The organism is Xanthomonas sp. LMC-A-07, assembly GCF_030208825.1.
GTDB lineage: Bacteria > Pseudomonadota > Gammaproteobacteria > Xanthomonadales > Xanthomonadaceae > Xanthomonas > Xanthomonas campestris.
In genome coordinates this window covers 1-115,343 of the sequence record NZ_JARVTF010000008.1, presented here as the reverse complement: position 1 = coordinate 115,343, position 115,343 = coordinate 1, and the positions used below count along the sequence as shown (strand labels likewise).

At 65.8% G+C, this 115,343-nt stretch carries 95 protein-coding genes, 4 other RNA genes and 2 pseudogenes (1 of these 101 running past the window's edge); 55 read left to right on the top strand and 46 right to left on the bottom strand.

Annotation, left to right across the window (positions count from 1 at the left end; translation table 11 throughout):
- On the bottom strand, positions 1-404 hold the 5' portion of the coding sequence (ppa, locus tag QRM89_RS08015; RefSeq protein ID WP_002804918.1) for an inorganic diphosphatase. 133 nt of this gene lie to the left of the window's left edge; 404 of the gene's 537 nt are visible here — the first part of the coding sequence; it begins with the start codon at positions 402-404; its stop codon lies off the left edge, out of view.
- Between the two features lie 199 nt (positions 405-603).
- Between ppa and QRM89_RS08010 the strand changes: the two genes are divergently transcribed.
- On the top strand, positions 604-1,086 hold the full coding sequence (locus QRM89_RS08010) for a hypothetical protein (RefSeq protein WP_103700333.1): 483 nt from the start codon (positions 604-606) through the stop codon (positions 1,084-1,086).
- Between the two features lie 414 nt (positions 1,087-1,500).
- Here the strand turns inward: QRM89_RS08010 and QRM89_RS08005 are convergent, their stop codons facing one another.
- Complete coding sequence (locus tag QRM89_RS08005) at positions 1,501-3,528, bottom strand: sodium-translocating pyrophosphatase (protein WP_285447734.1); 2,028 nt, start codon at positions 3,526-3,528, stop codon at positions 1,501-1,503.
- Positions 3,529-3,795: 267 nt separating this feature from the next.
- Here QRM89_RS08005 and QRM89_RS08000 point away from each other — a divergent pair, with 267 nt between their 5' ends.
- Together QRM89_RS08000 and QRM89_RS07995 are read left to right on the top strand one after the other, a co-directional pair.
- Positions 3,796-4,284: a hypothetical protein gene (locus tag QRM89_RS08000; RefSeq protein ID WP_070694290.1), complete on the top strand. Its 489-nt coding sequence runs from the start codon at positions 3,796-3,798 to the stop codon at positions 4,282-4,284.
- A gap of 414 nt (positions 4,285-4,698) precedes the next feature.
- Entirely contained in the window at positions 4,699-5,370 is a 672-nt protein-coding gene (locus tag QRM89_RS07995; protein ID WP_285447733.1) for a hypothetical protein, read from the top strand.
- A gap of 562 nt (positions 5,371-5,932) precedes the next feature.
- Here QRM89_RS07995 and QRM89_RS07990 read toward each other — a convergent pair.
- On the bottom strand, positions 5,933-7,189 hold the full coding sequence (locus QRM89_RS07990; RefSeq protein WP_285447732.1) for a 6-phosphofructokinase: 1,257 nt from the start codon (positions 7,187-7,189) through the stop codon (positions 5,933-5,935).
- A gap of 159 nt (positions 7,190-7,348) precedes the next feature.
- On the opposite strand from QRM89_RS07990, the gene QRM89_RS07985 reads away from it, so the two are divergent.
- The 4 genes from QRM89_RS07985 to QRM89_RS07970 all read left to right on the top strand — a co-directional run bounded on the left by QRM89_RS07985 (position 7,349) and on the right by QRM89_RS07970 (position 11,247).
- On the top strand, positions 7,349-7,912 hold the full coding sequence (locus tag QRM89_RS07985) for an adenylate kinase (RefSeq protein WP_103700336.1): 564 nt from the start codon (positions 7,349-7,351) through the stop codon (positions 7,910-7,912).
- A 354-nt stretch (positions 7,913-8,266) separates the two neighbouring features.
- Positions 8,267-9,625, top strand: coding sequence for a UDP-N-acetylmuramate:L-alanyl-gamma-D-glutamyl-meso-diaminopimelate ligase (mpl, locus tag QRM89_RS07980; RefSeq protein ID WP_103700381.1), 1,359 nt, complete (start codon positions 8,267-8,269; stop codon positions 9,623-9,625).
- A gap of 14 nt (positions 9,626-9,639) precedes the next feature.
- Entirely contained in the window at positions 9,640-10,221 is a 582-nt protein-coding gene (locus tag QRM89_RS07975; protein ID WP_070694292.1) for an LON peptidase substrate-binding domain-containing protein, read from the top strand.
- 141 nt (positions 10,222-10,362) lie between these two features.
- Positions 10,363-11,247 (top strand): bestrophin family ion channel, encoded by an 885-nt coding sequence (locus tag QRM89_RS07970; protein WP_103700337.1) that lies wholly within the window; start codon positions 10,363-10,365, stop codon positions 11,245-11,247.
- Between the two features lie 482 nt (positions 11,248-11,729).
- On the opposite strand, the pseudogene QRM89_RS07965 reads toward QRM89_RS07970, so the two are convergent.
- Positions 11,730-13,712: pseudogene (locus tag QRM89_RS07965) on the bottom strand (VTT domain-containing protein); the annotation flags it as partial.
- Positions 13,713-13,872: 160 nt separating this feature from the next.
- On the opposite strand from QRM89_RS07965, the gene QRM89_RS07960 reads away from it, so the two are divergent.
- The 3 genes from QRM89_RS07960 to QRM89_RS07950 all read left to right on the top strand — a co-directional run bounded on the left by QRM89_RS07960 (position 13,873) and on the right by QRM89_RS07950 (position 17,026).
- Positions 13,873-14,532: a serine/threonine-protein kinase gene (locus tag QRM89_RS07960; protein WP_285447731.1), complete on the top strand. Its 660-nt coding sequence runs from the start codon at positions 13,873-13,875 to the stop codon at positions 14,530-14,532.
- A 97-nt stretch (positions 14,533-14,629) separates the two neighbouring features.
- Positions 14,630-15,445, top strand: a complete 816-nt coding sequence (locus QRM89_RS07955; protein ID WP_285447730.1) for an NAD(P)-dependent oxidoreductase — start codon at positions 14,630-14,632, stop codon at positions 15,443-15,445.
- 633 nt (positions 15,446-16,078) lie between these two features.
- Positions 16,079-17,026: a YiiG family protein gene (locus tag QRM89_RS07950; protein WP_285447729.1), complete on the top strand. Its 948-nt coding sequence runs from the start codon at positions 16,079-16,081 to the stop codon at positions 17,024-17,026.
- A gap of 224 nt (positions 17,027-17,250) precedes the next feature.
- On the opposite strand, the gene QRM89_RS07945 is transcribed toward QRM89_RS07950, so the two are convergent.
- On the bottom strand, positions 17,251-18,123 hold the full coding sequence (locus QRM89_RS07945) for an ion transporter (protein WP_012437465.1): 873 nt from the start codon (positions 18,121-18,123) through the stop codon (positions 17,251-17,253).
- A 72-nt stretch (positions 18,124-18,195) separates the two neighbouring features.
- On the opposite strand from QRM89_RS07945, the gene QRM89_RS07940 reads away from it, so the two are divergent.
- A complete protein-coding gene (locus QRM89_RS07940; RefSeq protein WP_285447958.1) occupies positions 18,196-19,422 on the top strand; it encodes an acetylornithine transaminase in 1,227 nt (408 codons plus the stop codon).
- 366 nt (positions 19,423-19,788) lie between these two features.
- Here QRM89_RS07940 and QRM89_RS07935 read toward each other — a convergent pair whose 3' ends face one another.
- The gene (locus QRM89_RS07935) at positions 19,789-20,406 is read right to left on the bottom strand and encodes an HAD-IA family hydrolase (RefSeq protein WP_087941971.1); all 618 of its coding nucleotides are present in this window, start codon (positions 20,404-20,406) and stop codon (positions 19,789-19,791) included.
- A 293-nt stretch (positions 20,407-20,699) separates the two neighbouring features.
- Between QRM89_RS07935 and QRM89_RS07930 the strand changes: the two genes are divergently transcribed.
- From QRM89_RS07930 to azu, 6 genes are all read left to right on the top strand, one after another.
- Positions 20,700-22,979 (top strand): TonB-dependent receptor, encoded by a 2,280-nt coding sequence (locus QRM89_RS07930; protein WP_285447957.1) that lies wholly within the window; start codon positions 20,700-20,702, stop codon positions 22,977-22,979.
- A 132-nt stretch (positions 22,980-23,111) separates the two neighbouring features.
- A complete protein-coding gene (locus tag QRM89_RS07925; protein ID WP_285447728.1) occupies positions 23,112-24,719 on the top strand; it encodes an NAD(P)/FAD-dependent oxidoreductase in 1,608 nt (535 codons plus the stop codon).
- Positions 24,716-25,141 (top strand): cytochrome c, encoded by a 426-nt coding sequence (locus QRM89_RS07920; RefSeq protein WP_076038404.1) that lies wholly within the window; start codon positions 24,716-24,718, stop codon positions 25,139-25,141. The genes QRM89_RS07925 and QRM89_RS07920 overlap by 4 nt, the downstream gene beginning before the upstream one ends.
- Positions 25,142-25,166: 25 nt before the next feature.
- Entirely contained in the window at positions 25,167-25,682 is a 516-nt protein-coding gene (locus QRM89_RS07915) for a RidA family protein (RefSeq protein ID WP_274390813.1), read from the top strand.
- A 32-nt stretch (positions 25,683-25,714) separates the two neighbouring features.
- Positions 25,715-26,914 (top strand): pyridoxal phosphate-dependent aminotransferase, encoded by a 1,200-nt coding sequence (locus QRM89_RS07910; protein ID WP_285447727.1) that lies wholly within the window; start codon positions 25,715-25,717, stop codon positions 26,912-26,914.
- Between the two features lie 161 nt (positions 26,915-27,075).
- Positions 27,076-27,525 carry an azurin gene (gene azu / locus QRM89_RS07905; protein ID WP_011038376.1) on the top strand — a complete coding sequence of 150 codons (450 nt, stop codon included), beginning with the start codon at positions 27,076-27,078 and terminating at the stop codon, positions 27,523-27,525.
- A gap of 69 nt (positions 27,526-27,594) precedes the next feature.
- On the opposite strand, the gene QRM89_RS07900 is transcribed toward azu, so the two are convergent.
- Positions 27,595-30,360 carry a LuxR C-terminal-related transcriptional regulator gene (locus QRM89_RS07900; protein WP_285447726.1) on the bottom strand — a complete coding sequence of 922 codons (2,766 nt, stop codon included), beginning with the start codon at positions 30,358-30,360 and terminating at the stop codon, positions 27,595-27,597.
- A gap of 228 nt (positions 30,361-30,588) precedes the next feature.
- A complete protein-coding gene (gene hemL / locus QRM89_RS07895; protein WP_014508850.1) occupies positions 30,589-31,878 on the bottom strand; it encodes a glutamate-1-semialdehyde 2,1-aminomutase in 1,290 nt (429 codons plus the stop codon).
- A gap of 309 nt (positions 31,879-32,187) precedes the next feature.
- Between hemL and QRM89_RS07890 the strand changes: the two genes are divergently transcribed.
- Positions 32,188-35,364 (top strand): TonB-dependent receptor, encoded by a 3,177-nt coding sequence (locus QRM89_RS07890; RefSeq protein WP_285447725.1) that lies wholly within the window; start codon positions 32,188-32,190, stop codon positions 35,362-35,364.
- A gap of 756 nt (positions 35,365-36,120) precedes the next feature.
- Here the strand turns inward: QRM89_RS07890 and thiE are convergent.
- On the bottom strand, positions 36,121-36,744 hold the full coding sequence (gene thiE, locus QRM89_RS07885; protein WP_115001790.1) for a thiamine phosphate synthase: 624 nt from the start codon (positions 36,742-36,744) through the stop codon (positions 36,121-36,123).
- 23 nt (positions 36,745-36,767) lie between these two features.
- Here thiE and QRM89_RS07880 point away from each other — a divergent pair, with 23 nt between their 5' ends.
- Positions 36,768-37,007, top strand: coding sequence for a rubredoxin (locus QRM89_RS07880; protein ID WP_029216955.1), 240 nt, complete (start codon positions 36,768-36,770; stop codon positions 37,005-37,007).
- A 97-nt stretch (positions 37,008-37,104) separates the two neighbouring features.
- Here QRM89_RS07880 and QRM89_RS07875 read toward each other — a convergent pair whose 3' ends face one another.
- The 8 genes from QRM89_RS07875 to QRM89_RS07840 form a co-directional block, all read right to left on the bottom strand.
- Positions 37,105-37,986 (bottom strand): SirB1 family protein, encoded by an 882-nt coding sequence (locus tag QRM89_RS07875; RefSeq protein WP_103700383.1) that lies wholly within the window; start codon positions 37,984-37,986, stop codon positions 37,105-37,107.
- A gap of 40 nt (positions 37,987-38,026) precedes the next feature.
- Positions 38,027-38,476, bottom strand: coding sequence for a DUF192 domain-containing protein (locus tag QRM89_RS07870; RefSeq protein WP_011038368.1), 450 nt, complete (start codon positions 38,474-38,476; stop codon positions 38,027-38,029).
- A 130-nt stretch (positions 38,477-38,606) separates the two neighbouring features.
- Complete coding sequence (gene rpiA, locus QRM89_RS07865; protein WP_014508842.1) at positions 38,607-39,254, bottom strand: ribose-5-phosphate isomerase RpiA; 648 nt, start codon at positions 39,252-39,254, stop codon at positions 38,607-38,609.
- A gap of 96 nt (positions 39,255-39,350) precedes the next feature.
- The gene (locus tag QRM89_RS07860) at positions 39,351-39,827 is read right to left on the bottom strand and encodes an EVE domain-containing protein (RefSeq protein ID WP_285447724.1); all 477 of its coding nucleotides are present in this window, start codon (positions 39,825-39,827) and stop codon (positions 39,351-39,353) included.
- Positions 39,824-40,414: a 5-formyltetrahydrofolate cyclo-ligase gene (locus QRM89_RS07855; RefSeq protein WP_043921936.1), complete on the bottom strand. Its 591-nt coding sequence runs from the start codon at positions 40,412-40,414 to the stop codon at positions 39,824-39,826. Before QRM89_RS07855 ends, QRM89_RS07860 begins: the two co-directional genes overlap by 4 nt.
- A gap of 282 nt (positions 40,415-40,696) precedes the next feature.
- Positions 40,697-40,880: non-coding RNA, 6S RNA (gene ssrS / locus QRM89_RS07850), on the bottom strand.
- Positions 40,881-40,977: 97 nt separating this feature from the next.
- Entirely contained in the window at positions 40,978-41,274 is a 297-nt protein-coding gene (locus QRM89_RS07845) for a cell division protein ZapA (protein WP_014508839.1), read from the bottom strand.
- Positions 41,271-41,492 carry a TIGR02449 family protein gene (locus QRM89_RS07840; protein WP_011038363.1) on the bottom strand — a complete coding sequence of 74 codons (222 nt, stop codon included), beginning with the start codon at positions 41,490-41,492 and terminating at the stop codon, positions 41,271-41,273. Before QRM89_RS07840 ends, QRM89_RS07845 begins: the two co-directional genes overlap by 4 nt.
- Before the next feature lie 231 nt (positions 41,493-41,723).
- On the opposite strand from QRM89_RS07840, the gene QRM89_RS07835 reads away from it, so the two are divergent.
- Positions 41,724-42,266 (top strand): YecA family protein, encoded by a 543-nt coding sequence (locus QRM89_RS07835; protein ID WP_011038362.1) that lies wholly within the window; start codon positions 41,724-41,726, stop codon positions 42,264-42,266.
- Positions 42,267-42,278: 12 nt separating this feature from the next.
- Positions 42,279-43,610 (top strand): aminopeptidase P N-terminal domain-containing protein, encoded by a 1,332-nt coding sequence (locus QRM89_RS07830; protein ID WP_285447723.1) that lies wholly within the window; start codon positions 42,279-42,281, stop codon positions 43,608-43,610.
- A 245-nt stretch (positions 43,611-43,855) separates the two neighbouring features.
- Here the strand turns inward: QRM89_RS07830 and QRM89_RS07825 are convergent, their stop codons facing one another.
- The 8 genes from QRM89_RS07825 to rph all read right to left on the bottom strand — a co-directional run bounded on the left by QRM89_RS07825 (position 43,856) and on the right by rph (position 51,548).
- Complete coding sequence (locus tag QRM89_RS07825) at positions 43,856-44,254, bottom strand: XVIPCD domain-containing protein (protein ID WP_285447722.1); 399 nt, start codon at positions 44,252-44,254, stop codon at positions 43,856-43,858.
- A gap of 28 nt (positions 44,255-44,282) precedes the next feature.
- On the bottom strand, positions 44,283-45,608 hold the full coding sequence (gene pepQ, locus QRM89_RS07820; protein WP_285447721.1) for a Xaa-Pro dipeptidase: 1,326 nt from the start codon (positions 45,606-45,608) through the stop codon (positions 44,283-44,285).
- 208 nt (positions 45,609-45,816) lie between these two features.
- Positions 45,817-46,161 carry a PilZ domain-containing protein gene (locus tag QRM89_RS07815; protein WP_042597600.1) on the bottom strand — a complete coding sequence of 115 codons (345 nt, stop codon included), beginning with the start codon at positions 46,159-46,161 and terminating at the stop codon, positions 45,817-45,819.
- Complete coding sequence (locus QRM89_RS07810) at positions 46,158-48,596, bottom strand: DUF1631 domain-containing protein (RefSeq protein WP_285447720.1); 2,439 nt, start codon at positions 48,594-48,596, stop codon at positions 46,158-46,160. The genes QRM89_RS07815 and QRM89_RS07810 overlap by 4 nt, the downstream gene beginning before the upstream one ends.
- A gap of 67 nt (positions 48,597-48,663) precedes the next feature.
- Complete coding sequence (gene hemW, locus QRM89_RS07805) at positions 48,664-49,821, bottom strand: radical SAM family heme chaperone HemW (RefSeq protein WP_285447719.1); 1,158 nt, start codon at positions 49,819-49,821, stop codon at positions 48,664-48,666.
- Between the two features lie 16 nt (positions 49,822-49,837).
- Entirely contained in the window at positions 49,838-50,437 is a 600-nt protein-coding gene (rdgB, locus tag QRM89_RS07800; protein WP_040940726.1) for an RdgB/HAM1 family non-canonical purine NTP pyrophosphatase, read from the bottom strand.
- Positions 50,434-50,826, bottom strand: coding sequence for a VOC family protein (locus QRM89_RS07795; RefSeq protein WP_011038354.1), 393 nt, complete (start codon positions 50,824-50,826; stop codon positions 50,434-50,436). The genes rdgB and QRM89_RS07795 overlap by 4 nt, the downstream gene beginning before the upstream one ends.
- Positions 50,823-51,548 (bottom strand): ribonuclease PH, encoded by a 726-nt coding sequence (gene rph, locus QRM89_RS07790; protein WP_011038353.1) that lies wholly within the window; start codon positions 51,546-51,548, stop codon positions 50,823-50,825. Before rph ends, QRM89_RS07795 begins: the two co-directional genes overlap by 4 nt.
- Before the next feature lie 112 nt (positions 51,549-51,660).
- Here rph and QRM89_RS07785 point away from each other — a divergent pair, with 112 nt between their 5' ends.
- From QRM89_RS07785 to QRM89_RS07770, 4 genes are all read left to right on the top strand, one after another.
- The gene (locus QRM89_RS07785; RefSeq protein ID WP_042597606.1) at positions 51,661-52,521 is read left to right on the top strand and encodes a YicC/YloC family endoribonuclease; all 861 of its coding nucleotides are present in this window, start codon (positions 51,661-51,663) and stop codon (positions 52,519-52,521) included.
- A gap of 152 nt (positions 52,522-52,673) precedes the next feature.
- Positions 52,674-53,285 (top strand): guanylate kinase, encoded by a 612-nt coding sequence (gene gmk, locus QRM89_RS07780; protein ID WP_011038351.1) that lies wholly within the window; start codon positions 52,674-52,676, stop codon positions 53,283-53,285.
- Positions 53,286-53,539: 254 nt separating this feature from the next.
- Positions 53,540-53,839 (top strand): DNA-directed RNA polymerase subunit omega, encoded by a 300-nt coding sequence (gene rpoZ, locus QRM89_RS07775; protein WP_002812428.1) that lies wholly within the window; start codon positions 53,540-53,542, stop codon positions 53,837-53,839.
- A 143-nt stretch (positions 53,840-53,982) separates the two neighbouring features.
- On the top strand, positions 53,983-56,154 hold the full coding sequence (locus QRM89_RS07770) for a bifunctional (p)ppGpp synthetase/guanosine-3',5'-bis(diphosphate) 3'-pyrophosphohydrolase (protein WP_050911301.1): 2,172 nt from the start codon (positions 53,983-53,985) through the stop codon (positions 56,152-56,154).
- Positions 56,155-56,209: 55 nt separating this feature from the next.
- Here the strand turns inward: QRM89_RS07770 and QRM89_RS07765 are convergent.
- Both QRM89_RS07765 and QRM89_RS07760 read right to left on the bottom strand, forming a co-directional pair.
- Positions 56,210-56,284, bottom strand: a non-coding RNA gene (locus tag QRM89_RS07765) — sX9 sRNA.
- Between the two features lie 61 nt (positions 56,285-56,345).
- The gene (locus tag QRM89_RS07760; protein WP_019237299.1) at positions 56,346-57,215 is read right to left on the bottom strand and encodes a LysR family transcriptional regulator; all 870 of its coding nucleotides are present in this window, start codon (positions 57,213-57,215) and stop codon (positions 56,346-56,348) included.
- A 297-nt stretch (positions 57,216-57,512) separates the two neighbouring features.
- On the opposite strand from QRM89_RS07760, the gene kdgD reads away from it, so the two are divergent.
- The 11 genes from kdgD (at position 57,513) to QRM89_RS07705 (ending at position 71,389) form a co-directional block, all read left to right on the top strand.
- Positions 57,513-58,430, top strand: a complete 918-nt coding sequence (kdgD, locus tag QRM89_RS07755) for a 5-dehydro-4-deoxyglucarate dehydratase (RefSeq protein ID WP_103700358.1) — start codon at positions 57,513-57,515, stop codon at positions 58,428-58,430.
- A complete protein-coding gene (locus tag QRM89_RS07750) occupies positions 58,430-60,010 on the top strand; it encodes an aldehyde dehydrogenase (NADP(+)) (protein ID WP_285447718.1) in 1,581 nt (526 codons plus the stop codon). Before kdgD ends, QRM89_RS07750 begins: the two co-directional genes overlap by 1 nt.
- Positions 60,011-60,130: 120 nt before the next feature.
- Entirely contained in the window at positions 60,131-61,495 is a 1,365-nt protein-coding gene (locus QRM89_RS07745; RefSeq protein WP_343237674.1) for an MFS transporter, read from the top strand.
- A 19-nt stretch (positions 61,496-61,514) separates the two neighbouring features.
- On the top strand, positions 61,515-62,870 hold the full coding sequence (gene gudD, locus QRM89_RS07740) for a glucarate dehydratase (RefSeq protein ID WP_285447716.1): 1,356 nt from the start codon (positions 61,515-61,517) through the stop codon (positions 62,868-62,870).
- Between the two features lie 77 nt (positions 62,871-62,947).
- Entirely contained in the window at positions 62,948-64,219 is a 1,272-nt protein-coding gene (locus QRM89_RS07735; RefSeq protein WP_285447715.1) for an OprD family porin, read from the top strand.
- Positions 64,220-64,251: 32 nt separating this feature from the next.
- On the top strand, positions 64,252-65,793 hold the full coding sequence (gene garD / locus QRM89_RS07730) for a galactarate dehydratase (protein ID WP_285447714.1): 1,542 nt from the start codon (positions 64,252-64,254) through the stop codon (positions 65,791-65,793).
- Between the two features lie 156 nt (positions 65,794-65,949).
- Positions 65,950-66,330 carry a RidA family protein gene (locus tag QRM89_RS07725; protein ID WP_011038342.1) on the top strand — a complete coding sequence of 127 codons (381 nt, stop codon included), beginning with the start codon at positions 65,950-65,952 and terminating at the stop codon, positions 66,328-66,330.
- Between the two features lie 18 nt (positions 66,331-66,348).
- The gene (gene recG, locus QRM89_RS07720; RefSeq protein ID WP_285447713.1) at positions 66,349-68,490 is read left to right on the top strand and encodes an ATP-dependent DNA helicase RecG; all 2,142 of its coding nucleotides are present in this window, start codon (positions 66,349-66,351) and stop codon (positions 68,488-68,490) included.
- A gap of 127 nt (positions 68,491-68,617) precedes the next feature.
- The gene (locus tag QRM89_RS07715) at positions 68,618-69,556 is read left to right on the top strand and encodes a nucleoside hydrolase (RefSeq protein ID WP_042597623.1); all 939 of its coding nucleotides are present in this window, start codon (positions 68,618-68,620) and stop codon (positions 69,554-69,556) included.
- Positions 69,557-69,627: 71 nt separating this feature from the next.
- A complete protein-coding gene (locus QRM89_RS07710; RefSeq protein WP_011038339.1) occupies positions 69,628-69,870 on the top strand; it encodes a type B 50S ribosomal protein L31 in 243 nt (80 codons plus the stop codon).
- Between the two features lie 229 nt (positions 69,871-70,099).
- Positions 70,100-71,389, top strand: a complete 1,290-nt coding sequence (locus tag QRM89_RS07705) for a citrate synthase (RefSeq protein ID WP_016944651.1) — start codon at positions 70,100-70,102, stop codon at positions 71,387-71,389.
- Positions 71,390-71,511: 122 nt separating this feature from the next.
- Here the strand turns inward: QRM89_RS07705 and QRM89_RS07700 are convergent, their stop codons facing one another.
- The gene (locus QRM89_RS07700) at positions 71,512-72,162 is read right to left on the bottom strand and encodes a hypothetical protein (RefSeq protein ID WP_076038420.1); all 651 of its coding nucleotides are present in this window, start codon (positions 72,160-72,162) and stop codon (positions 71,512-71,514) included.
- A 447-nt stretch (positions 72,163-72,609) separates the two neighbouring features.
- On the bottom strand, positions 72,610-75,036 hold the full coding sequence (locus QRM89_RS07695) for a penicillin-binding protein 1A (protein ID WP_019237291.1): 2,427 nt from the start codon (positions 75,034-75,036) through the stop codon (positions 72,610-72,612).
- A 215-nt stretch (positions 75,037-75,251) separates the two neighbouring features.
- Between QRM89_RS07695 and QRM89_RS07690 the strand changes: the two genes are divergently transcribed.
- The 13 genes from QRM89_RS07690 to tkt all read left to right on the top strand — a co-directional run bounded on the left by QRM89_RS07690 (position 75,252) and on the right by tkt (position 91,849).
- A complete protein-coding gene (locus tag QRM89_RS07690) occupies positions 75,252-76,310 on the top strand; it encodes a pilus assembly protein PilM (protein WP_016944654.1) in 1,059 nt (352 codons plus the stop codon).
- Complete coding sequence (locus QRM89_RS07685) at positions 76,310-77,089, top strand: PilN domain-containing protein (RefSeq protein WP_285447712.1); 780 nt, start codon at positions 76,310-76,312, stop codon at positions 77,087-77,089. The genes QRM89_RS07690 and QRM89_RS07685 overlap by 1 nt, the downstream gene beginning before the upstream one ends.
- Positions 77,086-77,751: a type 4a pilus biogenesis protein PilO gene (locus QRM89_RS07680; protein WP_011038333.1), complete on the top strand. Its 666-nt coding sequence runs from the start codon at positions 77,086-77,088 to the stop codon at positions 77,749-77,751. Before QRM89_RS07685 ends, QRM89_RS07680 begins: the two co-directional genes overlap by 4 nt.
- Entirely contained in the window at positions 77,748-78,281 is a 534-nt protein-coding gene (locus tag QRM89_RS07675) for a pilus assembly protein PilP (RefSeq protein WP_011038332.1), read from the top strand. Before QRM89_RS07680 ends, QRM89_RS07675 begins: the two co-directional genes overlap by 4 nt.
- Before the next feature lie 19 nt (positions 78,282-78,300).
- Positions 78,301-80,253 (top strand): type IV pilus secretin PilQ family protein, encoded by a 1,953-nt coding sequence (locus QRM89_RS07670; protein ID WP_285447711.1) that lies wholly within the window; start codon positions 78,301-78,303, stop codon positions 80,251-80,253.
- A 276-nt stretch (positions 80,254-80,529) separates the two neighbouring features.
- Positions 80,530-81,549: a MoxR family ATPase gene (locus tag QRM89_RS07665; RefSeq protein WP_011038330.1), complete on the top strand. Its 1,020-nt coding sequence runs from the start codon at positions 80,530-80,532 to the stop codon at positions 81,547-81,549.
- Positions 81,550-81,569: 20 nt separating this feature from the next.
- Complete coding sequence (locus QRM89_RS07660) at positions 81,570-82,541, top strand: DUF58 domain-containing protein (protein ID WP_274390800.1); 972 nt, start codon at positions 81,570-81,572, stop codon at positions 82,539-82,541.
- Positions 82,538-82,993: a DUF4381 domain-containing protein gene (locus tag QRM89_RS07655; RefSeq protein WP_115571806.1), complete on the top strand. Its 456-nt coding sequence runs from the start codon at positions 82,538-82,540 to the stop codon at positions 82,991-82,993. Before QRM89_RS07660 ends, QRM89_RS07655 begins: the two co-directional genes overlap by 4 nt.
- The gene (locus QRM89_RS07650) at positions 82,990-83,997 is read left to right on the top strand and encodes a VWA domain-containing protein (RefSeq protein ID WP_285447710.1); all 1,008 of its coding nucleotides are present in this window, start codon (positions 82,990-82,992) and stop codon (positions 83,995-83,997) included. Before QRM89_RS07655 ends, QRM89_RS07650 begins: the two co-directional genes overlap by 4 nt.
- Positions 83,988-85,802, top strand: coding sequence for a VWA domain-containing protein (locus QRM89_RS07645; RefSeq protein ID WP_285447709.1), 1,815 nt, complete (start codon positions 83,988-83,990; stop codon positions 85,800-85,802). Before QRM89_RS07650 ends, QRM89_RS07645 begins: the two co-directional genes overlap by 10 nt.
- Positions 85,799-87,538 carry a BatD family protein gene (locus QRM89_RS07640; RefSeq protein WP_285447708.1) on the top strand — a complete coding sequence of 580 codons (1,740 nt, stop codon included), beginning with the start codon at positions 85,799-85,801 and terminating at the stop codon, positions 87,536-87,538. Before QRM89_RS07645 ends, QRM89_RS07640 begins: the two co-directional genes overlap by 4 nt.
- Before the next feature lie 774 nt (positions 87,539-88,312).
- The gene (locus QRM89_RS07635; protein WP_192883978.1) at positions 88,313-89,593 is read left to right on the top strand and encodes a dicarboxylate/amino acid:cation symporter; all 1,281 of its coding nucleotides are present in this window, start codon (positions 88,313-88,315) and stop codon (positions 89,591-89,593) included.
- Between the two features lie 255 nt (positions 89,594-89,848).
- Positions 89,849-91,849, top strand: a complete 2,001-nt coding sequence (gene tkt, locus QRM89_RS07630; protein WP_042594981.1) for a transketolase — start codon at positions 89,849-89,851, stop codon at positions 91,847-91,849.
- Between the two features lie 311 nt (positions 91,850-92,160).
- Here the strand turns inward: tkt and QRM89_RS07625 are convergent, their stop codons facing one another.
- Positions 92,161-93,156 carry an alpha/beta hydrolase gene (locus QRM89_RS07625; RefSeq protein WP_285447956.1) on the bottom strand — a complete coding sequence of 332 codons (996 nt, stop codon included), beginning with the start codon at positions 93,154-93,156 and terminating at the stop codon, positions 92,161-92,163.
- A gap of 593 nt (positions 93,157-93,749) precedes the next feature.
- Here QRM89_RS07625 and fhuE point away from each other — a divergent pair.
- Complete coding sequence (gene fhuE, locus QRM89_RS07620; RefSeq protein ID WP_285447707.1) at positions 93,750-95,948, top strand: ferric-rhodotorulic acid/ferric-coprogen receptor FhuE; 2,199 nt, start codon at positions 93,750-93,752, stop codon at positions 95,946-95,948.
- 294 nt (positions 95,949-96,242) lie between these two features.
- On the opposite strand, the gene QRM89_RS07615 is transcribed toward fhuE, so the two are convergent.
- The gene (locus QRM89_RS07615; RefSeq protein ID WP_115006788.1) at positions 96,243-97,154 is read right to left on the bottom strand and encodes a LysR family transcriptional regulator; all 912 of its coding nucleotides are present in this window, start codon (positions 97,152-97,154) and stop codon (positions 96,243-96,245) included.
- Between the two features lie 103 nt (positions 97,155-97,257).
- Here QRM89_RS07615 and QRM89_RS07610 point away from each other — a divergent pair, with 103 nt between their 5' ends.
- Positions 97,258-98,019: an SDR family oxidoreductase gene (locus QRM89_RS07610; protein ID WP_161963474.1), complete on the top strand. Its 762-nt coding sequence runs from the start codon at positions 97,258-97,260 to the stop codon at positions 98,017-98,019.
- A 318-nt stretch (positions 98,020-98,337) separates the two neighbouring features.
- Here QRM89_RS07610 and QRM89_RS07605 read toward each other — a convergent pair whose 3' ends face one another.
- From QRM89_RS07605 to QRM89_RS07585, 5 genes are all read right to left on the bottom strand, one after another.
- Positions 98,338-99,072 (bottom strand): M23 family metallopeptidase, encoded by a 735-nt coding sequence (locus tag QRM89_RS07605; RefSeq protein WP_285447706.1) that lies wholly within the window; start codon positions 99,070-99,072, stop codon positions 98,338-98,340.
- A 3-nt stretch (positions 99,073-99,075) separates the two neighbouring features.
- Positions 99,076-100,050 (bottom strand): L,D-transpeptidase, encoded by a 975-nt coding sequence (locus tag QRM89_RS07600; RefSeq protein WP_228424090.1) that lies wholly within the window; start codon positions 100,048-100,050, stop codon positions 99,076-99,078.
- Positions 100,051-100,348: 298 nt separating this feature from the next.
- Positions 100,349-103,063, bottom strand: coding sequence for a TonB-dependent receptor (locus QRM89_RS07595; protein ID WP_285447705.1), 2,715 nt, complete (start codon positions 103,061-103,063; stop codon positions 100,349-100,351).
- Positions 103,064-103,196: 133 nt separating this feature from the next.
- Positions 103,197-104,375: a phosphatidylinositol-specific phospholipase C1-like protein gene (locus QRM89_RS07590; RefSeq protein ID WP_285447704.1), complete on the bottom strand. Its 1,179-nt coding sequence runs from the start codon at positions 104,373-104,375 to the stop codon at positions 103,197-103,199.
- A gap of 133 nt (positions 104,376-104,508) precedes the next feature.
- Positions 104,509-106,458, bottom strand: coding sequence for an acetyl-CoA hydrolase/transferase C-terminal domain-containing protein (locus QRM89_RS07585; protein ID WP_285447703.1), 1,950 nt, complete (start codon positions 106,456-106,458; stop codon positions 104,509-104,511).
- A gap of 130 nt (positions 106,459-106,588) precedes the next feature.
- Between QRM89_RS07585 and QRM89_RS07580 the strand changes: the two genes are divergently transcribed.
- From QRM89_RS07580 to QRM89_RS07570, 3 genes are read left to right on the top strand one after another with little or no spacing between them, the layout of a single operon-like run.
- Positions 106,589-106,954 carry a BlaI/MecI/CopY family transcriptional regulator gene (locus QRM89_RS07580; protein WP_014508794.1) on the top strand — a complete coding sequence of 122 codons (366 nt, stop codon included), beginning with the start codon at positions 106,589-106,591 and terminating at the stop codon, positions 106,952-106,954.
- Complete coding sequence (locus QRM89_RS07575) at positions 106,944-108,245, top strand: TonB family protein (RefSeq protein WP_285447702.1); 1,302 nt, start codon at positions 106,944-106,946, stop codon at positions 108,243-108,245. The genes QRM89_RS07580 and QRM89_RS07575 overlap by 11 nt, the downstream gene beginning before the upstream one ends.
- 3 nt (positions 108,246-108,248) lie before the next feature.
- Positions 108,249-108,833: a hypothetical protein gene (locus tag QRM89_RS07570; RefSeq protein WP_228431112.1), complete on the top strand. Its 585-nt coding sequence runs from the start codon at positions 108,249-108,251 to the stop codon at positions 108,831-108,833.
- Between the two features lie 21 nt (positions 108,834-108,854).
- Here the strand turns inward: QRM89_RS07570 and QRM89_RS07565 are convergent, their stop codons facing one another.
- The 4 genes from QRM89_RS07565 to modA are packed head-to-tail and all read right to left on the bottom strand — an operon-like array spanning position 108,855 to position 111,554.
- Positions 108,855-109,412, bottom strand: coding sequence for a flavin reductase family protein (locus QRM89_RS07565; RefSeq protein WP_228439251.1), 558 nt, complete (start codon positions 109,410-109,412; stop codon positions 108,855-108,857).
- A gap of 48 nt (positions 109,413-109,460) precedes the next feature.
- A complete protein-coding gene (locus tag QRM89_RS07560) occupies positions 109,461-110,075 on the bottom strand; it encodes an ATP-binding cassette domain-containing protein (protein WP_285447701.1) in 615 nt (204 codons plus the stop codon).
- Complete coding sequence (gene modB, locus QRM89_RS07555; RefSeq protein WP_181921912.1) at positions 110,075-110,761, bottom strand: molybdate ABC transporter permease subunit; 687 nt, start codon at positions 110,759-110,761, stop codon at positions 110,075-110,077. Before modB ends, QRM89_RS07560 begins: the two co-directional genes overlap by 1 nt.
- Positions 110,762-110,777: 16 nt before the next feature.
- Positions 110,778-111,554, bottom strand: a complete 777-nt coding sequence (gene modA, locus QRM89_RS07550; protein ID WP_285447700.1) for a molybdate ABC transporter substrate-binding protein — start codon at positions 111,552-111,554, stop codon at positions 110,778-110,780.
- A gap of 123 nt (positions 111,555-111,677) precedes the next feature.
- Here modA and QRM89_RS07545 point away from each other — a divergent pair.
- Positions 111,678-111,757: non-coding RNA, sX9 sRNA (locus QRM89_RS07545), on the top strand.
- 67 nt (positions 111,758-111,824) lie between these two features.
- Here the strand turns inward: QRM89_RS07545 and QRM89_RS07540 are convergent.
- The 6 genes and pseudogenes from QRM89_RS07540 to QRM89_RS21355 all read right to left on the bottom strand — a co-directional run.
- Entirely contained in the window at positions 111,825-112,637 is an 813-nt protein-coding gene (locus QRM89_RS07540; RefSeq protein WP_285447699.1) for an MBL fold metallo-hydrolase, read from the bottom strand.
- 13 nt (positions 112,638-112,650) lie between these two features.
- Positions 112,651-113,463, bottom strand: coding sequence for a S1/P1 nuclease (locus QRM89_RS07535; RefSeq protein ID WP_285447698.1), 813 nt, complete (start codon positions 113,461-113,463; stop codon positions 112,651-112,653).
- Positions 113,464-113,555: 92 nt separating this feature from the next.
- A non-coding RNA gene (locus tag QRM89_RS07530) (sX9 sRNA) lies at positions 113,556-113,629 on the bottom strand.
- A gap of 61 nt (positions 113,630-113,690) precedes the next feature.
- Positions 113,691-114,305, bottom strand: a complete 615-nt coding sequence (locus QRM89_RS07525) for an OmpW family outer membrane protein (RefSeq protein WP_285447697.1) — start codon at positions 114,303-114,305, stop codon at positions 113,691-113,693.
- 119 nt (positions 114,306-114,424) lie between these two features.
- Positions 114,425-115,048, bottom strand: a complete 624-nt coding sequence (locus QRM89_RS07520) for an OmpW family outer membrane protein (RefSeq protein WP_285447696.1) — start codon at positions 115,046-115,048, stop codon at positions 114,425-114,427.
- Between the two features lie 218 nt (positions 115,049-115,266).
- A pseudogene (locus QRM89_RS21355) lies at positions 115,267-115,343 on the bottom strand (DUF4440 domain-containing protein); the annotation flags it as partial.

The following is a 115,343-nucleotide window of genomic DNA, read 5'->3' as shown; positions in this document are numbered from 1 at the left end:
ATGCGCTCCATCCAGTGGCTGGAGACCTGATCGATATCTTCGATATGGGCGTAGCCGGAGAAGATCTTCTCGATCGGCACTGCCAGGATCTTCTCGTCGCTGCCGGCCTCATCGCTCATGCGCAGCACGCCGACCGGGCGGCAACGCACCACCGAACCGGGCACCAGCGGCAGCGGCAGCACCACCAGCACGTCGGCCGGGTCGCCGTCGCCGCACAGAGTGTTGGGCACGTAGCCGTAGTTGCAGGGGTAGCGCATCGGGGTCGACAGGATGCGGTCGACGAAGATCGCGCCGCTGGCCTTGTCCACTTCGTACTTGACCGGCTCCGAGTCCTTGGGGATCTCGATGACGACGTTGATTTCTTCCGGCAGGTTCTTGCCGGAGGTGACCAGTTCCAGGCCCATGCGCGTAGCTCCGAGGCTTCAGCTGTGTGTGGAGGCCGATTCTACGCGTTCGGCTGTTGCGGTGCAGCGACACTGAATAGGCATCCGTCTGACAGCGGCGCGCGGCATAGTCCGCGTTCATCACGGGCCGCTTCCCGATGCTGCTGAGCGTGCCCGGGCGTCACGCTGCAGGCTCATCCACAGCCACGGAGTTGGCCCCATGTCCAGGTACCTGCGCGTCATCGTTCTTTTGATGTCATCCATCCTCGCCCCGGCGGCGCTGGCTGCGGATCCGCCGCCGGCGTTCGTGGATGCGGTGGACTGGCCGGCCAACGGCGAAGGTTGGGAGCCTTTTGTCGATCTGGAGCAACGGCTGGACCGTGATTTCGACAATATTTGTGGCGATACGTTCTGTGGCGGCGAGTTCAGCGATTACCAGCCGCTGCGCTTCCGCTGCTCGGTCAATCGGGTGAGCGGGGTGGTGCGCAGCTGCATCTGGACCTTTGGCGCGAGCGAGGTGAGCGTGGATCCGCGCAGCGGTCATTTGCGCTCGGACAGCCGGGTCTGGCGCTGCACCGCGCCTCTGCAGGCCGGAACACGCCTGGACGAGATGTATCGCGTACTTGCAGTCACCAATCCGCTGTTCGAGCCGCTGCCCGGTGGTGCGCCGCCGATCTATGACGGGTTGATCGGCTGTTTGTGAGGCGCTGACGGCGTCTTGCTCATGCTGTTGGTCGAGCGATCATCTATGACGACCTAGCAGATTCTGGTGCAGCGCCTTCGGAGCTGGCGCGGCTTGCCTCCGATATGCGTTTTTATGCATCAAGTAACGAGCACCCTGCGCAGCATGATGGCTTGTGGCGTGATCCTTGCTGACTTGCTGACTTGCTGACTTGCTGAATGCGGAGATGCGCTGCGCCACTGGCCCGTAGTGATCAAACGGGCCAGTGGCGTCTTTCAGGCCTCCGCAGTCGTCTTTGTAGCAGCACGCATTGCCATGCTTGCAGCCTCATGAGCCTCAGAGGCTAGGTGCCGTCACCCGCCGACAAAGGCCCGGGCCTGGAGCCACGCATCGCTCCGGGCCCACGAAGTCCGCAGATCGCCTCAAGCACAGCGCTTAAAGCAGCGGCACCAACAGCAACGCGACGATATTGATGATCTTGATCAGCGGGTTGATGGCAGGCCCTGCGGTGTCCTTGTAGGGGTCGCCCACGGTGTCGCCGGTGATCGCGGCCTTATGTGCTTCGCTGCCCTTGCCGCCGAAATGACCATCTTCGATGTACTTCTTGGCGTTGTCCCAGGCACCTCCCCCGGTCGTCATCGAAATCGCAACGAAGAGCCCGGTCACGATGGTGCCGATCAACAATCCGCCCAGCGCACGCGGCCCAAGCAGTAGCCCGACGATGACCGGGACCACCACCGGCAACAACGAGGGCACGATCATTTCGCGGATTGCCGAGCGCGTGAGCATGTCCACCGCGCGGTCGTATTGCGGCTTGCCGGTACCAGCCATGATGCCGGGGATTTCGCGGAACTGGCGGCGTACTTCTTCGACCACCGCACCCGCGGCGCGCCCCACGGCTTCCATCGCCATTGCGCCGAACAGGTAGGGAATCAGTCCGCCAATCAGCAAGCCAATGATCACCGTGTGGTCAGACAGATCGAACGCGAATACCTCGTTCGGATTGGCAGCCTGCAGGTTGTGGGTGTAGTCGGCAAACAGCACCAGCGCGGCCAGTGCCGCCGAGCCGATCGCATAGCCCTTGGTCACCGCCTTGGTGGTGTTGCCGACTGCATCCAGCGGGTCGGTGACATTGCGTACTTCTGGCGGTAATCCGGCCATTTCGGCAATGCCGCCGGCGTTGTCGGTGATGGGGCCATAGGCGTCCAGTGCCACAATCATGCCGGCCATCGACAGCATCGCCGTGGCCGCGATCGCAATCCCGTACAGGCCGCCAAAATGGAACGCGCCCCAGATTGCCGCGCACACGGCAATGACCGGCAGCGCGGTGGATTTCATCGAGATCCCCAGGCCGGCAATGATGTTGGTGCCATGACCGGTCGTGCTTGCGGCGGCCACGTGCTGCACCGGCCCATATTGCGTGCCGGTGTAGTACTCGGTGATCCACACGATCAGCCCGGTCAGGACCAGGCCGATCAATGCGCAGGCATACAACGACATCGCGCCGTGCGCGTTGTCGCGCATCAATGCCTGCGTGATCGGCCAGTACGCAATCGCCGCCAACACACCGGACACGATCACGCCTTTATAGAGCGCGCCCATGATCGAGCCGCCCGGCTTCACCTTCACGAATGCTGCGCCAATGATCGAAGCGACAATGGACACGCCGCCCAGCACCAGTGGATACAACACCGCATGCGGTCCGGTTTCGGCCAGGGTCAGGCTGCCGAGCAGCATCGTGGCAATGACGGTGACCGCATAGGTTTCGAACAGGTCCGCCGCCATGCCTGCGCAGTCGCCGACGTTGTCACCGACGTTGTCTGCAATCACGGCCGGATTGCGCGGGTCGTCTTCGGGGATGCCGGCCTCGACCTTGCCCACCAGGTCGGCGCCCACATCCGCGCCTTTGGTGAAAATGCCGCCACCCAGGCGCGCAAAGATCGAAATCAGCGATGAACCGAACGCCAGGCCGACCAAGGCATGCAGGTTCTGCTCAAGCGGCAGGCCGATGGCTTGCAGGACGGCGTAGTAGCCGGCAACACCCAGCAAGCCCAGGCCGACCACCAGCATGCCGGTGATGGCGCCGCCGCGGAAGGCAACGTCCATGGCCTTGCTGATCCCGTGCCGTGCGGCTTCTGCGGTGCGCACGTTGGCGCGTACCGACACGTTCATGCCGATGTAGCCGGCCAACCCCGACAGCACCGCACCGATCGCAAAGCCGATCGCGGTGTACCAACTCAGAAACAGCCCCACCAGCACGAACAACACCACGCCCGCGATGGAAATGGTCAGGTATTGCCGGTTGAGGTAGGCGCGTGCGCCCTCCTGGATGGCAGCGGCGATTTCCTGCATGCGTGCATTGCCGCTCGGCTGCGCGACCACCCAGCGCGCCGACAACACGCCATAGACAATGGCCAGGACTGCACAACCCAGCGCGAGCATCAATCCGTAGTGTTCCAGCATGACCCCTCCCAAAAGAATGGATGTCGTCCGGTCGGGACGAACGAAGGGCGGTGCGCGACGAGTGGAACGGCGAAGACGGACTCGACGGCCTGACTAGGCCTGCTGCGCGTCGCGATGTTCATGTGGCCGGATTGCGGCCGAGTATGCGCCGCGTACTGCATGCCTGCCAGCACCACGCTTTGGCGCCGCGTTCAGTGATGGCATGACAGCCTGCCGCCACCGTGATCGACCCGATCCAGGAGCCTATGTATGTTGAAATCCGCCTTGATGATGACCGGCCTGCTGCTGAGCGCTCCTGTGTTTGCCGCCGAGCCCGCACCGGAAATGCAGCGTGCGCCTGGCACGGCGCAGGCGATTGGTGCAGCGCACACCTTGCGCCAGATTCCCGAAGCCTGTGCCCGTCTGGAAGGCGTTTTCACCGGTAATGCGGCGCAGCCGTACACATTTTCGGTGACGCGCAGCAGTCCTACCTGTCAGCCGCGCGCTCGCTTCGTCGACTACGCCAAAGCTGCACCCAGCGTGGCCTCCGGTTGGATCTTTAATGATGTGATCCGCGTACCGAGCGCGGCCTGCCCGTCACAGCAGGCGGTCGTGCGCGTATGGCGCAAGCCGGTTGCGGCCAAGCCGCAGCTGGATGGACAAGGGCAGTCGCGTATCTATCTGGAGGAGGCCAAGCAGCAGGCCGCTGCCGGCAAAATCCCGCAGGTCCCCATGTTTACCGCGCAGCAGACGATGGAAGGCAAGGCCTGCCAGTAAGAGCGGCTAATGCGGCCGCGCGTGCCTAGGGCGTCAGTTCGGTCTGCGTGCCTAACTTTGTGGCGCTACATGCATGCATGTAACGCGCGCGGCGCCGGTGGTGCAGTGGGTCAATCATCAATGCCTGCTTCCGTGTTGCGTAGCATGCCAGGAGCGACAGGTCATGTAGTGGCGCGTCGTTCACCAGTGCGCCGCCGTTCAAAGGCCGATTGGGCTTGATACCGACGCTTTGCTGAGAACAAGTCGTGCCAACGAAGTCGCGTCAGCCACATCAATCGCATCGGAGCATGCGCTGCATCTTCGACGCACGGCGCTAACGCGGCGCAGCGTGGTTTGCCGCCTGCTTGCCATGCAGCGTTCTCCGTCCTAGTGGTGTTCAACGCCAACGGCGCTGGAGTTTTTCTTGAGAAGCCTATGAAGGTATTGCGTCACTCCCCGGGACTGCTGGCCGTGTTCGCGTTATGGCACCCGGTGCCCGCACGTGCAGCAGCCAGCATGGTGGTCGACGATGCCGGCGTGACGCCACGCGGCCAGTGCCAGCTCGAAGCGTGGTGGCGTGCGACGCCCGGCGGTGCATCGGCCACGGCAGTGCCTGCTTGCAACCTCTGGGGCACCGAATTCGCGTTGGGAATGACCGACGTCCGGCACGGATCGGCTGCGCTCGACATCGGCGCAAAACGCATGCTGCGCGATCCGGAGCAACACGCATGGGGGCTGGCGGTGTCAGTGGGCCTGCAACGCGCCTGGCAGGAGCCTCAGCAACGCGCCAGTTACATCACCGTGCCGCTGACGTGGTCGCTGGGAACGGAAGCGAACACGCTGATTCACGTCAATTTCGGCGCGCTCGTCACGCACGCTGGCCCGGACACCACGACTGCAGGTGTCGGCCTGGAGCACGTGCTCACCCCCGCCTGGACGGTCCTGGCCGAAGCATCGGGAGATGATCGCGACGGTCATGGTGCGCAACTCGGACTGCGCAGACTGGTGGGCAAGGCCTCCAGCATCGATCTCCTAGTTGGATGTGATCACGCGACCGCACCGCGTGGGTGGATCACGGTCGGGATCAACCTTGCAATGTTGCCGTGATGCCAGTAACTGCTAGGGCAGTCATCAGGGGATGCTGGAAGCGTCCAACTGTGACACCGGTGCTCAGCAAGCGCCGATTCGCTCGAATTTTCGGTAAGCGGTTACATCCAAGGAGCGCGCACTGCAGTCGCTATTCACGGGTTTACCACAGCCTTAATGCGCTCCGCGATAACAGAAGCTGCCCGAACGCCCGCGTGTTTCGAGCATCGAACAGGCATTAAGACAACCGTGCTGAGCACACGGAAATCCTTCGGCCAGTATGTGACAGCCTTGGACAAAGAACGCGTAAAGGGCGATGTGCTTGGCAATGCCAAACGGCCATTAGTAGTTGCCGCTCAGGCATTAATACTCACGACTGCAACCTGGACATGTGGCGAGAATCGTTAGCTGTCGGCCGGTTGCGCTTGTAATTCGCGTTCGCCGCAACTGTGCGCTGCAACGGACGGCGTCGATAAGCTCAGGTCTGAAAAGTGCAGCACCCCCGCTAAGAGGGTGCAAAATGGATTTCGTAGATCTGCGTGGGTGGAGGGCCACCTGTCAGTGAGAGCGCGGCAGCTCTAACTCACCCTTCCCAGGCCGGCAACTTCTTGGCCACGGCAACGTTCTTCAGGCTCACGTACTTGGGAAGTCCATCGCTGCCGTAGGCCAGCGGGGCTTCGCCCTTGATCAGTGGGGCGAAGTAGCGGCGGGCGCGTTCGGTGATGCCGAAGCCGTCCTTGCGCAGGAAGCTGGGCGGCATCTTCTTTTCGTGGTTGGCCACCTTGTGCAGCGGGGCGGGCACGATCTTCCAGCGATAGGGGGCGTCGCTGACCCGCTCGATCACCGGGATCACCGCGTTCATGCCCTTGAGTGCGTACTGCACCGCGGCCTTGCCCACGGCCTGGGCCTGTTCCCAGTCAGTCTTGGAGGCGAGGTGGCGTGCGGAACGCTGCAGGTAATCGGGTAGCGTCCAGTGCACCTTGTAGCCGAGTTCCTGTTTGACCTGCGCCGCGAGGAAGGCGGCCACGCCGCCGAGTTGCGCGTGGCCGAACGAATCGGCCGCGCCGCCGGCATCGGCGACGAATTTGCCCTGTGCGTCCTGGATGCCCTCGCTGGCCACGACCACGCACCAGCCGACCCGTTCCACCACCTGGCGCACCTTGGCCAGAAACGCGGCCTGATCAAAGGCGCGCTCGGGCAGCAGGATGATCTGCGGCGCGTCGTCCGGGCCTTGGCCGGCCAGGCCTGCGGCGGCGGCCAGCCAGCCGGCGTGGCGGCCCATCGCTTCGTAGATGAAGACCTTGGTGGAGGTGTCGGCCATGGCGGCCACGTCCAGCGCCGCTTCGCGCACCGAGACCGCGGTGTACTTGGCGGCCGAGCCGAAGCCGGGGCAGGTGTCGGTCACCGCTAGGTCGTTGTCGATGGTCTTGGGCACGCCGATGCAGTGCAGCGGGTAGCCGAACGCCTTGGCCAGCTGCGAGACCTTCAGTGCGGTATCGGCCGAGTCGTTGCCGCCGTTGTAGAGGAACCAGCGCACGTCGTGCGCGCGCAGCACCTCCAGCAGGCGCTCGTACTTGGCGTGGTCCTGCTCCAGCGATTTGAGCTTGTAGCGGCAGGACCCGAACGCGCCGCCGGGGGTCTGCGCCAGCGCGGCGATTGCCGCGGCAGATTCTTTGGAGGTGTCGATCAATTCCTCGCGCAGTGCGCCCAGGATGCCGTTGCGTGCAGCCAGCACCTTGATCTTGCGTGCGCGCGCTTCGCCGATCACCCCGGCAGCGGTGGCGTTGATGACGGCAGTGACACCGCCGGACTGGGCATACAACAGGTTGCCGTTGGTCATAGGGGGACACACTCCTCAGATGGCGACATGGCGCGGGGGACATTGCGGGGACATTCCCCGGATGCGGTAAGCTGCACGACCATACGGTCAGCGCTGGCGAAGGCTTGAGTCTAACGCCGCCCACCGCAACGCGTTTTTATTCGAAAGTGGAGTCCACTGATGCGATTGGTTCTGTTGGGACCGCCCGGTTCGGGCAAGGGCACCCAGGCGGCACGGCTCAAAGACACGTTTCAGATCCCGCACATTTCCACCGGCGACCTGCTGCGTGCCGAAGTGGCCGCCGGTTCACCGCTTGGCCTGAAGGCCAAGGAAGTGATGGCGCGTGGCGATCTGGTGTCCGACGAGATCCTGCTCGGCATGCTGGAAGCGCGGTTGGGCCAGGCCGATGTGGCCAAGGGCTTCATCCTGGATGGTTACCCGCGCAACGTGGCCCAAGCCAATGCACTGGACAGCTTGCTCAGCAAGATCGGCCAGCCGCTGGATGCGGTGGTGCAGCTGGATGTGGCCAGCGAATTGCTGGTAGAGCGGATCGCCGGCCGTGCCAAGGCCGAGGGCCGCGAAGACGACAATCCGGAATCGGTGCGCAAGCGTCTGCAGGTCTATACCGATTCCACCGCACCGGTGATCGGTTTCTACGAGCAGCGTGGCAAGTTGGCGCGCGTGGATGGCGTCGGTTCGCTGGACGAAGTGCTCGAGCGTATCGGCCAGGCCCTGGGCCGCTGAGCCGTCGGGCCGGGCGGCAGCGCCCGGTCCTTCCTGCCAGTGGAACAGTCGCTGGCGGGGCACGTGATCGGTACCAAACCGTGCAAAAGAAAAACCCCGGTCGTACATGACGACCGGGGCGGTAATGGCGCCAGTAATGAGCTTGCTCAAAGCCCCACAGCATGAGCTCCCTGGGGATTTGGCCTCTTGGGGAGTAGGACCAAAGGGGTGCTGCGACTGGCGTTCAGCATAGTGACGGATGCAGCTACCCGCGTGTATCGGGAAGTTCCCGACAGCCCGGTAGGGGTTTCCTGACGTTGGATGCGGTGCGGATTCGAATATCCCGCAACTCCGGCGATCGGCGACAATGAGGCCATGAGCAAACTCCACATCCTCGGCATCGCCGGGACCTTCATGGGCGGCGTTGCCGCGCTGGCACGCGAACTGGGTTGGCAGGTGGAAGGCAGCGACCAGGCCATTTACCCGCCGATGTCCACGCAGCTGGAAACCCTGGGCATTCGGCTGGCACAGGGCTATCTGCCCGCCAACATCTCCGCCGATGCGCAGGACGTGGTCATTGGCAATACGCTTTCGCGCGGCAATGCGGCGGTGGAAGCGGTGCTCGATGCAGGCCGCCGCTACAGTTCGGGCGCGCAATGGCTGGCCGAGCAGGTGCTGCCCGGGCGCGACACCCTGGCCGTGGCGGGTACGCACGGCAAGACCACCACCACCACTATTCTCAGTTATCTGCTGGAGGCCGCCGGGCGCGCGCCGGGCTTTCTGATTGGTGGCGTGGCCGAGGACTTTGGCGTCTCGGCGCGGCTCGGGCAGGGCCGGGAATTTGTGGTGGAAGCGGACGAGTACGACACCGCGTTCTTCGACAAGCGCAGCAAGTTCGTGCACTACCGCCCGTTGGTGGCGATCCTCAACAATCTTGAGTACGACCACGCCGACATCTTTCCGGACGTAGCCGCGATCCAGCGCCAATTCCATCACCTGGTGCGGACGGTGCCGGCGCGCGGGCGGCTGATCGTCAACGGCGAGGATGCGCGGCTGGCCGAGGTGTTGGCGATGGGCTGCTGGACGCCGGTGGAGCGCTTTGGATTCGATCCGGCGCTGGACTGGAGTGCGCGGCTGTTGGCCGACGATGGCAGCCGCTTCGCCGTGCTGCATCGGGGTGTGGAGATCGGCCAGGTGCAGTGGCCATTGCTGGGGCGCCACAACGTGCTCAACGGGTTGGCGGCGCTGGCCGCGGTGCAGGCGGTGGGCGTGGACCCGGCAACGGTGATGCCTGCGCTGGCGCGCTTTCAGAGTGTGAAGCGGCGGCTGGAAGTTCTGGGGCAGGCGCAGGGCATCACCGTCTATGACGATTTCGCCCATCACCCCACCGCGATCGCCACCACGCTGCAGGGGCTGCGCGCGAAGGTCGGCACTGCGCGCGTGCTGGTGGCGATGGAGCCGCGCAGCAATTCGATGCGCCTGGGTGCGCATGCGCAGGCACTGGCGCCGTCGTTGCACGATGCCGATGCGGTGGTGTTCCTGCATCGGCCGGAACTGGCCTGGGACGCGACGCCGATCATTGCGCAGGTGCGTGGTCAGGCGCATGTCGCGCAGGATGTGGACACGTTGTTGCGCATGCTGGGTGAGATCGCGCAGCCGGGTGACCATGTGGTGTTCATGTCCAATGGCGGCTTCGATGGTGCGCCGCGCCGCTTCCTGGCAGGCCTGGCATGACCGTGCAGCCCACGATGCCGGCCGAGATCACCTCGTTGCCGCTGTTCCCGCTGCACAGCGTGCTGCTGCCCGGTGCGACGATCGGCTTGCGCGTGTTCGAGCGCCGCTATCTGGATCTGGTGCGCGATTGCGGGCGGACCGGCAGCAGTTTCGGCGTGTGCCTGATCCTGGATGGCAGCGATGTGGGGGCGCCGGCGGTTCCTGCGGCGTACGGCACCGAGGTGCGCATCGAGGATTTCGATGTGGGCGCCGATGGCGTGCTGGTCTTGCGCCTGCGTGGTACCCGGCGCTTTCGCGTGCAGCGCTCGCGCGTGCGAGACAACGGCCTGGTGGTGGGTGAGGTGAGCTGGTGTGAGCCGGATAGCGACGACGAGCTGCGCCCCGAGCACGGCCTGCTCGCCACCGTGCTCGAACGCATGCTGGAGCAGGTGGGTGGCGAATTTGCATCCGCTGGCCCCGGCCTGCTCGATCAGGCTGCCTGGGTGGGCTGGCGCCTGGCCGAGCTGCTGCCGTTGAGCGAAGGCCAGCGGCTGTCGTTGTTGCAGGAGGACGACCCGCATCGCCGCCTGGAGCAACTGCTGGCCTGGATGCCATAACCGCTGCGGAGTGTGATGTGCGCGCGTGATTCCTCACCGCACTTGCACCGCTGCGACGGCAGACTCCGCACGCTTGAGTGCGCCAGTGTGCATCCCGCAGGGAATGCGCTTGGCGCGGTTGATTAACGACCGGGGTGTGCCGTGATCATCGATGTAAAACCGCGTGTGACCGATGTCTTCCTGCAGGTGTGGCGAACGCTGGCGGTGCTGTTTGTGTGGGACGTGCTGGTCACCATCATTTATTACGTGCTGCCGTTCCGCGCACCGGCGCTGCCGCTGACGATCTTCGGTTCGGCGTTGGCGTTATTCCTGGGGTTTCGCGCCAATTCCACCTATCAACGCTGGTGGGAAGGCCGCGTGCTGTGGGGGCAGATGATCAATGCTTCGCGCAATCTGGTGCGCCTGTGTGTGAGCGTGCTATCCGCGCCAGAAGCCGCAGCGGTGGGGCGCAGCATCGCGCTGCGTCAAGTGGCCTATGTGCACGCGTTGCGCTGTCAGTTGCGGCGGCTGCCGGTGGGCGTGGAGCTGGAGCCACGCCTGGGTGCGGACGAAGTGGCTGCCGTGGTGACGCGCACCAATGTGGCCAACGGATTGCTCGACACCACCGGGCGCGCGGTGGAACAGGCGCGGCGTGATGGCTGGATCGACAGCATCCAGCAGGCCAGTGTGGAACGCATCCTGGTGGACATTGCCAATGCGCAGGGCGGAATGGAACGCTTGAAGAACACGCCGCTGCCGTATCAATACCGGTTCTACCCGAACCTGTTCACACGCGTGTTCTGCATCCTGTTGCCGATCGGGCTGGTGGAAACCCTGCAGTACGCCACACCGGTGGGCTCCACCGTGGCCGGGCTGATGTTCCTGGCGGTGCTGAAGATCGGCGACGAGCTAGTCGACCCATTCGCCAACACCATCCACGACCTACCATTGGACAGCATGTGCCGCACGGTGGAAATCGATGCGTTGCAAGCCATCGGTGAGCGTGCGCCGGAGCCGCTGCAGCCGGTGGATGGGGTGTTGTGGTGAAGGAATAAGGCGCCGAGCACGTGGCTGCGTGCTGTGATGCGTTGTCTTTGGCGGTGCGGATCGCTGAGCGATTGTGTGATGGCTGCATGCCGAGCGTGCCGCACGCGTGCGGATGCCAACTACACGCGCACTGCCAAAGGGCTTCGCGGAGATAGACGTGATCGCTCGGCAGCAAACATTGGGTGTCACCGAGAGCGCGACGCGGATGCTTTAGCCCGGCGCTACTTTCGCTCCGTCGCCGCGCTCAACCTGCGCAGTGCAATGCGCACCTCTTACCAACGTGGTGTGCGAGAAAAATCCACACACAGTGGCTCTACGGTGCAGCCATCAACGTGGCGCGGCTGCTCACCGCCTCCGCCTGCTGCCGACGCATCCGCCATGCATCAGCGCGGTGATCCATCGCGCTGTGCAGCAGTCTGTTCGGACTGAGTGGCGGTGGCGGGGTGCGCTGCAGAGGGCTCACGCCGGGGGCCGCCGTGCGGTGTTGCGTCGATCAGCATCACCGGCACCTGCGAGCGCCGACGTTGTTCCACCCGATACGGCAGCGGCCCCAGTGCATCGCGCAGTGCGCTCAGTGCCGGGTCCACACCGCGCAGCGGGTACCACAGCCCGACCAGGCTGAAATGCCGGCTGTAACGCAGCGTCTGGGTGCTGCCGACCCACAGCGGTTGCGCGTCTGGCAGCAGTCGCGCGGTGGCCGGCCAGAGCCGCAACACATGCACATGGCCGGGTGCGGCCGGGCGCACCATCAGCAGGGCTTCGACCTGTGTATCTAGCGTGGCCGGCAGGATCGGCACTTCATCCGGGCGCCCGCTCACATCCAGCAGATGCAGCGCCTGCTCCCAGCCGGCTTGCGGTTGCGCCCGCCAGCCGCGTGCTTCGAGCTGACGCTGCAGCGGTGCCAGCGGGCCGGCGAGTTGCACATCCAGCGGCCAGCGCTGGTCGTCGTCGAACTCATTGCGGCGGGCCGGCAGCAGACGCCACTGCCCGCTCCACCAATCGCTGGCCTGCAATTCCATCAACAGCGGCGGAGGCGGTTCGAACTTGGCGAGTTTGGCCACCAGATTGCGCGGCGCGAACGCGATCGCACAGGCCAGGAACACGCCGTAGAACAGCCACGACACCGGCTTGACCCAGAACGCGCGGGTGGCACGGCGGCGATAGGCGATGCCCAGCACCAGCAGCCAGAAAATGCCGAACAACATGCCGCCGACCACGTCACTGAGCCAGTGCGCGCCCAGGTACAACCGCGCGAACCCGATCAGCGAGACGATTGCGCCGCTGACCAGGTACGGCCACACGCGCCGCCGCCCGGGCAGCTCACGCGCGATCAGCAGCGCGAAGAAGCCGAACCCGATCGTGGCCATGGTGACGGCCACCGACGGGAAGCCGAAGCCGCTGCTTGCTGCCGGTGGGCGCACCACCTGCACGGTGGCGCCCAGCAGCTGGGTCAAGGCGAGCCCGAACGCCAGCGCGATCACCCAGTGGGTCACGGCCATCCAGCGCCCACGCCAGGCCAGGTAGCCCATCGCCGCGGCGATCGCCGGCAGCAGCACCTGCCAATCGCCCAGCGAGGCCAGCGCCACCATCGGGTAGTCGGCCAGCGGGTTGCGCAGGGCCAGCATCAGATCGTGCACGGCCAGGTCCACGCGCAGCGGCTCGCCGTGTGCCAGCACCACCATCAACAGTACGAACCAGCCCCAGCCCAGCAACAGCAGCATCAGCGCCATCATCGCCAGCGGCACCGACTCGCGGCGGCGCGGGTCGAACACGCTCACTGACCAGTTGCCCAGCACCGGGTGACGGTGCGACCACTCCAGCAGCCGTGCCAGCAGCGCGTCGAGATGGCCGGCCGACCAGCGGTATGAATACAGCACCACCGCCCAGGCCAGGCCGATCACGGCTGCCAGCAACGCCACCACCACAAACAACCGTCCGGCCACTGCGGCCACCGCGTCATACGCAGTGCCCAACACCCAGCCGGGCACCAGGAACAGCAACGCCCACGAGATGCAGGCCAGCCCGCTGGCGATCAGATAGCGTTTGAACGGCATGTGCGACATGCCGGCGATGGCCGGCACGAACGGCCGCACCGCCCCCACGTAGCGCGCGATTACGATGCTCTTGAACGCGTTGCGCCGGAACAACAATTCGCCGCGCTCCAGCAATTGCGGGTAGCGGCGGAACGGCCAATAGGTATGCAGTTGGTGGCCCCAGCGATGGCCCACCCAGAAGCTCAGCGCGTCACCGATGAAGGCGCCCAACGTGGCGCAGATCACCGCATAGGGCCCGTTGATCTGGCCAAGCCCGATCAACACGCCAATGGCGAACAACAGCGGCAACGCGGGCACGATGGCGCCCAGCACGATGACCGCATCGCAGAAGGCAATCGCAAAGATCACCACGCCAGCCAAGGTGGGGTGGTGTCCGATCCACTCCAGCGTGGCGTCGATCCATGAGTTCATCCCCGAATTATAGGTGGGCCTGGCGGCGGCTGACTTGCGTGGCCCTCACATCGGCCGGCGCGCTTCACCTGCGGTTGCGACGCTGCGCGTGAAGGCGCGCGTGCTGCGCGCAGGTGCGAGGGCGTCGCTGTGATGGTGCGAGCGCCGCCTACAATGGGGGATGTATCCAGATCCTTCCGGCGAGCTGCCACTCAAGTCCGACACCTTCGGCCGCATCCTGCTGGTGCGCGAGGGCGAGCGCATGTTCGTACGTCGCGATCTGAGCGCTGCGCCCTGGCTGCTGCGCGGCGTGGCCTGGTGGCTGGCGCGGCGCGAAGCGCTGGCCTTGCGGCAACTGGACGGAATGGCGCGCACGCCACGGCTGCTGGGCTGGAACGGCCGCCAGCTGGATCGCAGCTATCTGGCCGGCGATGCGATGTACCAGCGTCCGCCGCGTGGCGACCTGGCGTATTTCCGCGCCGCCCGCCGCCTGTTACAGCAACTGCATCGGCGCGGGGTAGCCCACAATGATCTGGCCAAGGAAGCCAACTGGCTGGTGCAGGACGATGGCAGCCCGGCGGTGATCGATTTTCAGCTGGCGGTGCGTGGCCCGCCGCGCGCGCGCTGGATGCGTCTGCTTGCACGCGAGGACCTGCGCCACCTGCTCAAGCACAAGCGCATGTATTGCCCGGCGGCCATCACCCCGGTGGAGCGCCGCGTGCTCAAGCGCCGCTCCTGGATCCGCGAGCTATGGTTCGCCACCGGCAAGCCGGTCTATCGCTTCGTAACCCGCCGCGTGCTGCACTGGGAAGACAACGAAGGGCAGGGGCCCAAGCCCTGAGGGGCAGCGATTAGGCATTCGGGATTGGGGATTCGTCAGGGCGTAGTGCCGTGCGCTGTAAGCTTTTACCAATCCCCAATCTCGACTCCCTAATCCCATGACGTTATCCGGCAAAACCCTGTTCATCACCGGTGCTTCGCGCGGGATTGGCCTGGCGATTGCGTTGCGTGCGGCGCGCGATGGCGCGAACGTGGCCATTGCGGCCAAGTCGGCGGTGGCCAATCCCAAGTTGCCGGGCACCATCCACAGCGCGGCGGCGGCGGTCAACGCGGCGGGTGGGCAAGGGCTGGCGCTCAAGTGCGACATCCGCGAAGAAGACCAGGTGCGCGCGGCGGTGGCCGCAACCGTGGACACCTTTGGCGGCATCGACATCCTGGTCAATAACGCCAGCGCGATCTGGTTGCGTGGGACCCTGGACACGCCGATGAAGCGCTTCGACCTGATGCAACAGGTGAACGCGCGCGGCAGCTTTGTCTGCGCGCAGGCGTGTCTGCCACATCTGTTGCAGGCACCCAACCCGCACATCCTCACGCTGGCGCCGCCGCCGTCGTTGAATCCGGCATGGTGGGGCGCGCATACCGGCTACACGCTGGCCAAGATGGGGATGAGCCTGGTCACCCTGGGGCTGGCGGCCGAGTTCGGGCCGCAGGGCGTGGCCATCAACGCGCTATGGCCGCGCACGGTGATTGCCACCGATGCAATCAACGTGCTCCCGGGCGTGGACGCGGCCGCCTGCCGCCGGCCCGAGATCATGGCCGATGCCGCGCATGCGGTGCTGACGCGCGAGGCGGCCGGGTTTCATGGTCAGTTCCTGATCGATGACGAAGTGCTGGCACAGGCCGGCATTACCGATCTGTCCGGCTACGCCGTGGACCCGCAGCGTGCGCTGCTACCGGATCTGTTTCTGGAGTGACCACGGCGGGTTCACGGCCGCGTTTGCTATCGTGCGCGGCTGAAAGCGTTTTCAACAAGGATGTGTGCCGGTGTGCGTGCGTGGGAAAGAAGCTGTCGTTGAGGTGTCCGCGGGCGTCATGGCTGCGGCGCAAACAGGGCAGCGGCATGTCGGCCCGATGGTCTCTCCGTTCGGCAGCGCAGCGCGGCACCGTTGCGCTTGCGAGCGCACGGCTGTAGCGGACGCAGCCGGTACATTCTTCGGTAAGGCTGCGGCGCGCCGAGCTGCTGCGCGAGACGTGCGCGCGGACTGGATGCCTCAGTTGACTGCAGACATTCACGGCAGATCTCGGCGGTCGGCCCATCAAGGGCGCTGGCGTTTACCTTGTGGCCGCGTCGGCCCTGACGACCTCGTGGACCGGCATGCGCTCGGCAGCCTGGGCCTGCAGCGAATCTTCAGCGCTCCCCTTTCGGCAACCCACCGGTCGGGCGTGCATGGCACTGCCGCACCGGCAATCTACATGCCTGCATCTACACGCGTGCATGCCGTGAAGCATGCACCGCCATCCAATCACGGCCTCATCGGTGGGGACGCTACGTCCGCCCACTGTGGCCGTCGCATCGCGCATTCCTACACCAACCTCATGGAGCCCTTATGACCCAGCATTCCCGCCTTGCGCCACTCGCCACGGCAATTGCATTTGCCGCACTGCTCGCCGGTTGCCAGAAGGGCGACCCGGCCGCCGCTGCCGTGGAAGGCGCCGACAAGATCAATGCCTACATCGCGTGTTTCAACGCGGTGGAGCAGCCATTGCACGAGAGCTACCAGCAATACATCGGCTGGATGAAAGACCCGGAGGCGGGCCCGACCGGCAAGGAATCGCAGATCCGCGGCCCGGGCACGGTGTTGTCGCATCGGGTCGAAGCCTGCGGCGCGCCAATGACTGCCGCGCTGGCGCAGCAACCGGCTAATGCGCAGCTGGATCCGGCGGCCAAGGCCTACCAGCAGCGCTTCACCGCGCTCAACGAGCGCATCGAAGAGGCCGCGCGTTATTACGACCGCGAGGACTATCGGCGTGATGACGCCAAGGGCATGCAGGCGCTGCACGCACCGCTGATGCAGGCCTACAGCGCGTTCTTCGAGGCTGGCGAGGCCATGGACGCAGCGCTGGAGCGCAACGAAGACCAGCGCCGCAAGCAGCAGCTCGATGCAATTGAAAAGGACGAAGGCCGCAGCGCCGCCTGGTACCACCTGAAGATCATCGGCGAAGGCAAGCAGCTGGTGACCACGCTCAATAGCGACACGCCGGACCTGGCCGCCGCGCAAACGCAGCTGACCCGTTACCAGGGCATCCTGGAAGAGGCGCAGAAGGCGAAGATTGGTGATGGCGACCCGATGTGGGGCCATATGGAACGCTCCGCCGACAAGCTGGTCAGCGTGGCGGCGCGCCGCATCGAACGCGTGCGCAACAACGAGCCGTTGAGCCGCAGCGACCAGATGTTGCTGGAGAGCAACAGCTCGCTGCCGCCGGCTGGCACGCGGCAGGCGCTGCTGGCGAGTTACAACGACCTGATCGACATGAGCAACCGCATGACGCGCTGAGTTGGGTGAGGACGCGCCTAGTGAAATGGGCGCGTTCTTTTTGTTGCAGGCATGTCCACTTTGTCTGACGGAGACCGTCATGACGACGGCATAGCTGCGCGCCTCCTCGCGGGGCAGTAGCGCAGCGAGTACGCCGAAGAAACAGCACACGCTGCCGCAGTACCGGCGCGCACACGCAGATGTCGTCGCTTGCGACGGCACACCTCACCGCGTGCGCGTTTGCCTCAGTGAGTGAACGCAGCAGGGAGTGGCCCGGCACATTGCCGGCAGAACCGTGCGTCGGGCTCGTGACCTTCCAGCCCGCAGGCCGGGCAGCCGCGCGCGTCGTGGTGCTGGGCGTCGTCCTTGCGCCGCAGATTGCTGGCCAGTTCGGCGGTGTAGATGCCGGTCGGCACGGCGATGATGCTGTAGCCGATCAGGATCAGCGCCGAGGTTACGAAGCGGCCGAGCGTGGTCTGCGGAACGAGGTCGCCAAAGCCCACCGTGGCCATGGTGACGATGGCCCAGTACATGCTGGTCGGGATGCTGGTGAAGCCGTGCTGCGGCCCTTCGATCACATACATCGTGGCGCCGGCGATCACGGTGATGGTGAGCACGGTGAACAGGAACACCAGCACCTTGCGCCGGCTGCGCCACAGCGCATCGAGCAACTGGCCGCTTTCTTCAACGTAGCGGGTGAGCTTGAGGATGCGGAACAGCCGCAGGATGCGCAGCACGCGTACCACCAGCAGCGTCTGCGCGCCGGGCACGAAGAACGACAGGTAGCTGGGCAGGATCGAGAGCAGGTCGATCACGCCCCAGATGCTCAGCGCATAGCGCAGCGGGCGCCGCACTACCGCCAGGCGCAGCGCGTATTCGATGGTGAACACCACGGTAAACGCCCATTCCAGCGGCACCAACCAGTGCGCGGACTGCGCGTGAATGCGCGGCACGCTGTCGATCATGATCACCACCACGCTGGTGAGGATGGTGACCACCAGCAGCAGGTCGAAATTGCGCGACGGGCGGGTGTCGTGGCGGTAGATGATGTCGAACCACTGGCGACGCCAACCGTCGGTGGTGGCGGGATTGAGCTGGGGATCGGAAAGCGGTCGCATGCGTGCATTGTGCCGCAGGCCGGCGAATGCGCGAGAATGCCGGTCTCCCTCCGCTTCCGCGACCCCGCCATCATGAGCACCGCTGCCGATTCGCCCCTGTCCCTCGCGCATTACTACCTGCCGGTGTACCGCCCGCGCCAGGTGGTGCTGGAGCGTGGCCAGGGCAGTCGCGTGTGGGACGACCAGGGCCGCGAATATCTGGATCTGTCCTCCGGCATCGCGGTCAGCGGGCTGGGGCACAACGATCCAGACTTGATGGCCGCGCTCACCGAGCAGGCCGGCAAGCTGTGGCACACCAGCAACGTGTTCTTCAGCGCGCCGCCGCTGAAGCTGGCCGAAGAGCTGGTCACTGCCTCGCGCTTTGCGCAGAAGGTGTTCCTGTGCAACTCCGGCACCGAGGCCAACGAGGCGGCGATCAAGCTGGTGCGCAAGTGGGCCAGCAGCCACGGCCGGCCGGCCGACAAGCGCGTGATCGTCACCTTCCGCGGCAGTTTTCACGGCCGCACGCTGGCCTCGGTCACCGCCACCGCGCAGCCCAAATACCAGGAAGGCTACGAGCCGTTGCCGGGCGGATTCCGCTACGTGGATTTCAACGATGTGCCGGCGCTGGAAAGCGCAATGGCCGGCGGCGATGTGGCGGCGGTGATGCTGGAGCCGATCCAGGGCGAGGGCGGGGTGATGCCGGCCGCACCGGGCTTTCTGGCGCGCGTGCGCGCGCTGTGCGACCAGCACGACGCACTGCTGGTGCTGGACGAGATCCAGTGCGGCATGGGCCGCACCGGCAGCCTGTTCGCGCATTGGCAGGAGCAGGTCACCCCGGACATCGTCACCCTGGCCAAGGCGCTGGGTGGCGGCTTCCCGATCGGCGCGATGCTGGCCGGGCCGAAAGTGGCCGAGACCATGCAGTTCGGCGCGCACGGCACCACCTTCGGCGGCAATCCGCTGGCGGCGGCGGTGGCGCGGGTCGCGTTGCGCAAGCTGGCCTCGCCGCAGATTGCCGAGAACGTGGAGCGTCAGTCGGCCGCCTTGCGCGCCGGCCTGGAAGCGCTGAATGCCGAGTTTGGCGTGTTCGCGCAGATCCGTGGACGTGGCCTGATGCTGGGCGCGGTGCTGGCACCGGCGCATGCCGGCCAAGCGGGCGCGATCCTGGATCTGGCGGCCGCGCACGGCCTGCTATTGCTGCAGGCCGGCCCGGACGTGCTGCGCTTTGTGCCGGCGTTGAATCTCACCGATGCCGAGCTGGCCGACGGTTTGGCACGCCTGCGCCTGGCGATCGCCGCGTACGTTGCGCAGCACTGACAGCAGCGACTGCGCGTTCTGCACCATCGTGGCCGGCACCGCGCCGGCCAGCGTGGGGCACTGGCTCGCGTTCTATCGCGGCACGAGAGATTACTTAGATGCGAGCCTCAGCAGCAGCTGGGGCAGTGCCTGTTGATTGCATCGCGTCGTGCGTGCAGTCCGTCATGCCTCTGGTCTCTGGCAACTGATGTCAAAACCGATGCGGGGCAATGACTGGCCGCTGCCGCTGCGATCGGTTTGCGGCGATCAGCTCGAGTTGCAGTGAGTGGGAAAGCTGCAGCGTGTCTGGGCAAGTTGCGACGCGGCCTAGCAGACACATTCAGAAGCGCTAGGTAGCACGATGACGCAGAGACACCCCAACCGCGCCTACGCCAGCCCATACCGCTTCAACACCCGGCGCAGTCCGCGTGCATCGCGCACGGTGTCCGCTTCCAGGCCGGCCGCGCGCGCGCCGCGCACGTTGACGAACAAATCATCCACAAACAGCGTGTGTGCAGCGCGTGCGCCCAGCTGCGCGAGTGCGCGTGCATAGACGCGTGCATCGGGCTTGCGGCCGCCCAGGGCACCGCTGCACAGCACCCGGCCGCGCAGCAGCGGGAACAGCGCCGGCACGATCTGCTCGATCGCCTCGACCATCAGTGGGCCGTTGTTGGTGAGCACGGCGACCGGGGTGTGTGCAGACACGGCAAGCACCTGCGCCACCACCGATGCATCGGCGCGGCAGGCGGCCACACGTGCCGCCACCCAGGCCGCAGGATCGATGCGCTGGCCCACTGCATCGCTCAAACGGGCCAAGTACGTGGGCGTATCGATGTCGCCGCTGTCGTAGCTGCGCTCCAGCCCCTGCGCGAACAACACGGCGTGCATCTGCGCCGGTGTGCAGTTGGCCATCGCAGCCAGCGCCGCCATGCGTTTGGGCCGCGCATAGCTGGCCAGCACGCCATCGAAATCGAGCAATAACAGGGAGGGACGCGGGGCGGGCATGGCCGTGTTCGATGTGCAACGCGGCAGCGTCGTCGATCCGCGCATGCGCTGGCAAGTCATCACCACCGCAGCGCACCTCCCCGCATACGGGTAGGGACATTCCAGCTTCATCTAGTTGAATTCGATAGCAGCCTACCCACTCGCGCCGCCCCTACCCTCCGCGCGCGGCATGCGCTGCGGTGGTGCTGGGTATGGTCGAGCTGTACCGCACAGCGCGGTGTCAACCGGGTTGGGGAGCTCCCGGTCATCCAGCACGTCACACGACTCCAGGGGTGGATTGCATGCGCAAGCGCTTGAAGACCGACTATCTGGCGACCTCGGTCGCCGCCGCTCTCACCACGCTCACCCGCCGCCCTGCCGCGGCCTCCATGGCACTGTTACTGGGTGCTTCCAGCCTGCCAGCCATTGCACAGGAAGCACGCACGCTCGATGCCGTCAGTGTGGTGGGTACCGGCTCCACCCGCACCACCGCCTCCATCTCGGTGGCGGAAATCCAGGCGCAGGTGCCCGGTGTCGCCCCGCAGCAATTGCTGGCCAGCCTGCCGGGTGTGAATGTGCAGACCACCGACCCGTTCGGCCTGTACGAGTTCGGTGATTCGATGACCATCCGCGGGTTTTCTGCCAATCAAATTGGCGTGACCCTGGATGGCATTCCGATCGAAACCTTCGACACCCGCGAAGGCGGGCCGATCACGCGTTACGTGTCCAGCGAAAACCTGCTGGATGTCACCGTGTCTGCCGGCTCGGGCGATGTCACCCAGCCCTCTTACCACGCGCTCGGCGGCGCGATCCGCTACACCAGCCTGCCACCGAAAGGCGGTGATACCTGGAGTGGCAACCTCACCCAGACCATCGGCTCGGACGATCTGGTGCGCAGCTTCGTGCGGCTGGATACGCCGCAGTGGTGGGACGGTGGCCCGAGTGCCTACGTCTCGGCCTCGCGCACACAGGGTGGGGTGTGGGACATGGAGCCGGCCACGCAAAAGAGCGATCACTTCGAAGCCAAGATCCGCCAGGCCTGGGACGCGGGCAGCCTGACGCTGGGCTGGATCTACAACAACCGCAAGGACTACGACGTGCAGTCGTACAACTCCGATGGCTCGGTGTCGTGGGACCTGCACGAACGCATCACCGGCAACCCCGAGGTGGACGCCGAGCACTACAGCGAGTGGCAGAACGGCCGCCGCGATTCATTGCTCAGCCTGCATGGCGATTTCCTGTTCAACGATGCGATCGGCTTCACCTTCACCGGCTACTACGAGAACAAGCACGGCTATGGCGTTGGCGGAACTCCGCCGAGCACGGCGACGGGTCTGTACAACGACGCCATCGCCGGCACGCCAGGGCGCACCGATATCGCCATCAACGATCCACAGATTGTGGATGCCGCTGGCAACGTGACCAGCATCGGTGCGATGACACGGCGCGAGGAAATCATGGGCGGCGACCGCTATGGCGCGACCACAGCGGTGTCGTGGGAAACCGAGCACAACAAGCTCGAAGTCGGTGCCTGGTACGAGAACTACGATTTCGATCAGGTGCGCCCGTTGTACAACCTGGACCCGGCCACCGGTGCGTTGCTGAAAAGCGCCTTGCCGATCGTCATCTACTACGACAACCACTTCTCCACCGAAGTGAAGCAGCTCTACATCAAGGACACACTGCGCCTGCTCGATGACCGGCTCACGCTGGAACTCGGCGCCAAGGGGCTGGATGTCAAACGCGACTACAACGGCATCGCCAATCTCGACGATTTCAATGTCGGCGTGCGTCGCGATGTCACCATCAAGAACAGCGACTGGTTCCAGCCGCAGGTGGGTGCCAGTTTCCAGCTGGCCGATGGCGTGCAGGTGTTCGCCAACTATGCGGAGAACTTCAGCTCCGCACCGCGGCTGGCACTGACCTCGGGCGCGTTCAATCCGGATATCGCGCCGGAAGAATCCACCAACATCGACATCGGCATTCGCGCCGAATCCAGCCAGTGGAGCGGTTACATCGCCGCCTACAAGATCGATTACGAAAACCGCATCATCGCGTTGACCGACCCGGACCCGTTGGTGGTGGCGCCCACGGTGTACGCCAACGTCGGCGACGTGCAGACCTATGGCGCAGAAGTCTCGGGCATGTGGAAGCCGGCGCCGGGCTGGCGGCTGGGCGCCTCGCTGACTTGGAACAAATCCGAATTCCAGGACAACTATTTCGGCCCGGTCAGCGGCAGCCTGGTGCAGGTGGAAGGCAATGAAGTGCCGGATTCGCCGAAGGTGATGTTCAGCGTCAACGGCGGCTGGGAGGGCGAGGATTTCTTCGCCAACCTGGATACCAAATACACCGGCAAGCGCTACGGCGACACGCTCAATACCGATCAGGTGGATGCCACCTTCATCGTCAATGGCAGTGTCGGCTATCAGGGCGGCAGTGACGGGTTTCTGGCCGGCGGCCGGCTGCAACTGTCGGTTTACAACCTGTTCGACAAGGACGACGCGATCGGTGCGGTGTTCCCGAATGAAAGTTCCGGCTCGTATCAGCTGATTGCACCACGGCAGGTGTTTGCGAGTCTTTCGTACAAATTTTGACGGCGCCAACGCGGCCGGCCGTGTTGCCGGCCGCGTGTGTGAGCGGTGCTGCAGGGTGCGCGCGGTTGCCGCAGGCACAGCGCACGGTAGTTGGTCGCGTCCGGTCCATGACATGCAGGGGAACACGCGTTGATGCAAGGCAAACACACTGGGGCAATGACACGCCGGCAGCTGCTGGCACGGATCGGCATGACCGCGGGCGGCGCGATGATGTACCAGGCGATGAGCAGCCTGGGCATGGCGGCCGAATCCACCTTTACCGGGCCGCTGCAGCTCGATGGCGACGCCAAGGGGGCATCGGTGCTGATTCTCGGTGCCGGCCTGGCCGGCATGACGGCGGCGTTCGAATTGCGCAAGGCCGGGTACCGCGTACAGGTGCTGGAATACAACGACCGCCCGGGCGGCCGGAACTGGACATTGCGCGGCGGCGACCGTTACACCGAACTCGGTGGCGCGGCGCAGCACTGCCAGTTCGATGAGGGCCATTACCTCAATCCCGGGCCCTGGCGGATCCCGCATCACCACCGCGCGGTGCTGAGTTACTGCAAGCAGTTCGGCGTGGCGCTGGAGGCGTTCAATCAGGTCAACTACAACGCCTTGCTGCACAGCCAGCACGGCTTCGATGGCAAGCCGCAGCGCTTCCGCGCCATCGATGCGGACTACAAGGGCCATGTCTCCGAACTGCTGGCCAAGTGCACCCAGCAACACGCACTGGACAGCCTGGTGAGCACCGAGGATCAGCAGATCCTGCTCGAATCGCTGCGCACCTGGGGCGCGCTCGACAAACGCTTTGGCTACGTCAAGGGCAAGGACAGCAGCGAGCGCCGCGGCTTTGCGCGCTACCCGGGTGGCGGTTTGTCCGGCAAGCCGGAGTTTTCCGATCCCTTCAGCGTGCAGGACGTGCTGCGGTCACGGCTGTGGACCACGCTGGCGGCCGGGAATAACTACGAAATGCAGACCACCATGTTTCAGCCGGTGGGCGGCATGGACCAGATCGGCAAGGCGTTTGCCCGCCAGCTCGGCAATGCCATCACCTATAACGCCAAGGTCACCAAGATTGATCAGGACGGCAGCGGCGTGCGCGTGTCCTGGCAGGATGCCGCGCGCGGTGGCGCCGAACAGGTGGCCAGTGCCGACTGGTGCATCTGCACGATTCCCCTCTCGGTCTTGAGCCGCATCCCGGTCACCGCCAGCGATGCGATGACCACGGCGATCGGCAAGGTGCCGTATGCGGCGTCTGTGAAGGTGGGGCTGCAGTTCAAGCGCCGCTTCTGGGAAGAGGACGAGGCGATCTACGGCGGCATCAGCTACACCGATCTGCCGATCACGCTGATCAGCTATCCCAGTACCGGCTATCACAGCCCCGGCAAGGGTGTGTTGCTGGGCGCCTACGTCTGGGGTCTGGACGCCTACCAGTTCACCTCGATGTCCCCGGAGCAGCGTGTGCGCAAGGCGGTCGAATACGGCACGCAATTGCATCCGCAATATCCACGCGAATTCGAAACCGGCATTGCAGTGGGCTGGCATCGTGTGCCGTTCACGCATGGGTGCTTTGGCATGTGGAGCGAGGCCGCACGCGCCGAGCACTACGCGCCGCTGTGCCAGATCGATGGCCGCCTGGCGCTGGCCGGCGAGCACGTGTCTTACATCCCGGCCTGGCAGGAGGGCGCGATCTTGTCCGCGCACGACGTGGTCGGCCGCCTGCATCGCAATGTGCTTGCCCAAGGAGCTCGCGCATGACGCTGTTCCCCCGTGTGTTCGCTGCGGCAGCGGTGCTGTGCATCGGTGCATTGCTGCTGCCGCCTGGCCTGCACGATGCACGCGCGCAGAGTTCCGATGCCACCGCGTTGTATCCGCAGAAAGGCTTTGCCACCGCCTCCGGCCAGCATGTCTACCAGGCCGTGTGCCAGGGCTGTCACATGCCCAGCGGCACTGGGGCGCAGGGGGCGGGCGAATATCCGGCGCTGGCCGGCAACCCCAAACTCGCCGCCGCGCCGTACGTCACCATGATGGTGCTCGACGGCCACGCCGGCATGCCGGGTTTCGGTGACATGCTCACCGACCGCCAGGTGGCCGAAGTGGTGAGCTATGTGCGCACTCATTTCGGTAATGACCACGCCGAAGTGGTTACTGTCGACGACGTCAAACTGCTGCGCCACTGACCGTTTCCTCATGCAAGGAGTTGCCATGTTCCGTCCCGCCATTATTGCCGCCACTGCCGCCGTGCTGTTGTGTGGAAGTGTTGCCGCCGCACAGGCCGCCGCACAGGCCGCCGAGGTGATCCGCCACAAGATTCCCAATAGCGATTTCCCGATTGCCGCGGCCGTGGAGGTACCGGCCGGCAAGGCCACCGTGTATGTCAGCGGCAAGGTGCCGGCGGTGGTGGATACCACAGCGCCGAAGGGCTCGGCCGCCGCCTACGGCGATACCAAGGCGCAGACCATCAGCGTGCTTGCGCAGATCAAGCAGCAGCTGGAATCGCTGGGCCTGGGGATGGGCGATGTGGTGAAGATGCAGGTGTTTCTGGTCGGCGATCCGGCCATGGACGGCAAGATGGATTTCAACGGATTCATGGAGGGCTACCGGCAGTATTTCGGCACCAAGGAACAGCCCAATCTGCCGGCGCGCTCGGCGTTTCAGATCGCCGCACTGGGCAACCCGTTGTACCGGGTAGAGATCGAAGTGGTTGCCGTGCGTCCTTGAGTTCGTCTTCGTCGCCTTGCTGGAGGTTCACCATGCATACCGCCCTGTCGCGCCGCAGGTTTCTGCGTGATTCCGCCCTGTTTGCCGGTGCCGCCGGGAGCGCCCTGCCGCTGCTGGCCAGCGCCGCCGAACGCTCGGCCGCCATCGTGCCTGCCACAGCGGGCGCAATGGCGCCGGTGATGATCGGCTCCAACGAGTTTCCCGATGGCCCGTGTGCCGCGGCGATCAAGGCAATCACCCAGATTGCGCCGCAGGGTGGGCGGTATCTGCGTGAGCTGCAGATGGAGCTGATGACCACCCTGGCCGCTGAGCTCAAGCTGCCGGTGAACCACCTGATGGCCTATGCCGGTTCCACCGAGCCGCTGGACTACACGATGCTGGCCTTCACCTCGCCCAGTGCCGCGCTGGTCACCGCCGATCCCACCTACGAATCCGGCTGGCGCGCTGCGTCCCGCAACGGCGCCAAGCTGGTCAAGGTGCCGTTGCGCAAGGACTTCTCGCACGACGTGCAGGCGATGTGCGCAGCCGACGCCAATGCCGGTGTCATCTACATCTGCAATCCCAATAATCCCACCGGCTCGGTGACTGCGCGCAAGGATCTGGACTACGCGCTGGCGCACAAGCCCAAGGGCAGCATTTTGGTGGTGGACGAGGCCTACATCCATTTCGCGCAGAGCACCCGCAGCGTGGTGGACATGGTGGCCGCGGGAGAAGACGTGGTGGTACTGCGCACCTTCTCCAAGCTCTACGGCATGGCCGGCATCCGCCTGGGCTATGCGGCAGCACGCCCGGACCTGCTGGCCAAGCTGATGTTCTACAGCGTCAACAGCCTGCCGGTGACCGCGGCCGCAGCGGGCCTGGCCAGCCTGCGCGATGCCACGCTGGTGCCGCAACGGCGCGCACGCACTGCGGCCACCCGCACCGATGTCATCGACTTCCTCACCAAACAGGGCTATGCCTGCACCGCCTCGGAAAGCAACTGCTTCATGGTCGATGTAAAACAGCCTGCGGCCGGCTTCAAGGACGCAATGGCCACCTTCGGTGTATTTATCGGCCGCAGCTGGCCCGTGTGGCCCACCTGGTCGCGGATCACGGTGGGCACGCCCGAGGAGATGGCGCGCTTCAAGCAGGCCTTCGTGCAGGTCATGGCCGGAAAACGTGGCCCATTGCCGCTGCCCGACGCCACCGCAAGCGCGCAGGCGCCGATGGATGCCTTCTTCCGCTACGCCTAGCGCAGGGCGCCGCGTGCGACAAAAACATCGGGCAGGGGTTGTCTGCCGCCTGCCTGCTCGCGGTACTCTGACGGCGCCGACGCATGCGCGCCGCGTCAGGCATCCGGCACCGGCATCTACGTGGCCGGGCAGCGCGCAACCCTTTTCGCAGGAGTGTGTCCTTGAAGCTGCTTTCGACCATTGCCGTGCTTGCGCTGGTGTCATTGGCACCATCAGCGTGGGCGAAGACCTGTGCGGTGACCATCACCGGTACCGACCAGATGAAATTCGACCAGAGCGCGATCACGATCGCTCCCGATTGCACCGAAGTCGCCGTGACGCTCAAGCACTCCGGAAAACTTGCCGCCACGGTGATGGGGCACAACTGGGTGCTGACCAAGAGCGATGACTTCCAGGCCGTGGCCAACGCCGGCGTGCGCTCCACCATCGCCGACAGCTACCTGCCCAAGGCCGACCCGCGCGTGATCGCGCACACCAAGGTGATCGGCGCTGGCGAAACCGCCACGGTGACCTTCCCGACCAGCAAGTTGAGCAAGGGCGGCGCGTATACGTTTTTCTGCTCGTTCCCCGGCCACTGGGCCATGATGAAGGGCACGCTGCGCTTCGGGTGATGCAGCGCACGCGCTGCATCGCTCTACGCCTATCGCGCATCCAGCCACGGCTGTGGTGCGTGGCTGAAGTCAGGGCGTGTTTGGCCCTGCCGGTGGGTCCATCTCGCGCAACAGGCCGCGCTGCAGGGCCTGCGCCAGTGCACCTTCGCGGCTGCGTGCATCGAGCTTGCGGTACACGTTCTTCAAGTGAAATTTGACGGTGTTTTCCGACAGATGCAGGCAGCGTGCGATCTGCTTGTTGGAATAGCCGCGCGCCAGTTGCGCAAGCACTTCCAGTTCGCGTTCGCTAAACAGATCGTTGGCCGGGTCGTCGTCGCCACTGAGCCTGTCCAGCAAGGCCTGGATGGTGAGCGCGCGGGTGGTGCCGCCCACGGTCTGCGGGTCGTGCTGGCGTAGCGAGCGCAGCATCGCTTTTGCCGGCAGCCCCAGTTCTGCAATGGCTTGCCAGCTGCGGGTCAGCGCAACGTGATCCAGCGCGCTGTACAGATACGGCAATGCCGCAGCCAGTTCGCCGCGCTGTTGCAGCACCAGGGCGATGCGTGCGCGCGTGCGTGCCAGGTGGCAGAGGTTGTCGCTGGCAAGGCAGGCCTGTTCGATCTGGCCCAGGATGGTCAGCGCCGCGCTGCTGCGGCCGGCCAAACGATGCCAGCGCGCGAGCGCGAATCCCATCGCTGCACGGTCGCGCCAGCGGTGCGGCGAGCGCAGGGTATGCGCCAGCCCGGATTCGCCGCCGGTGCGTGCAATCAGCACATCGATGGCCGCGTTGCCCGGGTGCTCCAGCATCACCATCAAGCGCCAGGCGGCGGCCAGTTCGGACAGGCGCGCGAGCTTGCGCCCGTGGGCGATCTGCTCCACGTGTTCCAGCAAAGCGGCCGCGCTGCGGCCACTGTGATCGCGCAGGCGCTCCAGCCCCAGCGCGGTGTCGTAGCCGGCGGCCAGCACGTCGGTGCTGCCGTCGTGCTGCTCCAGGATGTCCAGCGCCGGATGCAGCAGATCGGCGGCATCGTCGTGGTGCCCGCGTTCGTAATGCAGTTGCGCCAGCAGGCAGTGCGCGGTGGCCTGCAGGACGCGGTCTGGCTGCGGCGCACGCAGGCAGCCGTTCAGTGCCTGCTGATAGCACGCCTCGGCATCGCCCAGCCGGGCGCGATAGAAAAAACTCTGCCCCAGCACCAGCAGCGCATGGCCGGTGCCAAGCTCGCTGCCGCCGCGTCCCATGGCCTCGCGCGCGCCATGCGCATAGCGCTCGGCCAGCGCGAAGCCACCTTGCGCGAGTGCGGTGGTGGCGCAGATGCACAGCAGCATGCCGCGGCCAAGATGGTCGTCTTCGTCCAGCGCGGCCGCCTGGCCCGCGATCTGGGTCAGGCCATGCGGGTTGCCGCAGATTTCATCCAGCCGCTCGCGCAGTGCTGCCACCACCACGGTGTAGTCGCGTTGCAACGGCTCGCGCAGCGCGGCGGGAAAATCGCGGAAGCGCTCCAGCAGCAGCCGGGCATGACTGAACTCGCCCAGTTTCATGTGCAGATGCGCCTGGGTGAGATTCAACGCAGGCGTGTCGCGAATGGTGCGGTGGTCGAAGTGGCGCAGCAGCGCACGCACCTGATGGGTGCCATGGGTGAGCAGCAACTGCCAGGTGCCGGCGCGTGCCACGTAGCTGGCGGCCAGGTCGCCGCATTCGCCGCGCGAGGCGTGGCGGACCGCGTCGGAGAGGTACTGATGTTCGCCAAACCAGCGCGCCGCACGTTGGTGAATCTGCAGCGCGCCGGCGGGATGCTCGCGATCGAGCAACTGCTGCAGGAAATCCGCGAACAACGGGTGGTAACGGAACCATTCGCGCTCGCCATCCAGCGGGATCAGCAAGCCATGGAAATGTTCCAGCCCGGCCAGCAGCCGGCCACTGTCGTCGCGCTGGCGCACCGCATCGGCCAGTGCTGCGTTGACGCGCTCCAGTGGGCTGGTGCGCAGCAGCAGGTCGCGCGTGTCCGCATCCAGGTCGTTGACCACCTGTTCGGCCAGATACGCCGCAATCTGCGCGTTGCGCCCGGAAAACCGCGTGGCCACTTCTTGCTGACGTTGTGCGCCGCCTTCCAGCCACAGCCGGGCCAGATGCAGGGCGACCGGCCAGCCTTCGGTATAGCGGCGTAGTTCGTCCACCACCGGGGCCGCTACCTGCGCGCCCAGCAGCGCCTGTGCTTCGTCCTCGTCCAGCGCCAGTTGGGTACTGCCGACGCGCGTGAGCTGGGCCTGCAATTCCAGCCGCGCCAGTGGCAGGCCGGGAACGCGGCGGGTGGACAACAGCAGGTGCAGGCGGCCACCGGCGTGTTCGATCAGCCGCAACACCAGCTCGTCGATCGCGCTGCCGCCGGGGCGGTCGTAGTCGTCCAGGATCACGCTGATGCGGCGCGGTGCCGCGCGCAGCGCGCGGATCAGCGCATTGAGTGCGTCGCGCGGATCGTGGTCGCGGCCGTGCAGGGCTGGCGCGCACAGGGCAGGGTCCGCACCGGCCCCTTGCAGGGCAAGCGCGAGATGGCCGAGAAAGCGCGCGGGCTCGGCGTCTTCTTCATCCAGCGACAGCCATGCCACGGCGGCCGGCTCGCGCGCCAGCAGCTGCGCGTGCCACTGCGTCAGCAGCGTGCTCTTGCCGAAGCCGGGCGGTGCCAGCAGCAGGGTCAGCGGCCGTGCCTGCGCCTGATCCAGCACGGCCAGCAGGCCGCCACGCACAACCGCGCCGGCACGCGGCAACGGCGGCTCCAGCTTGCTGGCGAGCAGCCAATCGGGAAGGGTGAGGTCGCGCAACGGTGACGGGCGCGGGGTGAGCAACGCAACAGGCTTGAGCATGAGGCGAGGGCGGCCGTGGCAAAGCGTTGGCCGCGTGCCAACCGACACGCCGCGCAACACGATGAAGCAGCGGCGCCGGCGCCGGGATCACCGCGAACGGTGAGATCGGCTGCACTGCGCTGCTTCGTGGGTCCCCACCCATGCCCATCCCTTGGCACCTGTCAGCAAGGTATGACAGCCACAAGACAAAAGCAAAGGTGGGACCAGGTCACAGCCGCGCGCCCGGGCTCAGCGCATGACGTCGGCAAAGGCCTCGCGTGCGGCGGCCAGGGTCGCCTCGATGACGGCCTCGTCGTGGGCGCTGGACACGAAGCCCGCCTCGTAGGCCGACGGCGCCAGATACACGCCCTGCTGCAGCATCGCGTGGAAGAAGCGGTTGAAGGTGGTTACGTCGCAGGCGGTGGCCTGGGCGTAGTTCTCCACGATCTGGTCGGTGAAGAACAGCCCGAACATGCCGCCCACCTGGTTGGTGGTCACCGCCACCCCGGCGGCGCGGGCGGCGTCTTCCAGGCCTTCGCACAACAGGCTGGTGGTCTCGCTGAGGCGGGCGTGGAAGCCGGGTTCCTGCACCAGTTGCAGCATCGCCAGGCCCGCGGCCATTGCCACCGGGTTGCCCGACAAGGTGCCGGCCTGGTAGATCGGGCCGGCCGGGGAGATCTGTTCCATCAGGTCGCGGCGGCCGCCGTAGGCGCCCACCGGCATGCCGCCGCCGATGATCTTGCCGAAGGTGGTCAGGTCCGGGGTCACGCCGTAGTGCGCCTGTGCGCCGCCCAGCGCCACACGGAAGCCGGTCATCACTTCGTCGAAGATCAGCAACGCGCCGTGGCGGGTGCACAGCGTGCGCAGGTGCTGCAGGTAGCCGGCCTGCGGCGGAATGCAGTTGGCATTGCCGACCACCGGCTCGATGATCACCGCCGCCACTTCGGCGCCGATCTCGTCGAACAACGCGGTGGCGCCTTCGAAATCGTTGAAGCTGAGCGTGGCGGTGAGCTCGCTCAGGCCTGCCGGCACGCCTGGCGAGGTGGGCACACCCAGGGTCAGCATGCCGCTGCCGGCCTTGACCAGGAACGAGTCGCCGTGGCCGTGGTAGCAGCCCTCGAACTTGACGATGCGGTTGCGCCCGGTGGCGCCGCGCGCCAGGCGGATCGCCGACAGCGTGGCTTCGGTGCCGGAATTGACCATCCGCACCATTTCGCAGGACGGCACCAGCCGGGTGATGGTTTCGGCCATGGTCACCTCGGCCTCGCAGGGGGCGCCGAAGGACAGGCCATCGCGGATGGCGCGTTCCACCGCTTCGCGCACGGCCGGGTGGTTGTGGCCGGCAATCATCGGCCCCCACGAACCCACGTAGTCGATATAGCGGTTGCCATCCACGTCGAACAGGTACGCACCGTCGGCACGCGCGACGAAGAACGGCTCGCCGCCCACCGACTTGAACGCACGCACCGGCGAGTTGACGCCGCCGGGCATCAGGTTCTGCGCCTGGGAAAACAGGGCGTGGGAGCGGGAGTGGTTCATGAGCGCAGATCCTTGAGTGGTGCCGGTGGGGGCGTCGGCACCCGGAGCGGGGCGACGCGCCGGCCATTGTCAGGCTTCGGCCGCCCGCCGCCTACCCACCAAGGCCATCCCTACCCGTTGCGGCCAAATTTCCGGGCAGGTGCGCTGCCTATTATCGAATGCGACAGCGGCCGCGACGTTTGGGCATGAGCTGATGGCGGCAGGTCATTGGCGAGCGGTCCACGTCTTCACACAGTGTTTCTGGCAACGCCGCGTCCGGCGTTGTCACGTTGGTCGCCTTGCGACCGTTTCAGACCCCGGGGAGAGAGCATGAACCGTAGTATCCAGAGACGTGCCTTGGCAGTGGCACTGCTCGTTGCACTCGGCGCCGCGCAAGCGCAGTCCACCACCGGTAGCATCGTCGGCAGTGTCGGCGAAGGTGTCGGCACCACCGTACTGGTCGAAAACAACAGCGGCTTCAGCCGCGAAGTGCCGGTAGACGCGCGCGGCCGCTACGCCGCCGGCAATCTGCCGCTGGGTACCTACAAGGTCACCGTCAAGCGCGATGGCGCGGTGGTGGAAACGCGCGAGAACGTGGGCATCACTGTGGGCGCCAATACCGATGTGTCGTTTGCTGCCGCGGGGAGCGGCGTGCAGACGCTGGATAGCGTCACCGTCAACGCCGCCAGCCTGGCCACCATCGATGTCAGCAGCGTGGACACCCGCACCGTGGTCACCTCCGAACAGCTGGCGCAGCTGCCGCTGGGGCGCACCGCCGAAGCCATCGCGCTGCTGGCGCCGGGTGTGGTGGTCAACAGCGGCGGCTTCGACAACGGCCCGCTCGGCGGCTTGCTGCCCAGCTTCGGTGGCTCGGCCGCCAGCGAGAACGCCTATTACCTCAACGGCTTCAACACCACCGCCATCAGCAACAACCTGGGCGGCCTGACCCTGCCTTACGGCGCCATCGACCAGCAGGAAATCTTCACCGGCGGCTACGGCGCGCAGTTCGGCCGCTCCAACGGCGGCGTGATCAACCAGATCGGCAAACGCGGCACCAACGAGTGGAAGTTTGGCGCCGCGGTGATCTGGGAACCCAACGGCCTGCGCACCAACCAGCGCGACATCTATTGGCGCCCGGATGCACAGGCCAGCACCGTCAACAATGCCGCATACCGCTATGCGCGCGCGGCCAACGGCCTGTACCAGCCCTCCAGCGAAGCCGAAGCCAACCAGACCACCTACAGCGCCTATGTCGGTGGCCCGATCATCCAGGACAAGCTGTTCTTCTTCCTGGCCGCCGAGCAGGTGGATTCCGACGGCACCCGCACCGCGACCAACCGCGACTCGGACAACGGCCGCACCGGCGGCCTGACCGACTACGACTACAAGCAGAAGCGCTGGTACGCCAAGGTGGACTGGAACATCACCGACAACCACCTGATCGAGGTGACCGGTGCCAGCGATGAAGCCGAAACCAACGGCGCCATCTACCGCTACGACTATCTGGCGCGCGAACGCGGCAGCTATATCACCGACGACGCCACCTGGAAAACCGGCCCGACGCTGTTCACCGGCAAGTACACCGGCTACATCGGCGACAACCTCACCGTGACTGCGCTGTACGGCAAGATGAAAACGCCTGATGAGCTGACTCAATACAACTATAACGCTGCGGATGGCCCGTTCATCGATAGCACCGCGTTGCAAAATCCTGCCTATACGGGCGGTACGCCCATAGAAGGACGTCAGCCGGTAAATACCGCTATCACTTCGCCTGACCGTGCCTACAAGAAGGACAATCAGCGTCTGAACCTTGAGTGGCGCATCGGCCATCACACGCTCAACTTCGGTATCGACAACCAGAAATCCGAAGGCATCGACGTTGGCTCGCAATTACGTGGTCCCGGGTATTCGTGGACATATGGTCAGACGAACGATCCCTATGGCCTACAGAATGGTGGATTGATTAGCCAATCGGCCAACGAAGCCGGCGGCATCGGCGCGCCGAGCCCGGGCCTGGTCGATCCGGTCAATGGGGCCAGCGGCTACTACGTGGTACGCAACATCAACACCAGCCTGTATTCGTATGAGGCCAAGCAGCGCGCCTACTACATCGAAGACAAGTGGCAGGTTACCGACAACCTGCTGCTGAGCCTGGGCCTGCGCAAGGACGAGTTCACCAACTACACCCCGTTCGGCGACCCCTATATCGAAGTCGACAACGCCTGGGCGCCGCGGCTGGGTTTCAGCTGGGACGTCAACGGCGATTCCAGCCTGAAGGTGTTCGGCAACATCGGCCGTTACTACCTGGGTCTGCCGTTGTCGGCGGTGAGCCTGTTCACGCCGGCCACCACCACCGACACCTACTACACCTACAGCGGCATCAACGCCGATGGCACGCCGGTGCTGGCGCAGCAGCTGGGGTCGGCGGTCTCGGCCAATTCGCGTTTCGGCCGCATCGCCGATGTGCGTACCGCGGTGGTCAAGGACATCGAGGGCGAAAACCAGGACGAAATCATCCTGGGCCTGACCAAACAGCTGGACAGTGGTTGGGTGTTCGGCGTGCGCGGCACGCACCGCCGCCTCAATGCCGGCATCGACGACCAGAACTACGACGTCTCCAACACCGCGCTGATCGATGCCGCCGCCGCACAGGGCGTGACCATCGACTTCTCGCAGGTGGCTGGCGCCTCGCTGATCAACCCGGGCCAGACCAACAAGTGGGGCGTGATCGGCACCGATGGCCAGTTCCATGAAATCTCGGTCAGCCGCGAAGCAGCCGGGTTCCCGAAGTTCAAGCGCAACTATTCGGCAGTGGAGTTCAACCTGGAGCGCCCGTTCGACGGCAAGTGGTACGCCAAGGTCAACTACGTGTGGTCGCATAGCTATGGCACCACCGAAGGCCAGGTGCGTTCGGACCTGTGGCGCACCGGCGGCGCGTTGGGCAGCTACCAGGGCCAGGCCTCGGTCTCGACCACGCAGAGCTGGGACCACGCGGCGTTGATGGAGCACTTCAATGGCGATCAGTCCAACGATCACCGCCACCAGTTGAAGCTGTTCGGCTTCTATCAGTTCACTCCGCAATGGGGCGCGTCGGCCAACTTCAGCCTGATCTCGGGCGCACCGCACAACTGCCTGGGTAATTACTACGGCACCGAGTACAGCGGTCGCGATCCGGCCGGTTACGGCGGCAGCGCGATCACCGGTGGGCCGTATCACTACTGCTACAACCCGGAAACAGGCACCGGCAGTGCATCGCCGCCGGGCTCGCAGGGCCGCCTGGGCTGGATCGCCCAGCTCGACATGGGCGTGACCTACAAGCCGGCCTTCGCCGACGGCAAGCTGGCGCTGCGCTTCGATGTGTTCAACATCACCAACGAGCAGACCGCGACCAACATCTACCCGTTCTCGCAGTTGCCCGACAACACCACCAATCCCCTGTGGGACCAGGTAGTGGCCTACCAGGCGCCGCGCTCGGGCCGGGTGACGCTGAGCTACGACTTCTAATTGCGTTAGGCGACGGAGGCAAAACCGGCAGCGACGGGTGATGGCACGCGTCGCTGTTTTTTTTCGGGTTATGGGGCTCTGACCAGCTTCAATCGTCTGAATAAGACACGCGACGCGCGTGAATTTTTTTACCGGGTCACGAACGTTCTGGGTCGGCGAGGGCAGCGCGTCCTCGGCCCACTGCGCTGTTGCCTGCATCTATTTGACGCGACGACTCGATCATTCGCTTGTGTCGAGTGGGGTGGATGATGCGGATAGATCACTTGCAGAGCGGTTGATCTGCGGTTTGGCTGCAGGGCCCTTGCCCGCCTACCATCGCGGGACACGGCGCAAGTACGTCCATGTAGCCTCTTACGCGGCATCCATGCCGCGTAAGGTCCCGCGACGGTAGGCGGGCAAGGACCAGTCGAGATGGTCGGTATGCATGGTTGCAAGCAGGACATGACGCGCTTTAGTTCGTCAGCTAGCGTGTTCTGCGAACCATGCCAGCAAGCCTACGCAACTTACGCAACTTGCGAGGCAGCCAGCTTTTGATCCGGCTACCGACCAACGTCCTGGTGCGGTGTCCTCGCCGATTGCGGGACCCTTTGCCGGCATGGATGCCGCGGATTCACGGCGTGTCCCGCGAGCGGCGAGGGCACCGCGCACGCGACGCATCTAGCGTTTCAAGCCAAGCACTGCGGCGAAAGAGATCTTGCTGTCTTGAAACAGATGACACCGCTGAGATAAAAATCTCAGCGCTTCACACTCGTCGCGCTACTGCGCAAACCCTGCGCGATACGCCTGCACTGCGGCGACCGGGTCCGCCGCCGCATACACGCCGCTGACCACCGCAATCAAGTCGGCGCCCGCGGTCACCAGCTCGGGCACATGCGACGGCGTGATGCCGCCGATCGCCACACGTGGCAGTCCCAACGCAGCGGCCTCGTGCAGCAACGCAGGCGTGGCACGGCGCGTGGTCACCTTGGTGGTGGTGGGGAAGAACGCCCCAAACGCCACATAATTCGCACCCGCCGCCGCCGCTGCGCGCGCGCGTTCGATCTCGTCGTAGCACGACACCCCGATGATGGCCGAGGCACCCAGCAACGCGCGCGCTGCCGCCACCTCGCCATCGTCTTCACCCAGGTGCACACCGTCCGCACCCACCTGCTGCGCAAGCGCCGCGTCGTCGTTGATGATCAATGGCACGCCCTGCGCGGTGCATGCCGCGCGCAGGGCGGTGGCCTGGGCCAGGCGCAGTGCTGCATCGGCCTGCTTGTTGCGGTATTGCAACCAGGTGATGTGTGGCAGCAGCGGCAACGTGCGCGCAAGCAACTGCGCGGTGTCGCGGGTGTCGGGGGTGATCAGGTAGACGCCGCGGGCGTTTTGAAGGGTCGGCATGGCAGCGCTTCCGAAAGCGGTGGGTGGGATGGGACAATGCAGCCCCACCGTTGCGTGACCGCGATTATCCGATGAGCGAGACATCCACGACCACCTACCGCACCTGGATGTGCGTCGTCTGCGGGTTTCTCTACCACGAGGCCGACGGCATTCCCGAAGAAGGCATCGCACCGGGCACCCGCTGGGAAGACGTGCCCGACAGCTGGACCTGCCCGGACTGCGGCGTCACCAAGGACGATTTCGAGATGGTGGAGATCGACTGAGCCTGCGCGCGCAGCGCCGCAACGCGTCTGCGCAACCGGCCTGATGCTGCCTGCGGTGCCCTGCAGCGCTGAGCAGCGCGTAGTGCGCAGTGCGTACCTAGTGCGCGCGTGAGCGCTGGCTGTTCAATTCAACCAGGTGCTCATGCAGGCTTGCGGCGTCCTGCGCACTGGGGTGCAGCTGCAGGTAACGCGCCAGGTCGTGGCGGGCGCCGCTGCGGTGCCCGAGGTGCAGATACGCCATGCCGCGATCGCGCAGCGCTTCGGGCTGGTCCGGCACCAGCTTGAGAATGCGGTCGGCGCTGCGGGCGGCGCGGTCCCAATGCTCGGCATCGGCGTAGACGCCATGCAGGTTGCGCAGGATGCGAATCAGGATCGCCCGGTGCGGCGCCGGGTCCAGGATTTGCGCCAGTGCGCGGTCGTCGGGGATTTCCCCGCCCAGATGCGGGCGCGCGCGTTCGCGCAGCTCGTCCACGCCCAGCGGGCGGCCGCCGTTGAACGGGTCCATCACCAGCACCCCGTCGTCTACCGGCAGGCGCACCAGGAAGTGCCCTGGGAACGACACCCCGGCCAACGGAATGCCCAGCCGGCGCGCGACTTCGATCTGCACCATCGCCAGCGAAATCGGGTTGCCCAGCCGGCGCTCGAACACTTCGTTGAGGTAGCTGTTGCGCGGGTCGTAGTACTCGTCGTGGTTACCCGAGTAGCCCAGCTCGTCGAACAGATAGCGGTTCACCGCGGCCATCTTCAGCGGCCACAGATCGATTGCGTCGACCTCGCGCCGCAAGTGCTCCACATGGCTTTGCACGAGCGTGTCATACAGCTCGGCGTCGAGCTGCGGATACTCGTCGCGCGCGATCAGCAGCGCGGTGGACATCAGCGGCACCGCGTCGTCGTCCAGGCTGGCGAGCGCGGTCCAATGGGGAAGTGGGAGCATGTCGACCATGGCGACAAGAGTGTCGGCAAGCGGCGCGGGGTTCAAGTCCGGCACTTCCTGACAGGAGACACCACATCGCTGTGAATCACTTCAGCTTGGGAATATCCGGGCTGAAAGTAAGCTCGGCCCCGTCACGCAGGTCGAGCTTGGCGGCCTGGCCGGCGTTGAGCTCGAGCACGTAGCGCGCCGGTTGCTTGCTGGGGTAGGGCGGGCAGGCATCGCCGGCCGAGCACGGCGGCACGTCGCGCTGTTGCGACACCAGCCGGCGCTGGTTGTCGAAATACAGGATGTCCAGCGCGATCTTGGTGTTCTTCATCCAGTACGCCTGCGGCGTCTGGCTGTCGTGGATGAACAGCATGCCGTGGTCTTCCGGCATGGCATCGCGGAACATCAGCCCTTGCGCACGGTCGGCATCGTTTTGCGCCAGTTCCACGCTGTAGCGGGTGCCGGCCAGCTCCACCCAGGAACTGCCGGCACTGGCGCAACCGCTGAGCGCCAACAACAGGGCCAGGCCAAACAGATGGAAAACACGCATGGGCGATGCACCGCTGGAGGGGAGGGCGCACCTTCTGCCAAGCGCCAGCGTGCGTCAAGCCGGTTCGGCCATCGCACGGCTGTGGCCGCAGCCTGTGGTGTGCCCAGGCTGCGGCCGCATGCGGGCGTGCTTACAGCACGCGCGGTGGCTCGCCGCCGACGATCACCACGTCGGCCGGGCGGCGCGCGAACAGACCCACGCAGACCACGCCGGGAATCTGATTCAAGTTCCGCTCCAGCGCCACCGGGTCGGTGATGTGCAGGTTGTGCACATCCAGCACCACGTTGCCGTTGTCGGTGACCACGCCGTCACGCCAGACCGGCTGCCCGCCAGTGAGCGCCAGGATCTGCCGGGCCACCAGGCTGCGCGCCATGGGGATCACCTCCACCGGCAGCGGGAAGTTGCCCAACACCGGCACCTGCTTGCTCGGGTCGACGATGCAGATGAAGCGCTCGCTCGCCTCGGCGATGATCTTCTCGCGCGTGAGCGCCGCGCCGCCGCCCTTGATCAGGCAGCGGTTCGGGTCGCACTCGTCGGCGCCATCCACATACAGCGACAGCGTGCCGGTGTGGTTGAGGTCCAGCACCTCGATGCCGTGCTGGCGCAGCCGCGCGGTGCTCTGTTCCGAGCTGGACACCGCACCCTTGATGCGATGGCCGATGCGGCCGAGTGCGTCGATGAAATACGCCACCGTCGAGCCGGTGCCGACCCCGACGATCATGCCGTCTTCCACGTAATCGATCGCCTTCTCGGCGGCCAGGCGTTTTGCTTCGGACATGGGTAAGAGCTCGGGATTAGGGAGTGGGGATTTGGGATTCGTCAGAGCGGGTCATACGGGGCGGTGATGGGCCAATCCCCACTGCCCACTCCCGAATCACGGCGATTCCATCGCCAGCAGCAACTTCCACTGCGCTGCGGTCACCGGCAGGATGGAGAGGCGGTTGCCGCGTGCGATCAGCGGGAAGCCGTCGCCCAGGGCATCGGCGTGCTGCTTGATCTCGTCCAGCGCGATGGTGCGTTTGAGTTTGCGCTCGAACGCCACGTCCACCAGCGTCCAGCGCGGGTCTTCGCGCTTGGCTTTGGGGTCGTGATAGTCGGATGTCGGATCGAACTGGGTCTCGTCCGGGTAGGCGGTGCTGGCCACCTTGGCGATGCCGACAATGCCAGGCACCTTGCAATTGGAGTGGTAGAAGAACACCCCATCGCCCACCTGCATGCCATCGCGCATGAAGTTGCGCGCCTGGTAGTTACGCACGCCGTTCCACGGTTCGGTGCCAACGCGTTCCAGGTCATCGATGGAAAACGTGTCCGGCTCGGACTTCATCAGCCAATAGCGCTTGCGGGCAGTCATGCGGGAACGGTGTCGTCTTTCAGGAAGGTGGCGTGTTCGGTGCAGATGGCATCCACCGGCACGTCCCAGGCGGCGACGGGCAAGGCGGGAACCTGCTGCGCGGCAAAGCCCACGCCGACCAGCCAGGGCGGCGGCGCCTGGCGATGCCGGAACGCGAAGCTGCGATCATACCAGCCGCCTCCCATGCCCAAGCGCCCGCAGGCGGCGTCGAAGCCAGTCAACGGCGTCACCACCAGGTCCATGTCTTCCGGGCCCAGCGTGTCGGCACGGTCCACGTCTGGCTCGGGGATGCCATAGCGGTTGCTGACCAGGCCCTGGCCCGGCTTCCACGGTGCAAAGCGCAGCACGCGCCCGTCCAGCACCGGCAGGCAATAGCGCACACCTGGTGGCAGGCTCAGTTGCCAGCGGTGCAGCGCGATCTCGCCATCCATCGCCCAGTAGCCGGCCACCGCGCCCTGCTGCGGTGCAAACGGCAGCGCCAGCAAGCGCTCGGCCAGCGCGTCGGCGGCGGCGAGGCGTTGCGCAGCGGGCAGGCTGCGCCGCGCGGCACGTAACTGCTGACGCAGCGCATCTCGGTCGTCGGACATCGGGATCTCGGCGCAAAGGGAAGCGGCATTGTCGGCCGCGGGCGCGCGCATGCCTAGCTGCGCGGTGTTGATGCGTGGATGACTGATCGCAACGTGCCGCGTGGAGGGTGCGGTCGGCGTTCGCACCCGGTTGCGGGAGTGCGAGGCGGCGCAGGCCAAGTGACTCGCGGGAGCGCATTGAACACCAATGAGTGCGTCACCACATCGCGGAGTGCGTGCGCACGTGACATTGGACAACGCACAAAAAGAAACGGCGCCCTAGGGCGCCGCTTCAGAAAAATTGCATTCTCCGCCATGACGATGTGTGCGAAACGACCTTGAACCCGGGGTTCAAGTGGGGACGTTGTGAGGCCATCGGGCTTCCCGCTACAAGGCGGACTTGCACACCCGGCTTCGTCGCGCCCCCGTGGTCGTAATTAAGGGACAAGGCGAATGTTTTGCACACCGTCGTTCACAGCAGAGAACGCAGGTGAATTATAGACCTCCGCGCCCCGATGGCTAGCCCATTCGTCGGTAATGCGTTCCTGGAGATTCATATTTGCGATGACAGTGCGTATTGCACTTCAACGCGGTGTATCGATCACGCCATCTAGACGCCGATTCATGCTGTCCAGCATGTTGGCGAGCTCGCGTTCGTACACGGCCTGCTGCTCGCGCAACTGCTGCAACTCATGCGCCAGATTCAACGCGGCCAGCACCGCGACCCGATCCACCGCCGCCATGCGGTTGCTGCCGCGGATCTCGCGCATGCGCAGATCCAGCAGGCGCGCGGCGGCGGTGAGGCTCTCGCGTTCCTCGGCGGTGACTCCCACCGTGTATTCACGATCCAGAATACGGACGCTGACCGGCTCGTTGCTCACGTGTGCTGCTCCAGTGACTTCAATCGCACGATCATGGCTTCCACGCGCGAGCGTGCCTGTTCGTTCTTGGTCAGCAGCTGCGCGCGCTCGCCGATCAACTGTTCCTGTTGGTGGCGCAGGCTGCGGTTTTCGTCGGTGAGCCGCTGGGTGCGCTCCACCAACGCCTCCACACGGGCGGCGAGTGCGCGGAGCTGGGCGAGGGCGGCGGCGTTGTCCATCCGCCCACGATAGGGGCGCGTGCGCGCGCCGGTCAAGCGCCTGCATGCGCCGGCCGTAAACGCCGCAATCGCAGCCGCCGCAAGGGCTGGCACTGCGTTGACGGCTCATCGGGCGCACCGCGTGGAACGCGGCAACATGGTAGTGGGGCGAGCGGCGGGTGCCTTGGTACACTGGGCAGTCATATCGCCGGCCCCGGGCCGGCATCTTTTCGACTCAGCCTGGATGACCTGATGGATCTGCCCGATGTAGCCGCTGTGCAACACGAAAGTCGCCAGTTGGACCTGGCTTCCTCCGCGGCGGAACTGCATGGCGGCCTGTGCGGCTGGCTGTCCGGCGGCGGTGCCGACAGTGCCGACTGGCTGGCGCGCATCCTGGCCGACACCGCGCAGGTGGCCCCCGCGCAGGGCGGCGCCCTGGACCAGATGCGGCAGGCCACCGTGGCGCAGCTGGAAGACCGCGACTTTGCCTTCGAACTGCTGCTGACCGAAGACGGCGCGCCGCTGCCGGCACGCACGGATGCGCTGTTCGACTGGTGCCGCGCGTTTCTGGGCGGGTTTGGCCTGGCGGCGCAGCAGCGCCCGGCACTGTCCGAAGAAGGCGAAGAAGCGCTGCAGGATCTGGCCCGGCTCGCGCAGGCGTCCAGCGACGACTTCGATACCGCCGAGGAAGACGACACCGCCCTGGCCGAGATCGAGGAATTTGTGCGCGTGGCGGTGCTGTTGCTGCATGGCGACTGCGTAATGGGGCCGCGCTTTCGCCAACGCCTGAACTGACCGCCGCACGATATGAAGAAGCTCACCGGCATTGGCGCGGCCGAGTACGCGCGACGACGCAAGCAGCTCATGCAGATGGCCGGCGAGCAGGCCATCCTGATCCTGCCGGCGGCACCGGAGCGGGTGCGCAGCCACGACACCCATTACCCGTACCGGCAGGATTCGGATTTCTGGTACCTGAGCGGGTTTCCGGAACCGGAGGCGGTGCTGGTGCTGGTGCCGGGGCGCAAGCACGGTGAAGCAATCCTGTTCTGCCGCGAGCGCGATGCCGAGCGCGAAGCCTGGGACGGCCCGCGCGTGGGCCAGGAAGGCGCGGTGGCGCAGTACGGCATGGACGATGCGTACCCCATCGACGATGTCGACGAGATCCTGCCCGGCCTGCTGGAAGGACGCAGCCGCGTCTACTACCACTTCGGCCGCGATGTGGATTTCGATCTCAAGCTGATCGGCTGGCTCAAGCGGGTGCGCGAGCAGGTGCGCCATGGCGCGCAACCGCCGCATGAATTCCTGGAGTTGGGCCATCTGCTGCACGAGCAGCGTCTGTTCAAGTCGCGCGACGAGATCGCCTTGATGCAGCAGGCCGCCGACATCAGCGTGCGTGCGCATCGCGCGGCGATGCGGTTGGCACGCCCGGGCGTGCACGAATATCAACTGCAGGCCGAGATCGAACGCGAATTCCGCGCCGCCGATGCGTGGCCGGCGTACGGCAGCATCGTCGGCACCGGCAGCAATGCCTGCGTGCTGCATTACCGCGCCAACAACGCGCGCAGCCGCGATGGCGAGCTGGTGCTGGTGGACGCCGGCGCCGAATACCGCGGCTATGCGGCCGACATCACCCGCACCTTTCCGGTCAACGGTCGCTTCAGCGCTACGCAGCGTGCCCTGCACGATCTGGTCGGCGCCGCGCAGGCGGCTGCCCTGGCGCAGGCACAACCGGGCATTGCCTACGAGGCCGGTCACCTGGCGGCGGTGCAGGCACTGACCGAAGGGTTGCTGCGCTTGGGGCTGCTCAAAGGCACGCTGGAGCGCAACCTCGCCGAAGGGCACTACAAGCGGTTTTATCGGCACAAGACCGGCCATTGGCTTGGCCTGGATGTGCATGACGTTGGCGAGTATCGCCTCGCGGGCGAGTCGCGCCTGCTGGAGCCCGGCATGATGTTCACCATCGAGCCTGGGTTGTATGTCTCGGCCGACGATACGAGCGTGGACGCCAAGTGGCGCGGCATCGGTATCCGCACCGAAGACAACGTGCTGATCACCGCCGACGGCCACCGCGTGCTGACCGATGCCTTGGCGCGCAGCGCCGACGAGATTGAAGCGGAGATGGCTGGCCTCCGCGTGTAGCTGCTGACGGATCGATCGTCAGAAGCGCCAGCCGCCTTGCCGTCAGCATCCTCACAGAGACGCTAGACGCTAGATGCTTGGCATGGCCATGCATCACCGCAACCGCTTAGTCGGCCGGCGCAACGTATTGCATTCAAGATGCGCCATGGGCGTGATGCCTCGGTGCCGAGCGTGCGTCCAAAGCAGCGCGTGCGCGGTCGATGTGACCGTGCCTGGCGCGCCGCAAGCACGCCGCGCCGCCGGTGTTATTGACCCAGCTGCGGCGTCTGCATGCGTTCTGGCTGTTGCAGTGCCTCGCCAGGTGCAGCGATCTGCCGCGCACGCTCGAAGGACTGTTCCTCGGGCGTAGCCAGTGCCTGCTCGGTTTTCATGTGTGCGCGTAGATGTGCCGGGTTGGCGGGGTCGCCCTGTACCACGAACACGTTTTCGCCGCCGTGCACGCCGGTCTTGTTCGCTTCGCTCATCAGCACGTGATCCACGCGCGACAGGCCGCTTTCTTTGGCCAATGGCAACAAGGCAGCGGTCAGTCGCGCACTGGTCTGGTCTGGGGCGCGCCCGTGCGCGGCGTCGATCCCATGCACGCCGCGTTCGATCTGCTGGTACATCGGGTGGTCAGGGTGCGAGGTCTGGCGTGGATCGTTCATGGCGATGCTCCGTGCTGTGCAGTGCGAATCAGGGTGCGGCAAACACCGGGCGGGTCAGGTTTTCCGGTGCGCCGTCGGTGCAGACCACTTCGTCTTCGATGCGGATGCCGCCGTACGGCGCGAACTGCGCCACGCGGTCCCAGTTCACGCTGGCGGCATGGCCGTTTTTCTTGACCTCGTCCAGCAACATGTCGATGAAGTACACGCCGGGCTCGATGGTGACCACCATGCCCGGTTCGAGCACGCGGGTCAGGCGCAGATACGGGTGGCCGTCCGGGCGCTCGATGCGCCCGCCGCGATCGCTGGCTGCAAACCCGGCCACGTCATGCACCTGCAGGCCGATCAGATGGCCCAGGCCATGCGGGAAGAATGCGGCGCTGACGCCGGTGGCCAGCGCGGCTTCGGGCGAAACGGTAATGATGCCGAAATCGTGCAGGATGCCCATCAGCGACAGGTGCGCGTCCACATGCAGTTGCTTGTAATCCACGCTGGCACGCACCGCATTGCCCATGCGCAGCTGCGCGGCATCCACCGCATCGATCAGCGCCTGGAACTCGCTGCCGGCGTCGGCGGCGTAGGTGCGGGTAATGTCGCTGGCATAGCCATGCGCCGAGGCGCCGGCATCGATCAGAAAGCTGCGCAGTGGCTGCGGCGCCTGCCGGCCGAGTTCGGTGTAGTGCAGCACCGCACCGTGTTCGTTGAGCGCGATGATGTTGCCGTACGGCAATTCGTTGGCGTCCTGGCCGACTGCGCTGCAGTACGCCATGTGGATGCCGAACTCGCTCTGGCCCGCGCGGAACGCAGCCTCGGCGGCGCGGTGGCCGCCCACCGCCAACTGCTGCGCCAGCCGCATGAGCGCCAGTTCGTACGGTGTCTTGAAGGCGCGTTGATAGTCCAGGAAGTCGAGCACCCCGGCCGGGTTGTTGGGCACGCACGCGCCCAGCGCACTGGCGGCTTCGCCCAGGATGGCGCAGCGCTCGGTGCGAGCGGGCAGCAGCGGCAATGCGGCCTCCGGCGTGCGGATGATGTGGATGTCGCAGTGCTCCACCCACCAGCCGCTGGGCGCATCGGGCACCACGTGCCAGTAGTCGAACGGCTGATAGAAAATCACCGTCGGCCGCTTGCCGGGCGTGTAGACCAGCCAGCTGTGCGGCATGCGGGTAAGCGGCACCCAGGCCTTGAACTGCGGATTGACCGCAAACGGGTAGTCGCGGTCGTCGAACAGCTGGTAATGCGTGGTGCCGCTGGGAATGACCAGATGATCGAAGCCGCCACGCTGCAGCGCCTGGTCGGCGCGCGCGGTGAGCGTGCGCAGGTGGTCGGAATACAGGGCGCTCAGGGATGGCTGGGTCATACGGGCTCGATCGGCGTTGCAAGGCAATGCGCAATTTTGCCGCAATCGTTGTGAGGCTGTCCTGGTGCGGCGAGCGTGAGCTGCGCAGCTGGGGGAGTTGGTTGCGTGCCGCCGCCGCCGTGCATCTGCCCGCCGGGTGCTGTCATGCATTCACCTGGGGCGCTGCAACTCCGCGCGAACGCGTCAGGCATCGGCGCGCCCCCGAGCGCTAGACCAGATGCTCTTCCGCAATCCAGGCGCGCAGGCGTTGGCGGTGCGGCTCGGACATGGTCAGGAAACGGAAGCCAGCCCAGGCCTGGCCTGGTGCGTGGGCCGCCTCGGACCACAGCAGGTGCACGCCGACATCGATTTCGGTGGCGCGGCCGGCGCGCTCGGGTAGGGCGAACCGCAGCTGATACAGCGCATCGTCGTGCAGCGGTACCGAGGCTAGCAGCAGCATGCCGGTTTCCGAAACATTGCCCAGCCGGCCGATCTGCGCCTCGCTGAGCATGTCGGTGACCGGCACCAGGTCGATCGGCTGGCGGCGTGGGGCGCGGCGGGTGTCCTGGATCATGCGCGCGCCTCTGCGTCCGCTGGAGTGGATTGGCCGGCCAGCGTGCGCAGCGTGCGCACGGTGGCGTGCCAGGCGCGATCGATCAGCCGCGATTTTTCTTCGACCAGCAAACGCACCTGGCCGGCGGCCATCAGCCGTGCCAGGCCGTCGAGCGAATGGTCGGCCACTTTCTGCCCGCGTTGATTGACGAACAGCGCGTGGTCGGTCATCGGGCTGTACCAGGACAGCCGCTGCCGGCGCAGATCGCCTTGCTGATTGACCACGAACTCGAACCAGGTGCCGAACGGCAGGCTGCGCAGCTGCGTGTAGCAGGCTTCTTCCTCCGGGGAGCGCGGCACTGCGTTCTGCTTGCGCGCCGCGCTGTCGCCTTGATCGCCCAGGCGCGTGCGGGCCTTGAGCTTGGCGGTCAATTCGGTGCGCGAGGTCAGCGCGTCCTCGCCGCCCGGCGTGGAAAGGCGGCGCGCAATCGCCGCCGCTTCATCGCCGTGGTAGCCCACCTGCAACAGCGCGGCTTCCACCTCGCTGCCCAGCGCGGTATCGGTGGGTTGATCCTTGGTGCGGCAGGTGACCTCGGCGATCCGGGCGGTCAGCGCCTGGCGCTCGTCCCATTCCGGCGACTGCTCGCCCTGGCGCAGCAGGGTGAGCGTGAGTACATCCGACCAGGCCTGGCGTAGTAGCGATTGCACAAAGCGCGGAGGCGGCGCCGCGTCCTCGCAGACCTGTTCGATACGCGCCTGCGCCTGCTGCTTGGCCGATTCCAGCCGTTCCTTGCCGCGTGCGGCGTCCACATGCCGCCGCTCGGCCACCTCGGCCTTGCGGGCCAGCGTGCGCAGATGGCTCTGGATGTCCTCGTTGGCGGCGGCGAACACCGTCTCATCGCCTTGGTAGGTATGCACGATGCTGTCGACCGCGGTGCCCAGCTTCTGCAGTAGCTGCGGGTCGACGTCATCTTCGCCCAGCCACACGGCGCCGGACTCGGCCACGGTGTTGAGCAACTCGCGCACCGGGTGCTGGTCGCGTACGAAGAAATGCGCATCGGCCAACGCGGCGCGCACGACCGGTACCTGCAACTTGGCCAACAACGCCTGCGCCGGGGTCTGCTCACGCACCTCGCGCTGCATCTGTGCGTAGAGCAGGCCGAGCAGGTCGAAGGTGTCGGTCTCCTGCGCCGACAACGCAGCCTGCGGCCCGTGCTGGGTACGCAGTACGTCCAGCAGCTGGCGCTGGATTGCCTCGATGCCGGCCGGTGCAGCGGTCGATACGGCGGCAGGCGCAGCGATGGCGCCTTGCAGGCTGGCCAGTGCCGCGTTGAGCGCGGCCTTGGGCACGGCGGTAGCAGGCGGCTGCGCGCTGGCGGAGTGTCCGGCGGCCGTCGCTGCGGCCGTCATGGCGCCTGGCTGCGCGAGCGATGACGAGGGCGTTTGCACATTGCCCGCCTGCGCTGCGCCCGCCTGGCCCTGGCGCGCGGACGACATCAGCCCGCCGAGCGCCTGCACCGCATCGGCCAGCGCCGGTGTGGTCGCTTGATCCTGCGCTGCAGTCGATGCCGGTGAAGGCGCTGCGGACGGTTCAATCAAGGCGCTCTGCCAGGCGGTCGGTGCGGCCTGGCCGCTCCACCCGGTGGCTGGCCGTGACGCCGGTGCACGCTTGCCCGCGCCCGCGCTCGCGTCCTTGGTCATGCCCTGCGCAGCAGGAGCAGGCCGGCGGTTTTGCACCTGCGTCGGCTTGACCAGATAGGGGTGGTAAATCAGCCCCGGCAGGATGCCTTCGTGGGCCAGCGTGGCGTTGATGCGCTCGAACAGATCGCCCAGGCGCTCGATCACCTGGCGTTCGAACACGCGATACAACGTGAGCTGGCCATCCAGACTCAGGCCCAGCGTCTCACCGCAGTGGCGCAACACCCGGCACAACGCCCATGGGCCCAGCGGCACGGCTTCCAGTTCGAATTCGGGCACCGCGCCCACCACCGCCAAGCGCTGCGCCAGTAACTGCAAGACACCGGCACGTCGCGCGGTTTCGCGGCGCGCGATGTCGTTGAGCACGATGTCGCGATCGATGTCGGTGTCTTCCACCAGCGTCAACATCTGCGGATGCGTAGGCGCGTCGGCCGATGGCGCAGCGACCTTGGGCGCGCGCAGTTCGGCCAGCGCCTGCGCCAGGTGGTGCAGGAACGCCTGCGGAAACCGCTCCACGTGCTCGCGCAACCCGCGCATCTGCGCATACGCCTCGGCCTGCTGCTGGCTGTTACGGGCGAATTCGGCCTGGTGCAGCAGTTCGCGCTCCAGCTCGACAATGGTCAGTCGCAGCGGGCCGCCCAGGGTTTGCGCGCATTGCGCATGCACGGTGGCCAGCAGGCGGCGGCCACGCGCGGACACCGGGGCGTCGGCAATCGGGCCGGTGAGGGCGTGCGGCAGGGAAGAAGCGGGCGTGGACATCCGTGCAGGGCTCGTTTCGAAGCGTGAGCTATGTAGCACGTTTCGCCAGCGACCGCCCGCGTCCGGCTCAGGGCAGGAACAGCTCCACCACATCGTTGGTGAAGCGCCGGCCCAGCTCGGTCGGCACGACGCGGCCATGCTGTTCGACCAGCCAGCCCTGCGCCATTGCGCGTGCCAGCGGTGCCTGCAGCACCTGCGTCGGCAGACCGGTGCAGGCTTCGAAATCGCTCAGCCGGAAGCCTTCATGCAAGCGCAGCAGGTTGAGCATGTATTCGAACGGCAGCCGCGCGGCAGGCACGTGCTCATCGCCGCCGATCGCTGCCGTGCTGCCGGCGCTGGCCAGATAACTCTGCGGATGCTTGTGCTTCCAGCGCCGCAACACCTGTTGCTCGGCACCGGAACTGATCTTGCCGTGCGCGCCGGCACCAATGCCGAGATAGTCGCCAAACCGCCAGTAATTGAGGTTGTGCGCGCACTGTCGCCCTGGCTGCGCGTAGGCGCTGACTTCGTACTGCGCATAGCCGGCCGCAGCGAGCAGGCGCTGGCAGTGCTCCTGCATGTCCCAGGCGTCGTCGTCGTCGGGAATGCCTTGCGGCGGGCGCGCGAAGAACACCGTGTTGGGTTCCAGCGTGAGCTGGTAATGCGACAGGTGCGTAGGTTGCAGGGCGAAGGCGCGTTCCAGATCGTGCTCGGCCTGCGCCAGCGTCTGCTCGGGCAGCGCGTACATCAGGTCGATGTTGAAGTTGTCGTAGCCGGCGTCCTGCGCCAGCTTGATCGCGCGCTCGGCTTCGGCGCTGTCGTGGATGCGCCCCAGGCGCTGCAATGCCGCGTCGTCGAAACTCTGCACGCCGAAGCTCAACCGGTTGACCCCGGCCGCACGGTACGCGTCGAAGCGCCCGTGCTCGGCGGTCCCCGGATTGGTTTCCAGGGTGATTTCGAGATTTGGCGCAAAGCGCAGGCGCGCGGCGGCGGCCTGCAGGAAGCGATCGATCGCTTCGGGCGGAAACAGGCTGGGCGTGCCGCCGCCGAAGAACACCGAGTGCACCACGCGGCCCCACACCAGCGGCAGGTCCGCATCCAGGTCGCGGATCAGCGCGTCCACGTAGTCGTCGAACGGCAGCGCGCCCTTGGCCGCATGCGAATTGAAATCGCAGTACGGGCATTTGCGCACGCACCAGGGCAGGTGCACGTACAGCGAGAGCGGCGGTGGGATCAGGTCGGGCACAGCGGCGTGTCGTGGATCAAAGTGACAGGGCGTGCAGCTTGTGCTGCAGCGTGGCCAGCGCTACTGCGCGGTGGCTCAGGCGGTTCTTCAGCGCGGTGTCCATCTCGGCGGCGGTCAGGCCGTGCACCGGGTCCAGGAACACCGGGTTGTAGCCGAAGCCGCCGGTGCCGCGCGGTGCGGTGGTGATCACGCCTTCCCAGCTGCCTTCGGCGATCAGCGGTTGCGGATCTTCCGGGTGGCGCAGCAGCACGATCACGGCATAAAACCGCGCGCTGCGGCGCTCGGCCGGGATCTCGCGCATGGCCTCGAGCAGCTTTGCGTTGTTGGCGTTGGCATCGGTCGGGCTGCCCGCGTAGCGCGCGCTGTACAAACCGGGCGCACCGCCGAGTGCATCGACGATCAACCCGGAGTCGTCTGCCAGTGCCGGCAGACCGGTCACCGCGCTGGCGTGGCGTGCCTTGATCAGGGCGTTCTCGACGAAGGTGAGCCCGGTTTCGGGCACATCCTCCACGCCGAGCTCGCCTTGCGCCACGATCTGCAATGGCAGATCGGCGAGCATGGCACGCAGTTCTTCCAGCTTGCCGGCGTTGCCGCTGGCCAGGACCAGGTGTTTCATTGCTTGGGCTCCAGTAGATCCCACTTGGTGCCGTACAGGTCGCGGAACACGGCCACGGTGCCATACGGTTCTTCGCGCGGGGTTTCCAGAAATTCCACGCCAAACGCCTGCATCGCAGCGTGGTCGCGCCAGAAGTCGTCGGTGTAGAGGAAATGATCCACACGCCCGCCGGTCTGGTCGCCGATCCGCGCTTGCTGCGCGGCGTCGGCCGGCTGCGCAAGCAGCAAGCCGGCGTCCTGCGTGCTGCCCGGGCCGATCACCACCCAACGTTTGCCCTCGCCGAGCGCGCGGTCTTCCAGCACCTGGAAGCCCAGTGCGCCGGTGTACCAGGCAATCGCCGCGTCGTAATCGGCAACCAGCAAGGTGGTCAGGGCAATGCGGCGCTTCATCCGGCGAGTGCGGCGCGTTGCAGTTCGAACAATTCGCCCACGCCCTTTTCGGCGAGTGCGAGCAGGGCGTTGAGTTCGTCGCGGCGGAAGGCATGGCCTTCGGCCGTGCCCTGCAACTCGATGAAGCCGCCACCGTCGTTCATCACCACATTCATGTCGGTATCGCAGTCGCTGTCTTCCGGGTAATCCAGATCCAGCACCGGCTCGCCGCGGTAGATGCCCACCGAGACCGCAGCCACCGCGCCGATCAGCGGATGCTTCTTGATGTCGCCACGCTTGAGCAGCAGGTTCACCGCGTCGGCCAGCGCCACGTAGGCGCCGGTGATGGCGGCGGTGCGGGTGCCGCCGTCGGCCTGCAGCACGTCGCAGTCCAGGGTGATGGTGCGTTCGCCCAGGGCATTGCGGTCGACGCAGGCGCGCAGTGCGCGGCCGATCAGGCGCTGGATTTCCAGCGTGCGTCCGCCTTGCTTGCCGCGCGCGGCTTCGCGGTCGGAGCGGGTGTGGGTGGACCGTGGCAGCATGCCGTATTCGGCAGTGACCCAGCCTTCGCCCTTGCCGCGCAGGAAGTTCGGCACGCGGTTCTCCACGCTGGCGGTGCACAGCACGCGGGTATCGCCGAAGCTGACCAGCACCGAGCCTTCGGCGTGACGGGTGAAGGCGCGTTCGATGCGCACGGGGCGCAGCTGGTCGGCCGTGCGGCCGCTGGGACGGGAGAAAGACATGCGTTGGATCCGGAAGTCGGGAGGTGGTCGTCAGGCCAGTACGCGGCGGGCTGCTGCCGGCCGGCATGGCCTGCTAGGGTACCATTCGCGCTTTGCAGGCACTGGACTCACGATGATCCGAAGCATGACCGCGTTCGCCGGCGGCGAACGCATCACGCCATGGGGCACGCTCGGTTGCGAGCTGCGCTCGGTCAACCACCGTTTTCTGGAAGTGGGCGTGCGCCTTCCCGAAGAATTGCGTGCGCTGGAGCCGCTGTTGCGCGAGCGCGTGGCGGCCCGCAACAGCCGCGGCAAGCTGGACCTGGCGCTGCGCCTGCGCGCGCCCGACAGCGGCCAGACACTGGCCGTCAACGAGGCGCTGCTGCAGGAGTTAGGCGCGCTCGCCACGCGGCTGGATGCAAGCATGCCCAAGCTGCAGGTGAGCTTCACCGATCTGTTGCAATTGCCCGGCGTGTTGCAGGTGCAGGATGTCGATGCACCGGCGCTGCAGGCGCAGGCACTGGCTTTGCTGGACGAGGTGGTGTCCGGGTTTGTGGCCGCCCGTGAGCGCGAAGGCGCCAAGCTGGCCGAGGCGATCAGCGAGCGCGTGGATGCCATCGAGCGTATTGCTGGCGAAGTGCGCACGCTGATTCCCGTGATCCGCGAAGGCCAACGCGCCAAATTGGCGGCCCGCCTGGCCGATCTGCCGCATCCGGTGGACCCGGGCCGCGCCGAGCAGGAACTGGTGCTGTGGCTGCAAAAGCTCGATGTGGATGAAGAGTTGGACCGCCTGTCCAGCCACATCGGTGAGATCCGGCGCGTGCTCAAGCAGTCCGAGCCGGTCGGGCGGCGCCTGGATTTCCTGCTGCAGGAATTCAACCGCGAAGCCAATACCCTGGGCTCCAAATCGGTGGACAGCCGCACCTCCAACGCGGCGGTGGACCTGAAGGTGCTGATCGACCAGATCCGCGAACAGGTGCAGAACATCGAGTAGCCGAGATTGGTGATTGGGGATTCGGGAGTGGTTGAGAGCAAATCCCGTGCCCCGGCGGACGGCGGCCAATACCGGTAGCATATCGACCCCGGTGGTACCGGTCCGCAGCACGTTCGCGACTCCCGACTCCCCAATCCCGAATCCCTGACCCTATGCGCGGCACCCTCTATATCGTTGCGGCCCCTTCCGGCGCCGGCAAGAGCAGCATCGTCAACGCCACCCTGGCGCGTGACCCCAAGATCGCCTTGTCGATCTCCTTCACCTCGCGCGCGCCGCGCCCGGGTGAGCGGCATGCCGAGCACTACCATTTCGTCTCTGCCGAGGAATTCCAGGGCATGATCGAAGCCGGTGACTTCTTCGAGTACGCGCTGGTGCATGGCGACTGGAAAGGCACCGCGCGGCAGTCGGTGGAGCCGCAGCTGGCGGCCGGGCACGACGTGCTGCTGGAGATCGATTGGCAGGGCGCACGCCAGGTGCGGCAGAAGGTGCCGGACGCAGTGAGCGTGTTCATCCTGCCGCCGTCGCGCCAGGCTTTGGACGAGCGCATGCGCAAGCGCGGGCAGGACAGCGAGGACGTGATGGCGCAACGCCTGGCCGCCGCCCGCGAAGAAATGCTGCATTTCGAGGAATTCGACTACGTGATCATCAACGAGACCTTCGATACGGCGGTTTCGGAGATGTGCGCGATCTTCACCGCCAGCAGGCTGCGTCGGCAGGCCCAGCAGCAACGCCATGCCGGGCTGATCCAGGCGTTGCTGGACTGAATCTGCCAGCTAGCGGGCGGGGCAGCGTATGGTGCCGGGCCGCTGCTCGCCGTATCGGACTGGGCGCAGCGTGCAGCGCCAACGCGCGCCGCAGCGTGACACGCCAGCTTCCGCAAGCCGCCCCAAGCCGCCCCAAGCGGCTGATTCCAAAGGAAACTGAATAAGCGCCGGTTGCCGCCACCGCGGCCCGGGCGTACACTCCGCCCCCTTTCCCTCATTCGATGCGCGGCCGTTGCTGGTCGCCGGGAGCCCGCATGGCCCGCATTACCGTAGAAGATTGCCTGGAAGTCGTGAACAACCGTTTTGAGCTGGTCATGATGGCCTCCAAGCGTGCGCGTCAGCTCGCCAACGGCGTGCAGCCGCTGATCGAGAACGCCGACGCCAGCGACAAGCCCACCGTGATGGCGCTGCGCGAAATCGCCGCACGCCGGATCGACAACGCACTGATCGATGAAGTCGAGAAGGCCGAGCGCGAGCGCGCCGAGCGCGAAGCCCTGGAATGGGCCGCCGCCGAAGTGGTCGCCGACGAAGACATGTCCAAGAACGACGACTGATCCAGGCGCGCGATCGCCTGCATCGTTGCGATCGATCCAAGCAGCCCGCCTTGTCGCGGGCTGTTTTCGTTTTCAGCGTGTGTGCAGTGAGTAAGTGCATGCAACCGTTTGCCGTCACTGCCGCGCTGGCATAGTCTTCCGGCATGAACCCAGGCCCCACTGCCCAGGCGACCGTTGCGACCGCTGCGTCTACCGACGCGGCCATTCCCGACTACGTCCTGCACCTCGAACGCGCCGCCAGCTACCTTCCCAAGGAGCAACTGCCGATCCTGCGCCGTGCGTGGGAAGTCGGCGCCAGCGCGCATGCCGGCCAGACCCGCAAGTCGGGCGAGCCCTACATCACCCATCCGGTTGCCGTGGCCGGTGTGCTGGCCGAGCTCGGCCTGGACATGGAATCGCTGATTGCCGCGATCCTGCACGACACCATTGAAGACACGCCGCTGACGCGCGAAGAACTGGCGTCGGAATTTGGCGAGGCGGTGGCCGAGCTGGTCGATGGCGTCACCAAGCTGGACAAGCTCAAGTTCCGCGACCGCCAGGAAGCGGCGGCGGAAAGTTTCCGCAAGATGTTGCTGGCGATGTCGCGCGACCTGCGCGTGATCATGATCAAGCTGGCTGATCGCCTGCACAACATGCGTACGCTGGGCGCGCAGAGCACCGAAGCGCGCGGCCGCATCGCACGCGAAACGCTGGAAATCTACGCGCCCATCGCCCAGCGCCTGGGCATGAGCCTGATCAAGTCCGAGCTGCAGAACCTGGGCTTCCGCGCGCTGTATCCGTGGCGCCACGCCATCATCGAAAAACACATCCGCAGCCAGCCGGTGGTGCGGCGCGAATCGATGGCGCAGGTGGAGGTGCAGCTATCGCAGCGGTTGGCAAAGGAAGGGCTGGAGCATCGCCTGGTCAGCCGCATCAAGACGCCCTGGAGCATCTATTCCAAGATGCACGAAGAGAACAAATCCTTCGACCAGGTGATGGATGTGTTCGGTTTTCGCCTGGTCGTGCGCTCGGTGGCCGATTGCTACCACGCACTCGGCGCGGTGCATGCCACCTTCAAGCCGCTGGACGGGCGCTTCCGCGATTTCATCGCCATTCCCAAGGCCAACGGGTATCAATCGCTGCACACGGTGCTGTTTGGGCCATACGGCTCACCGATCGAAGTGCAGATCCGTACCGAAGAGATGGACCTGATCGCCGAGCGCGGTGTGGCTGCGCATTGGACCTACAAGGTCGGCTCGGCCGCGCCCAATAGCGCGCAGAGCCGTGCGCACGATTGGATCGTGGAGCTGATCGATTCGCAACGCGCGGCCGGCTCGTCGCTGGAATTCCTGGACAACGTCAAGGTCGATCTATTCCCGGACGAGGTCTATCTTTTCACGCCCAAGGGCAAGATCCTGGCGTTGCCGCGCAATTCCACCGCGCTGGATTTTGCCTACGCGGTGCACACCGACGTGGGCAACCGCGCGGTCGCCTCGCGCGTGGACAAGAAGCTGGTGCCGCTGCGCACCAAGCTGGTCAGCGGGCAGGCGGTGGAGATCATCACCGCGCGCTCGGCCACGCCCAAGCCGCAGTGGCTGGAATTCGTGGTCAGCAGCAAGGCGCGTACGGCGATCCGGCACCAGCTCAAGCAGCTCGAACACGAAGACGCAGTGCAGCTCGGCCATCGCATGCTCGACCGCGCGCTGGAGGCGATGGACAGCTCGCTGGAGCGGCTGCCCAAGGGGCGCCTGGATGCGTTTCTCAACGAGCACCGCTACCCGCGCCTGGAGGCCTTGCTGGCCGATGTGGCGCTGGGCAACTGGATGCCCACCCAGGCAGCGCAGGCATTGATGGCCTACGCCGAGTTGCGCGGCGGCGGGCATTCCAAGCATTCGCACGAAAAGATCCTGATCGACGGCAGCGAGCGTGGGGTGATCAGCTTCGCCAATTGCTGCCAGCCGATTCCCGGCGACGAGATCATGGGCTACCACACCGCCGGCAAGGGCATCGTGGTGCATCGCCTGGATTGCCCCAACCTGGCCGAGCTGCGCAAGTCGCCCGAGCGCTGGGTGCCGATCGACTGGGACTCCAATGTCACCGGCGACTACGACACCGCGCTGGTGGTGGAAGTGGAAAACCGCACTGGCGTGCTCGCGCAGTTGGCTGCAGCCATCGCGCAGAGCCAGTCCAACATCGAGCGGGTGGATTATCTGGACCGCGATTTCAATGCGGCGGTGCTGCGCTTCAACATTCAGGTGCGCGACCGCCGCCATCTGGCCGAAGTGATGCGCCGCCTGCGCCGGCTGCACGTGGTGCAGAGCGTGGGCCGGCAGTAGCCGCGCACCACTGCGGCGCATGTCGGCGCAGGCCGGCAATGCGCCACGCTTAAGCGGCTAACAAAACGTAGCGAGCAGCCGTCAGGTAGGTGCGGACGGCGCGGAGGAACCGGAGCCTACATGGGTACATGCCGATTTCGAGCACCGGCCGCGCCCGCCTGGCGGCTGCGCAGTCGTTTTGATAGCTGCTCTTAGTGGATGAAGTTGCGCAAGGCCGGGTTGTCGTTGTCCTGCTTCCAGACCAGATGCAGTTCCACGGGCGTTGCCGGCGCGTCGTCCTGCAGCGGCAGATAGACGATGCCCGCATAGCGCAGGCCACTGGCACCTTCCGGCACCAGCGCCATGCCCATGCCGCCGCGCACCAGCGCCAGCACCGAATGGATCTGGCTGACGTATTGCACCGAACGTGGCGCGATCCCGCGCGCGCCGAATAATTGCGCAAGCAGGTCGTAGAAATACCGCGCTTCGTCGGGCGCGTAATTGACCAGCGGTTGTTGGTCGAAATCCTGCAGACGCAGGCTGCCGCGCTGCGCGAGCGGCGAATCTTCGGCCAGCGCGGCGATCAGCGGCTCGCGGGCCACGCATCGGCTGCGCAGGCCCGGCCGCTGGATCGGTGGACGCAGCAGGCCGATGTCCAGCCGGCCGGCATCGAGCGCATCGAGTTGCGCCAGGCTGACCATCTCCTTGAGTTGCAGATCCACATCCGGCGCCTCGCTGCGCCAGCGTGCGATCGCCTCCGGCAAGAAGCGGTAGCTGGCGCCGGCAGTGAAGCCCACCGACACGCTGCCGGCGTCGCCTGTACCAATGCGGCGCGCCCGCAGCCCGGCGTTTTCGGCCAGGCGCAGGATCGCGCGCGCTTCGGCCAGCAGGCTGCGTCCGGCCTGGGTCAGCCGCACATGGCGGCTGTTGCGCTCCAGCAGCGGCGTGCCGACGTTGTGTTCCAGCAGCTGGATCTGCCGGCTAAGCGGCGGCTGGGTCATGTTCAAACGCTCGGCCGCGCGCCGGAAATGCAGCTCGTCGGCGACCGCGACAAAGCAGCGCAACTGTTGCAGATCGAACATGGCGCTATGACCTCTCGACGCTCGCTGGCGGGCAATTCGATGCTGCAACTGCAACATCGGCGGGCCCGGACTACAGATGAATACGGCGCAGGTGACAGCGGCAGCCGTACTGAAAAGCGGCTCACGTAATTACAGTGCTGCCAAAAACCGTTGGAAAAGCAGGTATTTGCGTCGCACTAGCACCACTCGTGGCTCGATCGATTCAATTTATGTATCAAACAATACGTCCTTTGGTTTGGACCGGCAACGATGCGTCTTCCTAGCATCACTCCACCCCCGCCTAGGACCGTTCGCCTCATGAGCAGCAGATACACACCTTCGGAAATGGCCCAAGCGCTTGGTGCCGGGCTCCTGTCGTTCCCGGTGACGCATTTCGATGCCGACATGGCCTTCGACGAGCCCGCCTACCGCAGCAATCTGGACTGGCTGTCCTCGCACCCGGCTGCCGGGCTGTTTGCTGCCGGCGGCACCGGCGAGCTGTTTTCGCTGACCCTGGACGAAGTGGACCGCGCAGTGCGCGCGGCCGTGACCCAGACCGTCGGGCGCATGCCGGTGATCGCGCCGGCCGGCTACGGCACGGCGATTGCCGTGGCCATGGCGCAGGCGGCCGAGCGTAACGATGCCGATGGCATCTTGCTGTTTCCGCCGTATCTCACCGAATGCGATGCCGACGGCGTGGCCGAGCATGTCGAGCGCGTCTGCAAGGCGACCTCGCTGGGCGTGATTGTCTACGGCCGCGCCAATGCCCGGCTCGATGACGTGGCGCTGGCGCGGGTGGCCGAGCGCTGCCCCAACCTGGTGGGCTACAAGGACGGCATCGGCGATGTGGACCGCATGACGCGCATCTACGCGCGGCTGGGCGATCGCCTGCTCTACGTCGGCGGCCTGCCGACGGCCGAAACCTTTGCGCTGCCGTACCTGGAAATGGGGGTGACCACGTATTCGTCGGCCATCTTCAATTTCCTGCCGGAATGGGCGCTGTCGTTCTATGCGGCAGTGCGTGCGCGCGACCACGCCACCATCTACCGCGAGCTCAACGACTTCGTGCTGCCGTACACCGTGCTGCGCAATCGCCGCGCCGGCTATGCGGTGTCGATCGTCAAGGCCGGCATGCGTGCCGTGGGCCGCCCGGCCGGCCCGGTACGTACGCCGCTGGCCGATCTGACCGAAGACGAATTCGCCCAGCTCACGCAGCTCATCGGAGGGCGCCGCTGATGCACGCGATCCTGGGTGAATCGTTGATCGGCCAGCGCAGCGTGCAGGGTGCCGGCGTTGCCTTGCAGGGCGTGGATGCGACCACGGGCGAGGCGCTGCAACCGGTGTTTGGCTCGGCCACCGCGCCGGATGTGGAGCAGGCCTGCGCGCTGGCGCAAGCGGCCTTCGATCCTTACCGCGAGACCACGCTGGAGGCACGTGCGCAGTTTCTGGAGACCATCGCCGAGCAGATCCTGGCGTTGGGCGATGGCTTGATCGAACGGGCCATGCGCGAAAGCGGCCTGCCGCGTGCACGCCTGGAAGGCGAGCGTGGGCGCACCGTGGGCCAGCTGCGCCTGTTCGCCAGCGTGGTCCGCGAAGGCAGCTGGCTGCAGGCGCGCATCGACCCGGCACTGCCACAGCGCACGCCGTTGCCGCGTGCAGACCTGCGCCAGCGGCACATTGCGCTGGGGCCGGTGGCGGTGTTCGGCGCCAGCAATTTCCCACTTGCGTTTTCGGTGGCCGGCGGCGACACCGCTTCGGCGTTGGCGGCCGGCTGCCCGGTGGTGGTCAAGGCGCATAGCGCGCATCCGGTCACCTCCGAACTGGTGGGCCGCGCGATCCAGGCGGCGGTGGCGCAGTGCGGGTTGCCGGAGGGTGTGTTCTCGCTGTTGTTCGATGCCGGCATCGAGATTGGCGCGCAACTGGTCGCGGATGCGCGGATCAAGGCGGTGGGGTTCACCGGCTCACGCGCCGGAGGCATGGCGCTGATACAGATTGCCGCCGCACGCCGCGAGCCGATTCCGGTGTATGCGGAAATGAGTGCGATCAACCCGGTGTATCTGCTGCCGCAGGCGTTGCAGGCACGCGCACCGGATCTGGGCAAAGCGTTTGTCGGCTCGCTGACCTTGGGCGCCGGCCAGTTCTGCACCAATCCCGGTCTGCTGCTGGCGATCGATTCGCCGGCGCTGGATGCGTTTATCGCATCGGCAACGCAAACGCTGCAGGCGGTGTCGCCGGCAGCAATGCTCACCGCAGGCATCGGCCAGGCCTATGCGCAGGGCGTGCAGCGTCTGGCCGCGCATCCGAAGGTCAGCACACTGGCACGTGGTGCCGCACCGGAAGCCGGGCGCTGCCCGGCGGCCTTGTTCGGCACCGATGCCGACGCATTTTTGGCCGATGAAGCGCTGCAGGCCGAAGTGTTCGGTGCGTCGTCGCTGCTGGTGCGCTGCAAGGACGGCGCGCAGTTGCGTGCCCTGAGCGAACACCTGGAGGGGCAACTCACCGCCACCGTGCACATGGCGGCGGACGACATGGCGCTTGCCGCATCCCTGCTGCCGGTGCTGGAGCGCAAGGCCGGCCGCATCCTGTTCAACGATTGGCCCACCGGCGTGGAAGTCTGCCACGCCATGGTGCACGGCGGCCCGTTCCCGGCCACCTCCGACAGCCGCAGCACCTCGGTGGGCACGCTGGCGATCGATCGCTTCCTGCGCCCGGTCTGCTACCAGGACCTTCCGGCCGAACTGCTGCCCGCGGCCGTGGCAGATGGCAATCCACTCAAGTTATGGCGACGCGTCGATGGCGCGCTGGGACACGACTGAGCACGCTGCACACGCCCATGCCCATGCCTGAGGCGTGCCGGAGGAGGGTCCGGCACGCCATCCCCAGGCGTCCTGAAGTATCGAAGCGCACTGCGCTTCCATCGTCATAGGTGAGGAACGATGATGGCTCCCGATTCGAAGACAGTTCCGCGCAGGCGTTATCTGATCCTGCTGATGTTGTTCGTGGTGACCACGATCAACTATGCGGACCGCGCCACCTTGTCCATTGCCGGCTCCGCCGTGCAGGACTCGCTGGGCATCGATGCACTGCAGATGGGTTTCATTTTCTCGGCATTTGGCTGGGCCTATGTGGCCGGGCAGATTCCGGGAGGCTGGTTGCTCGACCGCTTCGGCTCACGGCGCGTGTATGGCCTGTCACTGCTGACCTGGTCGCTGTTTACCGTGCTGCAGGGATTTATTGGCTGGGTGCCGGTGGCCTGGGCGGTCACCACCTTGTTCGTGCTGCGCTTTTTGGTGGGCATTGCCGAAGCGCCCTCGTTCCCCGGTAACAGCCGCATCGTGGCGGCGTGGTTTCCCACGGCCGAACGCGGCCTGGCCGCCTCGATCTTCAACTCCGCACAGTACTTCGCCACCGTGGCCTTCGCGCCGCTGATGGGCTGGCTGGTGCATGCCTGGGGCTGGGAGCACGTGTTCCTGGTGATGGGCGCGGCCGGCGTGCTGCTGGCCGCGCTGTGGAGAAAGACCATCTATGCACCGCGCGAGCATCCGCGCTTGTCGGCGCAGGAACTGGACTACATCCAGCGCAACGGTGCACTGGTGGACATGGAGCAACGCAACATGCCAAGCCAGCACGTCAAGGGAGCGCAATGGCATTACGCCAAGCAGCTGCTGGGCAATCGCATGTTGCTCGGCGTGTACATCGGCCAGTACTGCATCACCACGCTGACGTATTTCTTTTTGACCTGGTTCCCGGTGTATCTGGTCAAGGAGCGTGGCATGTCGATCCTGGAAGCAGGCTTCGTTGCCTCGCTGCCGGCGGTGTGCGGCTTCATCGGCGGCGTACTGGGCGGTTACGTGTCCGATCGCATGGTGCGGCGCGGCTATTCACTCACCGTGGCGCGCAAGACGCCGATCGTGGTTGGCATGCTGATGTCGGTGACGATGATCGGCTGCAACTACGTGCAGGCCGAATGGATGGTGGTCGGCTTGATGGCGCTGGCGTTCTTCGGCAAAGGCATCGGCGCGCTCGGCTGGGCGGTGGTGGCCGATACCTCGCCCAAGGAAATCGCAGGGCTCTCGGGCGGCCTGTTCAACACCTTCGGAAACATGGCCGGCATCACCACGCCGATCGTGATCGGCTACATCGTCTCCAACACCGGCACCTTCGAGTGGGCCCTGGTGTTCGTTGGATTCAATGCCTTGCTGGCGGTGGTGTCTTACCTGGTGGTGGTCGGCCAGATCAAGCGGGTGGAGCTGAAGGCGCCCCCGGGCGGCCCGTCCATGCCCCTTCCTGCAGCGCTGTGACTCACGCGGAGATCCTTCAATGAACATCCATTCTTCAAGTGCGCGCAGCAGCGCGACACCACGCATCACCGACGTGCGCGTGGTGCCGGTCGCCGGGCAGGACAGCATGCTGCTGAACCTGAGTGGCGCGCACGCACCGTACTTCACCCGCAACGTGCTGGTGCTGCACGATTCCTCCGGGCGCATCGGCGTGGGCGAAGTGCCGGGCGGCGAGGCGATTGCCGCGCTCTTGCGCGAGGCCGCCGGGTTGATCCTCGACCGGCCCATCGCCGACTACCAGCGCATCCTCAATCAGGTGCGCGCAACCTTTGCCGACCGCGACAGCGCGGGCCGTGGCCTGCAGACCTTCGATCTGCGCATCACCATCCATGCGGTCACCGCGATCGAGTCGGCATTGCTGGACCTGCTTGGGCAATTTCTGGAGCAGCCGGTGGCCGCGTTACTGGGTGAAGGCCAGCAACGTGACGCGGTGGATGTGCTTGGCTATCTGTTCTTCATCGGCGACCGCCGCAAAGCCAGCGTGGCCTACCGCGATGGCAGCGGCGCGCGCGATCGCTGGGAATCGCTGCGTGACGAGGAGGCATTGACCCCCGAGGCCGTGGTTGCACTGGCGGAGGCGGCCTACGACAAATATGGCTTCCGTGATTTCAAGCTCAAGGGCGGCGTGCTGCGCGGCGAGCAGGAGATCGAGGCCATCCGCGCCTTGCATGCACGCTTCCCGCAGGCGCGCATCACGCTCGACCCCAATGGCGCGTGGTCGCTGGAGCAGGCCATTGCGCTGTGCCGCGATCTGCACGGCGTGCTGGCGTATGCCGAAGACCCATGTGGTGCGCAGGATGGGTATTCCGGGCGCGAAGTCATGGCCGAGTTCCGGCGTGCCACCGGCCTGCCCACAGCCACCAACATGATCGCCACCGACTGGCGCCAGATGGGCCACGCCATCCAGCTGCAATCGGTGGATATTCCATTGGCCGATCCGCATTTCTGGACGCTGCAAGGTTCGGTGCGTGTCGCGCAAATGTGTCGCGATTGGTGCCTGACCTGGGGTTCGCATTCCAACAATCACTTCGATATTTCGCTGGCCATGTTCACCCACGTGGCCGCCGCCGCACCCGGGCGCGTAACGGCGATCGATACGCACTGGATCTGGCAGGACGGTCAACGCCTGACGCACGCGCCGTTGACAATTGCAGGGGGCCAGATCCAGGTGCCTGCCAAACCGGGCCTGGGCATCGAGCTGGACATGGACGCACTGGATGCGGCGCATCGCACCTATCAGAGCCTGAGCCTGGGTGCCCGCGACGACGCGGCAGGCATGCAGTGCCTGATTCCAAACTGGGCATTCGACAACAAGCGTCCGTGCCTGGTGCGCTAGCTGTGGCGTCGCAGGCCAACACGGGTGCATTGCGCCAGGTTGCATGCACCGCTTCACCACCGCGGAGGGCGGTTGACATGAAACACGTACTGGCACTCGGCGGCGCCGCGCTGCTGGCGGTTGGTGCCGCCGGGCGCGCACGCGCACAGGCACCGGACGATGGGTTCTGGGATGGCGCGGGCGTGGACGTCACTGCGCTCAACTTCTATTACAACCGTGACTTCCGTAGTGGCGAAGGGCAGGGCAAGCGTGCCGAATGGGCGCAGGGCTTCGTGGTGGATGCCAAGAGCGGCTACACCCGCGGTCCCGTCGGTGCCGGCCTGGATCTGCTGGGCATCGGTGACTTCAAGCTCGATGGCGTGCGCGCCGAGGGAGGCACCGGCTTGCTGCCCAATAACGACGATGGCACTGCGCAACACGCGCTGATGCGGGTGGCACCCACACTCAAACTGCGCGCCTCGCAAACCGAATTGAAGTGGGGCAGCTTCATTCCCAACGAGCCGCTGGTACGCGCCAGCATCACCCGCATCATGCCGGAGACGTTTCAAGGCGTGACGCTGGAATCCAAGGACGTGCCCAAGCTCGATCTGCTGCTCGCGCGTTTCACCAGTGCCTGGTATCGCGACGGCGATTCGCGCGTGCCGATCACCTTGACCAACAAGAACCGCCGTTTTCTCGGGACCCCGGATGCGGATGCGTTGAATCTGGTGTCGGCCACCTACAGCGTCGCGCCCGGCACGCAGCTGCGCTATCAGGGCGCGCTGATGGAAGACATCTACCGCCAGCAGCTCTACAACCTGATCCAGACGCACGCCTTCGGCAAGGATCAGTTGCGTGTAGACCTGCGCTATTTCCGCACCGATGACGTCGGCCAATCGCGTGCCGGGCCAATCGACAACCGCATGTTCAGCAGCATGGTGTCCTGGCGCACTGGCGGGCAGGAATTCGGCGCCGGCTATCAACGCCTGTCCGGCCCCAGCGCCATGCCCTGGCCAGGCGGTACCGACGGCAATGTCTTCAACTGGACCTTCATCAACGACTTTCTCGAACGCGGCGAGCGCAGCTGGCAGTTGCGTTACAGCATCGATGGCAAGAGCATCGGCATCCCCGGACTCAGTGTCATGGCGCGCTACATCCACGGCGATGACGCGCGGCCTGCGACCTATGCAGGCGAAGGCCGCGAGTGGGCGCGTGACGTGCTCACTACCTACCGGTTCCAGAGCCCGCGTCTCAAGCATTTCAGCGTGATCTGGTTCAACGGTACGTTTCGCTCCAACTACCAGCGCAACGTCGACGAGAATCGATTGATTCTGCAATACCAGCGCCAGTTCGATACGCCTGGCCAGTGATGTTCCCCCCCTGTTTGCAAGGTAAGCCCATGATGTCCGCCACCCAGCAACTGCCGCGCTGGCTCAGTCTGCAAGCGCATCCTCAGGACAACGTCGCCATCGTCGTCAACGATGGCGGTGCGCCGCCGGGCGCCACGTTCCAGGACGGGATGACCGCGATCGAGCACATTCCGCAAGGTCACAAGATTGCATTGCAGGCGCTGCGCAAGGGCACGGCAGTGCGTCGCCTGGGCGCGGTCATCGGCACTGCGGCCGACGACATCGCACGCGGCGCCTGGGTCAGCGAGCAGCTGCTGGAGATGCCCACCGCACCGGAACTGGCAGCACTGGATCTGACGCCGCAGCCACCGGCTGCCGCCGCGCCACTGGAGGGGTATACGTTCCAGGGCTATCGCAATCGCGATGGCAGCGTCGGCACCCGCAACATTCTCGGCATCATGACCAGCGTGCAGTGCGTGGTGGGGGTGCTGGGCCATGCGGTTGCCCGGATCCGCGCCGAACTGCTGCCCAAGTACCCCAATGTCGATGACGTGGTGGCGATCAATCATGTCTACGGCTGCGGCGTGGCCATCACCGCGCCCGAGGCCATCATTCCCATCCGCACGCTGCGCAATATCGCGCGCAGCCCTAATTTCGGCGGGCAGGCGTTGATCGTGGGCCTGGGCTGCGAAAAGCTCGCGCCCGAGCGCCTGCTGCCGGACGATGCCAGCGCCGACGACAGCGGCATCTATCGGCTGCAGGAGGCCAGCCTGGGCTTCGCCGACATGGTTGGCTCGATCATGCAGATGGCCGAAGAACGGCTGCGCCACCTCGACACCCGCCGCCGCGAAACCGTGCCCGCCAGCGAGCTGGTGGTGGGCATGCAATGTGGTGGCAGCGATGCGTTTTCAGGCGTCACTGCCAACCCGGGCCTGGGCATCGCGGCCGACCTGCTGGTGCGTGCCGGCGCGACCGTGATGTTTTCGGAAAACACCGAAGTGCGCGATGGCATTCACCTGCTGGTGCCACGCGCCGCCAATGCCGAGGTCGCCAAGGCGCTGGTGCGCGAGATGGCCTGGTATGACGCCTACCTGGCGCGCGGCCAGGCCGACCGCAGCGCCAACACCACCCCGGGCAACAAGAAGGGCGGGCTGGCCAATATCGTGGAAAAGGCGATGGGCTCGATCGCCAAGTCCGGCTCGTCGCCCATCAACGGCGTGGTGCCGCCGGGAGAGCGCGTCAAGGGGCGCGGCTTGCAGTACTGCGCCACGCCGGCCAGTGATTTTGTCTGCGGCACCTTGCAGGTGGCCGCCGGCATGAACCTGCACGTCTTCACCACCGGGCGTGGCACGCCGTACGGGCTGGGCATGGTGCCGGTGATCAAGGTGGCCACGCGCACCGAGCTGGCGCAGCGCTGGTCCGATCTGATGGATATCGATGCCGGTGGGGTGGCGAGCGGGTCCAAGACACTGGACCAACTCGGCTGGGAACTGTTCCAGCGCTATCTCGATGTAGCCAGCGGGCAGCGCACCTGGACCGAGCAACACCGCCTGTACAACGACCTGGCGTTGTTCAATCCGGCGCCGATCACCTGAGCGCCGGGTGCCGAGGACGATGGCAGCCGGAGGCTGCCGCGTTGGCCGCCGAGCGCTGCCGCGTAGGGCGCGTCGGCGGCGGGCACGCTGTCATTGGCCCGTGCCTGGCGTGCGCCGATACAATGGGCATTCGTTTTCAGTGTTGACGGAGTTCCCATGTCCCAGATCATCCATACCGATCAGGCGCCTGCCGCCATCGGTCCGTATTCCCAGGCCGTGCGTGCCGGCAACACCGTGTATTTTTCCGGGCAGATTCCGCTGGACCCGGCCACCGGCGAGATCGTGCCCGGCGACATCGGCGCGCAGGCGCGGCGTGCGTTCGACAACCTCAAGGCCGTGGCCGAAGCGGCGGGCGGCTCGCTCGACAAGATCGTACGTTTGGGCCTGTACCTGACCGATCTGGGCCAGTTCGCCGCCGTCAACGCGGTGATGCAGGAATACTTCCAGGCGCCGTTCCCGGCGCGCTCGACCATTGAGGTGTCGGGCCTGCCCAAGGGCGCTGGCTTCGAGGTCGACGCAGTGATGGTGCTCGACTGACTGAAGGCGCGATTCGCCGTGTCGCGCGCGCGTTCCGTCACCCCAAGCCTGGCCGTCGCTGGCCAGGCGCCGCTTTCCAGCTTGCCCGGGGTCGGCCCGAAAGTGGCCGAGAAATTTGCCGCGCGCGGCATTCTCAGCCTGCAGGATCTGTGGCTGCACCTGCCGCTGCGCTATGAAGACCGCACCCGCCTGACCACCATCGCGCAGTTGCAGGGCGGGGTGCCGGCGCAGATTGAAGGGCGTGTGGAGGCGATGGAGCGCGGCTTCCGCTTCCGCCCGGTGTTGCGCGTGGCGATGTCGGACGACTCGTACGGCACGCTGGTGCTGCGCTTCTTCCACTTTCGCGCGGCCCAGGTTGCGCAGTTTTCCCCGGGCACGCGCTTGCGCGTGTTCGGCACGCCCAAGCCCGGCCAGAATGGCTGGGAAATCGTCCACCCCAGTTACCGCGTCCTGGCGCCGGATGAAGATGCGGGCCTGGGCGATTGCCTGGACCCGGTGTATCCGGTGCTGGAAGGTGTCGGGCCGGCCACGCTGCGCAAGCTGATCGGCCAGGCCTTGGAGCGTTTGCCGCCGGAGGCCGCGCTGGAACTGCTGCCGCCGCACTGGCTGCAGGACGAACAGCTGCCGTCGCTACGCAGCGCGCTGCTGACCATGCATCGCCCACCGGTGGACACCGACCCGCAGCAGCTGCTGGCCGGCGGACATCCGGCGCAACAGCGATTGGCCATCGAAGAACTGCTGGCGCATCAAGTGAGCCTGCGCCGGCAACGCATCGCGCTGCAGCGCTTCCGCGCACCGCAGTTGCGCGGTGGCCGCTTGGTGCAGCAGTTACGCAAGGCCTTGCCGTTCCAGCTCACCGGCGCGCAGCAGCGCGTGTTCGAGCAGATCGCCCACGATCTGGCGCAGCCGGCACCGATGCTGCGGCTGGTGCAGGGCGATGTGGGCAGCGGCAAGACCGTGGTGGCGGCGCTGGCCGCGATGTTGGCGGTCGAACACGGCAAACAGGTGGCCTTGGCTGCGCCCACCGAGCTGCTGGCCGAGCAGCATCTGGCCAACCTGCGTGGCTGGCTGGAGCCGCTGGGCGTGCGGATCGTCTGGCTGGCCGGCAAGGTCACCGGCAAGGCGCGCGCCGCGGCGATGGCCGAAGTAGCCTCCGGGCAGGCACAGGTGGTGGTGGGCACGCATGCGCTGATGCAGGACGCGGTGGTCTTCCACGATCTGGCGCTGGCCATCATCGACGAGCAGCACCGCTTCGGCGTGCATCAGCGCCTGGCGCTGCGCGACAAGGGTGCGGCTGCCGGCAGCGTGCCGCATCAACTGGTGATGACCGCCACGCCGATCCCGCGCACGCTGGCAATGGCGGCCTACGCGGATCTGGACGTCTCGGCCATCGACGAACTGCCGCCTGGCCGCACTCCGGTGCAGACCATCGTGCTGAGCGCCGAGCGCCGGCCCGAGCTGGTGGAGCGCATTCGCGCGGCCTGTGCCGAAGGCCGGCAGGCGTACTGGGTCTGCACCCTGATCGAAGAAAGCGAAGACACCGACAAGGGTGCGCAGAACGGCCCGCCGCGCATCGAAGCACAGGCCGCGCAGGTCACCTTCGAAACGCTCTCGGCGCAACTGCCGGGCGTGCGCGTGGCGCTGGTGCACGGGCGCATGAAGCCGGCCGAAAAGCAGCAGGCCATGCTGGATTTCAAGCAGGGCCGCACCGATCTGCTGGTCGCCACCACCGTGATTGAAGTGGGCGTGGATGTGCCCAACGCCTCGCTGATGATCATCGAGAACGCCGAGCGCCTTGGCCTGGCCCAGTTGCACCAGTTACGCGGGCGGGTCGGGCGCGGCGCGGCGGCGTCCAGCTGCGTGCTGCTCTACCAGGGCCCGCTGTCGCTGATGGCACGCCAGCGGCTGGAGACCATGCGCCAGACCAACGATGGCTTCGTGATTGCCGAAAAGGATCTGGAGCTGCGTGGCCCCGGCGAGTTGCTGGGTACGCGCCAGACCGGCCTGGCGAGTTTCCGCATCGCCGACCTGGCGCGCGACGCCGGCCTGCTGCCGCGGGTGCAGGTGCTGGCGGAGCGCTTGCTCGACGAAGCGCCGGAGATCGCCGACCGCGTGGTCGCACGCTGGATCGGTGGCGCAGTGCGGTATGCGGCCGCCTGAGCGGCGGGGATGGGGATTTGGGAGTGGGGATTGTCAGAGCGGGGCTGCTGCAGCCTATGCGTTCGCGTGGCCGGCCGATCCTTGCGAAGATGCGGCAACGAATCCCGAATGACCAATTCCGAATCCCATGACAAAAAAGATACCGCTGCTGATCGACACCGACCCGGGCGTGGATGACGCGCTGGCGCTGCTGATGGCGTTCAACGACACCCGTCATGATGTGGTCGGCCTGACCATCGCCGCGGGCAATGTCGGTCTGGAGCACACCGTGCGCAATGCGCTCAAAGTGTGCGAGGTGGCCGGTCGTGCCGATGTGCCGGTGTATGCCGGCTGCCCGCAACCGCTGCTGCACCCGTCGGTGGACGCAGCGCATGTGCATGGCATCGACGGCTTCGGCGATGTCGGCCTGCCGCCGGCCGCGCGGGCTGCGGACGCCGAGCATGCGGCGCTGGCCATCCTGCGGCTGTCGCACGTGCATGCAGGCGAGTTGCTGCTGGTGGCACTTGGCCCGCTGACCAACCTCGCCCTGGCGCTGACGCTGGACCCGACCCTGCCACAGCGCGTGGCGCGGCTGGTGGTGATGGGCGGGGCGCTGACCGGGCACGGCAACATCACCGCCGCGGCCGAATTCAATATCGGCTTCGACCCGGAGGCGGCGCATATCGTGTTCCGCGGGTTTCCCCAGTTCGATGTGGCCGATTGGGAGGCGACCGTCGCGCACGGCCTGCTGCACCGTGATGTGGAGCAGTGGCTGGCGGCCGATTCGCCGCGTGCACGCTTCTACGAAGAAATCTCCCGCAAGACCCGGCTGTGGTCGGAGGACAGCCGGGGCGAGTACTGGTATGCCGCCGACGCGTTGGCGATGGCCTTCGCCCTGCACCCGGACGGCGCCCAGCGCCTGGAGCAGCGGCCGGTGCACATCGAATTGTCGGGCACGCACACCCGCGGCATGACCCTGGTGGACTGGAACCGGCAGGGCGGGGCGGCCGACAACGCCACCCTGTTGCTGGACTACGACCGCCAGCGCTTCTACGGCCTGGTCGGGCAGGCGCTGGCGGCCGGCTAGGGCCGGCTTGCACCGGGTGCCAGGCGGTGGCTATAATGCCCGGCTTACCCAGGCAGCCCGGCGCCAAGTCCATGAAAGATAACGTTCATCCCAGCTACAACGACGTCGTCTTCCACGACGTGACCTCGGATTTCAAGATCCTGACCCGTTCCACCATGAGCTCGAAAGAGACCGTGAAGTGGGAAGACGGCCAGGACTATCCGCTGATCAAGGTGGAAATTTCCTCCGCATCGCACCCGTTCTATACCGGCAAGCACAAGGTGATCGACACCGGCGGCCGTATCGACAAGTTCCAGAAGCGCTACGCGCGCTGAGCTTGCAGGACGGGCTGTACCGGCAACGGCCGCGCATTGCGCGGCCGTTGTTTTTTGGGGAATTCCCGCTTCGCTTTTGCGCCCCTGATGGGTGCGTCTACGACTTCTGTTCAAGCGACGGCCAAAATGCTGCTGTGCGATAATGACGTGATCCGAGGCGATGCCTTGGACTTCCATCACGTGCCTGCCCATGTGGGATCAGGCGCCTTCCACTGAAGGAGCGTACACAGTGTCCGATCTTGATCAGGTCACGCTCAACGCCGGCGACAAGTCGGTCGTTCTGCCGGTTCTCAAGCCCACGTTGGGCAATGATTGCGTCGATATTTCCAAGCTGACCAAAGAAACCGGTCTGTTCACCTACGACTCGGGCTTCACCGCCACCGCCAGTTGCAAGTCGGCCATCACCTACATCGATGGCGACAATGGCGTGCTGCTGTACCGCGGCTACCCGATCGAACAGTTGGCCGAGAAGTCCAGCTTCCTGGAAGTTTCGTATCTGCTGATGAACGGCGAATTGCCGACGGCGGACGAATTCAAGAAGTTCGACCACGAAGTGACGCATCACACGATGATGCATGAGTCGCTGAAGAACTTCCTCGGCGGCTTCCGCCACGATGCGCACCCGATGGCCATGCTGGCCGGTTCGGTGGCCTCGCTGTCGGCGTTCTACCACGACACCCTGGACCTCAACGATCCGGAGCAGCGCCGTCAGGCCGCCATCCGTCTGATCGCCAAGGTGCCGACCCTGGCTGCTGCGGCGTACCGTTACTCGATCGGCTGGCCGATCCGCTATCCGCGCAACAACCTGAACTACGTCGACCGCTTCCTGCACATGATGTTCGAAGTGCCGAGCGAGCCGCTGGAGATCAACCCGGTCGTTGCCAAGGCACTGGATCTGCTGTTCATCCTGCACGCCGATCACGAACAGAACGCCTCGACCTCGACCGTGCGTCTGGTCGGTTCGACCGGTGCCAACCCGTACGCGTCCGTGGCAGCTGGTATCACCGCGCTGTGGGGCCCGGCACACGGTGGCGCCAACGAAGCCGTGCTGAAGATGCTGGAAGAGATCGGCACCGCTGACAACGTCGAGTCCGCCGTGGCCAAGGCCAAGGACAAGAACTCCTCGTTCCGTCTGATGGGCTTCGGTCACCGCGTCTACAAGAACTTCGACCCGCGCGCCAAGATCATCCGCGAGATGACCCACAAGGTGCTGGGCGAGCTGGGTGTCAACGACCCGCTGCTGGAAGTTGCGCTGAAGCTGGAAGAAGCTGCGTTGAAGGACGACTACTTCGTGCAGCGCAAGCTGTACCCGAACGTGGACTTCTACTCGGGCCTCATCTACAAGGCGCTCAATATCCCGGTGGAAATGTTCACCGTGATGTTCGCCATTGCCCGCACCGCCGGCTGGGTGTCGCATTGGCTGGAGCAGCAGGTCGACCCGGAAATGAAGATCGGCCGTCCGCGCCAGATCTACACCGGCTACGACAAGCGCGACTACACCGACGCCGGCAAGCGCTAAGCGCCTCGGAGTTGGTTGTTTGACCAAACGCCCCGCATTGCGGGGCGTTTTGCGTTGCGGCCTGGAGTGCTGTGGGCAGTGCCGGGCCGGTCCTGGCGCGATGCAATGGTGCGGTCTGCTGCTTACCGCAGTGGCTGCACGTAACCCTGGATCTCTTCGTCCGCCAGCAACTGCCGCAACTGCGCTGCAGAGGCGCGTGCCATCGGTTTTTCGTCCAGCTGCGATAGCGGTGCCTGCCGCAGCGCGTCGTAAGGCAGCACGGTCAGGTCGAAGGTCAGGTCTTCCGCACTGAACAACCACACTGGAAACTCGCTGCTACGTTCGCGATCCAGGCGCAGGCGCCGCGTGCGCGCCTCGGCAGGGATGCGGTGTTCTTCTAGAAAGCGCTGTACCGCATCGGCATCGTCGCTGTGCAACTGCACTTGCACCGGCGCGTTGGCGTCGGCGGTGCCGTCCAGTACCGGGCCGGTCAGCCGTGGCTGGAATGGGCTGAGGAAATCCAGCGCACGTAACGCGGCCTCGCGCCGTTGCCGCAAGCGCACGCCATGCTCGGGGCCGGCGAACAGACGCTGATACTCGCGCAGCGCGTCTTCGATCTCGCGGTTGCGTGGCAGTGATGCATCGTCGTGGATGCCGAGCCGGCTGGCCGCCTTGAGTTTGGCTTGATGGAAATCGCGGATGCCGCCTTCGGCCATCAGTCGGGCGGCCTCATGGGCGAGCCGGTGACGGCGCTCTCGGGTACGCGTGTCGGCATGTTGGCGTGCATGATGCATGGCCGGGCTCCCCTGTCTGAACCTGACTTCGACTCTACACGAGCGTAGTGAAGTTGCCGATGACAATCGTTGGGGCGTTAGCGCCGCCTGGACGCGGCGTTGGCAGGTGATCGGCTACCGCGCTCTGGCATCGCATGGGCGCTGCGCGCGGCGGCGATGAAACCATCCAGTGCGGGTCATACAGGCGTAGCGAACGCTGGCGTCCGCAGCACGGATAGGAACTGTGGGGCGTCGCGCAGACGTTCAGTGCCGGCACTGAGTTGGCCCAGGTAGCGTGCGTGTCCTGTGCGTCGATAACGCAGCGAGACCCGACATGGCGGAGGAGGCTATCGCAACCGATCAGCAACGCCCAGCATCACCCAGCATCACGCCGCATCAATCGCTTGCCCAAAAAAAACAACGGAGCCACCTGGGCTCCGCTGCTGGCATCACACCGTCTGGAACAGCTTAGAAGATGTCGAATGCCTTCTCGTCCTGCTGTTCCTGCAGACCGTAGTCGTAATCCTGCAGACGGTCGAGGTCTTCGTTCTTGACCCACTCCACCGCGCCATTGATGGTGGCCTGGGTCATGCCATCGGGCGGGTCGTTGGCTGCGATCGGTTTGTCCTTCAAGGCCACGCGCATGTAGTCGATCCAGATCGGCAGCGCGGCCTTGCCGCCGTATTCGCGATACCCCAGCGAGCGGAAGTCGTCGCGACCAACCCACACCGTGGTGGCATACGGGCCGCCAAAACCGGAGAACCAAGCGTCGCGGTGATCGTTGGTGGAGCCGGTCTTGCCACCCACATCTTCGCGTCCCAGCACCTTGGCCGCGGTGCCGGTGCCGCGCTGGACCACGTCGCGCATCATCGAGACCAGCTGATACGCAGTGCGCTCGTCGATGGCGCGGGGCGCGATCTTGGTTTCGGCGGTGGCTGCGGGGGTAGTTTCCGCAGGCGTGGCAGGCGTCGCGGCGGCTGGCTCGATCGACTTGGGCAGCGCGGGCGCGCCGAAGTTGAAGCCATCCACCACCTGGCTGACCGGGGCGGCGGTGCCTCCCTGCGTGGCGCAGGTGCGGCAGGCCACAGCGGGCACTTCCTTGAAGACCACATTGCCGTCGCGGTCCTTCACCTCGTCCACGATCCAGGTGTCCACACGCGAGCCGCCATTGGCGAACACCGCGTAGCCGCGTGCCACCGACAGCGGCGTCAGCGATGCGGTGCCCAGCGACATGGACAGGTTGGGCGGCAGCTCGGCCTCCTGGAAGCCGAACTGGCTGATGTACTTGCGCGCGAAATCGACGCTGATTGCATCCAGCAAGCGCACCGACACCAGATTGCGCGACTGCACAAGCGCCTCACGCAGGCGCATCGGCCCACGGAAGCCGCCGCCATCGTTCTGCGGCGACCAGGTCTTGCCGCGGCGGTCGCGGAACACCACCGGTGCATCCAGCACAATCGAGGCCGGGTTGAAGCCCTTCTCGAAGGCCGCCGCATACACGAACGGCTTGAAGCTCGAGCCCGGCTGGCGCCGTGCCTGGGTGGCGCGGTTGAACTTGTTGCCGGCAAAGCTGAAGCCGCCGACCAGGGCGCGCAACGCGCCACTGTTGGCGTCCAGCGACACCAACGCGGCCTGGCCGCGCGGCAGCTGATCGATGATCCACTCGCCGTCCTTTTCGCCGGCACGGATGCGGGTCAGGTCGCCGCGGGTCAGCAGCTTGGCCGGGGTCTTGTTGGTCCAGCGGCTGGCGCTGGCCGGCAAGGTCAGCTCGGTCTTGTCGCTCTGCACAACGGTCACACCGCCGTCGGCGTTGGTGCGCGCCACGATCACGGCGCGCAGGCCGCCTTGGGTGAACACGCCCGACAGATGCTTGGCCAGGGCCGGCGCATCCGCATCGGCGGCCACGTCGAAGTGCTGCTCCACGCCGTGCCAGCCATGGCGGTGGTCGTACAGGCGCAGGCCTTCGGCAACCGCCGCATCGGCGCCGGTCTGCAAAGTGGAATCGATGGTGGTGGTGACGTGGTAGCCCTTGTTGAGCACGTCGCCGCCGTACTTGGCGATCATTTCCTGGCGCACCAGCTCGGCCACATATGGGGCATAGACCTCCACCGGCGGCTCATGCGGCTTGGCGTGCATCGGCACCGCCTTGGCCGCGTCGGCCTCGGCCTGGGTGACGAAGCCCAGGTCGGCCATGCGCTGCAGCACGTAGTAGTCGCGGCGTTCGCGCGCGCGCTCGGGGTTGCTGATCGGGTTGCCGCTGGACGGGAACTTGGGGATGCCGGCCAGCGAGGCCATCTCGTCCAGGCTCAGGTCGGCCATCTTCTTGCCGTAGTAGTACTCGGCCGCAGCGCCCACGCCGTACGCGCGGTTACCGAAGAAGCTCTTGTTCAAATACAGCTCGAAGATCTCGTCCTTGGTCAGCTCGCCCTCGATCTTGCGCGCCAGCAGGATCTCGGCCAGCTTGCGGGTGTAGCTGTATTCGGAATTGAGAAAGAACTGCCGGGCCACCTGCTGGGTGATGGTCGAGCCACCCGGCACACGCTTGGCGTCGGTACTGGCCAGCAGCCAGACCGCGCGGGCGATGCCCTTGTAGTCCACGCCGCCATGCTCGTAGAAGCGCGCATCCTCGGTGGCCAGGAACGCCTGCTTGAGCCGCTCCGGAACCTCCTTCATCTGGATGGGGTAGCGGCGCGTCTCGCCATAGACGGCCATCAGCCGGCCATCGCTCGAGTACACGTACATCGGCTCCTGCAGTTCGACCTGCTTGAGTGATTGCACGTCCGGCAACTTGGAGGAAATGGCGTAGTACAAGCCGCCGGCGGCAATAGCACCAAGCACGGCAAGCACGACGAGCGTGGCCAGGATCCAGCCCAGCCAACGGCGAATACGGGGCATGTAAGAGAGATTCCGATTGCAGATTTCTTGGTCACAGAGTATAGATGACGCCGGGTTTGGCTGGGGCCGAACTCTGGGGATCGCAGAAGACACCACTGGGGTCACGTCATGGAGCCATTGCTTCGTGCGTGAAGGGGTTGTCAACTGTTAAAATTTGATTATTAATGCGAGGACGCAACACATGCGTCCAAGTGCCCGTCGGCAGGGGAGTTTCCGTGGGGCTTTTACCCAAGAGTCAGTCGCCACTTATTGGTGTCGACATCAGTTCCACTGCGGTCAAGCTATTGCAGCTGTCGCGCAGCGGAAATCGTTTTCGCGTGGAACATTACGCTGTGGAACCGTTGCCGCCGAATGCGGTGGTGGAAAAGAACATCGTCGAAGTCGAAGCGGTGGGCGAAGCCATTCGCCGCGCCATCAACCGTTCCGGCAGCAAGGCCAAGAACGCGGCAGCGGCCGTGGCTGGCTCGGCGGTGATCACCAAGCTGATCCCCATGCCGGCGGATCTGGACGATAGCGATCTGGAAGCCCAGGTCGAGCTGGAAGCCACCAACTACATCCCGTACCCGATCGAGGAAGTGAATCTCGATTTCGAGGTGCTCGGCCCGATGCCCAACAGCCCGGACATGGTCCAGGTGCTGCTGGCGGCGTCGCGTTCGGAGAACGTCGAGCTGCGCCAATCGGCGCTGGAGCTCGGCGGCCTGGTCGCCAAGGTGATGGACGTGGAGGCCTTTGCGGTCGAGAACGCCTTCGCCCTGGTTGCCAGCGAATTGCCGGTTGCCGCCGATGCGGTGGTGGCGCTGGTGGACATCGGCGCGACCATGACCACGTTGAGCGTGCTGCGCTCCGGGCGCAGCCTCTACAGCCGCGAGCAGGTGTTCGGTGGCAAGCAGCTCACCGACGAAGTGATGCGCCGCTACGGCCTGACCTATGAAGAAGCTGGCCTGGCCAAGCGTCAGGGCGGTTTGCCGGAGAGCTACGAGGTCGAAGTGCTGGAGCCGTTCAAGGAAGCGACGGTGCAGCAGATCAGCCGCCTGTTGCAGTTCTTCTATGCGGGCAGCGAGTTCAATCGCGTCGATTGCATCGTGCTGGCAGGCGGCTGCGCCGCGTTGTCGCGCCTGCCGGAGATGGTGGAAGAACAGCTGGGCGTGACCACCGTGGTCGCCAACCCGCTGGCACAGATGACGCTGGGCCCGAAGGTTCAGGCCCATGCGCTGGCGCTGGATGCGCCTGCATTGATGATTGCCACCGGCCTGGCCCTGAGGAGCTTTGACTGATGGCAAGAATCAATCTATTGCCCTGGCGCGCCGAGCGCCGGAAGGCGCGCGAGCGTGAGTTCTATTCGATGCTCGGCTTCGCCGCGCTCGCTGGCGTGGTGTTGTCGGGGCTGATCTGGTTCTACTACGACGGGCAGATCAGCGGGCAGACCGAGCGCAACGCGTTCCTGACCACCGAGATCGACAAGGTCAAGGCGCAGAACGAAGAGATCAAGGAACTCGACAAGAAGAAGGACCGCCTGCTGGCGCGCAAGAAGGTCATCGAGGAACTGCAGGCCAATCGCTCGCAGATGGTGCACCTGTTCGATTCGCTGGTGCGCACCATTCCCGATGGCGTGGCGCTGACCAACATCAAGCAGGATGGCGACATCCTCACGCTGGAAGGGCGCTCGCAGTCCAACGCGCGCGTCAGTGCCTACATGCGCAACCTGGAAGGCTCGGGCTGGATGACCAATCCGGACCTGTCGATCATCGAGGCCAAGAGCCAGGACAAGGCCGCCGGCCAGCCTGCGGCTTCCTCGATGGACACCAAGACCTTGCCGTACGTGTTCACGCTGAAGGTCAAGCTGGCCAACCCGAACGAGGCCGACAAGAACGGTCCCGCGCCGGTTGACGGCCAGGCACCGGGCGCAACCCCGGCGGCCACGCCGGCCGGCGCAGCGCCTGCACCGGCAGCGACACCGGCAACAACGCCTGCGCCGGCCGCATCGGTCGCGCCTGCACCCGCACAAGCGGCACCGGCGCAAGCCACTCGGCCGCAGGAGGGGGCGGCGTCATGAGTAAGAAATCATTCAAGCTCAGCGATCTGGACTTCAACAACATCGGCGGCTGGCCGCAGCAGGCGCGCATCGTGTTCTGCGTGGTCGTCGGCCTGTTCATCATGGTGTTGGCCTGGTTCCTGTTGATCAGCAGCAAGCGCGATGAACTCGAAGGCCTGGAAGGCACCGAAACGCAGCTGCGCACCGAGTTCGAGACCCAGCAGGGCCGTGCGGTAAATCTGGAGCCGCTCAAGCAGCAGCTCGCACAGATGGAGCAGGTGCTGCAGCAGATGCTGCGCCAGCTGCCCAGCAAGACCGAAATGCCGGACCTGATCATCGACATCTCGCAGACCGCGCTGTCCAGTGGCCTGTCCAACGAGCTGTTCCAGCCGGGTCCGGAATCGCCGAAGGAGTTCTACGCCGAGAAGCCGATCGCCCTGCGCATGGTGGGCAGCTACCACCAGTTCGGCGCCTTCGTCAGCGGTGTGGCCTCGCTGCCGCGCGTGGTGATCCTGACCATGCACGACATCAATCTCAAGCCCAAGGACGCCAAGGCCGGCATCACCCCACGGGGTGCGCTGGAGCTGTCCGGCACGGTCAAGACCTATCGTTATCTGGACGATGAGGAAATGGCCGAGCAGGAGAAGGCTGCGGCCGACGCGGCGAAGAAGGGCGGCCAATGACCATGAAATTGCTCAAGATCCTGTCCTGCGTGGCGCTAATTGCAGTGTTGCCGGCGTGCACCCGCGGTGTGACCAGCACCCCGGGCGATGCGCCGAATCTGGAAGCGTGGGTGGCCGAAGTGCGTGCGCGTCCTGCGCCTCCGCTGGAGCCGTTGCCGGTGATGCAGCAGTTCGAGACGTTCGAATACGCGGCGCAAGTGATGCGCGACCCGTTCAGCGATGCCTGGGTCAGCGCGGAAGGCGGCAATGGCACGCGTCCGGATCCGAACCGGCGCAAGGAGCCGTTGGAAGCCTTCCCGCTCGATGCCCTCGACATGGTGGGGACCATTGGAGGTGGCTCGGGCCTGATCGCATTGGTCATGGCACCTGACAAGGTGACCTACCGGGTGCGGCCGGGTGTGTATCTGGGGCAGAGCGATGGCCGGGTGACCGGGGTCTACGAAGACCGCATCGAGCTGATTGAACTTGTACCGGACGGTGCGGGTGGGTGGCTGGAACGGCCTGCCGCGCTCGCATTGGATGATCAATAAAGTGATAGGGGATAGCACGATGACTTTTTCCAACGCCCAGCGCCTGCGTCCGGTCCGGCGCCAGGCAATGCTCCGGGCCTGCGCGCTGGGGTTCGCGCTGGCGCTCGCGAGCGGCAGTTCGTTTGCCGCCGCCGCGCTGGCCCAGCCTGCGCAGGATCCGGCCAAGACCGCTCCGGCCAGCCTGGCGGTCTCCAAGATCGACTTCAAGCGCGGCGATGACGGCGCAGGCCGCCTGATCCTGCAGTTCGATGGCCAGGGCGCCAGCCCCGACCTGCGCACGCAGGGCGACAACGTGCTGGTCGACATCAGCAATGCTCGCCTGCCTGCGGAACTGCAGCGCCCGCTCAACGTGACCGACTTCGCCACCCCGGTGCAGCGCGTCGAGGTCAAGCCATCCGGTGGCGGCTCGCAGCTGGTGCTGTCGACCAAGGGTGCATTCGACTCGCTGGCCTACCAGACCGGCAACGAATACGTGGTGGAAATCACCCCGCGCAAGGGCCAGCCGGCCGTTGGCGGCGTGAGCGCCAGCGCGGTGACGCAGGCTGCCGCGCAGATCGCCGCGCGCGGCTACAGCGGCCGCCCGGTGACCTTCAACTTCCAGGACGTGCCGGTGCGCACCGTGCTGCAGCTGATCGCCGAGGAATCCAACCTCAACATCGTGGCTTCCGATACGGTGCAGGGCAATGTCACGCTGCGCCTGATGAACGTGCCGTGGGACCAGGCACTGGACATCGTGCTGCGCGCCAAAGGCCTGGACAAGCGCCGCGATGGCGGCGTGGTCTGGGTTGCCCCGCAGCCTGAGCTGGCCAAGTTCGAACAGGACAAGGAAGACGCCCGCATCGCGATTGAGAACCGCGAAGACCTGATCACCGATTATGTGCAGATCAATTACCACAATGCCGCGGTGATCTTTAAAGCGCTGACCGAGGCCAAGGGCATTGGTGGCGGTGGCGGTGGCGGTGGCGGTGGCCAGGGCGGTCAGGGTGGTGCCGGGCAGCAGGACAATGGCTTCCTCTCGCCGCGCGGTCGCCTGGTGGCCGACGAGCGCACCAACACCTTGATGATCAGCGATATCCCGAAGAAGGTCGCGCAGATGCGCGAGCTGATTTCGCATATCGATCGTCCGGTGGATCAGGTGCTGATCGAAAGCCGGATCGTGATTGCTACCGATACGTTCGCGCGGGATCTGGGGGCGCGTTTTGGTGTGACCGGAGCGACAGGTCGGGGTATTTTGAGTGGTTCCCTGGAAAGCAACGTCAACTACCTCAACACCTCGGCACAATCTCGTTTAGAGCAAGCTAACGGCGGTGAGGTTACAACGCTGCCGGCGCATCTTTTCCCCTCGGGATTGAACGTCGATCTAGGCGCAGGTGGCTTTACCAATAGCGGTGCAGCCGGTCTTGCGTACACGTTGTTGGGTTCGCACTTCAACCTGGACATCGAGCTGTCGGCGATGCAGGAAGAAGGCCGAGGCGAGGTTGTGTCCAACCCGCGCATCGTGACCGCCAACCAGCGCGAGGGCGTGATCAAGCAGGGCCGGGAAATCGGCTATGTGACCATCAGCGGTGCCGGCGTTGCAGGGGGGGGCTCGCAGGCCAACGTGCAGTTCAAGGAAGTCCTGCTCGAACTGAAGGTCACGCCCACGATCACCAACGACAACCGCGTCTTCCTCAACATGAATGTCAAGAAGGACGAAGTTGCTCGTTTCATCACCTTGCCGCAATACGGCACCGTGCCGGAAATCAATCGCCGCGAAGTCAACACGGCAGTCCTGGTAGCCGACGGCGAGACGGTGGTGATCGGTGGTGTCTACGAATTTACCGATCGTGAGAGCGTGGCGAAGGTGCCGTTCCTTGGTGACATCCCGTTCCTGGGAAACCTGTTCAAGAAGCGTGGACGCAGCAAGGAAAAAGCCGAGCTGCTGGTCTTCGTCACTCCGAAGGTTCTGCGGGTTGCGAGCGCCGCGCGGTAAACGCGTTGGCAATAGAAGAAGGCCGCGGAAGCGGCCTTCTTCTTTTTAGCAGTCTGTGAAGTGCTCTCAAAACACAACTGCAAGTGACGTACTTGCTCTGCCCGCGATACGTGCATCAGGGCCCATCCAACTGCTTGTCCCCATGGCGGCCTGCGAGCCGATGGATGCATGATCACGCAGGCCGGGGCCCTCGGGCGAGCATGACCCCGGTCACTCACTGAACATCTTCCGCCCGCACAGTGAACCAATCGCGTTCGAATCGGTCACACTGGGTCTATGAACGCACCGCCGCTCCTTCCGCCAGAAGCCGCCGCCGCGCCCGCCGAGGATCGGCTGCATGGTCAATTCACCGCGCTGCGCGAGTCGCTGGCGCAACGCATCGTGGGGCAGTCCGCGTTGGTCGAGCGGCTGCTGATCGCCTTGCTGGCCGACGGCCACCTGTTGGTGGAGGGCGCGCCCGGCCTGGCTAAGACCACCGCCATCCGCGCACTGGCCTCACGGCTGGAAACCGATTTTGCGCGCGTCCAGTTCACGCCGGACCTGCTGCCGGCCGATCTGACCGGCACCGAGATCTGGCGGCCGCAGGAAGGGCGCTTCGAGTTCATGCCCGGGCCGATCTTTCATCCGATTTTGCTCGCCGATGAAATCAACCGTGCGCCGGCCAAGGTGCAGTCGGCGCTGCTGGAAGCGATGGGCGAGCGGCAGGTCACGGTGGGCCGGCATACCTATGCCTTGCCGCAGCTGTTCTTGGTGATGGCGACGCAGAATCCGATCGAGCAGGAGGGTACGTTCCCGCTGCCCGAGGCGCAGTTGGACCGCTTTCTGATGCATGTGCGGATCGGGTATCCGCAGGCCGATGCGGAGGCCGAGATCCTGCGCCTGGCGCGTGAAACCGCACGCGACACGCTGGAAAAGCATGCGACGGTGCCGGACAAGATTCCGCTGGAGGATGTGTTCGCCGCACGCCGCGTGGTGCTGGATGTGCATCTTGCGCCGCAGCTCGAGCGCTACCTGATCGAGATCGTGCTGGCGTCGCGCGATGCGCAGCGTTACGACCCTGCGCTGGCGCGGCGTATCGCCTGGGGCGCAAGCCCGCGTGGATCGATCGCGCTGGAGCGTTGCGCGCGCGCACGTGCGTGGTTGGCCGGCCGCGATTACGTGACCCCGGACGATATCCGCGCCATCGCGCCGGACGTGCTGCGCCATCGCGTGCTGCCCAGCTACGAAGCCACCGCCGAAGGCTGGGATGGCGAACGTCTGGTCGCCGCGCTGTTGGAAAAGATTCCGCTGCCCTGATCGGGTAGCGTCGCTGCGGTATGCCGCCCTTTCGCCCGAAGCCGATCGCCTCGATGCCGTCCTCGCCGTCTGCTGCTGCCCCGTTGTCCGTCGCTGGCGATGGCGTGCGTCCGCAGCTGGCCGAGTTGATTGCGTTGCGCGGTGCCGCTCGCCAGCGGCATCAACCGGGCCGTGGCCGCCATGGGTTGGTGGGTCCGGTGCCGGCGGCAACACGCGGGCGTGGCATGGAATACGCCGAGTCGCGCGAGTACGTGGCCGGCGATGATGCGCGGCATATCGACTGGCGCGTCACCGCACGCACCGGACGCGCGCACACCAAGTTGTTTCAGGCCGAACGTGAGCGGTTGAGCCTGATCGTGGCCGACACCGCGCCCGCGCTCTTCTTCGGCACCCGTGTGCGCTACAAGTCGGTGCAGGCGGCACGCGCCGGTGCCGTGGCGGCCTGGCTGGCGCAGCGGCAGGGCGACCGGATTGCCGCGTTGCGTGGCACCGCGAGCGAAGCACCGATCGCGCCACGCGCCGGGCAGCGCGGGGTGTTGCCGGTACTGGATGCCTTGGCGCGTTGGTATGCGCAGCCGCCGGCCGATGATGCCGGGTTGCAGGTCGGGCTCGACCATGCGGCACGTCTGTTGCGCCCGGGCGCGCGCCTCACCGTGCTTGCCGATGCACGCAGTGCCGCCGCGGTGCCGGAGTCGCGCTGGTCGGGGCTCGCCCTGCATCACGAGGTGGTGGTGATCGTGCTGGTGGATCCACTGGAGCTGGCACCGCCCGCGCGCGCGCTCACCTTCGACGCAGGCGGGCAACGGATCACCGTGGACCTCACCACGCAGGCCGGGCGCGCGCAGTGGAATGCCGAATTCGTCGCGCCGCTGGAACGGTTGTCCACGCTGCTGCAGGCCCGTGGTGTGCGCCTGCACCGTCTGTCCACGGCCGATGCCAGTGATGCCTGGCTGGGCGGCGGCATCTCTTCGGTGCGGGAGTCATCGCGATGACGCCCGACACCCTTCCGCTGCGCGATGTGCACCTGCCGCCGTCACCGTCGTGGTGGCCGCTGGCCTTGGGCTGGTGGCTGGTGATCGCGGCAATCGTTCTGGTGCTGGGCACGTTGGCTTTGTGGTGGTGGCGTCGCCACCGGCGTGCCCAACGCTGGGCGGCGACCTTCGACGCTGCGCTGCAGGCGGCCAGCACGCCAGCGCAGCGGCTGGCGGCGCTGTCGGCGTTGCTGCGGCGTGCCGCGCGTACGATCGACCCGCAGGCCGATCGGCTGCAGGGCGAGGCCTGGCTGCAATTGCTGGATGGCCGCAACGGCCATGCGTTTTCGCAGGGGCCCGGCCGTGTGTTGCTGGACGGTGGGTTTCAACGTGACCCGGCAGTGAGCGATCTTGCGGCGGTGGAGCAGCTGGCACGCCAGCGCTTCCTTCGCCTGATGCAGGGGCGGCGATGAACTGGCTGCAGTGGTCGCAGTGGCAGGATGCACTGGCGCACTGCGCGTGGCCGTGGGCCTGGTGGTTGATGCCGCTGCCGTTGCTGATGTGGTTCTGGCCGCAGCGGCGCACGCAGGCATCAGCATTGCGCGTGCCGTATGCCCAGCAGCTGCGTGCGATGGTGAGTGCGCCACGCATTCCATCGCTGCGTGCGCCGCGCTGGCTGGCATGGCTGGGATGGTTTTTGCTGTGTGCCGCGCTGGCGCGTCCGCAACAACTGGGCGATGTGATCCAGCCGCCGCGGGAGGCACGCCAGATGATGCTGGCGGTGGACCTGTCCGGCAGCATGAGCGAACCGGACATGGTGCTGGGCGGCAACGTGGTGGACCGCCTGACCGCGGCCAAGGCGGTGCTCTCGGACTTTCTGGACCGGCGCGAAGGCGACCGGGTGGGCCTGCTGGTATTCGGGCAGCGCGCCTATGCGTTGACGCCGCTGACCGCCGACCTCACCAGCGTGCGCGATCAGCTGGCTGACAGCGTGGTGGGCCTGGCCGGGCGCGAAACCGCGATCGGCGATGCCATTGCCTTGTCGGTCAAGCGTCTGCGCGAGCAGCGCCAGGGCCAGCGTGTCGTGGTGCTGCTCACTGACGGCGTCAACACCGCTGGTGTCCTCAACCCACTGAAGGCGGCCGAGCTTGCCAAGGCCGAGAGCATGCGCGTGCACACCATCGCCTTCGGTGGCAGCGGGAGCTATTCGTTGTTCGGTGTGCCGATTCCGGCCGGTGGCGGCGACGATATCGATGAAGACGGCCTGCGCAAGATTGCCGAGCAGACCGGTGGGCGCTTCTTCCGAGCCCGCGATACCGAGGAACTGGCCGGCATCTACGCCGAGCTGGATCGCCTGGAACCGGTGAAGGCCGCGGGGCCATCGGTGCAGCCGAAAGTCGAGCGTTATTACTGGCCGTTGGGAGCGGCACTGCTGATCGGATTGCTGGCCTACGCATTGCCGCGGAGATGGCGATGAACACGCTGAGTACCGCGTTGCACACGCTGCATCTGCTGCGTCCGCAATTGCTGTGGGCGCTGGTGTTGATCGTGCCGGCGGCGGTGCTGTGGTTCCTGCGCCAGCGCGATGCGGACGTGTGGCGGCAAAGTGTCGATGCGCATCTGTTGCCACAGCTGCTGGTGACCGGCGGCCGCCGTGGGTGGTTCGGTTTTGTACTCGCGGTGGTGGCCTACAGCGTGGCGGTTGTTGCGATGAGTGGGCCCAGTTGGCGGCAAACCGAGCGGCCGGTATATCAATCCAACCGGCCGTTGGTGGTGGCATTGGATCTGTCCTCCAGCATCAACGCCAACGATTTGCCGCCCTCGCGGTTGCTGCAGGCACGCGCCAAGCTGGCCACGCTGTTGCGCGAACGTGCCGGTGGCGATGTGGCGTTGCTGGCATACGCGGGCGAGAGTTTCACCGTGGCGCCGCTGACCGAGGATGCGGCCAACGTGGCCCTGTTCCTGGATGCGTTGTCGCCGTCGGTGATGCCGGTGGATGGCAAGCGTGCCGATCGCGCTATCGAGGCGGCGGTGCAGCTGCTGTCGCAAGCTGGCTTCAAGCAGGGCGACATCCTGGTGATGAGCGACAGTGCCGATGAGTCGGCCGAAAGCGCTGCGCGGGTCGCGCGCTCGCGCGGTTTTAATGTCTCCACCTTGGGTGTGGGCAGCGCGCGTGGCGCGGCCTACCGCGCGGCATCGGGTGAGATCGCGCAGGCGCGGCTGGACGAAGCGAGCTTGCGGGATCTCGCCAGCCAGGGCGGTGGCCGTTATGCACCGCTGGCCGCTGACGATGCCGACCTGCGTGCGCTGGGCGTGCTGGACCCGGCACAGCAACCCGCGGCCGACGCCGCCGCCGCCGCGAACGGCAGCAAGACCTGGCTCGATGAGGGCTACTGGTTACTGTTCCCGGTGATGGCGCTGACGTTGTTGGCGTTCCGCCGGCGCGCAGCGGTGATGGTGCTGGCGTTGTTGTGTGTCGGGCCCTTTGTCGAACCGGCGCAGGCGGCGGAAGGGACGTTGTGGCAACGCGCCGACCAGGTGCAGCAACAACGCCTGGACGCCGGCGTGCAGGCCTACCGCAAGGGCGATTTCGCTGCCGCGCAGAAGGCCTTCGAGGCCGTGCCCACCGACCAAGGCTGGTACAACCTTGGCAATGCGCTGGCCCGTCAGGGGCGCTACGACGATGCGATTGCCGCCTACGACCGTGCGCTGCGGCAGCAGCCCCAGCTGCAGGACGCCATCGCCAACCGCGCCGCGGTGGACGCGGCGCGCAAGCGTCAGCAGCAGAACAAGGACGGCAAGGGCAAGCCGCAGCAGGACCAGAACAAGGGCGACAAACAGCAGGATCAGAACAAGGACGGGCAGGGCAAGCAGGAACAAACTGCCGGCAAGGACGGGCAGGATGGCAAGGGCGGCCAGGACGGCAAGCCGTCTTCGCAGCCGCCCAAGGACGGCCAGACGCCGGGCCAGCCGTCGCCAGCGGGGCAGGGCGAGCAAAAACAGCCCGACAGCCCGCCGCAGACGCCGGATGCCCAGGCCCAGCAGCAGGCCGATGCAGCGCAACGCCGCAAGATGGAACAGGCCATGGCGCAGGCTGGTGCCAAGGGCGCGCCCACCAAGGAGCAGCAGGCCGCCGCCGCGGCCGCGGCAGAAACGCCGGAGCAGCGCGAGCAACGGCAGGCGGTGGATGCATGGATCCGGCGCGTGCCGGATGATCCGGGCAGCCTGTTGCGCGCCAAATTCAGGCTGGAACACGAACGCAGGCAACGGGACGGACAATGACGGGCAACGGGCACTGGCGCCGTGTGGCGATATGGCTGCTGAGCAGCAGCTTGGCGATCCTGGCGTTGCCCGCCGGGGCGGTGACGCGCGCCTGGCTGGACCGTGACAGCATCGATGCGGGCGATGCGGTGACCTTGAACATCGAAACCGACCAGCGCGGCGCCGAGCCCGATTACAGCCCGTTGCGCGGTGGGTTCGGGCTGGGGGCCAAGAACGCCAACCAGCAGATGCAGGTGACCAATGGTTCGGTGACCATCCGGGCGTTGTTCGGGGTGGTGATCACGCCACGCCAGACCGGCGAGATCATCGTGCCGGCGATCCGGGTCGGCAACGAGCGCACCGAGCCGCTTCGGCTGCAGGTGGTGGCTACGGCTGTCGATGCCGGCGCTCCGGGGGCCGCTGGCGCAAGCGCGGCGCGCGGCAACGAAGAAGCGTTCGTCGAAACCCAGGTGGACGACCCGCAGCCCTACGTGCAGCAGAGCGTGGGCGTGGTGGTGCGGCTGTACTACGCCACCCAGCTGGCCTCTGGCGAACTGGATCTGCAAGCCCCCGATGGCGCGTCGCTGCAGCGCGTTGGCGATGACGTGAGTTCGGCCAAGGCGGTCAACGGGCGGCAGTACAACGTAGTGGAGCGGCGCTACCTGCTGGTTCCCGAGCGCAGCGGCCGCCTAGTGGTGCCGCCGGCCCGCTTCAACGGGCGCGCGGTGGGTGGGTTCTTCGACGATTACTTCGGGCGCGGCAATGGCGAATTGAACGCGCGCAGCGCCAGCATTCCGCTGCAGGTACGCGCGCAGCCGGCCAATGCACCGCAGCCGTGGTTGCCGTTGCGCAGCCTGACGCTGCGCTACACCTCCACGCCGCAGCGGGCCACTGCCGGCGAGGCAGCGCAGATCGTGGTGGAAGCCAGCGCCCGCGGCGCCACCCAGGCACAGTTCCCGGAGCTGCCCACGCCCAGCGTGCCGGACGCGCAAGTGTTTGCCGAACCGGCGCAGTACGAGGAGCGGTTTGTGGACGGCTCGCCACAGCTGCGGCTGACGCGGCGCTATTCGATCGTGCCCAATCGCGCAGGTCCTCTGTTGATTCCCGGCCTGCAGGTGGCGTGGTGGGATGTGGGCGCGGCAGCGGCGAAGACGGCATCGCTGCCGGACCTCACGCTGGATGTGGCGGCAGGCAGCGGTGCATTCGCAGCGCCCGCAGCGGCGCCTTCGCCAGCCAGCCAGCCAGCTAGCGAGGCCGTGGCACCTGCGCCGGCGGCCAGCATGCTGCGCCTGCAGGGCGCCCCTGCAGCCTCGCGCCCGTGGGGCTGGATCGCGGCGGCGTTGGGTTTCGCGGTGCTGTGGATTGCCACCCTGGTCTGGGCGCTGTGTCGTCGTCGCGGTGGAGCGCGCACGGTGGCCGCCGGTGCTGGTGCTGCTGCGCCGGCGCCCGGCAGGCGCGCCACCCACAGCGTGGCCGACCTGCGCCGTGCGCTCGATACCGGTGGCATGGACGATGTGGCCACGGTGCTGTGCGGCATGGCCGGCGTTGCCGACATCGACAGTGTGCTGGCAGCCTTGAGCGACCCGGCTCAGCGCGCGGCGGTGGCACAGATGCAACGCGCCCGTTGGGGGGGCGATGGCGATGTGACTGCAGCCCGCGCTGCCTTGCGCGAGGCGTTCGCCAATGGCCCGCGCTGGCATCACGCCACGGCAGCAGAGCCGGAGGTGCTGGCACCGCTCTATCCGCCGGCGCGTTGATTGCTTGCGCTGCCGCGACAGCGACACGACAGACGAGCCACGGCAAGGTTAAGTCGGGTGCGCAGGACCCGGCCGCTGCCAGCGCTGCTGCGTGGTCTTGCGTGATGACTGATTGAGTTTCGGCTGCGTACGGCATAGGTGTGCGGGATGAAGAGCGCGCAGAGCGTTATGGCTGCGGGGCTGCTGCAGGGCCATTGCCCGCCCACCGTCGCGGGACACGCCGCAAGTACGTCCCTGTAGCTCTTTGGCGGCATCCATGCCGCCAAAGGTCCCGCGACGGTGGGCGGGCAAGGGCTTGGCAAAGTGGTCGGTGCGTCGTTTCAATACTAAAAAGCGGAAACAGGTGTGCTGGACGCTTCGCGTGCAGAGCGTTCTGGCTGCGGGGCTGCTGCAGGGCCCTTGCCTGCCCACCATCGCAGGACACGCCGCAAGTACGTCCCTGTAGCTCTTTGGCGGCATCCATGCCGCCAAAGGTCCCGCGACGGTGGGCGGGCAAGGACCTGGCAAAGTGGTCGGTGCGTCGTTTCAACACTAAAGACAGGTCGGGGTAGGGCACACCGGCGCTGCTGCGGGTGCCGCTTGCGCCTTGGGGCGGCTGCGCCTTGACGTTGTGCAAGATGAGCGCCGTTTGCTGCCCGCTCCAGCGTCTGGAGCACATGGTGTCGAGAGGCGGGCCTACCCTAAGGACGGGCGCATGGGGCGCCTTGGGTAGGTGGCCGCGCCGGTGGTGTTTGTTAAGCTCCGGCCTTTGTGTCCAGACCAAGGCCTGTCCCGATGACCGCATCCCCAGCCGCGCGCCGCCCAGGCCTGCCCCTGCATTGGAAGATGGGCATTGGCTTCGCCATCGGCCTGGTGCTGGGTCTGGCCGTGTACTACCTGGCCGGGAGCGACGCCGAGTGGGTGCGGCTGGTGACCAAGTACGTCACCACGCCGTTCTCGCAGATCTTCCTCAATCTGATCTTCATGCTGATCGTGCCGCTGCTGTTTTCGGCGCTGGTGGTCGGCATTGCGGAAATGGGCGACATCCGCGCGTTGGGCCGGGTAGGCTGGCGCACGCTGGGCTATACGGTGGTGTTGTCGGGCATCGCGGTGTTGCTGGGCTTGGTTTTGGTCAATGTGCTCAAGCCCGGCGCAGGCGTGGACCCGCAACTGGCCAACCAGTTGATCCAGGAAAATGCCGACCGCACCCGCGAGATCATCTCCAGCTCCGGCACTCAGCCGCAGGGCATGGACATGCTGCTTTCCATCGTGCCGAACAACGTGATTGCGGCGGCCTCGAGCAATGGCGCGATCCTGTCGTTGATGTTCTTCGCGGTGATGTTTGGCGTGGGCATGGTGCTCACCGCCGATGAAAAAGTGGCCACGCTCAAGCGCGGCATCGAAGGCATCTTCGAGATCTCGATGACCTTGATCGGGCTGGTGATCCGCCTGGCGCCGTACGCGGTGGCCTGTTTCATGTTCAATCTGGCTGCGTTGTTCGGCTTCGATCTGCTGATTCGCCTGGGCGCCTACGTCGGCGTCGTGGTGCTGGCGCTGGGCTTGCACATGGTGGTCAGCTACGGGCTGGCGGTGAAGTTCGCCGGGCGTTCGCCGATCGGCTTCTTCCGGCAGACGCAGGAGGCCACGCTGATGGCGTTCTCCACCGCTTCCAGCAATGCGACCCTGCCAACCGCCTTGCGCGTGGCCGACGAGATGGGCCTGCCACCGCGGGTCTCGCGCTTCGTGCTCACCGTGGGCGCCACCGCCAACCAGAACGGCACCGCGCTGTTCGAAGGCGTGACGGTGATCTTCCTGGCGCAGTTCTTCAATGTGGACCTGAGCATCGGCCAGCAATTCATGGTGATGATCGTCTGCATCCTGGGCGGCATCGGCACCGCCGGCGTACCCTCCGGCTCGCTGCCGGTAGTAGCGCTGATCTGCGCGATGGTCGGCGTCAACCCGGTCGGCATCGGCATGATCCTGGGCGTCAATCACTTCCTGGACATGTGCCGCACCGCGCTGAATGTCACCGGCGATCTGGCGTTGACGACGCTGGTGGCTAAGGGTGAGAAATAGGTTGGGGATTTGGGATTCGGGATTTGGGATTTGTTGAAGCGGGCTGTTGCGCGCGTTGCGATACGTGGCAGGCATGAGCGCCGTAATGTGCTCCGCCTCAGGTCGCATCTGGACATACGGACGAGGCCGAACCGGCCAAGCGCGGGCTTCACCAATCCCGAATCCCCACTCCCGAATCCCGCCCCCTAACACGCTCTGTGGGAGAATACCGGTCTCCGCTTCCAGCGGTGTTCCCCTCCGCTTCCATAGACGCCCATGACCCAGCCCACCCGCCGCCAGCTGGCCAACGCCATCCGTTTCCTCGCCGCCGATGCGGTCGAAGCCGCAAAGTCCGGCCACCCCGGCATGCCCATGGGCATGGCCGATATCGCCGAAGTGCTGTGGAACGATTTCTTCCGGCACAACCCGAACAATCCGCAGTGGTTCAATCGCGACCGTTTCGTGCTGTCCAACGGGCACGGGTCGATGCTGCAGTACGCGCTGCTGCACCTGTCCGGGTACGACCTGCCGATCGAGCAGCTCAAGCAGTTCCGTCAGTTGCACAGCAAGACCGCCGGCCACCCTGAGCGCAGCGAAACGCCTGGGGTGGAAACCACCACCGGGCCGCTGGGGCAGGGCTTTGCCAATGCAGTCGGGTTCGCGCTGGCCGAGAAGTTGCTGGCACAGCGTTATAACCGGCCCGAACTGGAAATCGTCGACCACCGCACCTGGGTGTTCATGGGCGACGGTTGCATGATGGAGGGCATCTCGCACGAGGCCGCCTCGCTGGCCGGTACCTGGGGCCTGGGCAAGCTGGTCGCGTTCTGGGACAACAACCAGATCTCGATCGACGGCAACACTGCCGGCTGGTTCAGCGACAACACCCCGGCACGCTTCGAAGCCTATGGCTGGCATGTGATCCGTGATGTGGACGGGCACGACGCCGACAAGATCAAGGCGGCCATCGAGGCGGCGCTAGAAAACAGCGACAAGCCCACGCTGATCTGCTGCCGCACCAAGATCGGCTTCGGTGCGCCCACCAAGTCGGGCAAGGAATCCTCGCACGGTGCACCGCTGGGCAAGGAAGAGCTGGAAGGCGCGCGCAAGGCGCTGGAATGGCCGTACGGCCCGTTCGAGATTCCCGAAGAGATCTATGCCGGCTGGCGCGCGGGTGGCACCGGCACGCTGCGTCAGGCCGAGTGGGAGCAGCTGTTCGACAAGTACGCCAAGCAGTACGGCGAACAGGCCGACGAGCTGACCCGCCGGTCGCGTGGCGAGCTGCCGGCCGACTTCATCGCCCAGGCCGATGCCTACATCGCCAAGGCGCAGGAAGACGGCCAGACCATCGCCTCGCGCAAGGCATCGCAGCTGGCCATCGAAGCGTTCGCCCCGTTGCTGCCGGAACTGGTCGGCGGCTCGGCCGATCTGGCGCATTCCAACCTCACCTTGTGGAAGGCCAGCAAGTCGGTCGCCACCGACGACCCGAACGCCAACTACGTGTATTACGGCGTGCGCGAATTCGGCATGACTGCCATTGCCAACGGCCTGGCGCTGCATGGCGGCTTCATCCCGTTTGACGCCACCTTCCTGGTGTTCAGCGACTACGCGCGTAACGGCGTACGCATGAGCGCGTTGAATCCGGCGCATGCCATCCATGTGTACACGCACGACTCGATCGGTCTGGGCGAAGACGGCCCGACCCATCAGCCGGTCGAACACCTGGCTTCGCTGCGCTACATCCCCAACAACGATGTGTGGCGCCCGGGCGATGCGGTGGAGTCGGCGGTGAGCTGGAAGGCCGCGATCACTCGCAAGGACGGCCCGAGCTGCCTGGTGTTCAGTCGCCAGAATCTGCAGCACCAGCCGCGCAGCGCCGAGCAGATCAAGCTGATCGAACGTGGCGGTTACGTGTTGGCCGATGCCGAAGGCGGCACGCCCGACGTGATCCTGATCGGCACCGGCTCGGAAGTGGGCCTGGCAGTGGAAGCGAAGAAGACGCTGGATGCGGCCGGGCTGAAGACACGCGTGGTGTCGATGCCGTCCACCGACGTGTTCGATCGCCAGGATGCCGCGTACCGCGAGCACGTGCTGCCCAATGCCGTGCGCAAGCGCGTGGCGGTGGAAGCGGGCGTGACCGGCTTCTGGCGCAAGTACGTGGGCCTGGACGGTGCGGTGATCGGGATCGACACGTTCGGCGCGTCGGCACCCGCTGACCAGCTGTATGCGTACTTCAAGATCACGGCCGAGCACGTGGTCGAGGCCGCCAAAGCGCTGTAATGCGTCGTGGTGTTGATTGAAAAAAAGCCGGCGAAAGCCGGCTTTTTTCTTGGAAGGTCTGCGCGATGGGTGATGCTGCAGGTAGGCAGCATGCACCGCCACGTGCATCTCAAAACGTGGCGGCGTGGCGAATCACTGGCAGTGCATGTCGGCGACGCAGAGGTCGATCTGGCGCACACAGGCGGCGGCCCAGATCCATGCATCACTGCATGGAGGTCACTAGCTGCACAGCGTTGCAAACGCGTAAAAACAAGTGCACCCGATAAAGCCGGGCGCAGAGGTGCAAGCGTCTTGGCCCGGCATTGACGGGATCAGCGCGCGTCGTTCGCCACTGCCTGCGCGCGGACCCGCGTGGTCAACACCTGCAACTGCGTGTCCATCATGGTCGGGTTGGGGTCGTGGCCAGTGCGCGGCAGGATCAGGAACTCCTTGGTCGGCGCTGACAGCGTTTCGAAATACGCTTTGCTGACCGTCAGCGGCGTGACCAGATCCTGGTCGCCTTGTAGCAGATAGACCGGCATTGCGAAGACCGGCCCGAGTGCGCGCAGGTTGATCTGCGGCCCCATGCCATTACCCGCCAGCCCCACAAATTGCAGGAAGGAATAGTCTTCGCCGGCCTCGTAGGCCGCGCGATACTCGGGCGTGTCGTACTCGGCAGCAAATCTGAACCAGTTGGCCGGCGCCGGCTCGGTCCGCAACGCTTCGTACTTGCGGCTCACGCGCCGCAGAATCCCGAAATTGCGCGGGTTGGTCCACGGCGGCGGGCCGATCTGTTCGAGCTTGCCGAGCGCATCATGATCGTTGGCTGCCTGCACCAGCTGCATGGTCGCGGCATAGCCGGCCGCCACGTCGTCCTGGTAGTTGACCAACTGCGCGGTGCCGACATACGCATGGAACAGCTCAGAGTTGGCCTTGGCCATGTGGACGGCCAAGGCCGAGCCCCACGAGCCACCCATCAGGATGACCTTGCGCTTGCCGAGCTGTTGCATCGCATGGCGCGCCACCTCAACACCGTCTTGCGTCAGCCGTTGCATGGTCAGCGCTTCGCCCTCGGCAGGCTTGTTGGCGGCGTAGGTCTTGCCCGAGCCGCGCTGATCCCACTGCACGACGGTGAAGTCGCGCGTCCAACTGCCGAACAGGCGCTGCGCGAATGTGGTATTGGGGTTGCCCGGCCCGCCATGGACGATCAACACCACCGGATTGCGGCAGTCGGCGCCCTCGACCGTCACCCATTGCTGGATCCCGCCGATCTGTACAAGACCTGCCTCATGGACCGGCGCACCTGGCACCCGGCAGGTGTCGGCCAGTGCGGATTGTTTTGGTGCTGCTACACCTACCACGGGCGCGCACAGCGCCAGTAATGCAAACGCCTTCCAAAAGTTGTTCATATGCTCCTTGGTGCGCTGGCGCCCGGCATGCGCTGGGCGACGGTCCGTTGTTCCGCTGGTGCGCGGCATCCGCGTCGAGTGTTGCGCATGGGCGAACTCGGCCGCAATGGCTGTGAGTACTGATCTGCCTGGGCGGACAAGCGCGTCGCAAGCACGCGCGCCATGGGGACTTGGTTTGCTCGATAGCTGCGGAATCAGGCAACGCCGCCATACGATCTGCAGAGCGAATTCAGTGGAGACACCGCGCCATGGGATCGCGGGCTCGACCGACGTGGCGAGTTGCTGGAGCCGGCACCGTGCCGGACTGACCCGCTCCAGCAGGTACGAACCAGCCTCAGGTAGCGCTTGCTTCTCTCGGCGACCTGCCAAGCCAGCTCCGGTTTGCTATTTAAAATGTGAATCATTCCCATTAAAATGGCGCACTGCCGGTGGTATGGCACCCGTTCCTCCCCCCTTTTGTTGCCGGCGCTACGATCGCGTGCGGCCCAATCCGTCTGCGTTGGAGTCCCCCGATGAACCGTAGTACCCAGATGCGTCTTCCTTACGTGGGCGCACGCCGCCATGTCCTGCCGCGCGCGCTGTTCGCGGCGCTGTGCACGATGACGGCCGGCCAGGCCCTGGCCGAAGCGCCGGCTGCTGAGGCCGCCGCCGCCGATGCCGATGCCGAGGTCACCACGCTCGATGGCGTGAACGTCACCGGCGAGCGCGGCTACACGGTGGAGAAGACCACCGCCGGCACGCGCATGAACCTGTCGCTGCGCGAGATTCCGCAGTCGGTCACGGTCATCACCCGCGACCGCATGGACGACCAGAACCTGCAGAGCATCACCGACGTGCTCAACAACGTCACCGGCATTTCGGTGGCGCAGAGCGACAGCGAGCGCCTGGAGTTCTACGCGCGCGGGTTCTACATCGACAACTATCAGTTCGATGGCATCCCGGCCTACATGGAGCAGGCCTGGAGCTACGGCGACTCGGCGCTGGACGTGGCCCTGTACGACCGCGTTGAAGTGGTGCGCGGCGCCACCGGCCTGCTCACCGGCTCGGGCAATCCGTCCGCCTCGATCAACCTGGTGCGCAAGCACGCGCTCAGCCGCGAGTTCACCGGCACCGTGTCGGTGGGCGGCGGCGATTTCAACAAGACCCGCAGCGTGGCCGATGTCACCGTGCCGCTCAGCCCCGGCGGCAATGTGCGCGCACGTGTGATTGGCGTCTACCAGGACGGCGAATCGGACATGGACCGCTACAACCTGCGCAAGAAGATCGGCTCGGCGATCATCGATGCCGACCTCACCGATAGCACGCTGCTGAGCGTGGGCTACGAGTACCAGAAGAAGGAATCGGACGACGTCACTTGGGGCGGCTTCCCGCTGTTCTTCAGCGACGGCACGCGCACCAATTACGACCGCTCGTTCAATCCGGCCGCCGACTGGACGTTCTGGGATACGCGTCTGCAGCGCACCTTCGCCAGCCTGCAGCAGGGCTTCGACAACGGCTGGACGCTCAAGGCCAATGTCAGCCATGAGAAGACCGAAGCGGCCAATCATCTGTTCTATCCGTTCTATACGATCTTCGGTTTCGACCGCGCCACCGGCGGCGGCGTGGTGCCGTATTCGGGTAACTACCTCACCGAGCGCAAGGCCGACGGCGCCGACGTGTACGCGGAAGGCCCGTTCCAGCTGTTTGGCCGCGAGCATCACCTGGTGGCCGGTGCCAGCTACAACCGCCGCGAATTCACCAACAACGGCACCTTCGATTTCCCGGCGCCGCTGGATACTTACTTCGGCTGGAATGGCGCGTATCCGGAACCCAACTGGAGCCCGCGCACGGTGCAGAGCACCGGGACGATCAAGCAAAAAGCTGCCTACGTGGCGGGCCGTTTCTCGCTGGCCGACCCGCTGACGCTGCTGGTGGGCGCGCGCTACACCGACTGGCAGATCGACGGCGGTAACTTCGATGCCGCGCAGGGGCTTGTACCGTTCTCCGACACCCAGACCGAAGTCACCCCGTACGCCGGCCTGGTCTACGACATCAACGACGTGTGGTCGACCTATGTCAGCTACACCGAAATCTTCAACCCACAGACCTTGCGCGATACCAACGGCAGCTACCTGGATCCGTTGACCGGCAAGGGCTACGAAGCCGGTGTCAAGGCTGCCTGGTTCGACGACAAGCTCAACGCCTCGCTTGCCCTGTTCCGCATCGAACAAGACAACCTGGGCGTGGCCACCGGCGGCTTCGTTCCCGGTAGCAGCGAATCGGCGTATGAGGCCGCCAACGGCGTGGTCAGCGAAGGCTTCGACTTCGAGATCTCCGGCCGTGTGACCGCCGGTTGGAACACCACCTTTGGTGCCTCGCATTACACCGCCCGCGATGCCAGCGGCACGTCGATCAATACGCAGCTGCCGCGCACCACCATCAAGCTGTTCAACAGCTACACCCCGCAAGGTGCGTGGAGCGATCTGACCGTGGGCGGCGGCGTCAACTGGCAGAACCGTTCGTATTACGTGGACCCGGTGTACGGCGCGTTCCAGCAGAGTGCCTATGCCCTGGTCAGCGCGTTTGCGCGCTATCGCCTGTCACCGCAGTTCTCGGTGCAGCTCAATGTCGACAACCTGCTCGACAAGCGTTACTACGCGCAATTCAATGGCGGCTACGGCGCATGGGGCGCATCGCGCAATGGCATGCTGACCTTCAACTACACGTTCTGATCGACGCACACCTGGGGCGTTTCAACCTCTGATGGGCTTGGCAATCACACAGGCATCTCGCAGAGATGCCTGTGTTTTTTTGTGCGCTGATGATCTGTAACTTGATCGTTCTCTTGCGACTGCGACGACGTTTTCCACGTAGCCAGGAACAAGGATTTTTTGCGTTGCGATTCTGCGAAAAGCGAACGCTTGCGACACTGTTGCCACTTAAAGCAGTGCCAGATTGGCATGCCGAAGCTCGTCTACATGGCGCGCGCGCCAGCGCTGTAGCGCCACACCCGCGCCGATGAAAATTCAAGGCAAATGCGGCTCCAGATGCGGCGCCATCACTTGCGCAATCCAGTCCATGAACAGACGCACGCGCTGCGGTAGATGCCGGCGCTGCGCATACAGCAGCGTGACCGGCATCGGCTCCGGTGCCATCTGCGCCAACACCTCCACCAACGCGCCACTGTCCAGATGCGCCTGCAGTGGGCTGGCCGGTGCCTGGATGATGCCCAGCCCCGCACATGCGGCGGCAAGGTAGGCATCGCCGTTGTTCACCGTCACCGGGCCGCGCATCGGCAGCCAGTGGTACTGCGCACCGTCGTGGTATTCGAACCCGGGCGAGCGTTGGCCCAGCGTGGAGACGTAGTGCACCAGATCGTGCTGCGCCAGATCCTCAAGCGTCTGTGGCACGCCACGTTGCGCCAGGTATTGCGCGCTGGCCACGTTGATGATGCGCAGCACGCCCAGCGGCCGGCCGACCAGGCTGGTGTCTTCCACCGTGCCAACCCGCACCACGCAATCGAAGCCCTCGCGCACCAGGTCCACGCGGCGATCGGTGCCGCTGATTTCGATCTCCAGCTGCGGATGCTGGGCAAGAAAGGCCGGCAGCGCGGGAATCACGAACTGCCGCGCGATGCCGGCCGACATGTCCACGCGCAGGCGCCCGCGCAATTGGCTGTGGTCGCGCTGGAACATGCCCTGCAGTTCGTCCATGTCGTCGAGCAGATCGCGGCTGCGCTGGTAGAACGCGGTGCCGTCGGCGGTGAGTTGCACGCGGCGGGTGGTGCGATGCAGGAGCTGGGTGCCCAGCGAGGCTTCGAGCCGCTGCACGGCGGTGGAAACGCTGGCCTTCGGCAGGCCCAGCGTTTCGGCGGCACGGGTGAAGCTGCCGAGCTCGGCAACGCGCAGGAAGGCGCGGAGCGTGTCCATCGTGTCCATGGATTGGTCGCTGAGAGTGAACGGTGCAATCAGGATGTGGCGATTTATGTCATGCCACAAGGCTAATAGCCTGCGTCCTGTCCATTCACTCGCGGAGCACGGCATGCACAGCACCACACCCATCACCCTGATCACCGGCGGCAGCCGCGGCCTGGGCCGCAACGCCGCACACGCACTGGCCGCCGCCGGCCACGACATCGTGCTGACCTATCACCGCCAGGCCGACGACGCGGCCGCAGTGGTGGCCCACATCCAGCAACTGGGCCGCCGCGCGCATGCGCTGCAACTGGATACCGCAGATGTGTCCACGTTTGCCGACTTCGCTGCGCGGCTCAAAGACGTGCTGGTCGGTTGGGAGCGCACCCAGTTCGATGCGCTGGTCAATAACGCCGGCACCGGCTTGCACGCGCCCATCGCCGACACCACCGTGGACCAATTCGATGCACTGGTGAACATCCATCTGAAAGGGCCGTATTTCCTGACCCAGACCCTGTTGCCGTTGATTGCCGACGGCGGGCGCATTCTCAATGTCTCGAGTGGTCTGGCGCGTTTCGCGCTGCCGGGGTCTTCGGCCTACGCCATGATGAAGGGCGGCATCGAAGTGTTTACGCGTTACCTGGCCAAGGAGCTCGGCGCACGCGGTATTTCCGCCAACACCCTGGCGCCGGGCGCCATCGAAACCGACTTCAATGGCGGCAGCGTGCGCGACAACGCGCAGGTGAACGCGATGGTGGCCTCGGTCACCGCATTGGGCCGGCCGGGGCAGCCGGACGATATCGGCCCGGTGGTCGCCGCGCTACTGGCGCCCGGCACGGCGTGGATCAATGCGCAGCGGATCGAGGCATCCGGCGGCATGCTGATCTGAGGATCGCTGCCGCCTTCATCGTGCTGATGTGCCCACGCTGCACATCGGCGCAGGTGGGTGCTAGCAGCGGGTTTAGGTGTTGAGTGATGGGGCTGAGCAGACGCTTCGAACAGCGCAAAACGCATCGTCGCCTAGGGCCGCGATGCGCGCGATGATCTAGGCTACATCACCATCCGGATTTGAAAGTGTCGCTCATCAGGTATCGCTCACGCCTGCGAGCCGCGCATTGAATCCGGGTGATTCTGCATCGCTGCGGCACAGTGCGCAGCAGCGATGCAATTCACTGCACTGATCATGCAATGCGGCCGTGGCAGGCCGTCATTGCAACGTCTGATCACCATGCAGCACCGGGTAGGGATTCAGCGCCTCGCCCTTCCACCATTCGCGTTCCGGGCCGAGGCGGTGAATTTCGAAATGCAGATGCGGTGCGGCGGGATCGGCATTGCCGGTGCTGCCGACGTAACCGATCAGCTGCCCGCGCTTGATCACCTGCTTTTCGGCCAGGCCGTCCGCATAGCGCTGCAGATGTGCGTAGTAGTAGCAGTACTTGCCGCCGGGCTCGAACTGGTAGACCGTCAGGCCACCGCGCTTGCTGTCGAACAATTTCTCCACGGTGCCGTCGGCCACCGCGAGCACCGGCGTGCCGGCCGGTGCCAGGATGTCGATCGCATCATGCACGCGGCCTTCGCTGCGCGCGTCGGTGAAGGTGTCCTGCAACTGGCTGCTGGTGATGCCTTGCACCGGGATCAGCAAGGCCACGTTGTTGCTTGCCGATGCCTGCTCTACCTGTGCAGCGGACGGGCCACCGACCGGTGCCGCCATCGCGCTCGCTGCCTGTGCCGGCGCAGCTGCCGCCGCTAGCGGTGTGGCAGCAGCCATCGCCTCAGGTGCTGCTGATGCGGGCGCGCGTTGCGCAGCAGGCGCGGATGCCGTGGCTGGCGTCGCCACCGCTGGCGATGCAGCCACAGGGTCGGCGGCGTGGCGCAGGTCCAGCCACCAATACCCGGCCGCACCGATCAGCACGCCCACGATCAGCATCATCAGCGTCTTCATGGCTTACTCCTGCATCACCACGGGCACCGAGGCGTCCACCACGCTGGCCAGGTTCACCACGTCCCAGTTGGTCAGGCGCACACAGCCATGCGATTCGGTCTTGCCAACGTGGCCCGGTTCCGGTGTGCCGTGCAGGCCGTAATGCGGCTTGGACAGATCAATCCACACGCGGCCCACCGGGTTGTTCGGGCCCGGCGGCAGCGTGGCCTTGCCTTCGCCGGGTTTGGCATCCCAGAACAGTTTGGGGTTGTAGTGGAACTTGGGATCGCGTGAAATGCCCAGGATCTTCCAGCGCCCGATCGGCAGCGGATCGTGCTTGCTGCCCGAAGACACCGGGAACTGCGCGTACACCTTGCCCTGCGCATCGAACAGCCGCAGCGTCGAATCGGATTTGTCGATCACCAGCTTGGCCGGCTTGCTCAGCGCAGGCACACCGTCCACGTTGGGCGCCTGGATCACGCTGCCGGCCTTGCTCAGGTCAACACCCGGATTGAGCTGGCGCAGCAGGTCCGGGTCGGCGTGGAAACGCTCGCCGAGCGCTTCTTCGATGGAGACATAGCCCAGCGCCGGCAACTTCGCCTGCTCGGCGGGGCGGTCGGGAATCGGCTGGAACGGGCCGGCCACGTCGGCATCGGTCAGCGTGTACTGCACCAGTGCCGGCGTGGTGTCGGCCTGCAAGGCCTGCCAGGTAGCGTCATCCAGCTCGCCGGTAACCTTAATGCGGTGTGCGGCCTGGAAACCGGAGATGGCGCGCTTCTGGTTCGAGCCGCGCTGGCCGTCGATCTGGCCGGGCGAAAAATGCGCACGGTCCAGCAGCACCTGGGCGTGCAGGTCTGAACGCGGTCCGGTGCCTACCGTGGTCGGTGCGCTGATCGGGGCAGGTGCGGCGGCCGGCTGCTGGGCCTGCGCGACCGAGGACAGCGCCGCGCCCAGGGCCAGGGCCAACAAACAGGCGCGAGCATGAAAACGTGAAGGCATGGGTGGTTCCAGAGAAGGCGTGCACGCACCTTGCCGCAGTGGGCTGCGTTCCCGCCGTGAAATCCCTGCACCCGGAGTAACTGCCTAAATCACTGACGCCTGTGGCGCGCGCGCGGCAATGCGCCCGTTGCCCAAGCACTGCCGCCAAACAACGCGCGCTCAGGTTGATTGCCGCGATCAGTGGCATGCACGTGCGACGCGCGGCGGCCAGCTCTACATTTCCACGCAGACCATTGGCGTGGCCACCGCACGCACAAAGATGGGAAGACCGGCGCTGCGTCTTCCCGTCGCCGCTTGGTCAATAGGTGTATCCCACCGTCAGCATGTACGCCCGCCCGGTCTGCACGTAGGCGCCGTCGGCACCGGGGTCGTAGGCCATGTAGCGTTTCGATGTGCCCTGCGTTTCGTAGAACGTTGCCGCATTGAGCAGGTTCTTCGCCGACACGCCCACATCGACATGGTGGGGCAGGTGATAGGTGGCGTTGAAATCCAGCGACTTCACCGGCTGCAGATAGTAGTTGAGCCGATCAGTGGTGAGCCCCAGCAATTGCAGGCCGGTGTAGTTGTAACTCAGGTCGGTACGCAGATGGCTATCGTCGTAAAACAGATCCAGGTTGTAGATGCGCTCCGGCGCGCGCGGCAGCCAGGTCTTTTCCGGTTGGTCCGCCCGTTTGCTGTCGGCTGCGCTGTGCTGCAGGGTGAGATTGGCATTGATGCCGAAGTGGCTCCAGATGCCGGGTAATGCCAACAGCCGTTTGCTCGCCGCCAGTTCCAGGCCGTAGAGCGTGGCGGTGCCGCCGTTCTGCGGCATGGTCACCGGTACGCCGTTCTCGAAAGTGGTGCCGGTCGGCACCAGCCCGCCGAGCGTGTTGTCGTTGCTGGTCGCCGACTGCGAGGTGTAGATGAAACCGGTGATGCGTTTGTAGTAGGTCGATGCACTGAGCACGCCGCCGTCATGGTCGTAGAACTCGGCAGACAGGTCGGCGTTGTCTGCCTTGCTTGGCTGCAGATCGGGATTGGGTTTGGAGATGCCGACCACGGTCTGGGTGTCGTCGATCGAATACACGGTTTCGCCGGAAATCAGCCCGAATGCCGGCCGGCTGAAACTGCGCCGCAGCGAGGCGCGATACACGGTGAGGTCGTCGGGCCGGTAATTGATGCTGATGCCGGGTAGAACCTGGCCATAGGTGCTGCCTGTCCCGACAAACTCACCGGTGCTGCCATCGCCACGCGATTGCCAGGAATCTGCCGCGTAGCGGGTCAATTCGTAGCGCACACCGGGCAGCACGCTCACCGAGCCGATGTGCAGCGCCGCCATCGCATAGCCGGAATAGATTGCTTCGGTGCTGGCGGTGGTGTTGGCGTTGTAATCGTTGGCGGTGTAGACGCCGGCGCCGGTGGGGTCGTTGAGGTACTTGTAGGGCAGCGCTTGGGCCAGCATCCAGTTGCGGTCCAGCAGCTTGAACGGCCCCGCGTAGTGGCCGTTGAAGGCGTTGCCGGTCACGCGCCCGGGGATGGCGCTCAGCGGCGGGCCACCGGCCGTGGGAAACGCATAATTGGGGCCGCCGAAGTACGGGCCGTTGGTGACGAAGTTGCCATCCTTGTGGAAGAACGGATGGTCGTAGGCACCGCGGTCGGCGTGGTCGGCAGACAGGCCCAGTTTGACGCTGTCCAGCAGGTCGCCATCGACCTGGTAGGCGATATCGGTGTGCGCGTTGACGCGGTTGTCGTGGCTGCCGGCATCATGGCCCTGCACTTTCCATAGCAGCGACGCGTCCAGGTTGTAGAAGAACGCTTTCAACGCAGCGGAGCTGGGACCGATGCTCGGATACGTCGGGTCGCTCAGATCGAAGGCGAAGCTGCCCGGGGTAAAGCCGTACAGGCTCGCCGACACGTAATCCGGGCGGCTGCGGGTGCCGCGCCCGACAGAGGCGCCGTAATCCACATGCAGGCGATCCAGCGTGGTCTTGCCGCCCAGTTGCAAGGTTGCCAGTGTCTCGTCGATGTCGTGCGTGTTGAAGTAGCCACCACGTACGGCAGTGGGTTGGTTGCGATAGGTTTCCAGGCGCGCGCTGGACTGGTCCTGCTGGCCGGTGACGCCGTAGCTGCCGTAGATGGCGCGTGCGTAGAGCGCACTGGTGTCGCCCTGCCAGTCGAGCGAGAGATTGCCGCCGTAGCGTTCGATCTGGCTGGTGTAGAGGCTGTACTTGTAGCGGGTGCTGATCAAGGACCCGGCAGTGCGCAGGTCGGTCGCATTGGCCAGCGCCGGATCGGCAGGCACGTATTTGCTGTTGGGCGCAGGCGCCTGCGCCATGTTGTTGTTCTTGCCGTAGTAGGCCGATGCGTAAACACCGAACGCATGGCCATCGCCAAATTTCCAGGCCAGTTCCTGCTGCAGCGTACCGCCGCTGTCCTTGCCGCCCAGCGTGGAAGCCAGCGCGTTGAACTGGCCTTGCGCGGTGGTCTTGGCGTAGAGGTCGCGATCGAAGTCGAAGGCATTGGGCGTGCGCATGTCGATCGCACCACCGATCGAATCGCCCGGCATGTCCGGGGTGGGCGATTTGGACACCTGGACCGACTGGATGCCGAACGGCGCCAGCATGTTCAACGAGATCGCACGCGTTGAAGAGTCGGTCTCCGGCATGCCGACACCGTTGAGCGTGTAGGCGTTGTAGCTGGCATCCATGCCGCGGATGCTCACATACGCATTCTCGCCGGTGGTGGCCTGGCCCAGGTGCATGTCGCTATACGCGGACAGCCCCGGCATGTGCGCCACCACATCGGCGATGCCGCCCGAGGGAATGGCATCGATCTGCTGTTTGCTCATCACGCTGTTGACGCTGCTGGACAACCGTTGCTCGTCGAACGAGCCGGGTGTGGCGACGTGCTTGGCCTGCACGGTGACCGCATCCAGGGTCGTGGTGCTGAGTGCAGGCGTCTCGGCGAACACGGGTGCGGACAGTGCCAGCGCAATGGCGCAAGTCAGGCGGTGGGCGGAACGGGGATGCTGCATGCGGTAGCTCACAAGGTGGAGAACGGGAGGGCGCCCGGCCCGTTCACGCGGACAAAGGCAATGCATCGCCGACGCTGTCCATTGCGACCGATGACATGCCACTGCGGTATTGCTGCCGGGCAGGCAGCGCCGGTCAGTGGGTGAGATCGACACCCTCGCAGTGCGCGCGCGACAGCTGCGGTGCGCAGCGCGCAACCGCATCGCCATCGAAGCGCACCACATAGCCGTTGCTGGCCGGCTCGTGTGCAGGGAAGTCCGTGCTGAGCAATTGCGCCCCGCTGGCCAGCATGGCGTCGCGGCGGCGGGTGTCGCCGCGTGCAGGCTCTTTCAGATCGGCATCGGTGCGTGTGCGGACCAGGTAGCCGGCTTGCACCAGGCGGATGATCTCCTCGGCGGGGCCGTCGTTGCGTTCGGTAAACGCGGCATCGTCCTGCCCAGGCTCGGCGTTGGTGAAGCACACGCGGCCGCGCAGCGAAGGGTGTCCCGGCAGATAGCTGGCGCCGGCCGCGCGTTGATCGAGCAGGAACACTACCTTGCCGCGCGTGGCACGCAATGTGGGCCAACCGTGCGCCAGCACCGCGGCGTTGAGGGTGCGTGCAGTGCCGCGGACAGTATCCGGGCTCACGTACTCTCCCGGGCGGAAGACCGAGCGCAGTTCGGCATCCAGCGCATCCATGGCTTCGCGATCGAAAGGCTCCGGCTGCACCGTGGGAAACGACAGCTGCACCGGTGACTGCTTGGTTTCCAGCAGGATGAAGATCGGCAGATGTCCCGGATGTTGCTGCGACCATGCGCGCACTTCCTGCAGGCAGGCAATCAGTGGCTGACAGGTGCTGCGTTGGTCCACGTCCTGCACATGCAACACCTTGAAGCCGGGCTTGTTCATGACGCCGGTGGGTGCGCTGGCCGGTGCCGGTGGCAGCCCCGCCTTGGCGATTTGTTCGACGATCGCCGGATGCGCATAACGCCCGCCGTGCGCATCGGCAAACACATCCAGCTCCAGTTGCCTGACGCCATCGTTCAACTGTTGTGTCAATGGCGGATGGCGATAGTCCAACGTCGCGAACGCAGCGGGATCGTGTTGCTTCAGCAGCGCTGCTTCGCTGGGTGCGAAGCCGGCGTGGTAACTGTTATGGCTTCCGATGTACTGCAGATCGGTGAGCCGCGGCTCTGCCTGCGCCGCCACGCTGGCGAGCAGTAACACGCCAAACACGGCTGTTTTCAGCGTGATTCTTCGCTTCGCGGGTAACTGCTTCGCTTCTGTGTCATTGCCTGCATTCGGTGCAGAAAACGCATCATGAAAGGAGTGCATGCAGCGGCGCCGGAAAGAAGGTGGTCGCCATCATCCCGGTCGCGCTTGACGCAATGCTTTCCACCGTGTGTCCGTCTTGCGTCAGCGGTCACACGGCCAGCGTCGATGCAGTTGCTCTGTCAGGGCTGCGTCATCACTGCTGCCTGGTCTGTTGTAGCGCGTAGGCCAGCAGCTTGGCCTGCACGCGGTCGCCCAGGCTGCGCGGTGTGGCCAAGTCCATGCGCTGCAGGCAGGCGGCATCACCTGCAGTGCGCGATAGCAGCGCGCGCATCAGCGTTGCCAGTGCAGCGGTCTTTCCGATGGTGGCGCTTTTGAGCCAGCCAAGCGCGGGCAACAGGCGCTGCTCGGTGTCGGTGAAGTCGCTGCCGAGCGGATAGTCGGGCAGGCTGCCATCGCGGCGGAACGGTGCCAACGCCGCTTCCAGCGCCTGCGGCGTGTTGCGCTGCACGCGTGCGGCCTGCTCGGGAACATCCCGCAGTTTGCGTGACTGGCTTGCCTGGGCAAGTAACGCGGTCTGAAAGCGCGTATCGCAGATACCAGCCATTTCCAGCACGCAGTCCTGATCGGTCTTGTGGCGCAGATCGGCGATGCCGTATTCGGTGATGTAGATGTCGCGCAGATGGCGCGGGATGGTGGTATGCCCGTAGTTCCAGCGCACGTTACTGGCAGCGTCCTTGCCCGACGCGCGGGTGGCACGCAACATCAAGACGCTGCGTGCCTGCGGCAGGGCGTGTGCCATCGCCACAAAGTTGTACTGCCCGCCCACGCCGGAGACCACGCGTCCATCCTCCAGGCCGTCGGAGACCGCTGCGCCCAGGGCGGTGGCCATCATGCACGAGTTGAAGAAACGCGCATCGCGGCGTTGCAGCCGCTCCAGCGCTTCGTTGCCGCCGTAGAGCTGGTTGATCTCGCTGATGCGGCGCATGCCAATCGCACTGCGCAGCTGTGGGTCCAGCGCGTGCAGCCAGGCGTAGAACGCCGGCGAGCCAAGATAGAACGCGCCATGCAGGAATTCGCCTTCGTCCGCCAATCGCGCTGCATCGGCAGCGTCGGCGGTGCCGTCGGCCAGGCGCTGCATCAAGCCCAGATCGTCATGGACCTTGCGCCGGATCACGCCGCTGTCCACCAGCTGTTTGAAGCCTTCGTTGAGCATTTCGCTGCAGCCGTACAGGCCGATCGCAAATGGCTCCAGGCCACCGCTGGCCTGCACCGCCGGATGCGATGCCAGCGTTGGATCCAGCGCCTGCAACACGCGCCGGTAGGTGGCGTTGTCGGTATGTCGCAACACCAGCGCGTGGCTGAGTGCATCGGCGAGCGTGCCGATGCCGATCTGCAACGTGCCGCCATCGCGAACCAGCGTGCTCGCATACAGGCCGATGGCGTAATCGGTGCTGGTGACCGGCTGGCGCGGCAGCCCGAACAGTCGCGGTGACGGGCCGGGTATCTCCAGCACCAGGTCAAAGAACGAGGCATCCACAGCCGCAGTGCCGCCGATCCACGGCAGTTCCGCATCCACTTCGGCCACCAGTAGCGGACGTGGCAAGCCAAGTACGGCGACCGCATCCAGCGTGTCCTGGGTGATGTCGTTGTTGCACGACAGCGACAACCGCGTGCCACCGGGTTCGCGTGCAACTTTCTGCACGATCAGGTTCGGCGCGCGTTGCGCCACCGCAGCAGCGGCATGGGTGTAATTGAGGCTGGTGTAGTCGGCCTGCGCCTGGGTGGAGTGCAGCAGCCCGCCGGACTGCATGTAGAACTCTTCCACCTGCACATGCGCGGGCAAGGCATCGCGCAGCATGGCATCGACATAGGCCAGGCGCGGGAAGTCATCGCCGAAATGCCTTGAAATGAACGGCCCGGCAAAGCGCGCGGCCAGACCGCTGCCCGGCTTGGGCGGATTGAGCGACAACGCGGTGTACAGCGCAAGCGGACGCGATGGTTGGTCCACCACGTGCGCATACAGCGCATTCAAAAGCCGATGCGGTTTGCCGATGCCCAAGGGCGCGCCCACCCGCAGCGGGCCGTCGATGCGCTGCAGGATCCACGCCACCGTGGCGCTCAGATCGGTCAGATGTTCAGTCATCCAGCCAGGGTAGCCGAGCCGGATGCGGTGCGCCCGGTGATTTGCATTATGTGCCGGGCAAGCCAACCGATCAGGCTTGACAGGGTTTGAAATTACATGCGTAATCGAGAAAAATTACGGGTGTAATCGCATGGCGATCAGTGAGTCCGAAGCGATTGTGATGCAGGTGCTGTGGGAGCGTGCGCCGCGTACGGCCGAGGAGGTGGTGGCCGCCCTGGCCCACACCGGCTGGGCCGAGCCCACCATCAAGACCTTGCTCAACCGGTTGCTCAACAAGGGGGCGGTGGCGGCGCACAAGGATGGGCGCAAGTACCACTACGCGCCGGTGCTGCTGCGCGAGCACTGGGTGCAGCAGCAAAGCGAAGGACTGTTGCAACGGGTGTTCGGCGGCCGCGTCGCGCCGCTGGTGGCGCACTTCAGCGCGCGCGGCAAACTCAGCGCGTCCGATCTGGCGGAACTGAAACAGCTGATCAAGGACCTCGATGATGCTCACTGACCTGAGTGCATTCGCCTGGCGCGTTGCCGTGACGACCACCATCGCCGTGATCGTGTGCCTGTTGCTGCGCCGGCCAGTGCGCGCGTGGTTGGGCGCGCCGGCGGCGTACGCGGTGTGGAGCTGCGTGCCGCTGGCAATCGTGGCGGCGGTGGTGCCCGGCCCACCTGCCGCCACTGCCGCGTTGTCGATGCCTCTGTTGCGCGCCCAGCCACAGCCGCATGGCACGCCCGTCCTCGCGCCTGGATGGGAAAGCGCGCTGGGCATTGCCTGGCTTGTGGGCGCCGTGGCAATGGCCGGGTGGCTGTGGTGGCAGCAGTCGCGCTTTGTGCGCAGCCTCGGGCCACTCCGGGCGCAGGGCAACGCGGTGTGGTCGGCCAGTCATGACCGCGGCCTGCCTGCATCGCTCGGTGTGTGGCGGCCGCGCATCGTGGTGCCGGCCGACTTCGCCACGCGTTACAGCGGCGTGGAGCGTCAATTGATCGTGGCGCACGAGCGGCTGCATCTGCGCCGTGGCGATCTGCAGGCAAACCTGTTCGCCGCCGTGTTGCTATGCCTGGGCTGGTGCAATCCGCTGGTGCACCTGGCGTGGCGCGCATTCCGCCTGGATCAGGAGCTGGCCTGCGATGCCGGCGTGCTGGCACGGCATCCACGGTTACGTCGCCGCTATGCCGACGCCATGCTCAAGACCCACTTCGGGAGCGCTGGGGCGGCGACGGTGTGCCACTGGACCACGCCGCATGCGTTGGTGCAGCGCATCGCCGCATTGCGCGCGCTTGCCCCGCGTGGCCGCACGGCCGGTGCAGCACTGCGCCGGTGGAACACGCCCTTGGTGATGCTGCTGGCGCTGCTGGCCAGTGCCGCCGCGTGGGCCGCGATTCCCACGCGCGCGCCTGCCGTTACGTACGCCGGATCAACGCCACGTCCGCCGGTGGATTACGCAACGTTGACGCCACCGCGATACCCGAAAGATGCGATGGATGCCGGGCTCGAGGGCAGTGTCGAATTGAAGATCCGCATGGATGCGAGTGGCGTGCCGCAACAGATCGTCATCCTGCGCAGCCAGCCTGCCGGTGTGTTCGATGCCGCGGTGCTCGCTGCCGCCAGGCAATGGCGCCTGGTGCCCGACAAGGTGCACGGCAGGCCGGTGCCAACCACCGTAAGGGTGCCGGTGCAGTTTGCGTTGGACCCGCCCGACGAAGTCGCTGTACCACCAGGCACTGATGCGCCCGCTGCAGCGGGCGCGCAGCCTGCGCGCTGCGCCGCGTCCGCATGCGCCGCAAAGAAGGGCTGACAGATGCGGCAGTCTCTGGTCTATGTGGCAGTGATGCTCGTCGCGATCACCGGCTGCGCAAGCCGGCCCGTGCAGATCGCCGAACAGACCCAACGCGAAGCATCGGTGGATCAGCGCATGCTGGCGGCGCAGCCGCCGGCAGAGGGTGCGGCTGCCGTTACCACCTATGTGCTGGCACCGACGCAGCGGTTTCGCATGCCGCGCGCATTGCGTAGTGACACTCCCCAATTGGCGCCCGATACCGCACGGACCAGCCTGCCGCCGACCACGGTGTGCGCGCACGTCATTCTCGACGCCAGCGGCACTGTGCAGCGTGTCGATCCGATGTCCGATCGTGACGCGTGCGCTGCCGGCTTGCTGCCAGCCAACGCAGATCTGCTGCAGGCAGTGCGTGCGACCGTGCAGCAGTGGCAGTTCGTGCCTGCGGCGCTGTGCGCTTTCGCTCCCGGTGTTGCGCAGCCGGCCGACATGGACGATTGCACCGGCGCCGAGCGCCAGGAGCCTGTCCCGGTGACGTTGTCGTTTGCCTTCACCTTCGAGATCCGGCAGGGCAAGGTCAGTGTGCAGACCGGCAAGGTCGGCCGCTGACGGCAAGCCGCTTCAACGCGGCTAGAGCATCTCCGGTGTGAACAGGCGCCGCCGCGACACCTCCGCGCCAGAGAGCATGAAACGCCCATCGCCACGGTAATGCACGGTCTTCGGTACCGCGGGCCGTCGCGCCACATGCGCGTGCACCACTTCCCACACAAACAGGTTGTGGCGGTTGATCTGCCGCCCGTCATGCAGGCGGCACTCGAAGCTGGCATAACACTCGGCGATGCCCGGTGCGTCCACCTGCGTGCTTGCCGCTGCAGTCAGCCCGAAGTGTGCGAACTTGTCGATCTGCGCACCACTGCTGTTGCCGATCGCAACCACGGTGTCCAGAAGCTCGGCCGTCGGTAGGTTGATCACGCATTGCTTGCTGCGACGGACCAGTTCAAAACTGTGGTTGCCGCGCGCGATGCAGCACGCAATCAGCGAGGGCGAGAACTCCAGCAGCATGTGCCATCCCAGGGTCATGATGTTGCGCTGGCCGCGGTGCGCCGAGCTCACCAGCACCACCGGCCCCGGCTCGAGAAAACGGCGGACCTGGTCGACGGGAAAATCCTGCTTCTGATAGCGTTTCATGCGTGCTCCGCGTGATCTTCCCAATGCGCGCGTGGCGCGTTGGCTGTGCTAGTCCAGCACATGCACGCTGGAGGCAATGCGCTGCACTTCGTCGGGGTTGTGGCTGACATACAGCATCGGCAGGCCGATCTCATCGCGCACGCGCTGCAGGTAGGGGATCAACTCCTCGCGTCGTGCCTGATCCAGGGCCGACAGCGGCTCATCGAACAACAGGATCGCCGGCTGCGACAGCAAGGCGCGGCCGATCGCCACGCGTTGCGCCTCGCCACCGGACAGATTGCGCGTGCGCCGCTGCAGCAACGGCGCAATCCCGAGCAAGGCCACCACATCGTCGAAACCGAAGCGCGCCGCAGCGCCTGTGTGGCGGCCGTAATCCAGGTTGCGGCGGACATCCAGGTGTGGAAACAGGCGCGCATCCTGAAACACATAACCGATGCGCCGGCGGTGGGTGGGCAGATCCACGCCGCGTTGATGGTCGTACAGGCAACGCCCGTCGATACGGATATGCCCCGCCTGCGGGCGCACCAGCCCGGCGATCGCATTGAGCACGGTGGTCTTGCCCGCACCCGATGCACCGACCAGCGCCACCACGCGCTCGTCGTCCTGGATGACGATGCGTCGGTTGAACTGGCCACGTTGCAGCTGCAGATCGATATCCAGCATCAAACCTCCTCGCGCGGATGCGGCCGGCGCACCAGCCACTCGGAGAGCAGTAGCGCGGCCAGCGAGATCGCCAATGCCACGCCGGCCAGCCGCCACACGCCCGATTCCATGCCGGGCACCTGCATCAAGCCATAGATCGCCGACGACAGCGTCTGCGTTTCGCCGGGGATATTGGACACGAAGGTGATTGTTGCGCCGAACTCGCCCAACGCCTTGGCGAACGCCAGCACCACACCGGCCACCAGGCCCGGCCAGGCCAGCGGCAGGGTGATGCTGAAGAACACCCGCCAGGGGCCGGCACCGAGCGTGGCAGCCGCCGCTTCCAGGCGGCGGTCGGTGGCTTCGATCGACAGCCGGATGGCCCGCACCATCAACGGGAAGCCCATCACCGCGCAGGCCAGCGCCGCGCCGGTCCAGCGGAACGCGAACTGGATGCCAAGGTGTTCAAGCAACCAGCTGCCGACCGGGCCCTGCGTCCCCAGCATCACCAGCAGCGCGTAACCGGTCACCACCGGCGGCATTACCAGTGGCAGATGCAGCAGCGCGTCCAGCAGCGCCTTGCCCGGGAAGCGCCGCCGCGCGAGCAGCCAGCCGCAGGCAATGCCGGGCGGCAGGCTCGCCAACGCCGCCACGATCGCGACCTTGAGACTCAGGCCGATCGCGGTCAGCTCTTCCGGGGTGAACATCGCCACGCGGACTGCCTCAGTCCTTCAGCGAAAAACCGCGACGCACGAAGATCGCCTTGGCCGGTGCACTGCCCAGCCACTGCACGAACGCCGCGGCCTTGGGATTGCGGCTGTTTTTCAGCGCTGCCACCGGGTAGACGATGGGCTCATGGCTGTCGGCGGGGAACGTGGCGACCACACGCACCTTGGGCTCGGCGCGTGCATCGGAGCCATACACGATGCCCAGCGGCGCCTCACCGCGCGACACCAGCATCAACGCGGCACGCACACTTTCGGATTCGGCCAGATGCGCACGGACGCCCTCCCACTGGCCCAGCGCACGCAGCGCGGCGGCGGCGTACTTGCCGGCCGGTACACTCGCGGTCTGGCCCACTGCCAGGCGGCCGTCACTGCCCAATGCCTTGGCGATCGCGCCGGGCTGGCGCGGGTCCACGCGCACCTTGCTGGTTGCCGGCGCGATCAGCACCAGGGTGTTGCCGAGCAGGTTGCGGCGTTGCGCGGGCAGCACCTGCCCACGTTGCTGCAGATAGTCCATCCATTCCAGATCGGCGGAGAAGAACACGTCCGCAGGTGCGCCTTGTTCGATCTGTCGCGCCAGCGCGGAACTTGCGGCATAGGACACGCGGACCGGCGTGCCGGTCGCTTGTTCGTAAGCGGCCGCGGCCTCATCCATCGATTCCTTCAGGCTCGCCGCAGCGAAGACTGTCAATGGCGCGGTCTGCGCGCTGGCAAGCACGGGCAGGGCGAGCAGCACGGCGCAAAGGGTGCGGCGCCAGAAACCGGTCATGCGCATCGGGAACTCCGGATGGGGGAAGCCCCCGATCATAACGGCAGGGCGTGCCGCGCCGCGTGCGTGAGGGGGCTGGCGGCTTTCAGTGGACGAGCCAGCAGCGGTGCTGCCAGACGTGCCGCAGTGATGCAGCCGCGTCTGGAATCCACATGTGCCCCCGCGCCATTCGCACCCAGCTGACGATTGCTCGCTACGTTGTGTTAGCCGATCTTAGGAACAGAAGAAAACTACCGGCCCGAAAGAAGCATCGCGCGCAGGCCGCACGCACTGCACTCAGCCGCGCCAGCCCGCCTGCAGATTGGCCTGCAACGCCGGGCCCATCAACTTGGGTTCGGGCAGGCTGGCGTCGCGGGTTTGCCGTTGCGCCACATAAGCGTCCACGTCCACACCATCGCGCACATGGATATTGCTGCGGCGCTGCTCGCCGATGGTGGTCACGTGTGCAATCGCGCGCCCGCCCGGGCCGTAGTCATGGCACACGAATACGCGCGTGGCATCCGGCAAGGCGTACAAGCGCTGGATCGACGCATAGAGCTGGCGCGCGTCACCGCCGGGGAAGTCGCACCGCGCGGTGCCCGCGTCCGGCATGAACAGCGAGTCGCCGGGGAACAGTGCATCACCCATCAGGTAGGCGATGCTGTCGCTGGTGTGCCCGGGCACTGCAATCACGCGGCAGGCAATCGCGCCCAATGCGAAGCGCTCGTCATCGGCAAACAGATGGTCGAACTGCGCGCCATCGGCACGAAACCCGGCCGGCAATGCGTAGTGCGGCGCCAGCGTCTGCTGGACCTGCGTAATGCCTTCGCCGATCCCGACCCGCGCGTCCGGCCAATGCTGCTTCAACCATTGCGCGGCGCTGAGGTGATCGGCGTGTGCGTGCGTTTCCAACAACCACTGCACCTGCCAGCCATGCTGCTGTACGGCATCGACAAGGGCTTGCGCCGCCTGTGTGGTGATCGCGCCGGTGTCGGCAGCGTAGTCCAGCGCCGGGTCGATCACCGCGGCCACCCCGGTGCGCGTATCGGCAACCACGTAGGTAAAGGTGTTGCTGTCGGCATGGAAGAACGCAAGGACCTGCGGCTGCATCGGTATCTCCGTCTCAGGGGCTGCGCAGCGCCGCATTGAGCAGCGCGGCCAGCCGGTCGCCCGCGACACGCAGCTGGGTCTCGGCAATCGGGCGATAGGTGGCGATATAGGTTGGTGGCAGTACGTGCGTGTCGGGATACACGCCGGGCGTGATCGCGATGCGGCACGACGCCTGTGCCCAGACCGCGCCCGGCGGCGGTAGTGCCGGCGAGGTGGGCGCGGTTGCCGGCAAGGCCAGCAGCACTTTCAGATAGGCATCGTCGCTGAGGTGGCGGTCATTGAGCATGCCGCTGTCCCACAGTGCGTGCAGGTTGCTGCCTTTGCCGGCGACCTGTAGCTGGAAATCGTTGCCACCCTTGTCGTGCGCATAGCCGGCGTGCATCGGCTGATGGATGTCGCCAACAAAATGCACCACGAACTTCAGCGCCTGCCGACGTGCCGCCAACGGTTGGTTGCGATCGGCCAGCACGGCGGTCTGCTGCTCCAGCGCAGCGATCACGCAGTTGCCATCCGGGCAATCGCGCGGCGGCACATAGCCGCAGTCGTGTTCGCCGAGATTGACGTAATGCCAGGGGCCCGAGCGCTTGCCCAGATCCGGATCATTGGCGCGCAGCTCATCGGCCCAGGTGGCCACACCGGCCAGGCTGGGGTCGGCTTCGCCTGCCAGCAGCTGACTGACCTGCGCGCGTGCCTGCGGCGTCAATTCGGTTTCGGCAACACGCGCCACCAGCCGGTGGCCCTGCGGGCCCCAGGCCAGTGCGGTGGTGGGCTGCAGCGCGGCTGCACACACGGAGAGCGTCAACAACAACGGGGAGAAGGTCTTCATCCCCGGAATTGTACGCGTCGCATTTGTAAGGCGGATTGCAGCGTTTGCCCATTCGCGCAGACACCCGGCCTGCGCGACGCGCGGCTTAGAGCGGCTACAAAACGTAGCGAGCAGTCGTCAGGTGGGTGCGGCCGGCGCGGAGGGACCGGAGTGCACGGGGGGACATGCCGATCCCGAGCACAGGCCGCCCCCGCCCGGCGGCTGCGCAGTCGTTTTGATCGCTGTTCTTAGAAATAGACCAGGTACGACACGCCATAGGTCAGCGGATCGATCCGCGCCTTGCCCAGGCGGGTGCCGTTGAAATCGATGTTGCTGGACGAATCGGTCCAGCGTGCATCCACACGCAGGCCGCTGCGCTCGTTGAAGATGAAGTCCACACCCACGTGCGCGGTGGCGCCCACCGAATCGTCGAAGCGGATATCGCCACTGCCCAGCGCTTCGTCGGTGTCTTCGCCCAGGAAGGTGGTGTAGTTGATGCCCACGCCCACGAAGGGCGACACCGTGCCATAGCCGTTGATGTGGTACTGCAACAGCACGCTCGGCGGCACCGACCAGTAGCTGCCCACCTTGCCGACACCCGCAAGCTCCAGATCGTGCTTGCCCGAGACGGCGGCGTGCACCTCGATGCCGAGGTTGTTGCGCAGGAAATATTCATAGGTGAACGACAGCGCAGGCGCGCCCTTGATTTCGCCGCGGACGCCAGCGAAGTCGCCGCTTTCGGACTTGGGCGAGACGTATCCCGCGCCATAGCCGGTCGTCCAATGGCCGGCCGACTGGGCAAAAGCAGGAGTGGCCGAAGCGGCCAAAGCGATGGCGAGGGCGGTGCGGATAAGCATGCTCATGGAATCCCCGGTAAGTCGGACAGGCGGTCGACGTGCACCTACCTGTCCGCAACTCCGGCGGTGGATTCACGTCCCTGGGCGTCAAGTGTGCCAGAGAAGCGCCACGCGCGTCGCCGTCCTCAGAACCGGTGCACGTACGCCACGCCGTAGACCAGCGGGTCGATGTTGACCGTGCCGATACGGTTGCCATTGAGGCTGGCGTCGCTTTCGATGTCGATCCAGCGCATGTCCACGCGCAACGCGCCGCGGTCGCTGATCTTCACGTCCAGGCCCGCATGTGCCGCCAGGCCCCAGGAGGCATCCAGGTCCAGGTCATTGCCGGCCAGTGCGCCGCTGGTTTCGGTGCTGAAAAAGCGCGTGTAGTTGATGCCCGCGCCGACAAATGGCGACACCTTGCCCTGGCTGTTGAAGTGGTACTGCAAGCTGACCACCGGCGGCAGGTGCTTGGTGCTGCCCACGCGGCCCAGGCCACGGATGTTGATGTCGTGCTCGAATGGCAGTGCCGCCAGCACCTCGATGCCCCAGTTGTCGGCAATGAAGTATTCGGCGGTGATGGTCGGGCGGATATCGGTGCCGACATCCACGTCGAGCGTGCCGCCGGCCAGGCTGCCGTTATCGGACTTGGGCGCCACCTGATGGGCGCCGACGCCCAGCAACCAGTCACCCTTGGATTGGGCCAGTGCAGGTGCGCTGACCGAGGCGGCAGCCAGGGCTGCAAACAGAAGAGTGGAACGCTTGCGCATGAGGGTCTCGTGTCGTTGTAGGAGTGAGCGAAGTCTTGAACGTGCGCGCCGTTGCTGCCTTGATCCTGATCAATCAGGCGCAGCGCATGCAGTGACGGCGCGGGTGTCTGGTGCAGAAACGCAGGGCATGCGCGCTGCCTGCGCCGCGCGCAGCGTTCGGCGGGGAGGGGGCCGAACGCTGCGGCAATGACGCGACGGGCCGCGTCGATCTGGCCGGCTTACTTGGTCTTGCTGACCGACGCGGTGGCGGTATCCACTTCCGGCATGGCCGAGCTGTGGTGGTTGATGATCAGCC

What these genes read in the sequence shown, in the direction of transcription:
- QRM89_RS08010 (WP_103700333.1), top strand. Translation starts at nt 604, where the DNA reads ATGTCCAGGTACCTGCGCGTCATCGTTCTTTTGATGTCATCCATCCTC.
- QRM89_RS08005 (WP_285447734.1), bottom strand. Translation starts at nt 3,528, where the DNA reads ATGCTGGAACACTACGGATTGATGCTCGCGCTGGGTTGTGCAGTCCTG.
- QRM89_RS08000 (WP_070694290.1), top strand. Translation starts at nt 3,796, where the DNA reads ATGATGACCGGCCTGCTGCTGAGCGCTCCTGTGTTTGCCGCCGAGCCC.
- QRM89_RS07995 (WP_285447733.1), top strand. Translation starts at nt 4,699, where the DNA reads ATGAAGGTATTGCGTCACTCCCCGGGACTGCTGGCCGTGTTCGCGTTA.
- QRM89_RS07990 (WP_285447732.1), bottom strand. Translation starts at nt 7,189, where the DNA reads ATGACCAACGGCAACCTGTTGTATGCCCAGTCCGGCGGTGTCACTGCC.
- QRM89_RS07985 (WP_103700336.1), top strand. Translation starts at nt 7,349, where the DNA reads ATGCGATTGGTTCTGTTGGGACCGCCCGGTTCGGGCAAGGGCACCCAG.
- mpl (WP_103700381.1), top strand. Translation starts at nt 8,267, where the DNA reads ATGAGCAAACTCCACATCCTCGGCATCGCCGGGACCTTCATGGGCGGC.
- QRM89_RS07975 (WP_070694292.1), top strand. Translation starts at nt 9,640, where the DNA reads ATGCCGGCCGAGATCACCTCGTTGCCGCTGTTCCCGCTGCACAGCGTG.
- QRM89_RS07960 (WP_285447731.1), top strand. Translation starts at nt 13,873, where the DNA reads ATGTATCCAGATCCTTCCGGCGAGCTGCCACTCAAGTCCGACACCTTC.
- QRM89_RS07955 (WP_285447730.1), top strand. Translation starts at nt 14,630, where the DNA reads ATGACGTTATCCGGCAAAACCCTGTTCATCACCGGTGCTTCGCGCGGG.
- QRM89_RS07950 (WP_285447729.1), top strand. Translation starts at nt 16,079, where the DNA reads ATGACCCAGCATTCCCGCCTTGCGCCACTCGCCACGGCAATTGCATTT.
- QRM89_RS07945 (WP_012437465.1), bottom strand. Translation starts at nt 18,123, where the DNA reads ATGCGACCGCTTTCCGATCCCCAGCTCAATCCCGCCACCACCGACGGT.
- QRM89_RS07940 (WP_285447958.1), top strand. Translation starts at nt 18,196, where the DNA reads ATGAGCACCGCTGCCGATTCGCCCCTGTCCCTCGCGCATTACTACCTG.
- QRM89_RS07935 (WP_087941971.1), bottom strand. Translation starts at nt 20,406, where the DNA reads ATGCCCGCCCCGCGTCCCTCCCTGTTATTGCTCGATTTCGATGGCGTG.
- QRM89_RS07925 (WP_285447728.1), top strand. Translation starts at nt 23,112, where the DNA reads ATGCAAGGCAAACACACTGGGGCAATGACACGCCGGCAGCTGCTGGCA.
- QRM89_RS07920 (WP_076038404.1), top strand. Translation starts at nt 24,716, where the DNA reads ATGACGCTGTTCCCCCGTGTGTTCGCTGCGGCAGCGGTGCTGTGCATC.
- QRM89_RS07915 (WP_274390813.1), top strand. Translation starts at nt 25,167, where the DNA reads ATGTTCCGTCCCGCCATTATTGCCGCCACTGCCGCCGTGCTGTTGTGT.
- QRM89_RS07910 (WP_285447727.1), top strand. Translation starts at nt 25,715, where the DNA reads ATGCATACCGCCCTGTCGCGCCGCAGGTTTCTGCGTGATTCCGCCCTG.
- QRM89_RS07900 (WP_285447726.1), bottom strand. Translation starts at nt 30,360, where the DNA reads ATGCTCAAGCCTGTTGCGTTGCTCACCCCGCGCCCGTCACCGTTGCGC.
- hemL (WP_014508850.1), bottom strand. Translation starts at nt 31,878, where the DNA reads ATGAACCACTCCCGCTCCCACGCCCTGTTTTCCCAGGCGCAGAACCTG.
- QRM89_RS07890 (WP_285447725.1), top strand. Translation starts at nt 32,188, where the DNA reads ATGAACCGTAGTATCCAGAGACGTGCCTTGGCAGTGGCACTGCTCGTT.
- thiE (WP_115001790.1), bottom strand. Translation starts at nt 36,744, where the DNA reads ATGCCGACCCTTCAAAACGCCCGCGGCGTCTACCTGATCACCCCCGAC.
- QRM89_RS07870 (WP_011038368.1), bottom strand. Translation starts at nt 38,476, where the DNA reads ATGCGTGTTTTCCATCTGTTTGGCCTGGCCCTGTTGTTGGCGCTCAGC.
- rpiA (WP_014508842.1), bottom strand. Translation starts at nt 39,254, where the DNA reads ATGTCCGAAGCAAAACGCCTGGCCGCCGAGAAGGCGATCGATTACGTG.
- QRM89_RS07860 (WP_285447724.1), bottom strand. Translation starts at nt 39,827, where the DNA reads ATGACTGCCCGCAAGCGCTATTGGCTGATGAAGTCCGAGCCGGACACG.
- QRM89_RS07855 (WP_043921936.1), bottom strand. Translation starts at nt 40,414, where the DNA reads ATGTCCGACGACCGAGATGCGCTGCGTCAGCAGTTACGTGCCGCGCGG.
- QRM89_RS07840 (WP_011038363.1), bottom strand. Translation starts at nt 41,492, where the DNA reads ATGGACAACGCCGCCGCCCTCGCCCAGCTCCGCGCACTCGCCGCCCGT.
- QRM89_RS07835 (WP_011038362.1), top strand. Translation starts at nt 41,724, where the DNA reads ATGGATCTGCCCGATGTAGCCGCTGTGCAACACGAAAGTCGCCAGTTG.
- QRM89_RS07830 (WP_285447723.1), top strand. Translation starts at nt 42,279, where the DNA reads ATGAAGAAGCTCACCGGCATTGGCGCGGCCGAGTACGCGCGACGACGC.
- QRM89_RS07825 (WP_285447722.1), bottom strand. Translation starts at nt 44,254, where the DNA reads ATGAACGATCCACGCCAGACCTCGCACCCTGACCACCCGATGTACCAG.
- pepQ (WP_285447721.1), bottom strand. Translation starts at nt 45,608, where the DNA reads ATGACCCAGCCATCCCTGAGCGCCCTGTATTCCGACCACCTGCGCACG.
- QRM89_RS07815 (WP_042597600.1), bottom strand. Translation starts at nt 46,161, where the DNA reads ATGATCCAGGACACCCGCCGCGCCCCACGCCGCCAGCCGATCGACCTG.
- QRM89_RS07810 (WP_285447720.1), bottom strand. Translation starts at nt 48,596, where the DNA reads ATGTCCACGCCCGCTTCTTCCCTGCCGCACGCCCTCACCGGCCCGATT.
- rdgB (WP_040940726.1), bottom strand. Translation starts at nt 50,437, where the DNA reads ATGAAACACCTGGTCCTGGCCAGCGGCAACGCCGGCAAGCTGGAAGAA.
- QRM89_RS07795 (WP_011038354.1), bottom strand. Translation starts at nt 50,826, where the DNA reads ATGAAGCGCCGCATTGCCCTGACCACCTTGCTGGTTGCCGATTACGAC.
- rph (WP_011038353.1), bottom strand. Translation starts at nt 51,548, where the DNA reads ATGTCTTTCTCCCGTCCCAGCGGCCGCACGGCCGACCAGCTGCGCCCC.
- QRM89_RS07785 (WP_042597606.1), top strand. Translation starts at nt 51,661, where the DNA reads ATGATCCGAAGCATGACCGCGTTCGCCGGCGGCGAACGCATCACGCCA.
- gmk (WP_011038351.1), top strand. Translation starts at nt 52,674, where the DNA reads ATGCGCGGCACCCTCTATATCGTTGCGGCCCCTTCCGGCGCCGGCAAG.
- rpoZ (WP_002812428.1), top strand. Translation starts at nt 53,540, where the DNA reads ATGGCCCGCATTACCGTAGAAGATTGCCTGGAAGTCGTGAACAACCGT.
- QRM89_RS07770 (WP_050911301.1), top strand. Translation starts at nt 53,983, where the DNA reads ATGAACCCAGGCCCCACTGCCCAGGCGACCGTTGCGACCGCTGCGTCT.
- QRM89_RS07760 (WP_019237299.1), bottom strand. Translation starts at nt 57,215, where the DNA reads ATGTTCGATCTGCAACAGTTGCGCTGCTTTGTCGCGGTCGCCGACGAG.
- kdgD (WP_103700358.1), top strand. Translation starts at nt 57,513, where the DNA reads ATGAGCAGCAGATACACACCTTCGGAAATGGCCCAAGCGCTTGGTGCC.
- QRM89_RS07750 (WP_285447718.1), top strand. Translation starts at nt 58,430, where the DNA reads ATGCACGCGATCCTGGGTGAATCGTTGATCGGCCAGCGCAGCGTGCAG.
- QRM89_RS07745 (WP_343237674.1), top strand. Translation starts at nt 60,131, where the DNA reads ATGATGGCTCCCGATTCGAAGACAGTTCCGCGCAGGCGTTATCTGATC.
- gudD (WP_285447716.1), top strand. Translation starts at nt 61,515, where the DNA reads ATGAACATCCATTCTTCAAGTGCGCGCAGCAGCGCGACACCACGCATC.
- QRM89_RS07735 (WP_285447715.1), top strand. Translation starts at nt 62,948, where the DNA reads ATGAAACACGTACTGGCACTCGGCGGCGCCGCGCTGCTGGCGGTTGGT.
- garD (WP_285447714.1), top strand. Translation starts at nt 64,252, where the DNA reads ATGTCCGCCACCCAGCAACTGCCGCGCTGGCTCAGTCTGCAAGCGCAT.
- QRM89_RS07725 (WP_011038342.1), top strand. Translation starts at nt 65,950, where the DNA reads ATGTCCCAGATCATCCATACCGATCAGGCGCCTGCCGCCATCGGTCCG.
- QRM89_RS07715 (WP_042597623.1), top strand. Translation starts at nt 68,618, where the DNA reads ATGACAAAAAAGATACCGCTGCTGATCGACACCGACCCGGGCGTGGAT.
- QRM89_RS07710 (WP_011038339.1), top strand. Translation starts at nt 69,628, where the DNA reads ATGAAAGATAACGTTCATCCCAGCTACAACGACGTCGTCTTCCACGAC.
- QRM89_RS07700 (WP_076038420.1), bottom strand. Translation starts at nt 72,162, where the DNA reads ATGCATCATGCACGCCAACATGCCGACACGCGTACCCGAGAGCGCCGT.
- QRM89_RS07695 (WP_019237291.1), bottom strand. Translation starts at nt 75,036, where the DNA reads ATGCCCCGTATTCGCCGTTGGCTGGGCTGGATCCTGGCCACGCTCGTC.
- QRM89_RS07685 (WP_285447712.1), top strand. Translation starts at nt 76,310, where the DNA reads ATGGCAAGAATCAATCTATTGCCCTGGCGCGCCGAGCGCCGGAAGGCG.
- QRM89_RS07680 (WP_011038333.1), top strand. Translation starts at nt 77,086, where the DNA reads ATGAGTAAGAAATCATTCAAGCTCAGCGATCTGGACTTCAACAACATC.
- QRM89_RS07675 (WP_011038332.1), top strand. Translation starts at nt 77,748, where the DNA reads ATGACCATGAAATTGCTCAAGATCCTGTCCTGCGTGGCGCTAATTGCA.
- QRM89_RS07670 (WP_285447711.1), top strand. Translation starts at nt 78,301, where the DNA reads ATGACTTTTTCCAACGCCCAGCGCCTGCGTCCGGTCCGGCGCCAGGCA.
- QRM89_RS07665 (WP_011038330.1), top strand. Translation starts at nt 80,530, where the DNA reads ATGAACGCACCGCCGCTCCTTCCGCCAGAAGCCGCCGCCGCGCCCGCC.
- QRM89_RS07660 (WP_274390800.1), top strand. Translation starts at nt 81,570, where the DNA reads ATGCCGCCCTTTCGCCCGAAGCCGATCGCCTCGATGCCGTCCTCGCCG.
- QRM89_RS07655 (WP_115571806.1), top strand. Translation starts at nt 82,538, where the DNA reads ATGACGCCCGACACCCTTCCGCTGCGCGATGTGCACCTGCCGCCGTCA.
- QRM89_RS07650 (WP_285447710.1), top strand. Translation starts at nt 82,990, where the DNA reads ATGAACTGGCTGCAGTGGTCGCAGTGGCAGGATGCACTGGCGCACTGC.
- QRM89_RS07645 (WP_285447709.1), top strand. Translation starts at nt 83,988, where the DNA reads ATGGCGATGAACACGCTGAGTACCGCGTTGCACACGCTGCATCTGCTG.
- QRM89_RS07640 (WP_285447708.1), top strand. Translation starts at nt 85,799, where the DNA reads ATGACGGGCAACGGGCACTGGCGCCGTGTGGCGATATGGCTGCTGAGC.
- QRM89_RS07635 (WP_192883978.1), top strand. Translation starts at nt 88,313, where the DNA reads ATGACCGCATCCCCAGCCGCGCGCCGCCCAGGCCTGCCCCTGCATTGG.
- tkt (WP_042594981.1), top strand. Translation starts at nt 89,849, where the DNA reads ATGACCCAGCCCACCCGCCGCCAGCTGGCCAACGCCATCCGTTTCCTC.
- fhuE (WP_285447707.1), top strand. Translation starts at nt 93,750, where the DNA reads ATGAACCGTAGTACCCAGATGCGTCTTCCTTACGTGGGCGCACGCCGC.
- QRM89_RS07615 (WP_115006788.1), bottom strand. Translation starts at nt 97,154, where the DNA reads ATGGACACGATGGACACGCTCCGCGCCTTCCTGCGCGTTGCCGAGCTC.
- QRM89_RS07610 (WP_161963474.1), top strand. Translation starts at nt 97,258, where the DNA reads ATGCACAGCACCACACCCATCACCCTGATCACCGGCGGCAGCCGCGGC.
- QRM89_RS07605 (WP_285447706.1), bottom strand. Translation starts at nt 99,072, where the DNA reads ATGAAGACGCTGATGATGCTGATCGTGGGCGTGCTGATCGGTGCGGCC.
- QRM89_RS07600 (WP_228424090.1), bottom strand. Translation starts at nt 100,050, where the DNA reads ATGCCTTCACGTTTTCATGCTCGCGCCTGTTTGTTGGCCCTGGCCCTG.
- QRM89_RS07595 (WP_285447705.1), bottom strand. Translation starts at nt 103,063, where the DNA reads ATGCAGCATCCCCGTTCCGCCCACCGCCTGACTTGCGCCATTGCGCTG.
- QRM89_RS07590 (WP_285447704.1), bottom strand. Translation starts at nt 104,375, where the DNA reads ATGCACTCCTTTCATGATGCGTTTTCTGCACCGAATGCAGGCAATGAC.
- QRM89_RS07585 (WP_285447703.1), bottom strand. Translation starts at nt 106,458, where the DNA reads ATGACTGAACATCTGACCGATCTGAGCGCCACGGTGGCGTGGATCCTG.
- QRM89_RS07580 (WP_014508794.1), top strand. Translation starts at nt 106,589, where the DNA reads ATGGCGATCAGTGAGTCCGAAGCGATTGTGATGCAGGTGCTGTGGGAG.
- QRM89_RS07575 (WP_285447702.1), top strand. Translation starts at nt 106,944, where the DNA reads ATGCTCACTGACCTGAGTGCATTCGCCTGGCGCGTTGCCGTGACGACC.
- QRM89_RS07570 (WP_228431112.1), top strand. Translation starts at nt 108,249, where the DNA reads ATGCGGCAGTCTCTGGTCTATGTGGCAGTGATGCTCGTCGCGATCACC.
- QRM89_RS07565 (WP_228439251.1), bottom strand. Translation starts at nt 109,412, where the DNA reads ATGAAACGCTATCAGAAGCAGGATTTTCCCGTCGACCAGGTCCGCCGT.
- QRM89_RS07560 (WP_285447701.1), bottom strand. Translation starts at nt 110,075, where the DNA reads ATGCTGGATATCGATCTGCAGCTGCAACGTGGCCAGTTCAACCGACGC.
- modB (WP_181921912.1), bottom strand. Translation starts at nt 110,761, where the DNA reads ATGTTCACCCCGGAAGAGCTGACCGCGATCGGCCTGAGTCTCAAGGTC.
- modA (WP_285447700.1), bottom strand. Translation starts at nt 111,554, where the DNA reads ATGCGCATGACCGGTTTCTGGCGCCGCACCCTTTGCGCCGTGCTGCTC.
- QRM89_RS07540 (WP_285447699.1), bottom strand. Translation starts at nt 112,637, where the DNA reads ATGCAGCCGCAGGTCCTTGCGTTCTTCCATGCCGACAGCAACACCTTT.
- QRM89_RS07535 (WP_285447698.1), bottom strand. Translation starts at nt 113,463, where the DNA reads ATGAAGACCTTCTCCCCGTTGTTGTTGACGCTCTCCGTGTGTGCAGCC.
- QRM89_RS07525 (WP_285447697.1), bottom strand. Translation starts at nt 114,305, where the DNA reads ATGAGCATGCTTATCCGCACCGCCCTCGCCATCGCTTTGGCCGCTTCG.
- QRM89_RS07520 (WP_285447696.1), bottom strand. Translation starts at nt 115,048, where the DNA reads ATGCGCAAGCGTTCCACTCTTCTGTTTGCAGCCCTGGCTGCCGCCTCG.